The 115,343-nt window shown below is 42.5% G+C and carries 100 protein-coding genes, 3 tRNA genes and 1 other RNA gene (2 of these 104 cut by a window edge); 46 read left to right on the top strand and 58 right to left on the bottom strand.

Annotation, left to right across the window (positions count from 1 at the left end; all coding sequences use genetic code 11):
* The 6 genes from gcvP to IEY40_RS04525 all read right to left on the bottom strand — a co-directional run.
* Positions 1 to 1,293, bottom strand: the 5' portion of a protein-coding gene (gene gcvP, locus IEY40_RS04550; RefSeq protein WP_188953797.1) for an aminomethyl-transferring glycine dehydrogenase. It extends 1,596 nt beyond the left edge of the window; the window shows 1,293 of its 2,889 coding nt (coding positions 1-1,293); its start codon is at positions 1,291 to 1,293; its stop codon lies beyond the left edge, outside the window.
* A gap of 229 nt (positions 1,294 to 1,522) precedes the next feature.
* The gene (gene gcvH / locus IEY40_RS04545; RefSeq protein WP_188953795.1) at positions 1,523 to 1,912 is read right to left on the bottom strand and encodes a glycine cleavage system protein GcvH; all 390 of its coding nucleotides are present in this window, start codon (positions 1,910 to 1,912) and stop codon (positions 1,523 to 1,525) included.
* A gap of 142 nt (positions 1,913 to 2,054) precedes the next feature.
* Positions 2,055 to 3,149: a glycine cleavage system aminomethyltransferase GcvT gene (gcvT, locus tag IEY40_RS04540; protein ID WP_188953793.1), complete on the bottom strand. Its 1,095-nt coding sequence runs from the start codon at positions 3,147 to 3,149 to the stop codon at positions 2,055 to 2,057.
* Between the two features lie 219 nt (positions 3,150 to 3,368).
* On the bottom strand, positions 3,369 to 4,592 hold the full coding sequence (locus IEY40_RS04535; RefSeq protein WP_188953791.1) for an FAD-dependent oxidoreductase: 1,224 nt from the start codon (positions 4,590 to 4,592) through the stop codon (positions 3,369 to 3,371).
* A 24-nt stretch (positions 4,593 to 4,616) separates the two neighbouring features.
* A complete protein-coding gene (gene ubiH / locus IEY40_RS04530; RefSeq protein ID WP_188953788.1) occupies positions 4,617 to 5,924 on the bottom strand; it encodes a 2-octaprenyl-6-methoxyphenyl hydroxylase in 1,308 nt (435 codons plus the stop codon).
* A gap of 30 nt (positions 5,925 to 5,954) precedes the next feature.
* Positions 5,955 to 6,530: a UPF0149 family protein gene (locus IEY40_RS04525; protein ID WP_188953786.1), complete on the bottom strand. Its 576-nt coding sequence runs from the start codon at positions 6,528 to 6,530 to the stop codon at positions 5,955 to 5,957.
* Between the two features lie 222 nt (positions 6,531 to 6,752).
* On the opposite strand from IEY40_RS04525, the gene IEY40_RS04520 reads away from it, so the two are divergent.
* The 6 genes from IEY40_RS04520 (at position 6,753) to IEY40_RS04495 (ending at position 14,393) form a co-directional block, all read left to right on the top strand.
* Entirely contained in the window at positions 6,753 to 7,061 is a 309-nt protein-coding gene (locus IEY40_RS04520) for a cell division protein ZapA (RefSeq protein WP_188953784.1), read from the top strand.
* A gap of 45 nt (positions 7,062 to 7,106) precedes the next feature.
* Positions 7,107 to 7,288, top strand: a non-coding RNA gene (gene ssrS, locus IEY40_RS04515) — 6S RNA.
* A 295-nt stretch (positions 7,289 to 7,583) separates the two neighbouring features.
* Positions 7,584 to 9,044, top strand: a complete 1,461-nt coding sequence (locus IEY40_RS04510; RefSeq protein WP_188953782.1) for a glycerophosphodiester phosphodiesterase — start codon at positions 7,584 to 7,586, stop codon at positions 9,042 to 9,044.
* A 50-nt stretch (positions 9,045 to 9,094) separates the two neighbouring features.
* On the top strand, positions 9,095 to 11,557 hold the full coding sequence (locus IEY40_RS04505) for a peptidase associated/transthyretin-like domain-containing protein (RefSeq protein WP_188953780.1): 2,463 nt from the start codon (positions 9,095 to 9,097) through the stop codon (positions 11,555 to 11,557).
* A gap of 77 nt (positions 11,558 to 11,634) precedes the next feature.
* Positions 11,635 to 13,527 carry a hypothetical protein gene (locus tag IEY40_RS04500; protein WP_188953778.1) on the top strand — a complete coding sequence of 631 codons (1,893 nt, stop codon included), beginning with the start codon at positions 11,635 to 11,637 and terminating at the stop codon, positions 13,525 to 13,527.
* Positions 13,528 to 13,697: 170 nt separating this feature from the next.
* Positions 13,698 to 14,393, top strand: a complete 696-nt coding sequence (locus tag IEY40_RS04495) for a 5-formyltetrahydrofolate cyclo-ligase (protein ID WP_188953776.1) — start codon at positions 13,698 to 13,700, stop codon at positions 14,391 to 14,393.
* Between the two features lie 87 nt (positions 14,394 to 14,480).
* On the opposite strand, the gene IEY40_RS04490 is transcribed toward IEY40_RS04495, so the two are convergent.
* The 4 genes from IEY40_RS04490 to folX all read right to left on the bottom strand — a co-directional run bounded on the left by IEY40_RS04490 (position 14,481) and on the right by folX (position 17,861).
* Positions 14,481 to 15,773: an O-acetylhomoserine aminocarboxypropyltransferase/cysteine synthase family protein gene (locus IEY40_RS04490; protein ID WP_188954544.1), complete on the bottom strand. Its 1,293-nt coding sequence runs from the start codon at positions 15,771 to 15,773 to the stop codon at positions 14,481 to 14,483.
* A 129-nt stretch (positions 15,774 to 15,902) separates the two neighbouring features.
* A complete protein-coding gene (gene folM, locus IEY40_RS04485) occupies positions 15,903 to 16,631 on the bottom strand; it encodes a dihydromonapterin reductase (protein ID WP_188953774.1) in 729 nt (242 codons plus the stop codon).
* A 177-nt stretch (positions 16,632 to 16,808) separates the two neighbouring features.
* Positions 16,809 to 17,477: a GTP cyclohydrolase I FolE gene (gene folE, locus IEY40_RS04480; protein WP_188953772.1), complete on the bottom strand. Its 669-nt coding sequence runs from the start codon at positions 17,475 to 17,477 to the stop codon at positions 16,809 to 16,811.
* 21 nt (positions 17,478 to 17,498) lie between these two features.
* Positions 17,499 to 17,861 carry a dihydroneopterin triphosphate 2'-epimerase gene (folX, locus tag IEY40_RS04475; protein WP_160052566.1) on the bottom strand — a complete coding sequence of 121 codons (363 nt, stop codon included), beginning with the start codon at positions 17,859 to 17,861 and terminating at the stop codon, positions 17,499 to 17,501.
* A gap of 170 nt (positions 17,862 to 18,031) precedes the next feature.
* Here folX and IEY40_RS04470 point away from each other — a divergent pair, with 170 nt between their 5' ends.
* The 3 genes from IEY40_RS04470 to IEY40_RS04460 all read left to right on the top strand — a co-directional run bounded on the left by IEY40_RS04470 (position 18,032) and on the right by IEY40_RS04460 (position 20,207).
* The gene (locus IEY40_RS04470; RefSeq protein WP_188953770.1) at positions 18,032 to 18,421 is read left to right on the top strand and encodes a thiol-disulfide oxidoreductase DCC family protein; all 390 of its coding nucleotides are present in this window, start codon (positions 18,032 to 18,034) and stop codon (positions 18,419 to 18,421) included.
* Positions 18,422 to 18,436: 15 nt separating this feature from the next.
* Positions 18,437 to 19,279 carry an SDR family NAD(P)-dependent oxidoreductase gene (locus tag IEY40_RS04465; RefSeq protein WP_188953768.1) on the top strand — a complete coding sequence of 281 codons (843 nt, stop codon included), beginning with the start codon at positions 18,437 to 18,439 and terminating at the stop codon, positions 19,277 to 19,279.
* A 127-nt stretch (positions 19,280 to 19,406) separates the two neighbouring features.
* Positions 19,407 to 20,207 (top strand): 3-hydroxybutyrate dehydrogenase, encoded by an 801-nt coding sequence (locus IEY40_RS04460; RefSeq protein WP_188953766.1) that lies wholly within the window; start codon positions 19,407 to 19,409, stop codon positions 20,205 to 20,207.
* 108 nt (positions 20,208 to 20,315) lie between these two features.
* Here the strand turns inward: IEY40_RS04460 and IEY40_RS04455 are convergent, their stop codons facing one another.
* Positions 20,316 to 21,254 carry an alpha/beta hydrolase gene (locus tag IEY40_RS04455; protein ID WP_188953763.1) on the bottom strand — a complete coding sequence of 313 codons (939 nt, stop codon included), beginning with the start codon at positions 21,252 to 21,254 and terminating at the stop codon, positions 20,316 to 20,318.
* Complete coding sequence (locus IEY40_RS04450; protein WP_188953761.1) at positions 21,254 to 22,426, bottom strand: MFS transporter; 1,173 nt, start codon at positions 22,424 to 22,426, stop codon at positions 21,254 to 21,256. Before IEY40_RS04450 ends, IEY40_RS04455 begins: the two co-directional genes overlap by 1 nt.
* Before the next feature lie 168 nt (positions 22,427 to 22,594).
* Here IEY40_RS04450 and IEY40_RS04445 point away from each other — a divergent pair, with 168 nt between their 5' ends.
* Positions 22,595 to 26,062 carry a hybrid sensor histidine kinase/response regulator gene (locus tag IEY40_RS04445; RefSeq protein WP_188953759.1) on the top strand — a complete coding sequence of 1,156 codons (3,468 nt, stop codon included), beginning with the start codon at positions 22,595 to 22,597 and terminating at the stop codon, positions 26,060 to 26,062.
* A gap of 402 nt (positions 26,063 to 26,464) precedes the next feature.
* Here the strand turns inward: IEY40_RS04445 and IEY40_RS04440 are convergent, their stop codons facing one another.
* From IEY40_RS04440 to mdh, 4 genes are all read right to left on the bottom strand, one after another.
* Positions 26,465 to 27,142 carry a response regulator transcription factor gene (locus IEY40_RS04440; RefSeq protein WP_188953757.1) on the bottom strand — a complete coding sequence of 226 codons (678 nt, stop codon included), beginning with the start codon at positions 27,140 to 27,142 and terminating at the stop codon, positions 26,465 to 26,467.
* A gap of 135 nt (positions 27,143 to 27,277) precedes the next feature.
* Positions 27,278 to 29,557, bottom strand: a complete 2,280-nt coding sequence (locus tag IEY40_RS04435) for a TonB-dependent receptor (protein ID WP_188953755.1) — start codon at positions 29,555 to 29,557, stop codon at positions 27,278 to 27,280.
* Between the two features lie 228 nt (positions 29,558 to 29,785).
* On the bottom strand, positions 29,786 to 30,748 hold the full coding sequence (locus tag IEY40_RS04430) for an extracellular catalytic domain type 1 short-chain-length polyhydroxyalkanoate depolymerase (RefSeq protein ID WP_229777004.1): 963 nt from the start codon (positions 30,746 to 30,748) through the stop codon (positions 29,786 to 29,788).
* Between the two features lie 281 nt (positions 30,749 to 31,029).
* Positions 31,030 to 31,965, bottom strand: coding sequence for a malate dehydrogenase (gene mdh / locus IEY40_RS04425; protein ID WP_160052574.1), 936 nt, complete (start codon positions 31,963 to 31,965; stop codon positions 31,030 to 31,032).
* A gap of 485 nt (positions 31,966 to 32,450) precedes the next feature.
* On the opposite strand from mdh, the gene IEY40_RS04420 reads away from it, so the two are divergent.
* The gene (locus tag IEY40_RS04420) at positions 32,451 to 32,900 is read left to right on the top strand and encodes a GNAT family N-acetyltransferase (RefSeq protein ID WP_188953753.1); all 450 of its coding nucleotides are present in this window, start codon (positions 32,451 to 32,453) and stop codon (positions 32,898 to 32,900) included.
* Positions 32,901 to 32,999: 99 nt separating this feature from the next.
* Here the strand turns inward: IEY40_RS04420 and IEY40_RS04415 are convergent, their stop codons facing one another.
* Positions 33,000 to 34,136, bottom strand: a complete 1,137-nt coding sequence (locus IEY40_RS04415; protein ID WP_188953751.1) for an endonuclease/exonuclease/phosphatase family protein — start codon at positions 34,134 to 34,136, stop codon at positions 33,000 to 33,002.
* A gap of 353 nt (positions 34,137 to 34,489) precedes the next feature.
* Between IEY40_RS04415 and IEY40_RS04410 the strand changes: the two genes are divergently transcribed.
* The 3 genes from IEY40_RS04410 to IEY40_RS04400 all read left to right on the top strand — a co-directional run bounded on the left by IEY40_RS04410 (position 34,490) and on the right by IEY40_RS04400 (position 35,996).
* On the top strand, positions 34,490 to 35,083 hold the full coding sequence (locus IEY40_RS04410; protein WP_188953749.1) for a CIA30 family protein: 594 nt from the start codon (positions 34,490 to 34,492) through the stop codon (positions 35,081 to 35,083).
* 63 nt (positions 35,084 to 35,146) lie between these two features.
* Positions 35,147 to 35,734: an HAD family hydrolase gene (locus IEY40_RS04405; RefSeq protein ID WP_188953747.1), complete on the top strand. Its 588-nt coding sequence runs from the start codon at positions 35,147 to 35,149 to the stop codon at positions 35,732 to 35,734.
* Between the two features lie 46 nt (positions 35,735 to 35,780).
* Positions 35,781 to 35,996 (top strand): TIGR02450 family Trp-rich protein, encoded by a 216-nt coding sequence (locus IEY40_RS04400; protein WP_188953745.1) that lies wholly within the window; start codon positions 35,781 to 35,783, stop codon positions 35,994 to 35,996.
* A 56-nt stretch (positions 35,997 to 36,052) separates the two neighbouring features.
* On the opposite strand, the gene IEY40_RS04395 is transcribed toward IEY40_RS04400, so the two are convergent.
* From IEY40_RS04395 to slyA, 4 genes are all read right to left on the bottom strand, one after another.
* Entirely contained in the window at positions 36,053 to 36,934 is an 882-nt protein-coding gene (locus IEY40_RS04395; RefSeq protein WP_188953743.1) for a tetratricopeptide repeat protein, read from the bottom strand.
* Positions 36,935 to 37,105: 171 nt separating this feature from the next.
* Positions 37,106 to 38,134 (bottom strand): DUF2955 domain-containing protein, encoded by a 1,029-nt coding sequence (locus IEY40_RS04390; RefSeq protein WP_188953741.1) that lies wholly within the window; start codon positions 38,132 to 38,134, stop codon positions 37,106 to 37,108.
* Positions 38,135 to 38,249: 115 nt separating this feature from the next.
* On the bottom strand, positions 38,250 to 39,308 hold the full coding sequence (locus tag IEY40_RS04385) for an HlyD family secretion protein (protein WP_188953739.1): 1,059 nt from the start codon (positions 39,306 to 39,308) through the stop codon (positions 38,250 to 38,252).
* Between the two features lie 30 nt (positions 39,309 to 39,338).
* A complete protein-coding gene (gene slyA / locus IEY40_RS04380; protein WP_188953737.1) occupies positions 39,339 to 39,803 on the bottom strand; it encodes a transcriptional regulator SlyA in 465 nt (154 codons plus the stop codon).
* Between the two features lie 292 nt (positions 39,804 to 40,095).
* On the opposite strand from slyA, the gene IEY40_RS04375 reads away from it, so the two are divergent.
* From IEY40_RS04375 to IEY40_RS04365, 3 genes are all read left to right on the top strand, one after another.
* Positions 40,096 to 42,378 carry a nitric-oxide reductase large subunit gene (locus IEY40_RS04375; RefSeq protein ID WP_188953735.1) on the top strand — a complete coding sequence of 761 codons (2,283 nt, stop codon included), beginning with the start codon at positions 40,096 to 40,098 and terminating at the stop codon, positions 42,376 to 42,378.
* 151 nt (positions 42,379 to 42,529) lie between these two features.
* Positions 42,530 to 44,080 carry a nitric oxide reductase transcriptional regulator NorR gene (norR, locus tag IEY40_RS04370; protein ID WP_188953733.1) on the top strand — a complete coding sequence of 517 codons (1,551 nt, stop codon included), beginning with the start codon at positions 42,530 to 42,532 and terminating at the stop codon, positions 44,078 to 44,080.
* A 196-nt stretch (positions 44,081 to 44,276) separates the two neighbouring features.
* Positions 44,277 to 45,194 carry a L,D-transpeptidase family protein gene (locus IEY40_RS04365; protein ID WP_188954541.1) on the top strand — a complete coding sequence of 306 codons (918 nt, stop codon included), beginning with the start codon at positions 44,277 to 44,279 and terminating at the stop codon, positions 45,192 to 45,194.
* A gap of 116 nt (positions 45,195 to 45,310) precedes the next feature.
* Here the strand turns inward: IEY40_RS04365 and IEY40_RS04360 are convergent, their stop codons facing one another.
* Positions 45,311 to 46,078 carry a polymer-forming cytoskeletal protein gene (locus IEY40_RS04360; RefSeq protein ID WP_188953731.1) on the bottom strand — a complete coding sequence of 256 codons (768 nt, stop codon included), beginning with the start codon at positions 46,076 to 46,078 and terminating at the stop codon, positions 45,311 to 45,313.
* A gap of 144 nt (positions 46,079 to 46,222) precedes the next feature.
* On the opposite strand from IEY40_RS04360, the gene zapE reads away from it, so the two are divergent.
* The gene (zapE, locus tag IEY40_RS04355) at positions 46,223 to 47,464 is read left to right on the top strand and encodes a cell division protein ZapE (RefSeq protein WP_188953729.1); all 1,242 of its coding nucleotides are present in this window, start codon (positions 46,223 to 46,225) and stop codon (positions 47,462 to 47,464) included.
* 48 nt (positions 47,465 to 47,512) lie between these two features.
* Here zapE and IEY40_RS04350 read toward each other — a convergent pair whose 3' ends face one another.
* Positions 47,513 to 47,812 carry a DUF3081 domain-containing protein gene (locus IEY40_RS04350; protein ID WP_188953727.1) on the bottom strand — a complete coding sequence of 100 codons (300 nt, stop codon included), beginning with the start codon at positions 47,810 to 47,812 and terminating at the stop codon, positions 47,513 to 47,515.
* A 149-nt stretch (positions 47,813 to 47,961) separates the two neighbouring features.
* On the opposite strand from IEY40_RS04350, the gene IEY40_RS04345 reads away from it, so the two are divergent.
* Complete coding sequence (locus IEY40_RS04345; protein WP_188953725.1) at positions 47,962 to 48,915, top strand: sodium-dependent bicarbonate transport family permease; 954 nt, start codon at positions 47,962 to 47,964, stop codon at positions 48,913 to 48,915.
* 72 nt (positions 48,916 to 48,987) lie between these two features.
* Here IEY40_RS04345 and IEY40_RS04340 read toward each other — a convergent pair whose 3' ends face one another.
* Positions 48,988 to 49,956, bottom strand: a complete 969-nt coding sequence (locus IEY40_RS04340; RefSeq protein ID WP_188953723.1) for a sensor domain-containing diguanylate cyclase — start codon at positions 49,954 to 49,956, stop codon at positions 48,988 to 48,990.
* Between the two features lie 74 nt (positions 49,957 to 50,030).
* On the bottom strand, positions 50,031 to 52,886 hold the full coding sequence (gene glnE, locus IEY40_RS04335; protein WP_188954539.1) for a bifunctional [glutamate--ammonia ligase]-adenylyl-L-tyrosine phosphorylase/[glutamate--ammonia-ligase] adenylyltransferase: 2,856 nt from the start codon (positions 52,884 to 52,886) through the stop codon (positions 50,031 to 50,033).
* A gap of 158 nt (positions 52,887 to 53,044) precedes the next feature.
* On the opposite strand from glnE, the gene IEY40_RS04330 reads away from it, so the two are divergent.
* The 8 genes from IEY40_RS04330 to IEY40_RS04295 all read left to right on the top strand — a co-directional run bounded on the left by IEY40_RS04330 (position 53,045) and on the right by IEY40_RS04295 (position 59,840).
* Positions 53,045 to 54,013: a hypothetical protein gene (locus tag IEY40_RS04330; RefSeq protein ID WP_188953721.1), complete on the top strand. Its 969-nt coding sequence runs from the start codon at positions 53,045 to 53,047 to the stop codon at positions 54,011 to 54,013.
* Positions 54,014 to 54,026: 13 nt separating this feature from the next.
* Positions 54,027 to 54,926, top strand: coding sequence for a DUF350 domain-containing protein (locus IEY40_RS04325; RefSeq protein ID WP_188953719.1), 900 nt, complete (start codon positions 54,027 to 54,029; stop codon positions 54,924 to 54,926).
* A gap of 3 nt (positions 54,927 to 54,929) precedes the next feature.
* On the top strand, positions 54,930 to 56,690 hold the full coding sequence (locus tag IEY40_RS04320; protein WP_229777003.1) for a polyamine aminopropyltransferase: 1,761 nt from the start codon (positions 54,930 to 54,932) through the stop codon (positions 56,688 to 56,690).
* A gap of 79 nt (positions 56,691 to 56,769) precedes the next feature.
* Complete coding sequence (locus IEY40_RS04315) at positions 56,770 to 57,183, top strand: YjfI family protein (protein WP_160052590.1); 414 nt, start codon at positions 56,770 to 56,772, stop codon at positions 57,181 to 57,183.
* 10 nt (positions 57,184 to 57,193) lie between these two features.
* Complete coding sequence (locus IEY40_RS04310; RefSeq protein WP_160052591.1) at positions 57,194 to 57,883, top strand: PspA/IM30 family protein; 690 nt, start codon at positions 57,194 to 57,196, stop codon at positions 57,881 to 57,883.
* A 5-nt stretch (positions 57,884 to 57,888) separates the two neighbouring features.
* Complete coding sequence (locus IEY40_RS04305; protein WP_188953717.1) at positions 57,889 to 58,542, top strand: hypothetical protein; 654 nt, start codon at positions 57,889 to 57,891, stop codon at positions 58,540 to 58,542.
* A gap of 23 nt (positions 58,543 to 58,565) precedes the next feature.
* Positions 58,566 to 58,901, top strand: a complete 336-nt coding sequence (locus tag IEY40_RS04300; protein ID WP_160052593.1) for a hypothetical protein — start codon at positions 58,566 to 58,568, stop codon at positions 58,899 to 58,901.
* Between the two features lie 111 nt (positions 58,902 to 59,012).
* The gene (locus IEY40_RS04295; RefSeq protein ID WP_188953715.1) at positions 59,013 to 59,840 is read left to right on the top strand and encodes a potassium channel family protein; all 828 of its coding nucleotides are present in this window, start codon (positions 59,013 to 59,015) and stop codon (positions 59,838 to 59,840) included.
* A gap of 115 nt (positions 59,841 to 59,955) precedes the next feature.
* Here the strand turns inward: IEY40_RS04295 and mrcB are convergent, their stop codons facing one another.
* The 4 genes from mrcB to pepB form a co-directional block, all read right to left on the bottom strand.
* The gene (gene mrcB, locus IEY40_RS04290; protein ID WP_188953712.1) at positions 59,956 to 62,253 is read right to left on the bottom strand and encodes a penicillin-binding protein 1B; all 2,298 of its coding nucleotides are present in this window, start codon (positions 62,251 to 62,253) and stop codon (positions 59,956 to 59,958) included.
* Positions 62,254 to 62,330: 77 nt separating this feature from the next.
* Positions 62,331 to 64,937, bottom strand: coding sequence for an ATP-dependent helicase HrpB (hrpB, locus tag IEY40_RS04285; RefSeq protein WP_188953710.1), 2,607 nt, complete (start codon positions 64,935 to 64,937; stop codon positions 62,331 to 62,333).
* A gap of 137 nt (positions 64,938 to 65,074) precedes the next feature.
* On the bottom strand, positions 65,075 to 67,384 hold the full coding sequence (locus IEY40_RS04280; RefSeq protein WP_188953708.1) for a putative bifunctional diguanylate cyclase/phosphodiesterase: 2,310 nt from the start codon (positions 67,382 to 67,384) through the stop codon (positions 65,075 to 65,077).
* A gap of 729 nt (positions 67,385 to 68,113) precedes the next feature.
* Positions 68,114 to 69,388, bottom strand: a complete 1,275-nt coding sequence (gene pepB / locus IEY40_RS04275) for an aminopeptidase PepB (protein WP_428848134.1) — start codon at positions 69,386 to 69,388, stop codon at positions 68,114 to 68,116.
* Between the two features lie 145 nt (positions 69,389 to 69,533).
* On the opposite strand from pepB, the gene sfsA reads away from it, so the two are divergent.
* From sfsA to IEY40_RS04235, 8 genes are all read left to right on the top strand, one after another.
* Positions 69,534 to 70,238: a DNA/RNA nuclease SfsA gene (sfsA, locus tag IEY40_RS04270; RefSeq protein ID WP_188953704.1), complete on the top strand. Its 705-nt coding sequence runs from the start codon at positions 69,534 to 69,536 to the stop codon at positions 70,236 to 70,238.
* A gap of 139 nt (positions 70,239 to 70,377) precedes the next feature.
* Positions 70,378 to 70,821 (top strand): RNA polymerase-binding protein DksA, encoded by a 444-nt coding sequence (dksA, locus tag IEY40_RS04265; RefSeq protein ID WP_188737863.1) that lies wholly within the window; start codon positions 70,378 to 70,380, stop codon positions 70,819 to 70,821.
* A gap of 129 nt (positions 70,822 to 70,950) precedes the next feature.
* Positions 70,951 to 71,838 (top strand): tRNA glutamyl-Q(34) synthetase GluQRS, encoded by an 888-nt coding sequence (gene gluQRS / locus IEY40_RS04260; RefSeq protein WP_188953702.1) that lies wholly within the window; start codon positions 70,951 to 70,953, stop codon positions 71,836 to 71,838.
* Between the two features lie 235 nt (positions 71,839 to 72,073).
* Positions 72,074 to 73,381, top strand: a complete 1,308-nt coding sequence (pcnB, locus tag IEY40_RS04255) for a polynucleotide adenylyltransferase PcnB (RefSeq protein WP_229777027.1) — start codon at positions 72,074 to 72,076, stop codon at positions 73,379 to 73,381.
* 6 nt (positions 73,382 to 73,387) lie between these two features.
* Entirely contained in the window at positions 73,388 to 73,873 is a 486-nt protein-coding gene (folK, locus tag IEY40_RS04250) for a 2-amino-4-hydroxy-6-hydroxymethyldihydropteridine diphosphokinase (RefSeq protein ID WP_188953700.1), read from the top strand.
* A 66-nt stretch (positions 73,874 to 73,939) separates the two neighbouring features.
* On the top strand, positions 73,940 to 74,734 hold the full coding sequence (gene panB, locus IEY40_RS04245) for a 3-methyl-2-oxobutanoate hydroxymethyltransferase (RefSeq protein WP_188953698.1): 795 nt from the start codon (positions 73,940 to 73,942) through the stop codon (positions 74,732 to 74,734).
* 76 nt (positions 74,735 to 74,810) lie between these two features.
* Positions 74,811 to 75,665, top strand: a complete 855-nt coding sequence (gene panC / locus IEY40_RS04240; protein ID WP_188953696.1) for a pantoate--beta-alanine ligase — start codon at positions 74,811 to 74,813, stop codon at positions 75,663 to 75,665.
* A 523-nt stretch (positions 75,666 to 76,188) separates the two neighbouring features.
* A complete protein-coding gene (locus tag IEY40_RS04235; RefSeq protein ID WP_188953694.1) occupies positions 76,189 to 76,707 on the top strand; it encodes a DUF4124 domain-containing protein in 519 nt (172 codons plus the stop codon).
* A gap of 27 nt (positions 76,708 to 76,734) precedes the next feature.
* Here the strand turns inward: IEY40_RS04235 and IEY40_RS04230 are convergent, their stop codons facing one another.
* Positions 76,735 to 76,932, bottom strand: a complete 198-nt coding sequence (locus tag IEY40_RS04230) for a YheV family putative zinc ribbon protein (RefSeq protein WP_188920256.1) — start codon at positions 76,930 to 76,932, stop codon at positions 76,735 to 76,737.
* A 146-nt stretch (positions 76,933 to 77,078) separates the two neighbouring features.
* Here IEY40_RS04230 and IEY40_RS04225 point away from each other — a divergent pair, with 146 nt between their 5' ends.
* On the top strand, positions 77,079 to 78,992 hold the full coding sequence (locus IEY40_RS04225; protein ID WP_188953692.1) for an ABC transporter ATP-binding protein: 1,914 nt from the start codon (positions 77,079 to 77,081) through the stop codon (positions 78,990 to 78,992).
* 48 nt (positions 78,993 to 79,040) lie between these two features.
* A complete protein-coding gene (locus IEY40_RS04220) occupies positions 79,041 to 79,505 on the top strand; it encodes a TIGR02444 family protein (protein ID WP_188953690.1) in 465 nt (154 codons plus the stop codon).
* Positions 79,506 to 79,521: 16 nt separating this feature from the next.
* Here IEY40_RS04220 and IEY40_RS04215 read toward each other — a convergent pair whose 3' ends face one another.
* Entirely contained in the window at positions 79,522 to 81,108 is a 1,587-nt protein-coding gene (locus IEY40_RS04215; protein ID WP_188953688.1) for a GMC family oxidoreductase, read from the bottom strand.
* A 27-nt stretch (positions 81,109 to 81,135) separates the two neighbouring features.
* Entirely contained in the window at positions 81,136 to 81,648 is a 513-nt protein-coding gene (locus tag IEY40_RS04210) for a TAT leader-containing periplasmic protein (protein ID WP_188953685.1), read from the bottom strand.
* A 112-nt stretch (positions 81,649 to 81,760) separates the two neighbouring features.
* On the opposite strand from IEY40_RS04210, the gene IEY40_RS04205 reads away from it, so the two are divergent.
* The 3 genes from IEY40_RS04205 to IEY40_RS04195 all read left to right on the top strand — a co-directional run bounded on the left by IEY40_RS04205 (position 81,761) and on the right by IEY40_RS04195 (position 84,060).
* Positions 81,761 to 82,774 (top strand): hydrolase, encoded by a 1,014-nt coding sequence (locus IEY40_RS04205; RefSeq protein ID WP_188953683.1) that lies wholly within the window; start codon positions 81,761 to 81,763, stop codon positions 82,772 to 82,774.
* Positions 82,775 to 82,776: 2 nt separating this feature from the next.
* Positions 82,777 to 83,025: a YheU family protein gene (locus IEY40_RS04200; RefSeq protein WP_188953681.1), complete on the top strand. Its 249-nt coding sequence runs from the start codon at positions 82,777 to 82,779 to the stop codon at positions 83,023 to 83,025.
* A 132-nt stretch (positions 83,026 to 83,157) separates the two neighbouring features.
* The gene (locus IEY40_RS04195) at positions 83,158 to 84,060 is read left to right on the top strand and encodes a phosphoribulokinase (protein ID WP_188953679.1); all 903 of its coding nucleotides are present in this window, start codon (positions 83,158 to 83,160) and stop codon (positions 84,058 to 84,060) included.
* A 441-nt stretch (positions 84,061 to 84,501) separates the two neighbouring features.
* Here IEY40_RS04195 and IEY40_RS04190 read toward each other — a convergent pair whose 3' ends face one another.
* Positions 84,502 to 85,281: a tetratricopeptide repeat protein gene (locus tag IEY40_RS04190; protein WP_229777002.1), complete on the bottom strand. Its 780-nt coding sequence runs from the start codon at positions 85,279 to 85,281 to the stop codon at positions 84,502 to 84,504.
* A 310-nt stretch (positions 85,282 to 85,591) separates the two neighbouring features.
* Here IEY40_RS04190 and crp point away from each other — a divergent pair, with 310 nt between their 5' ends.
* From crp to IEY40_RS04170, 4 genes are all read left to right on the top strand, one after another.
* Positions 85,592 to 86,227: a cAMP-activated global transcriptional regulator CRP gene (gene crp, locus IEY40_RS04185; protein WP_188953675.1), complete on the top strand. Its 636-nt coding sequence runs from the start codon at positions 85,592 to 85,594 to the stop codon at positions 86,225 to 86,227.
* A gap of 114 nt (positions 86,228 to 86,341) precedes the next feature.
* Positions 86,342 to 86,689 (top strand): PepSY domain-containing protein, encoded by a 348-nt coding sequence (locus IEY40_RS04180; RefSeq protein ID WP_188953672.1) that lies wholly within the window; start codon positions 86,342 to 86,344, stop codon positions 86,687 to 86,689.
* Entirely contained in the window at positions 86,670 to 87,344 is a 675-nt protein-coding gene (locus tag IEY40_RS04175) for a response regulator transcription factor (protein ID WP_188953670.1), read from the top strand. The genes IEY40_RS04180 and IEY40_RS04175 overlap by 20 nt, the downstream gene beginning before the upstream one ends.
* Positions 87,341 to 88,675 (top strand): sensor histidine kinase, encoded by a 1,335-nt coding sequence (locus tag IEY40_RS04170; RefSeq protein ID WP_188953668.1) that lies wholly within the window; start codon positions 87,341 to 87,343, stop codon positions 88,673 to 88,675. The genes IEY40_RS04175 and IEY40_RS04170 overlap by 4 nt, the downstream gene beginning before the upstream one ends.
* Before the next feature lie 90 nt (positions 88,676 to 88,765).
* Here IEY40_RS04170 and IEY40_RS04165 read toward each other — a convergent pair whose 3' ends face one another.
* The 25 genes from IEY40_RS04165 to orn all read right to left on the bottom strand — a co-directional run bounded on the left by IEY40_RS04165 (position 88,766) and on the right by orn (position 113,322).
* Positions 88,766 to 89,566, bottom strand: coding sequence for a DUF1338 domain-containing protein (locus IEY40_RS04165; protein ID WP_188953666.1), 801 nt, complete (start codon positions 89,564 to 89,566; stop codon positions 88,766 to 88,768).
* 74 nt (positions 89,567 to 89,640) lie between these two features.
* On the bottom strand, positions 89,641 to 91,101 hold the full coding sequence (gene astD, locus IEY40_RS04160) for a succinylglutamate-semialdehyde dehydrogenase (protein ID WP_188953664.1): 1,461 nt from the start codon (positions 91,099 to 91,101) through the stop codon (positions 89,641 to 89,643).
* Positions 91,102 to 91,110: 9 nt separating this feature from the next.
* The gene (gene astA, locus IEY40_RS04155) at positions 91,111 to 92,130 is read right to left on the bottom strand and encodes an arginine N-succinyltransferase (RefSeq protein ID WP_188953662.1); all 1,020 of its coding nucleotides are present in this window, start codon (positions 92,128 to 92,130) and stop codon (positions 91,111 to 91,113) included.
* Between the two features lie 119 nt (positions 92,131 to 92,249).
* Entirely contained in the window at positions 92,250 to 93,467 is a 1,218-nt protein-coding gene (locus tag IEY40_RS04150) for an aspartate aminotransferase family protein (protein ID WP_188953660.1), read from the bottom strand.
* Positions 93,468 to 93,803: 336 nt separating this feature from the next.
* The gene (locus IEY40_RS04145) at positions 93,804 to 94,946 is read right to left on the bottom strand and encodes an HDOD domain-containing protein (RefSeq protein ID WP_188953658.1); all 1,143 of its coding nucleotides are present in this window, start codon (positions 94,944 to 94,946) and stop codon (positions 93,804 to 93,806) included.
* A gap of 102 nt (positions 94,947 to 95,048) precedes the next feature.
* A complete protein-coding gene (locus IEY40_RS04140; protein ID WP_188953656.1) occupies positions 95,049 to 97,532 on the bottom strand; it encodes a S9 family peptidase in 2,484 nt (827 codons plus the stop codon).
* 143 nt (positions 97,533 to 97,675) lie between these two features.
* Positions 97,676 to 98,245, bottom strand: a complete 570-nt coding sequence (locus IEY40_RS04135; protein WP_188953654.1) for an anthranilate synthase component II — start codon at positions 98,243 to 98,245, stop codon at positions 97,676 to 97,678.
* Between the two features lie 74 nt (positions 98,246 to 98,319).
* Positions 98,320 to 98,790 carry a ClpXP protease specificity-enhancing factor gene (locus tag IEY40_RS04130; RefSeq protein ID WP_188953652.1) on the bottom strand — a complete coding sequence of 157 codons (471 nt, stop codon included), beginning with the start codon at positions 98,788 to 98,790 and terminating at the stop codon, positions 98,320 to 98,322.
* Positions 98,790 to 99,419 (bottom strand): stringent starvation protein SspA, encoded by a 630-nt coding sequence (gene sspA / locus IEY40_RS04125; RefSeq protein WP_160052625.1) that lies wholly within the window; start codon positions 99,417 to 99,419, stop codon positions 98,790 to 98,792. Before sspA ends, IEY40_RS04130 begins: the two co-directional genes overlap by 1 nt.
* A gap of 95 nt (positions 99,420 to 99,514) precedes the next feature.
* The gene (locus IEY40_RS04120) at positions 99,515 to 100,213 is read right to left on the bottom strand and encodes a cytochrome c1 (RefSeq protein WP_188953650.1); all 699 of its coding nucleotides are present in this window, start codon (positions 100,211 to 100,213) and stop codon (positions 99,515 to 99,517) included.
* A complete protein-coding gene (locus IEY40_RS04115) occupies positions 100,213 to 101,427 on the bottom strand; it encodes a cytochrome b (protein WP_188953648.1) in 1,215 nt (404 codons plus the stop codon). The genes IEY40_RS04120 and IEY40_RS04115 overlap by 1 nt, the downstream gene beginning before the upstream one ends.
* Positions 101,427 to 102,017, bottom strand: coding sequence for a ubiquinol-cytochrome c reductase iron-sulfur subunit (gene petA / locus IEY40_RS04110; RefSeq protein ID WP_188953646.1), 591 nt, complete (start codon positions 102,015 to 102,017; stop codon positions 101,427 to 101,429). Before petA ends, IEY40_RS04115 begins: the two co-directional genes overlap by 1 nt.
* A gap of 406 nt (positions 102,018 to 102,423) precedes the next feature.
* The gene (hflC, locus tag IEY40_RS04105; RefSeq protein ID WP_188953644.1) at positions 102,424 to 103,302 is read right to left on the bottom strand and encodes a protease modulator HflC; all 879 of its coding nucleotides are present in this window, start codon (positions 103,300 to 103,302) and stop codon (positions 102,424 to 102,426) included.
* Between the two features lie 2 nt (positions 103,303 to 103,304).
* On the bottom strand, positions 103,305 to 104,465 hold the full coding sequence (gene hflK, locus IEY40_RS04100; protein ID WP_188953641.1) for an FtsH protease activity modulator HflK: 1,161 nt from the start codon (positions 104,463 to 104,465) through the stop codon (positions 103,305 to 103,307).
* Between the two features lie 33 nt (positions 104,466 to 104,498).
* On the bottom strand, positions 104,499 to 105,806 hold the full coding sequence (gene hflX / locus IEY40_RS04095) for a ribosome rescue GTPase HflX (RefSeq protein WP_188953639.1): 1,308 nt from the start codon (positions 105,804 to 105,806) through the stop codon (positions 104,499 to 104,501).
* A gap of 19 nt (positions 105,807 to 105,825) precedes the next feature.
* A complete protein-coding gene (gene hfq, locus IEY40_RS04090) occupies positions 105,826 to 106,083 on the bottom strand; it encodes an RNA chaperone Hfq (RefSeq protein ID WP_188953637.1) in 258 nt (85 codons plus the stop codon).
* A gap of 84 nt (positions 106,084 to 106,167) precedes the next feature.
* Complete coding sequence (gene miaA / locus IEY40_RS04085) at positions 106,168 to 107,094, bottom strand: tRNA (adenosine(37)-N6)-dimethylallyltransferase MiaA (protein WP_188953635.1); 927 nt, start codon at positions 107,092 to 107,094, stop codon at positions 106,168 to 106,170.
* 1 nt (position 107,095) lies between these two features.
* On the bottom strand, positions 107,096 to 108,961 hold the full coding sequence (gene mutL, locus IEY40_RS04080; RefSeq protein ID WP_188953633.1) for a DNA mismatch repair endonuclease MutL: 1,866 nt from the start codon (positions 108,959 to 108,961) through the stop codon (positions 107,096 to 107,098).
* 1 nt (position 108,962) lies between these two features.
* Positions 108,963 to 110,303: an N-acetylmuramoyl-L-alanine amidase gene (locus tag IEY40_RS04075; protein ID WP_188953631.1), complete on the bottom strand. Its 1,341-nt coding sequence runs from the start codon at positions 110,301 to 110,303 to the stop codon at positions 108,963 to 108,965.
* 2 nt (positions 110,304 to 110,305) lie between these two features.
* Positions 110,306 to 110,764: a tRNA (adenosine(37)-N6)-threonylcarbamoyltransferase complex ATPase subunit type 1 TsaE gene (gene tsaE, locus IEY40_RS04070; protein ID WP_188953629.1), complete on the bottom strand. Its 459-nt coding sequence runs from the start codon at positions 110,762 to 110,764 to the stop codon at positions 110,306 to 110,308.
* 173 nt (positions 110,765 to 110,937) lie between these two features.
* Positions 110,938 to 111,393: a hypothetical protein gene (locus IEY40_RS04065; RefSeq protein ID WP_188953627.1), complete on the bottom strand. Its 456-nt coding sequence runs from the start codon at positions 111,391 to 111,393 to the stop codon at positions 110,938 to 110,940.
* Positions 111,394 to 112,080: 687 nt separating this feature from the next.
* Positions 112,081 to 112,156: transfer RNA gene (locus IEY40_RS04060), tRNA-Gly, on the bottom strand.
* Positions 112,157 to 112,259: 103 nt separating this feature from the next.
* A tRNA-Gly gene (locus IEY40_RS04055) sits at positions 112,260 to 112,335 on the bottom strand.
* A 97-nt stretch (positions 112,336 to 112,432) separates the two neighbouring features.
* Positions 112,433 to 112,508, bottom strand: a tRNA-Gly gene (locus IEY40_RS04050).
* Positions 112,509 to 112,776: 268 nt separating this feature from the next.
* Complete coding sequence (orn, locus tag IEY40_RS04045; protein ID WP_188953625.1) at positions 112,777 to 113,322, bottom strand: oligoribonuclease; 546 nt, start codon at positions 113,320 to 113,322, stop codon at positions 112,777 to 112,779.
* A 112-nt stretch (positions 113,323 to 113,434) separates the two neighbouring features.
* Between orn and rsgA the strand changes: the two genes are divergently transcribed.
* Both rsgA and asd read left to right on the top strand, forming a co-directional pair.
* The gene (gene rsgA / locus IEY40_RS04040; protein ID WP_188953623.1) at positions 113,435 to 114,493 is read left to right on the top strand and encodes a small ribosomal subunit biogenesis GTPase RsgA; all 1,059 of its coding nucleotides are present in this window, start codon (positions 113,435 to 113,437) and stop codon (positions 114,491 to 114,493) included.
* A 55-nt stretch (positions 114,494 to 114,548) separates the two neighbouring features.
* Positions 114,549 to 115,343, top strand: partial view of an archaetidylserine decarboxylase gene (gene asd / locus IEY40_RS04035; RefSeq protein ID WP_188953621.1) — the 5' portion only. It continues 87 nt past the right edge of the window; the window shows 795 of its 882 coding nt (coding positions 1-795); its start codon is at positions 114,549 to 114,551; its stop codon lies beyond the right edge, outside the window.

Raw genomic sequence — 115,343 nt, 5'->3', positions numbered from 1 at the left:
TTTACGCAGAGTGGTTTCATCTAGGCTGATACCGAGTATGCCGTCGGCGTCGATACGCAAGTTAACTTTTGCAGCAATAGCGCGAGCGTTAATGGCGGCTACATCGGCGTCTTTTACACTGATGGTGTCAAACCAGGTGTTGTTGACTAACGTTTGGCCTTTAGCCTGTAAACCTGCCGCTAAAATATCAGCTAAACGGTTAATGCGTGATGCTATGGTTTTTAAGCCTTGTGGACCATGGAATACCGCATAAAACGACGCCATGTTGGCTAATAGAATTTGCGCGGTACAAATGTTTGAGTTGGCTTTTTCGCGGCGAATATGTTGCTCGCGCGTTTGCATGGCCATACGTAATGCGCTGTTGCCGCGGGTGTCTTTTGACACTCCAATAATACGGCCAGGCATTGAACGTTTGTGCTCGTCACGGGCAACGAAGAATGCCGCGTGTGGTCCGCCGTATCCCATTGGTACGCCAAAACGTTGCGCGCTACCAAATACCACGTCTGCGCCCATTGCGCCGGGTGATTTAAGCAACATTAACGACATGATGTCGGCGGCAACGGTTACAATCACTTTGTTGTCACGCAGTGTGGCAAACAACTCGGTGTAATCGGTAATTTGACCGTAACGGTTGGTGTATTGAAATAGGGCACCAAATAATTCGTAGTTTACGGCTTCATTGGCTGGGCCAACGACAACATCAAACCCAAAGCATTCTGCACGGGTTTTCACTACGTCTAGCGTTTGTGGGAATACATCGTCAGCCACAAAGAAGGTGTTGGCTTTTTTAGCTTTAGACACACGCTTAGCAAGTGCCATAGCTTCTGCAGCTGCGGTGGCTTCGTCTAGTAATGATGCTGAAGCAAGGTCAAGACCGGTTAGGTCCATCGACACTTGTTGGAAGTTTAAAATCGCTTCGAGGCGGCCTTGAGCGATCTCAGGCTGGTATGGTGTGTACGCAGTGTACCAACCTGGGTTTTCAAATACGTTACGCAAAATGACATTTGGCACTTGTACGCCGTAGTAACCCATACCGATATAGCTTTTAAAGACTTTATTTTTGTCTGCTATGTCGCGGATATAAGCGATACCTTCGGCTTCGCCACATGAATCACCAATAGTGAGATCTTGTGGAAGGCGAATTTTACCCGGAACCGTTTGTGCGGTTAAATCGTCTAATGATTCTGCGCCAATGAAGTTCAACATTTCTTGTTGTTGTTCTGCATTTGGGCCGATATGACGAGTGAGGAAAAGTTCGTGCTGTTCTAGTTGTGTCAGGGTTTGCTTGGTCATGATAAACCTTGTTCCAAATCGACCAGTTAAGGCGGTAGGGCACAGAACTGGAAAAGGGTGAAAACGTGTAATACGTGACTAACCCGTTAAGGGTTTAAATGTTGCGCCCTCGCCCTTGGCTTATCGCTGCCATAGGTTCGAGCATAGCGCTTCATTTGGCGATGTATTTAGCGCAATGCTAAAGCTACATAGCAAAGAAGCTCCCTAGGGAGCTTCCTGTGGTTGGCGATTATTCTTCGTCAATCACTTCTTGATAACCGTCTGCATCTAGTAATGAATCAATTTCTGACTCATCAGATGGCATAACACGGAAGAACCAACCGTCGCCAAATGCGTCGCTGTTCACTAACTCTGGCGAGTCTTCTAACGCTTCGTTTACGGCAATGACTTCGCCAGAAAGAGGTGCGTAAATGTCTGACGCGGCTTTAACTGACTCAGCTACTGCACAGTCTTCACCAGCAGTAACGGTGTCGCCTACTTCTGGTAATTCTACGAATACCATGTCGCCTAGAAGCTCTTGAGCATGCTCTGTGATACCTACTGTGTAGCTACCGTCTGCTTCTTGACGGATCCATTCGTGTGAAGATGCATATTTCAAGTCTGCTGGGATAGTGCTCATTGTTGTTGTTCCTTTGTCTAATGTTCTAGTGCTTAATCAATAAATTTTTTGGGTAAACCACAACTCGATTTGAGTGAATGCTGTGCTGTTGATGATGCCCAATACACCCTAACATCCTAGCGCAGCTGTAGTTTACTTACACTTAAAAGGCTTGTTTACCGTTGCGCACAAAGCTTGGTGCAATCACGTTTACTGTGACGCGCTTTTTACGCATTTCAACTTCGGCAGTAGCGCCAATACCGTTGGGTACACGGGCCATTGCGATAGAATAACCTAACGTTGGCGAAAACGAACCGCTGGTGATCACACCTTGGTGCTCTACACCGTCTGCGTCGGTAAAGAACACAGCCATATCATGGCGTAAAACGCCCTTTTCTTCCATGACTAAACCGACTAATTTTTCGGTGCCAGCAGCTTTAATGGCAGTTAGTGCATCGCGGCCAATAAAGTCACGATCGCTTGGCTCCCACGCTACAGTCCAGCCCATGTTAGCGGCTAGTGGATTGATTGACTCGTCCATGTCTTGGCCGTATAAGTTCATGCCAGCTTCTAGACGTAGAGTATCGCGTGCGCCTAGGCCACATGGCTTAACGCCTGTGTCTAATAATGCTTGCCATAAGGCTTCTGCTTCGGCTTCTGGAACAATGATTTCGTAGCCCGCTTCGCCGGTGTAACCCGTTGTGGCAATAAATAAGCTGCCAGACTGCACGCCAAAAAATGGCTTCATGCCGTCTACGGCTGCGTTTTGATCGGCGCTGAATACTTGAGCGGCTTTAGCTTTAGCATTAGGGCCCTGTACGGCGATCATGGCCAGTTCTGGACGCTCGGTAACCACAACATCAAATGCGGCGGCTTGCTTGTTGATCCAGGCTAAGTCTTTGTCGCGTGTGGCTGAGTTAACCACGACACGGTAATGAGTATCGGTGAGATAATAGGTAATGAGGTCGTCGATGATGCCAGCGCTTTCGTCTAGCATACCGCCGTAAAGGGCTTTGCCAGCTACGGTAAGTTTAGCAACATCGTTAGCAAGTAACTTACGTAAAAAGGCACAAGCTTCGCTGCCGGTTACGTCAACCACTGTCATGTGCGATACGTCGAACATGCCTGCATCTTGACGCACTGCATGGTGTTCTTCGATTTGAGAGCCGTAGTTAATCGGCATTTCCCAACCATGAAAATCAACCATTTTGGCTTTCGATTCTAAATGCTTGTTAAAAAGTACAGTTTTGCTAGCCATTATTATCCCTTTTTTTGAGGCCTTTCTTATGTAGGTCTTTGATAAAATGCGGTCAAAATTATACTCCGCAGACCTGTTTTGTATACAAAAAAATTTTCTAATCCGAGGTTTATCGCATTAGTTTAACTAATCCATTACTGTAATTTTTTTACATAACTTTTTACAATAAAATGACTGGTTTGGCTGTATTGCCTGATATTAAACAACTTTCTACATTAGCTAAGATGAAATTGACTCGCGGCAAAGTTTAGGTAATGTCATTTTGTTGCCCATAGCCTGTTTGATGAACACTGTTTTCAGCCCAGCGACATTATCGACTAGAGTTAAACCGATATCACGAATGGCTTTTTTAACTGGATTGCTACCGGCAAACAGTCTTTTGAAGCCTTCCATGGTAGCAATCATCTCCATCGCATCGGCTTTTCGCCAGCGTTCTAGAGCGCGTAAGTGGCTATACTCGCCTAAATCTTTACCTTGCTGGTGTAGTTCGGTAAAGGTGTCGATGATACTGGCTGCGTCTAAAAAGCCTAGGTTAACCCCTTGGCCAGCTAACGGATGAATAGTATGAGCGGCGTCGCCTGCTAGCACCAAACGGTGGCGGGCAAAATGACGCGCATAACGCATACGCAGCGGGAAAGATTGACGTTCGCTCTCAACCTTACACACTCCTAATCTACCGTCTAAAGCTGCAGTTAAGGCTTTGCCAAATTCAACATCATCTAAAGCTTGTAGGTGTTCGGCTTGCTCAGGCGACACCGACCATACGATGGAACATAAGTTATCTTCGTATAGTGGCAACATGGCTAATGGGCCGCCGGGCAAAAAGGCTTGTCTTGCAGTGGCATCGTGAGCTAACTCAGTGCGCACTGTGGCAACAATGGCATGGTGGCCGTAATCCCAGAATGTTAACGGGATACTGCACTGCTGACGCACCCATGAGTTGGCACCGTCGGCGGCAACGACAACCGCGGCACTGACATTGTCGCCATTGGCTAGAGTGAGCCAGGCTTCACGCTCACCAAAGGCCACACGTTCGAGGCGCTGGCCTTCGAGATGAGTTAGGTTAGCCATTTCACTGGCGCGTTTGGTCAGTGCGAAACTGATGGCGTCATTTTCGATAATCGAACCTAAATAGGTTTCGCTAATGCTGTGGGCATCAAATTCAATTTTGCCTAGGCCATCTTTGTCCCACACTGACATTTTTTGATAAGGGCTAATGCGGCTGTCGTCGAGATATTGCCATGCGCCGAGGTTTTCCAGCAGTTGTTGGCTGGCTTTATTAATGGCGCTAACACGTAATTTAGGTTCTCCACTGACGGCTTGGGTTGTGCCTGCGTCTATCACCACCACATTAAGGTCGGCATTGGCTAATCCAATGGCGGTTGCGAGCCCGACCATACCACCGCCGACGATGGCTACATCATATGTTTTGGTTGAAAACATGGTCAATCCTTACCTTAAAATGAGTTAACGCCAGCCCATAGCGGTTTGTGCGACAGGGCGCTTTAACGGCGGCAGCCAAGAGAGTAAGCGCAGGCCTATATTACGCCCTGCAACTAATGGCCAATGTTGATTAGAAAAGCCGCGGACTAAAAATTCGATATTACGCAAGGTGTTGTCGCGATCGCTTTGGCGTGCGGCCAAATATTGATGCACGATGTCGCTATCACCGAGATCGACTTCGCCATTGGCTTGAATAAGGGCATGCTCTATCACATCTAGCAAGCCAACCACATCACGCAGACCTAGGTTAAACCCTTGTCCAGCAATAGGATGTAGAGTTTGCGCAGCATTACCGACAAACACACAGCGGTGATATATCGGCCTTGGCATATACGACAGCGTCAGCGGATAACTGACTCGTTGACCGACATCAACAAACTGGCCGACTCGGTGACCAAAGGCGTGCTGTAATGCGGCTAAAAACTCGGTTTTATCAGCATTTTTCAATTCATCTGCTTGCGCTGGCGGCAATGCCCATACTAATGAAAAACGCGCATGCCCTTTAGCCGACGTTTTTAATTGCGCTGATGCCTCTTTGATTTGCACCGATGATTCTTGAGATTGCGCTGGCAATGCTGTCATGTTTAGCATAGGCAGCAAGGCTAATGGACCGGTTTGGGTAAAACGCTCGTAAGCCCAATGTTGATGTGGTTGATTGGTGGTGACATTGGCAACGATGGCCGTTTGCTGAAAATCAATTTGCTCAGTCGTTTGCCCTAGATGTTGGCGCACCACTGAATGCGCGCCGTCTGCGGCCACCAGTAATTGGCAATGCAATTGACTCCCGTCGTCTAACGACAGCAGATGACCATCTTGCTGGGGCTGTAAATCAGTGACTTTAGCCGGGCAATATACCTGTACCGACGATTTAGCCAGTTCATCAAACAATATGCTACCCACTTTAGCCAGCTCAACCACCTGCCCTAGCGCATCTAAGCCTAGCGGTTTGGCGTTTAGCTCAGTCATGCCAAAATGGCCACGATCTGACACATGGATGTTTTCAATCGGCGTGCCTAAATGCTTGAGCATTGGCCAGATGCCTAAACGAGTCAGTTCGAAAATAGAACCATGCGCAATAGCAATTGAGCGAGCATCGAAACCAGGGTGGGTATTGGTGGCAACGTGGGCTTCAATTAAGGCAATACGCAGCGGGCGAGCGAGTGTTGCAGATAACTTAGCAAGCCCAAGGGCTAATGTCGCCCCTGCCATCGCGCCACCTACAATGGCAATGTCGACAGCTTGAGGTGAAGTTGAATGATGTGCTGTGGTCATACGCTGCGCCGCTGCTTATAAAAACTGAAATTAATGAATAGTTGATGACTTGTCTGTGTCATTTAATGGCATGTCTAAGCCAAACTCTGAGTAACATAAAATAGCTGACATTCTCACAAATTCTTGTAATTCAATGTAAGCAGTTTCTGATTCATCATCATCACCGACATCAAATTCAACCTGGGCGATTTCTGCTAAGTCTTTAATGACTTCACGCACGTCGGGTGACGATTTTGCCAGTTCTGGCTGAATTATCGCAATGCCAGTTAAAAAGCTTTGAGTCCACAGGGCTAGCGCCTCAACACGGTGGCTAAGTGAGACTTCTTCTTCTGGCAGTAATAAAGTAAATCCAAATTCAAAATCTGCTAGGCGAGCAACAGTATCTTGATAAAGCTCGGCAATTAATTGTTGTAGGTTAGACTCTAGCGGTTGGCCGTCATTCATTAAGTCGGTCAGTGGTTTTAACCACGCATAATTGTCTTGCTTTACACCACCACAAATTAGCCCAACAAGTGCACCGTGCACTTCTACTGGGTGCTGACCAATTTCGGCCGCATCTAGGGCTTTTTTTAGATTTTCGATACATAACGAAGGTGGGGTTGCCATGGTTTTTTCCTAATAGCGCGATATCAGTCTCAATGCTAGCAGAGTTACTATGATGCTCCAAATACTAGCGTGACTTGTGATCAAATTTGTGAATAGTAATACAATGATTGCAGGCGATTTGTTCACTCAAACAACAAATAGTTAAAAAGGACCGATGTTGCCTTGCGCTTTTAAATTCAGCCCTATATAGTTCGCGAACTGACTAAGGATTGGGGCGACATTATGAGTAACAGTGCTGTTGATATAACCCTTTTAGGGCGCACCTACTCTATTGGCTGTCCAAAAGGACGCGAAGATGCTTTACGCACCGTTGCCAGAGAAGTTGAAAACCAACTGACAACCTTAAAGTCGCGTACTAATAATTTAAGCCGTGAAGAATTAGCCATTATGGCCGCGCTGAACATTGGCAATGAATTGTTTGAAGAAAAGCAAAAAAATAAGCAATATATGGCGCAAATGGATGAGCGTATTTCTTTGTTACAATCAACATTAGAAACATCGTTGGTTGAACGAAGCCGCAAGGATGACTAAACTAAGAATTCAGAATTAAGTGTAACACTTGGTTCTACCCTGTTTTGCTCCCTGGGATATGCGCGAACTGGCTATGTCCCTGTGCCGATACTTACAAACCCAGGGTGAATGCTTTTGTTGACATTGTGCATGCTCGGCTCGTACCGAGAAGCCTTAGGAGATGAACATTTACCCGCCTTGAACCTACGGTTCAAGGGCTACGCCGGCAGCGGTGTTCTGGGGAGCATCCTATCATTTATATTTTCAGTCACGCTTAAATAGCTATTTTATTCTCAAATCTCTGTTTTATCTCAAGCAGCGTTTATGCTGCACCATTTTATTAATTTCAATCTATATGTCACTAATGACCTAAATCAGTGCATCTTATTGCCATAACCGTATATAAAATAACCGTTCGTTTTATAAAACAGCCATCTATTCACATTTTCAACTTTTAAATCTAATAACTTTATCCTCAAGGTTGTGTTATAAAACGCATTAATGTATAAAACCTTATATATTAATAGCTTGTAATTATGGATTATGACAAGTCTTACCTTTGCGCTTAAGTTATGCAACCTCATTATTGTTGTTTTGCTGTTCTCATTAACAGGCTGTAAGTCCCTCCCAGCGCCCTCGCCAGCTAAACCTGTTCATGTTATTCCACTCGAATTGGCTCACTTACCCGCAGATGCAACTACCCAAGGTTTGAATATTATTGATACTCAATTGAGCTTAGGTGACCGTAATTTATACCTAGCCAATAATGGTAATATTAAAATGCTGTCTACTACCGAGTGTCGGTTAGAGATATCTGCCCATAGAGGTGATTTCAGACAACCAGAAAGCAGTGCCAATGCCATAAAGTCGGCTCTACAAGATAATTATAACAGTGTTGAAATTGATGTAATGTTACTCAAAGACGGCACTTGGGTTAACCATCATGATAGCCAAACGGGCCGCGCAACCGTGTATTACACAGGTGAACGCTTCAAGCTAAACCGCATGACTTTTCAAGAGTTTGCTAACCTCAAACTGCGAGACAAACAAAGCAACAATTTACTAGATCAACGCCCCATTGCTGCTGTAGAAGCCTTTAAAACCTTTGCTGCATACCGCAACAACAATCAACAACTCAATGTAGAGATTAAATCAGACACCAACGGCCAAAAATTAGTTGAGCTTGATAATATGCTCCGAAAATACATTGGCTTAGGTGGATTTTATTATTCTGCTGCAGACCAAGAAACACTCTATAAATTGCGGGGCATTAATCCGTCAGTGTATTTAGGGTTTATTCAGGGTGGGCATCCAACAAGCATTGAAAAATTAACTGCGGATTTGCGTAAAGGCGTCAAAAATGATGCCTACTATTTAGATAATCAACATAAGCTTGAACTAGTAGGCAAATACGGCACTAAACGTTATCGCTCACGCTATAAAGATTACACAGCAACATCTTCTCTCTCTACGTTACAAAAAAAACTGGGTAGAAACTCAGGAATCCATTTAGATATACGCAGCTATATGCAACATCCCAGCGTGAAATATCATGCTCATCAACTCGGAATGAAGGTGTACACCTATTCGCTTAATGGTAGCGAGTATCACCAATCACAGCTGATTAAGTTAACCGCAGACCAACTTCCTGATGGTGCCATTGTCGATGCAACACCGTACACCATTTGCCAACGTTTATATCATGCTGCAGCGCCCGCTAAACACTACACGCCAGTGAGCCATCTTGGACGTTATATTATGTCTTTGCCGCAAGACGCTGACTTTGATCGCTTTAACGAAATGCGAGGATATCAGAACGAGGGTTACTACTTGTCGTTAGACTCTGGCCTTGCCGCAATAAACAGTACTCCGATTAAAGTCGTGCCTAATAATATTCCGACGCCATTGTTAGAACATGGTTTTCCAACAATCACAGATGAAAAAATTGATAATGACACAGGCGAGACAATTATTTTAAGGTTACCCCAGCGCCAAGCTAAATAGCAGAAAACAACGACATAAAAATAAAAAGACGATGGTTGATAAAGATTAATATGACTGAAGATAACAAAAGTCCTTTTGCAACAAACCTGCTTAATCGCGCTCCGACACAAAAGAAAATGGAGTCAGCTGCAAAAGAGCTAGAAAAAGTAAAAAAAAATCAGCAATCAATCAATAAAAAAACAGAGAAGCAACAAGCAGTTGAAGCCCAAATAAGTCAAACGGGCAGTCCCTTCTGGTGGATGTTGTTGATGTTTATTTGCTCATTAGTGTATCTGTTCCCTGAGGCAGTATTTAATGCGGCATTAACTGATGTTGCAGGCGGACGAAATTCCAGCATAGAAGATTTACGTAATGTAGAGTTATTTGGTAGAACAATCAGTGGTATTGGCGTTACGTTACTGTTAGCTGATTTATTATTAAAGGGTAAACGAGTTGCTAAAGTCTCAAGCGCTTTAGGTTACTTTGCGCTGATTGCTGTACTTGCGTGGCCCACTGTGTTTTTTGGCCAAAAATGGTTAGTTGATCATTTTATTATTGACGCCTCTACACCCGCAGAACGCCAGCAAGCGTATTTGTCGCAGTTACTTCGAAGTGCATTAATAGAAAACTCAATCAAATTCGAAGGCATTGAGTACGACCCCAACAAAGAACACAATGCTACCGAAAAAACATTTTTGTCGGTATTTGGCGGTTTGGTTTATGCCGACGACAAAATAGTCGATGATTTAAAAAACAAAAAACGTTTAATCATGGAGAAATTTGTTCGCGATAAAGCCATGACTCGATTTGATGAACACTATGGCAACTATGATAATTTCCGCCAAACTCTTCGCAATAAATACACTGAATATGCCTCGGGATCGAATCAATATAATCAAGCCTTGGCCAGCGTACAATCACGGTCAGATTCGTACTGGTTAGAAACCCAAAACCAAGTTAAGCAAGGTTGGGAGCAATACCAAAAAGGCACCAAAGCTTATGAAGCGAGGGTTGAATCACGAGCTCAAAAGATTGCCCCCAAATTATATGACTACTTTGAACGTCGTAATAAATGTGCGGAAAAGAAAAATGGCACGAGTAAAGATCGTTGTTTTGAGCGCTTACAAAAGGGCTATGACAAAGAGATCGCAAAATACAGTATTCCTTATATTCCTCCTAATGATTGGTTGATCCGCGAAGAAATCTCAACTTCAGAAAATGTCGGTAATTCTATTATTTCAGGCATTATGACCTTAGGCTTATTTACGGCGATGCAGGCTGCTGATGCCGTAACAGGCGGCGATGCCGGCTTTAAAGATCATCGCATGGTGTATACCAACGATGTGAATCATTACAAACGCGTGTTGATGGTAAAAATGGCGCCTGATTTTACTAAGGAGTCTGGGGGTTACCCATTAGGGATTAACTCAATCCATGAGTTTAGAGTACATGAGCTGACCAGCATCAAGGTCAACAAGAAGCTAAAGCAAAAAGGCTTAACATTATCCCCTGCGTGGTCAATAACCGACCGTAATAGTTTTGATATTGCCGTTGCTAAAAAAGTACGCCAACAAGCCGACAACGAATGGCGCTCTAAACTAAAAGCTAAAGGCAGCGATATGCCACCGAATTTGAGCTGGCAAGCCTTTCAACAGCAAAGCGATATTCAACAACGCATAAAACGAGAAATGAAAGAGTTATATGTTAATCCTACGCTGGCCGATTGGAATAATCGCGAGTTTAAACAACACATCATTGAACCTAATATTAAACGTAAAACCACAGAGTATCTGAATGTACTCGAGGCACAGCAAGCAGAATTTGCCGATGGAGGCATATTCGAGTCGACGGGTAAATCGGCATTACGTTCAACGATTATTCCGCCAATTTCAATGTCGATTAGCTTAGCCTTAGTGCTACTTACTGTATTAAAGCTACCGATGAAAGCGGTCGAACTAGTACAAGCTAAACGAGCGTCCTCTGCGCCAAGGGTTAAGCCTAATCGCTTGATAAAACCGGTAATATCAACGGTGTTATTAGCGTCAATATTTGTGGTTCCGTTATCGATGGGCGGCAACCAATACACTATGCCAGGCTCATCGCTTCATTACTTTTTTGATCAAATGGAAAAGAACGATTCCGCTACGGTGTCATATACACTTAAATGGTTATTAGTAACCCTGCCCATGGTGCAACCTGTCGGTTCATCTATTGATCAACGCTTGTTTATTACTGAAGGATTTAATGCCATCAGCGACCCGATTAATCGCTTGGATTTAGCGGTGATGCCAACACACGACTCAACGAAAACCGTTACCTCATCACCAAAAAACTCAGCCTTATTGCCACTCACCATTAACAGCAATATCGCCAGAGCCAAGGTTTCAGTGATGAACATAAAACCCAAGTATCAAGCAGGCATGATGTTGCCTGCGGGCAGTTATGACATAAAAGTCTCTGCGCCAGGACAAGAGCCGATCAGAAAGTGGGTTTATTTGAAGGCCGATGAAACGAGTTTTGAAATCAATTTTTAATACGCTGCGGTTAGCTGAATAGCTAAATAACGACAAATAGCAAAAATGTATCACGCATTGTTTATAGGAAGTATTACGTGAGTAAATTAGAACAATTCCAACGATTTATTAGAAGTAATGGTAAAAACCTTACTGGCGTAGATGTCCCCGTAGTATTAAGTAACGAACAAACAAAGCTGCCTCAACTTAAGTTTACTTTTGGCTGGACGATTGAAGTTGGAGTGAGTCAACACGAACATGGTTCATATTGTCCGAATGGTATTAAATCTGGTAGTGCATCGAATGCGCGGGATTACGCCCACGACAAAGCAAAAGAGTATGCTAGCGGACAAAACTCGTTATTTAATGACCGCTTTTTAAATATTCTTGGTCCTGATATTTCTGACAACTTTTTGATACGAAATAGAGACTTACAATCTGCACCTGAAACCTATGTAGGCAGCAAAACGTGTTACAACTGCAGTGGTTCTGGGTCACAAAGCTGTTCTAATTGCCATGGCTCTGGCAAGAACTCTTGTTCGGGTTGTCATGGCAGCGGCCGCGTCAGTGTGTCGCGTTTCGACAGCTATAATAATCGCACAGTTTATACTACAGAATCATGCTCAACTTGCTGGGGAAGTGGTAAAAAAACTTGTTATACCTGTAATGGCTCAGGTTCATTAACTTGCAATACTTGTAATGGTGGTGGTTATCTCTATTACAGCTACACCATTGATGGTGATGCCAAGCGCAGCACTAAATGGGCTTATAACAGTAACGACTATCATGAGTGGACCTCTGAGTTCGTTAAAAATAATGGCTTAGATTTAGTTTATCACTTAATCGAGATAACTGAAGTTGATGTTGAAGGTACTCTTGGTGGTTGTACTTTCATTTATGCTTTTACCGCTAAGCTGCCTACTCTACAATTTACGGCTACAGTAGATAAAGTCGATACCACAATGTGTTTTGCTGGCAAAAAAGACACAACACATAATGCCGGTGGTGTTTACGATCCTGCGGTATGGCTTGTAGCGCAAAAAATGACAGGCAATGATCAAGAAACCGATAAAGAGGTCTTAGCAACACCTGCCATAAAAGACATTGTTGAAGCGCATACCACAAAGACTCAAATTGCCTTATTAACAGAAAATTGGGTATCAAAAGAAATTAGCGATGCTGTTATCTCCAATTATCAACACTTAGTCACTAAGTTAAAAAAGCAGAGTATAAAGGGCATTGCCCCCAACATGTTTTTAAGCTTCATTAAGTACACTTATTTTTTCTTCACGTTAGGGATGTTAATCGCGCTGTTATTTCCTTCATTTGCCGCAGAAACAAGTCATCGCATGAGCGTGACACAAGTGCCTGAATGGATAGTGGCGTTGCTGATGATGAAATTTGGTTTATTTGAGCTCCCGGCTTATGTGAACTATGTGTTTTTCTTTGGGCTCCTATGGTTAAGCTATAAGAGTGTAAAAAAATGGTATTGGAAAAGTATCGGGAAAGCTAAAGTATGGCTTTTGGCTATAAGCATCACACTATTATTGCCACATATCGCCTTTTCATTTTATTACAATACGTTAGAACTACTTAGACACTCACCTGCTATTGCAAATACTTTAGTGAGTGGATCGTTATTAGTCGGTATTTACTTACTTATTTGGGGGATGAAAAAACCTAAAAGATGGTATGGGAAACTGTTTGGTTTATTGGCAGGACTGGGTATTTACTGCGCTATTCAATATGGGCTTTACGCGATAAATCCAACGTATGGTTTTGTGGTAGATCATGCTCATTATGCCCGAGAAGTGACGAAACTATTAACATCGGCCTTGGATTTTATGAAGCACAATATCTTTGAGTGGGGCTTGTTATCGATTAGCTTTACTTATTTTTTAACCCGCAGACGTTTTTGGTTAAAAGCAAAAACAATGGTGGCGGATTACGATAGCCCTGTGCTGCTTAAATCAATGAATATGGACAAATAGTGTTACGTATTTAGGCTCGATATGCTGAGCAGAGGCTAAATTTTGCGACAACATTAGCAGAAGATTAACCTGTGCTTTCATATCGACTCAGAACGCGATAATCTACTTTCATATTGTGCTATTAGCTGTTTTTTTAATTTCATTTGTTAGTGATGGAGTATTCCAAACACATGAGCATCACGCGTTTTATGACAAACTCAAGTAACCGTCCGGTTACGTCTACCTCTTCGGCACGCATTAGCTATTTTGCCACTCCTTCTGAGTTTCAAGAGCCTCTGTTTGATAGCACTGACATGAGCCGCGATAATATTCGCCGCCATGTTAGGCAAGAGCGCAACAGTTTATCCACTGAAGAACAAAGCCAATTATCATTAATCGCTAGTAGACATATGCTGGCTGAAATTCAGACACAATCAGCACAGCATGTGGCAGTGTATTTAACCCATGACGGCGAATTAGCCACGCAAAAATTGATTGATGCTCTGTGGGAATTAAACATCAATGTTTACTTGCCGCTTATCCATCCATTTTGCAAAGGCCATTTGTTGTTTGTGCGCTACGATCGCGACTCAGTAATGGTTAAAAACCAATACGGTATAAGCGAACCTAAACTGAATGTGCAACATGTGATCACCGTTGAGCAGCTCGATATGATCATTACACCAATGGTTGCATTTGATCATCACGGAAACCGTATGGGCATGGGCGGCGGTTACTACGACCGAACTTTAACCCAAGTCGTAAACAACAAACCGTTAGCCGTTGGTTTTGCCCATGACTGCCAAGAAGTCAGCCAGGTGCCTACCGACTTTTGGGATGTGCCATTGCCCGTGATTATTACCCCAACGAGACGATTGGCTATTTAAAATAGCTACCGATTCGTAATAAAAAGCCCCATTAATACACGCTATTGATGGGGCTTTTTAGTTATATTGTTTAGGCCGGAAAAAAGCTTACACAATTGCTTTATCAAGTGCCTGGCTGACATCGGCAATGATGTCGTCTATGTGCTCAATACCTACCGAAATACGCACGAGATCTTCTGATACACCGGCCTTGGCAAGCTCTGCACCACTAAGTTGGCGGTGAGTGGTACTGGCAGGGTGACAAGCTAGCGATTTAGCATCACCGATGTTGACTAAACGCAGCACCATTTGCAGGGCATCAATAAACTTACCGCCGGCAATTTTACCCGCTTCTGCATCAGCAGCTTTAATTCCAAAACTAATAATACCAGAGGCTTTACCGCCAGTGATTTTTTGGCAAGTAGCATGGTGTGGGCTGTCTGGCAGTGCTGCGTAGTTAACCCAACTAATACTTGGGTGTTGCTGTAAAAACTCAGCCAGTGTTAAGGCATTACTGCAATGACGTTCCATACGAAGACTTAGGGTTTCTAAACCTTGCAGCAATAAAAATGCGCTCTGTGGTGACAAGGCTGCGCCGGTATTACGCAGTGGCACTACGCGGCATCGGCCAATGTAAGCGGCTGGACCAAAGGCCTCGGTGTATACCACGCCGTGATAAGATGGATCAGGTTGGTTAAGTATCGCAAAGCGTTCTTTATTGGCAACCCAATCAAATTTACCCGAGTCAATAATCACCCCACCAATAGTGGTACCGTGACCACCAATATATTTAGTGAGTGAATGGATAACAATGTCAGCACCGTGATCAAACGCGCGGCACAATACTGGGGTAGCCACAGTATTATCAACAATCAATGGAACCCCATGTTTATGGGCAATGTCGGCTAAACGCTGTAAGTCAACGATATTACCTGCTGGATTACCAATTGATTCACAAAATAGCGCTTTAGTGTTGTCATCAATTAACGCGTCGAGACCATCAAAGTCATCAAATGCTGCCATACGCACTTCAACGCCCTGGCGTGGCAGCGTATGGGCAAATAAGTTATACGTGCCACCATAAAGTTGGCTAGTACTCACAATGTTGTCGCCCACTTGAGTCAGTGCTTGAATAGCATAAGTGATCGCCGCCATACCAGAGGCGACAGCAAGTGCGCCAATACCACCTTCAATTGCGGCTAAGCGCTGCTCTAATACACTGGTGGTTGGATTCATTATACGGGTATAAATATTACCAGCTACTTTGAGGTCGAATAAGTCTGCACCATGCTGGGTGTCATCAAAAGTATACGAGGTAGTTTGATAAATTGGCACTGCAGCGGCTTTAGTCGTAGCTTCTGACTCGTAGCCATAATGTAATGCCAGTGATTCCAGTTTCATGTTTTCTGCAGACATAGCGACTTCCTTCCGATAATAGCGAGTGTTGATATTGATTAATATCCACACTACCAATTAGCCATCTAGAAGTCTATAGCGCAATCTCTGAATATTAGCTGAACTTGTTATGGTTTATTTTAAATGTCTGCCGCCATCAACGGCGTAACTTCGACCGGTGACATAATGGCTGCTTTGTAGATAATCGATAAGGCTGATAATTTCATTGTTGCCAGCTTCTTTAGGCAAAATCGCTTTCGCTAATGCTTTGACTTTATAGGCATCATCGTCATCTTGGTTAAATAAAATCATCGCGGGGGCAATCGAGTTCACTTTAACGTGTGGCGCAAGTAAGCTGGCAAAAGACAAGGTCATATTATGCAATGCCGCTTTACTGGCCGCATAAGCAATGTGTTTTTTACTGCCCTTTTCTGCAACATAATCTGTCATATGAATAATATTGCTGGCACCTATGCTGTCGTCATTGGTTTTAGCGGCAGCAACCAACAATGGCGCTAAACCCAAGTTTATTTGATACGGTGCAGACACATGAATTTGCATCATTCTCGCCATGGTGTCACTTGGGCTTAAACCATTATTGTCTGGCAACCAGTCTGAGGCATTATGGATAATAGTATCGAGACGTTCATGATGTTGATTGATGTGAGCAACAAGCTTATCAATAGCGTCTGGATCGGTTAAGTCGCATGAATGTAAGCTTGCGCCTAGTTTACCTAACTGTTCAATACTGTCGTAATGAGTTCGATAAGTGCCAATAACATGATGACCTTGTGCCAAATAATATTTAGCCAGTGCATAACCAATGCGTTTACCTACGCCAGTGATCAGTATTGTACGTTCCATAATGCTCTCTTTATATTTGGTTAAAGACTTGTCCTTAACACTTATCATAAGCAAATTAAGTGTTTATGATAAGCATTTATCATAAACGTTAAGGCTTAAATTTTTTGATATAAAAAAATGGCCTCAGCTCGGGGGGGGCTAAAGCCATTAAATCAATTTGAACTAAAGGGGATGATATTAGGCTAAAAATTCAGCTCGACTCGCCGGATTAGCCTTAAAGCAACCGCCCAGCGCCGTGGTTTGGGTGCTCGATGAAGTGTCCATAATGCCACGTGATTTAACACAATAATGGGTAGCATTGATGCTTACAGCAACGTCATCAGTTTCAAGTAAAGTTTGCAACGCCACTAAAATTTGTTGAGTAAGGCGCTCTTGCACCTGCGGACGTTGAGCAAAAAAGCGCACGATACGGTTAATTTTAGACAAACCAATGATGTTGCCTTTGGGGATGTAGGCCACTTTTGCTAAACCATCAATGGTAATAAAATGATGTTCACACGTACTCACCACGCTGATATTGCTAATTTTAACCATCTCTTCGACACCCATTTTATTGTCAATTTGGGTGATTTTAGGGAAGTTAGCATAATCAAGGCCTGAGAAAATCTCGTTGACGTACATTTTAGCAATACGATGTGGGGTTTCAGCTAGGCTGTCGTCGGTTAAATCAAGACCAAGTGTCGACACAACTTCTGTCATTAAGCCTTTAATACGCTGATACTTTTGCTCGCTGGTCATGTCACTTGGAATCAGTGGCGTTTCAAGGCCATGCTCAACTAACGCTTGTTGTACTTTTAATGCTTCGGCAGACAACTCGGCGCGAGTTATGTCATTAATGGTGGTCATAATAACATCCTTAATAATAAGTTAGGCTTGGTACTCTAAAGACAAAGAAACAGAGTCGGCAAAACGTAATGCATGCGGCTTATCAATAGTGACTCGAGCTAAGGTTACGCTTGGGTGTTCCCGACAAATATCGAGTACGTCAGCCACTAATTTTTCGAGTAATAAGAACCGACCTTCTTCTACATGTTGAATCACTTTTTTGGTGATTATCTTGTAGTTTAATGCGTCGGCAACGTCATCGGTTTGGAACGATCTATCCGCTGGGTAATGGATCTCAATGTTGATCACCACATCTTGCTGTTTTTCGCGTTCGTCTTGGTTAAACCCAATAAAGGTGCGTAAACGTAAGTTGGTGACGTTAATAATAGCTTGGCTTAATGGCATTATTTAGCCCTAGTGGATTGTTTTTAATCTATACGCCAGGGTGAAATAAAAAGATCATAAATCTTAAACGATCACGCAGATCGCTAAATGATCCATATTAATCACAGTAAAGGTAAACTAGCTTGGGATCTTCTGCGTATATACATAATATTGGCGACTTGAGGTGAATGATGGAACTGACAATATTTTACGATGGCACTTGCCCATTGTGTCTTAATGAAATGCAGCAATTAAAGCGCTACGACAGCCTAGGTCGTATCGGGCTTGAAGACATTAACGCGGCAGATATTAATCAGCGCTTCCCTGACTTAGATGTCGTTAAAGCCAATACCATATTGCATGGCCTGCAAGCCGATGGCAGTTGGTTATATGGCTTAGACGTTACGGCCAAAGCATGGGGATTAGCAGGTAAACACGGTTGGATAAAACTACTACGCCTGCCAGTCATTAAACCTGTTGCCGACATAGCTTACTTAGCTTTTGCGCGTAATCGCTATCGGGTCTCGTACTTACTCACAGGCAAAAAACGCTGTGATACCGGCAGCTGTAACATTAAATAAGGGCACAGAAAGCGTATGAGCGATTCAACGACGACAGAAACCATTATTGTGATTGGTGCATCATCGCTAATTGCCCAAGCCTTTATCGAGCAAACCTGTAATCAACACGCAAAGCAGCAGCCAAACTTACCTGCCGCAGAGTCGTTACAAATCATCACGATTAGCCGTCAGGCCAGCATTAAATTGCCTGAACTAATGGACTGTGAACTAACAGACAGTATTAACCACCAGCATTTTAATTGTGATTATCAACAAGCTTCAATAGAACAATGTGTTACCGACATAGCGGCCATTGCAGGTAACGTGACACGCATAGTGATGTGTAATGGTATTTTGCACAGTAAAAACCAGCAAATCAGCACAAAAGAGCCTGGCTTAATGCCAGAAAAACGCATTGAAGATATTGATGCACATTCATTAGAGCAGCTGTTTTATGCCAACAGTATTGTGCCGATGTTATGGCTCAGCGCCCTCACCTCATTGTTGTCGCAAGCACGCCACAAAGTCAGCGGTGAGCAAAAATGTGTTATCAGCATATTGAGTGCCAGAGTCGGCAGTATTTCAGATAATCGCCTCGGCGGTTGGTATGGTTATCGCGCCTCAAAAGCAGCATTAAACATGCTCATTAAAACCACGGCAGTGGAATATGCTAGACGCCTTAAACGCGTGAAGCTAATTGCATTTCATCCCGGCACCACCGACACGCCATTATCAAAACCATTTCAAGCCAACGTACCTCCAGGCAAGCTTTTTACCCCAACCTTTGTCGCCAGCCAATTGCACCAGATTATGGATAGCATTGAGCCCGATGGCGAAGCCAGCTACCTCGACTGGCAAGGCGAGCCGATCAACTGGTAACCACTCATTGATAAAATGGCTCAATACATACTCATTGACTGATGTCATATGGTACTAAGGTGCCAATTAAATTGTGCCTAAATTACTTTACCCTGAAAGTACTAAATTGGATTGAGGAACCGATACTATGTCGACGTTAAACACGGGACTAAAAGGGAAAGTAGCACTGATCACCGGCTCAACAAGCGGTATAGGCTTGGCCACTGCACATGTACTGGCTGAACAAGGTTGCCATATCGTATTACATGGTTTGATGACCCAAGATGAAGGAACGGCATTAGCCGCTGAATTTGCGACTAAATACCAAATAAATACCTGTTTTAGCAATGCCGATTTAAGAGACCCTGGCTGTATACATGAATTTATGGATGTGGCTGTGGGCCAATTAGGCACTATTGATATTTTAGTCAATAACGCAGGCATTCAACACACTCAAGATGTGGCCAACTTTCCGATTGAAAAGTGGAACGACATCATCGCAATTAACCTATCTTCTGCATTTCATACCATCCAAAAAGTCGTGCCTGCAATGGCCAATAAACAGTGGGGACGAATTATTAATATTGCCTCTGTACATGGCTTAGTGGGCTCGGCAAATAAAGTGGCATATTGCGCGGCAAAACACGGCATTGTGGGCTTAACCAAAGTGGTGGCCATTGAGTGTGCAGAGCAAGGCATTACGGTTAATGCGATATGCCCAGGCTGGGTTGATACACCGCTTATCGGCAAACAAATTGACGGTATAGCAAGTGATAAAAATCTGAGTTATGACAAGGCTAAATATCAACTGGTTACCGCAAAACAACCCTTACCAGAGATGCTAGCACCAAGACAAATTGGCGAGTTTGTATTATTTCTTTGCAGCGGAGCGGCAAAAGGCATTACCGGTGCAGCATTACCCATGGATGGTGCCTGGACAGCACAATAAGCTTGGGGTTATTGATTTATAGCAGGTAATCTCATATTAAATGTTAGCCCTTATTCATATCGATAAGGGCTTTTTAATGCCTAAACAAATAGACTGTGGGTAATGCGGTTAAACCTTAGCCATAAACTCAGCGATGTGTTGATAGGTTTTCATGCATTCATCTTTAACAATATCGTGCAGTAACATATAAGCGTGGATCATGCCGTCGAACGAATGATGCTCTACCTCAACGCCGGCTGCAGTTAATGCCTTAGCATAAGCTATACCCTCATCCCGAAGTGGATCACAGCCTGCTGTAAAAATCAGCGTTTTAGGTAACTGCGCTGACATGGCACCAAACAAAGGTGAAGCCTGTTTAATGATATCGGCATCAGTCGATTGAAAATACTGATCGAAATACCACTTTATGCGAGTTGTTTCGAGTAAGAACCCTGTGCCATTACTGTCTAATGATGGGCTAGTTAATGTGTAATCTACGCTCGGATAAATGAGAATTTGTTGGTCGATGTTAATCCGTTTATCAGTCAAACTTTTCATGCTTAAACTAGTGCAAATTGCGCCACCAGCACTGTCACCTATGATCGTAATCTCGGGCAAATACTTAACATCATCGAGTAACTCTGCGTAATGAATTAATGCATATTCGCAATCATCGATGCCCGCTGGATAAGGATATTCTGGTGCCAATCTATACTCTACCGATATCACTACGCACTGAGCAATACTGGCAAGATGACGGCAAATAGGGTCATAAAGATCAACACTGCCACACATATGCCCACCACCATGAAAATGCAATAACACGGGCAAAGCGTTATTTGGGGCTGGGCTATAGACTCTAACAGGAATACTTCGGTCGGCTAAGGTAAGGGTTTTATCTGTAATGTAGCTTAGAGCAGGCGCATCACTCATTAGTGCGCCCAGTTTATTTAGATTTTCGCGCAATATTGTTGGAGTAAATTGAATATTATTTTGCTTAGCCAAAGCAATGTTGCTGTTAGCTAAGGCGAGAAAATCAGTGAGTTTAGGGGAAACGGTGCCGCGCATTAGGTTAACTCCTTTGTTTTTCCTGTTTCAGGTAAAAAATAGCTGCCCACAAACACAGTGGCGGTGAGTCCCGTAATCATCAAAAATGAACTGGTGTAACTGCCGTTATTCATATCCACTAACTTGCCAAATATCCACAAAACAATGGTCGACACGAGATAACTAATCGACCAGAACAAACTAAACACCACAGTAATTTTTTGTCCTGTCATCTTTGGTAACTCATGAGGAATAGACACTAATGCAGTTATGGGGAAAAAGATAAAAAAGCCTAAGACTATCGCACACAAAATTTGTAATACCGGATGAGAACTAAAAGATAAACCCAGCACGGTGACAAAAATGATCAGCCCACTTAAGCGAATAATAGGTAGACGTAATGGATGTTTGCGGCTGTATAACATCCCTGCGATGGTGCCTATAATGCCAAAACCAATTACCCACTTACTTTGACTAATACCCGCTTGCGGGTAAAACGTAAATAAACAAATATAAAAAGACAACAAACCAGAATAAGTAAACGCATAGGCCCAATTAAATTTATCTTTTAGTCCATCAATGTAACCATATTCTGTGGGTTCGGCTCCTGGAGCATGGTTAACAGGCTCGGGAGTATCAAACTTTACGAGCATCCACAGGATGGCAAGCACCAAACTGGCAAGCGAAAACAACACTAGGCTACTTTTCCAGCCGCCGGTGATGTCATTAATGTTGGTCATGCCCCACAGCACAATCGCGGTACCAACATTGAAAGCAACCGCATTCAGTCCATTAATGACAGGTCGCTCCGCAGGTGCAAACCATTGCATCACAATAGGATTAAAATAAACAATCATGAAAGCGCCACCTAAGCCCATTAAAAATCGGCTCGCTAACAACAACTCATAATGCGTTGCGTAAGGGGTGACAATGCCAACAACGATTAATAATGAGGCGAATAAAAAAGCATATTTAACCCCCACTTTCACCGCTAAATAAGCTGCACCAAATGTACCAACAATTTTGGCTAACGTTACCGCGCCACTAATAAAACTGGCAGAGGCTAAGCTATCAATGTGCATTGAAGCCATGATGTTGCTCATGCTGGCTGTTCCGCCAACCCATGCCATAGCAAAGAGCACATAACTGGTAAAAACCAAACCTTCAACCAAATATCTATGGGTTATGTTCATAGGCGTAAGATGTACCTTCAATGACAGTATCGTATGCTAATCATGTTATCTGATGGGTATTGATAAATAAGTACTACCTTAGTTCACCGCATTACTAAAAATCTTTATCAAACAGGGCGTCTAGTGTAGTTTCGCAAGGATAAACAATAAAAATAATTGGGGAATAACTTGCAGGCTTGGTTATCTATTGACACATGGTTGATCAGTTCTATTTCGATTGCTTATTTGGCAATGCTGTTTGTGGTTGCCCAATGGGGGCAGAATCAAGCGGTAAAAAAAGTCAGCCAAAAACCGTGGGTCTATAGCTTATCGCTAGGCGTTTGCTGCACCTCTTGGGCGTTTTATGGCACCGTTGGACAAGCGGCGACAACTGGCGCATGGCTTGCCCCCATATACATCGGCTCGATTATTTGCTTAGTATTGGCCTGGCCGATGCTCATGCGCACATTGCACATCATTAAAAGCCAAAATCTCACCTCCATTGCCGACTTTATTGCGTGCCGCTTTGACCGCTCACCTAAACTGGCGGCGAGTATAGCCATAGTGTCATTGCTGGGAACAATCCCATACATTGCCTTGCAATTAAGGGCCATTAGCACCAGTTTCGATTTACTCACTGGTACGTTTCAATCGGGCATTAGTACGGCATTTATCGTCACCATTGTGTTGATTATTTTCAGTGTGTTGTTTGGCGCGCGCCAACTCTCAGCCAGCAAACATAACCATGGTTTAGTGTTAGCGATTGCATTTAGCTCTATCGTTAAATTATTTGCGCTAACGGCGGTGGGTATATTTGCGACGTTTTACCTATTTGATGGCTTTGGCGACCTACTCAACCAAAGCCAAAGCCTTGAAAAAACCACTCATTCAGACTCTATTTATCTTATTGTGTCGCAGGTTATTTTAGGGGCGATAACCATGTACGCCTTGCCACAAGAGTTTCACATGATGATGATAGAAAATAATCATGACAAGGAACTTAAATCGGCTCGTTGGATGGTGCCGTTATACCTAATCCTCATTAATATTTTTGTTCTGCCCATCGCGCTTGCAGGGCAATTGAGTTTCCCCGGCGGCAGTGTAGGTGCAGATACTTATGTATTAACACTACCGCTGTTTTATCAGCAGGCTTGGCTGGGCATATTGGTTTATATTGGCGGGCTCGCGGCAGCCACCGCTATGGTTATTGTAGCGGCAATTGTATTAAGCACTATGATTTCGACCGAAATCCTCACTCCATTATTGTTACGTTTACCCAAGTTAAGCTCGCAACAAACGCCGCAATTAGCAGGCATTTTATTAAATCTACGGCGTATTTCTATCGCGGTGATTTTATTGTCGGCTTTTGCATTTGAGCGATTTATTGATCAGCAAAACCACTTGGCCAGCATCGGCTTACTTTCATTTGTGCTGTTATCTCAATTTGCTCCTGCCGCAATAGGTGCTTTGTATTGGCGAAATGCCACCACTCAAGGGGCTTTTGTGGGCTTAATTATGGGCAGCATTGTTTGGCTGTATACCTTACTGTTACCGGTGACATTTCCAGATGCGCATTGGGTTAAATTTGGCTTATTTGATATTACATGGTTAACCCCAACAGCCTTATTTGGATTAACCAGTCTAGACAGTATCAGCCACGGAGTATTTTACAGTTTAGCGGCAAACATCGGCTGTTTTGTGATGATTTCATTACTAAAAGAGCAAAGTGTTGGCGAAGTATTACAAGCCGATTTATTTGTAAATAGAAAACCTGTGCAGTCAGAAAGGCATTTGTCGGTCGATGATTTAGCCAGTTTATTAAACCGTTTTATTAATAAAGACGAAGCCGATGCATTATTGGCTAAAGCGAAGCAACTGAGTGGAAAGAATCAGCAACAACAATTGGTTGATTATACTCGTTTAAAGTTATCTGGTGTACTTGGTTCAGCATCAACTCGTATGGTAATGAATGCCGCATCTCGCGTTCAACACGTGCCACTCGAAGATGTGGTGAGTATTGTTGACGAAGCTAACCAAATTTTTGAGTTTAACCGTGAACTGCTGCAATCTGGAGTGGAGAACATTGAACAAGGCATCAGTGTTGTCGATGCCGACATGCGTTTAGTTGCCTGGAACCAGCGCTATATTGAACTGCTCGATTACCCGCAAGATTTTGTCAAAGCCGGTTTGCATATTGAACAATTAATTCGCTTCAATATCGATAGAGGGATTATTGTCGGTGACGAAGCTCATCAATTGGTAGAGAAACGCTTAGCGCATATGCGCGGTGGCAGCCCGCATCATTTTCAACGTACCATGCTTAATGGCAAAGTATTAGAGATCCGTGGTCAAGCTATGCCAGGTGGCGGCTTTGTGAGTACATTTGCTGATATTACCGCGCATATTGAAGCCGAAAAAGCATTGCAATTGGCTAATGAAACACTCGAAAAACGGGTAGAAAGCCGCACCCAAGAGCTTGAAAAAGCCAAAGCAGAGGCCGAAGCCGCTAACAGCAGTAAAACCCGCTTTTTAGCCGCCGCCAGCCATGACTTAATGCAGCCATTTAATGCCTTAACGTTATTTACCGATATGCTAAAGCAACGGGTAAAATCAACGGAGTTGCAAGATTTAGCCAGCCACATTGAAGAGTCATTAAACGTTGTTGAAAGCTTGTTATCAGACCTTGTGGAAATATCGCGTTTGGACAGTAAATCGCTCAAAACCGAGCAAAGCAAATTTGCGATAGATGACTTACTGTCAACGTTAGTGAATGAGTTTAACGCCTTGTCTATTCAGCAAGATATTGATTTTAAATATCAAGTGTCGTCGTGTTTTGTCCAAAGCGACCAAAGGTTGTTGAGGCGAATTATTCAGAATTTTTTATCTAATGCTTTTCATTATTCACCTTCGGGGAAGACAAATGAGCAAACAACACCTCAGGGTAAAACAACAGTGTTTATGCCGAAGGTGTTATTAGGCGTGAGACGGCTTGAGCATTCATTACTGATACAAGTTTGGGATAATGGCCCCGGGATCCCGCTTGATAAACAACAAGCCATTTTTACTGAGTTTGAACGCTTAGAATTAACCCGTGAGATCCCTGGACTAGGTCTAGGATTAGCCATTTGCGATCGTATCGCTAAATTGCTCAATGTAAAAATATCACTGCATTCTGAGGTTGGAAAAGGCACCTGTTTTAGTGTCGAAATACCTCGAGTATTGCAACAACGAAAACCACTTAGGGCTCCTGAGATAACATCGGAAGACGAGATTAACAGCGATAGTATCAACGTTACCGTGTTGGTTATCGATAATGACGATCTGATGCTTAAAGCCATCTCATCCTTACTCAGTGGTTGGGGATGCCAAGTGATTACGGCTAAAGATCAATCCAGCGCGATACAACAATTAATAGTACATCCACAACCCAAACTGATCATTGCTGATTATCATTTAGAGGATGATAAAAACGGTGTCGACTTAGTGCAATACTTATTGGCCAATCACCTAAATGTAAACAGCGACCAGCCCACTTGTGTGATTTGCTCTGCCGACCCGTCGGAAATAGTAAGACAACACACTAGCAGTGCCCAATTTAGTTTTGTGCGTAAACCGCTTAAGGCAATAGCGTTAAAACGGATTATAAGGGGCTGTTGATCTTTCAAGGTTATTTTTGCAGCGAATTGTTGGCCATTACTCACATTTACAACTGCGCGGCAGAGACTTTTTGTGTAGCTATTCTACACAAAAAGTCGATAACGCAGTAAAAATGTCCAACAAACGCTGCCCGAGGGTTCGGCTAAAAACGTTTTACTCTTTGTTGAATGATTCTTTGCAAATAAAGAGTTGCTTAGATGACTAGGCATCAATCCATTCGCCTCGATTACAACGTTTTTAACTCGAACAAAATTCAACCAACAAAGATCAACAGCCCCTAAACAATTACCCCCTGAATAATTCATACATCCAATAGATTAATGACCACAAAAAATGCCTCACAGGGAGGCATTTAGGCTTAGCATTGACTCGTACTTAACCGCATTCATTGCGTCTTATCAATTATGCTTGCGCCTCCACCTGCTGGTTTTCAGTTGAAGTAATCATTAATTGCTGGAACACCAGCCCTGCTTGAGTGCGATTATTAATTTCGAGTTTGAGCAAAATCGCAGAGACATGTTTTTTTACTGTAGTTTCTTTAATATTTAAGTCATACGCAATTTGCTTGTTTAACCGACCATTAGCAATGTTAGCCAGCACAGTATATTGCTGTGGTGTCAGTTGGGCTAATTGCTTTGCCAAACGCTGATGCTCAGCGGCAGTGTGTTGGTCGGCGCTAATATTGGTGTGCTCTGGTAGCCAAACATCTCCTTCGAGCACAGTATCTATCGCGGCAGATATTTGGGTTAAGTTGGCCGATTTAGGGATAAATGCACTGGCGCCGAAATTGATTGCTTTACGAATAATTTCTGGCTGATCGTCAGATGACACCATGATAACCACAATGTCTGGGAAGTGATTTTGTAATAACGTGAGCCCAGTAAAACCATCGTTTCCTGGCATGTGTAAATCAATAAAGATAAGTTCAATATCGGGGTGCTGCTCCACTAAGGCAATTAACTCTTGAAAGTTTTCCGCCTCTAGCACGTGTGCATCGTTGACACTTTTTTGCACGGCTTGGGTGAGTGCTGCACGAAATAGTGGATGGTCATCTGCAATAGCAACTTTAATTTGAGACATCATGACTCCCTTACATTCGTTAATATTGTTGTTATTGTTTGGGTATATGAGCGATAAAAAGAATAACCGGTTCTGATGAGACCGGCTATTCTTATCTGACCTGATGTGATGGTCTCCTTAAAGTGACCACAACGATTAGAACGTATAGCCAACCGTTAATGAAATAGTCTCTGGGTCGCCATAGTAACCAATTAAGGTATTATCGCCGCCTAAGCCAGGGGTGAAATCACCATCGCCTGTTGGTGTGACAAAAGCGTAGTTACCGACCAAGTACTCTTCATCTGTGACGTTTTTCCAATGTAATCCAGCATTCCAATGACCATCATTGCTATACCAATTTAGGCCAAAGTTAAGCAAACCATAGCCATCTTGGCTCAGTAGGTTATCCACTACCGCTAAATCGTAATCGCTGCGGTAATAGTAATTACCGTTAAAGATAAAGCTGCCAATATCTGATTCAATATTATAGCTAAAGCCTAGGTTGGCTGTGGTATCTGGGGTATTAGTAATGGTGTAGGTATCGCTAATATCAATTTTAGTTCCGAGTTCATCGTAAGAGATTACTTCGTCAAATGACGCATCAATTAAGCCGATGTTGGCAAACAAATCCAGTGATTCAGTAGCCGCAAATTCAACTTCAAGCTCTAAGCCTGTGGCGGTTGATTTACCTATATTGCCTAAACGTTGATTAAGGTCTGAATTATCATCGCCAGGTAACACTGTCACAAACTGTCTGTCTTTATGATCGAGATAAAATGCGGTGGCATTTACACGAAGATTATCGTTCCACTCACTTTTAAAACCAATTTCGTATGAGTTGACCGTTTCAGGATCAACCGCAGGCTCGGCTCCCGTTGCCCTTGGGTTAAACGTGCCCGATTTAAAGCCTTGTGAGTAGCTGGTAAATACCATCAAGTCATCATTCACTTGATACTCTAGACCCACTCGTGGATTGAATTTAGACCATGTTTCTTCATCGTCGAGCACTTTAGGGATCTGTGATTCAATTAAGGCGTCATCGCGTACAAAACCAGGATACCAGCCGGTTTCAGGATATATGCTATCGAATATCACTCCGTTATATACCGTGGCTTCTTTAGACTCGCGAGTATAGCGACCGCCTAATGTCATCGACAGTTTTTCGGTAAAGCTGTATGACCCTTGCACGTATGCCGCGTAGCTTTCGCTATTATTACAACCGCTAACCTCGCGAGTTAACCCACCAAATGCTTTAAAGGCTTCTTCTAAAATCGCATCAAAAACGCCACAGGAGTCACCATCAAAATAGTAAATGCCAGAGACTAAATTGAGATTGTCACCAACATAGTTAACTTGAAACTCTTGGCTAAATTGCTCATCTTCATAAATAGCCGGCACATCAAAAATACGTAAGCTGGTATTATCAAAGTCGATATTGGTGAGTGACTCGCCTTCACGCTTAGCTGTCACCGATTTAGCGCTCCAATTCTCATTGAAATTATATTCAACCGTCGCACTCCAGCCTTCGGTTTCGACCTTATTCCATGTCGGCATACTGGTGTAAGAGTCGTATTTACTGTCTGGCACAGGGGCATCGGTTAACAAACTAGGAAGCAGTCGATAACCCCCTTTTGAATTAGAATCATCTTGGGTTTTATCATACGTAAAACGCATAAACAGATCGTCGTTAGGTGTGTATTCAACACTTAACCGACCCGCCATAACATCTTTATTATAGTTTTCGGTATCTTGGCCATCTAATGCCGAGGTTTTAAACTCCCCAAAACCGTCACGGTTTAAACTCGCAAAGGCAAAACCGACATAGAGTTTGTCGTCAACAATGGGTAATTGGCCTGCAATTTTGGCATCCTTTTGGCCATAACTGCCAACGGTACCTTTAAGGCTTAACTCACCATCGCCAGACATCTTTTTGGTCACATACTTAACTGCGCCACCAATAGTATTTTTGCCATATAACGTGCCCTGTGGCCCTCGAAGAACCTCAATACGTTGCACATCAAGAATATCTAACACCGCACCTTGCGGACGGGCAATATAGACATCATCAATATAAATGCCGACACCTGGCTCGTATCCCCACAATGGATCTTCTTGGCCAACACCGCGGATAAAGGCTGTTAGTGTAGAGTTAGTGCCTCGGCTTGATTGCAATGTGGTGTTGGGGGAAAACTGCTGAATTTCTGTCATCACGCTGATGCCATTTTCGGCTAACTCTGTGGCACTAACCGATGTCACCGCCACTGGCACATTTTGCAAACTTTCCACGGTTTTACGTGCGGTCACTTCAATGCGTTCTAGTACAGGTTGTTTAGCGCCGCTGTTATTTTCATTTTCTGCGGCTACAGCATGCTGCGCGGTTAACACTGACGAAATGGCTAAGGCAATGCAGCTCATTTTAATCGTATTCTGTTTCATACAGGTCCCCGTTGTAATAGTTATTATTAATGGTTTTACTTATTGCAAATTCTAATTAACAACTCATTTTGCTTATTGGTTTATTGACTATTCTTTGTTCACACATTGACTGTATCGCATTTTCAAGTTTATTGAATCGGTACTATAGTAGTATGCCTTTCGTCCTAAACGGCTTAAGAAACATACGAGTAATTACTAACAAAAACAGCAACATAGATAAAAAGTTAATTATATCCCCCAAAATGTAATCACTTGATTAACACTGCTAATTGGTGCTTTGAGCAAAAAGTCACTTTCTTTTCCGCCGTGTTCTATGTCTGGATTAACGGCAATACCATGACCAAAATCATTGATAGTGACGAGTTCGATAGCAGTATTATTTTGGCCATTTTTCCAGCGTGAAATACTGTAACCAGACTCATGCGACACCACTGGCTGAGCGTTAGATTGAGTTAACACTTGCCACTGAGCGGCAAGCATTTGCGCATTATTAGCGTTGACGACATTGTCACTGTCACCAGTCCAAATCGATAACGACGGCCAAACGGCTTGCTTTGGGTGTATCGACTTAACGTATTGCACAAGTTCGTCGACACTTTGGGCTGGTCCACGCTTCATACAAGAAATCGCTTTAATCAAATTATCGGCACAAGGATATGGCAAACCAGCAATCACGGCTCCTGCTTGGAATAAATCAGGGTAATTAACCAGTGCAGCACTTGCCATGGCACCGCCAGCAGATAGGCCAATAACATAGACTTGCTTGGTCCCGAGCTTATGCTGAGTCGCAGTTATCATGTTTTTAATCGACAACATTTCGCCGCTATCGATTTGAGTGTCTTGGGCTGAAAACCAGTTGAAACATCCTTTCACGTTATTGTCATAATTTTGCTGTGGTACTAATACTGCAAAATGATTCGCTATTGCTAATGACGTTAACCCGCTTTTGTTCGCCAGCTCGACACCGTCTTGAATACAGCCATGCAGTAACACCACCAAAGAGGTCTCCTCTGGATGAGAAACATTTGAGCCATCAGTCGCTGGAAGATAAAAGCCTGTCAGCGCACCGGGATTATCACCAAAATCAGTGAGTGGGGTATAAGGCATGTCAGTTGCTTGAGCCGGTAGAATCAAAAAAATCCAACCGAGTAAAAGCAGCGGCATGGTTAAGCTGTATTTTTTATTTCTCATTTCAGCGGTTTCCAAATTTAACATATTAGTAACTTGCAGAATTTTGCTCGGAACAGCAATGGCACTTTAGATCCACATGAAAAATAATGACGCTATGTCGATGAAAGGTTAAACAATATGCTGTAGCAATGAAGGATTGTGAGGTATAAATATTGTGAAAAATGAAAAATGAAAAATGAAAAATGAAATAAGAATAAATCTAGGTGCTAGGCGCTAGGCATTTTAAATAAAAAAAACGCGAAACCATTAGCTTCGCGTTTTTTAGACCATCGATTTGTTAATTACTTAACAAATTCAACGCCTAATTTGATGTCACCTTTAAGGGTGTCTAACATTGCATCGCGAGCGTTAGCTTCAAATGCGCTGATGTCACCGTAAGGTAATACTTTTTCTACGCCATTTTTGCCAAGTAGGATTGGCTGTGCGAAGAATGTAGCGTGCTCACTGCCGCCGTCAACATAGGCACATTCAACCACGTTGGCTTCGCCTTGTAGACCACGAACCAATGATAAACCAAAGCGACATGCTGCTTGGCCCATTGATAATGTTGCGCTGCCGCCACCGGCTTTAGCTTCAACAACTTCAGTACCTGCGTTTTGAATGCGAGTTGTCATTGCGGCAACTTCTTCATCAGTGAAAGTCACGCCTTCAACTTGAGAAAGTAGTGGAAGAATCGTCACACCGCTGTGGCCGCCGATTACGTTAACTTTAACATCAGCAACGTTTAAGCCTTTAAGCTCAGCGATAAAGGTTTCGCTGCGAATAACGTCAAGTGTTGTGATACCGAATAAACGGTTTTTGTCGTAAACACCGGCATTTTTTAATACTTCTGCAGCAATTGCCACAGTCGTGTTAACTGGGTTAGTAATAATACCCACTAGTGCTTTAGGGCAAGTTACAGCCACTTTTTCCATTAGGTTACGCACGATGCCAGCGTTGATGTTGAATAGATCTGAACGATCCATACCAGGTTTACGCGCTACACCTGCAGACATTAATACGACGTCAGCATCAACTAATGCAGCCGTTGGATCTTCACCAGCAAAACCTTTTACTTCTACGTCTGTTGGGATGTGACTTAAGTCAACCGCAACACCCGGAGTAACAGGAGCGATGTCATATAGAGACAACTTTGAGCCCGCAGGCAGTTGAGTTTTTAACAGTAAAGCTAGAGCCTGGCCGATACCACCAGCAGCACCTAATACAGCAACTTTCATAATTATCTCCATCAATTTATGCAGTTTGTGACATTGATCTAAATTGTCGTGGCGTCACATTACTGCATCGTCACAATAATTTCAATTATACGTTAGTGGACAGTGGTAAATAAGTGAGCACTAATAAGGTTTACGCTAAAGCGTGTGCATGAATAATACTCAAGATTATCCTCACGCCAGAGTGAAATCCCTTATCGACATAACCTCTTTTTATTCGCTACAAACAGTCAGTTTACGTGTATAAATATGCACCAGCTGTTCGATTTAGGCTGTAAACAAAGGCACTGCAAGCCATTGTTGCCTGTTCAATGTTTACTTACTCACGGCATCAACCCCGATAACGCTGATTTTATCCCATGTGTTTGCTCATATGCTCTTACTAAGCGGTGTTATATTGGCGTACACTAAAACTGCCGCAAACGAATAAATAAAAATTCAATAACAACCGCGGCATTCCTCAATATCCAATTATTTGCGAGAGTTTCATGATAATAAGAGCTGGCCAACATGCCGATTTACACGCGTTAGTTAATTTTAACCAAGCCATGGCAATGGAAACCGAAAACCTCACCCTAGATGCAGACAAGCTCACTCAAGGCGTTGAAGGTTTACTAACTCATCCTGAACGGGGCGTTTATTTAGTCGCTGAAGTGAATGACGAAATTGTAGGTTCGCTGATGGTTACTTATGAGTGGAGTGACTGGCGCGCCAGTAATTATTACTGGATTCAAAGTGTGTATGTTCGCCCGCAAAATCGTCGCCAGGGTATTTATGGCAAGCTTTACCAGGCAGTAAAAGACTTTGCCGCGGCCAATGGTGGTACAGCAAGCTTTAGATTATATGTTGAACATGACAACGCCGTTGCTCAAAAAACCTATGAGTCTCTTGGCATGCAGCAAAGTCATTATTTGATGTACGAAGAAAACATCAAATAGGCGTGATTAAGCCAAGAACCCACAATATCGCACCTGCAAAAATAGCATCAGTAAAGCCAATGCTTTGCTGATGTTTATTAAGGCTAAAATTATCTAGACTTAGGTTCTGACGCTAAAGCGCATCATCACTGGTGCGTGGTCAGTACTGTCACTGTCGCGTTCATAATCGGGTCGAACAAGGTGCCTGTCGAAGGTTTGATAATCAATAACATGCGCCAAGTTTTGCTGCTGAGTGGGATTAAACTCACTCGACACTAAAATATAATCAAGCACAGATCCTGTGTTGCCATAATAGTGTGTAGCTTGTCGTGCAGCATGTGGTTCGTCATCAAGTAACGATGCTGATTCAAACTCATCTTGCGCCAATGTCGCGTTGCACTTAGTGGCGGCGATAAATAGCTCATAACTGTCGTACAAACTGCTTTGATGCAATTCTGCCATTAAAGAGGTTTCGCCGAGCTTGGCCAATTGCGGGTCTTCAATATCACTGCGAAACACCCGCAGTTGATTATTAAAGGCCGCTAGCAACTCGCTGCCTAAAGTGTCATTAAAGTCGCCCATGAGCATAAACGGTTGCTGGCTTTGTTGGCGGCGCATTAACATTTGATGGCACAGCAATGCAGATTCACTGCCGCGTTGTAAACTCGATGCCCAACGTCCAAGTACCTGCCGTGCCACAAAATCTGGCCCGCCTTGCAAACCACTTTCGCTAATATCTTCACGGCTTACGCCGCTGCGTTTTGATTTAAGATGAATAACATAACAATCGCATGGACCAAATACCGGTAATTGAATCGTGGCCCGTAAAGGTTTACGGCTAAAGGCAAAGGAGTCAGCTAAGCCTAATTGAGCAATCCATTGCGGATCGGGGCTGACATTAACTGATTCCACAATCGGATATTTTGATGCAATAGCCACCACAGGGCTGCGGTATACGTAATCGCTCACCACTTCAGGCTCATCTAAGGCAATGAAATAGTCATACCCCAATGATTGGGTCAATTTAGCTAAGGCATCTGGGCTAAACACTTCTTGAAAACCGATAATATCTGGCTGACTTTGATTAATAAAATCACTTAACCAGGCACACTTTTTTTGCCATTGTTTGTCGCTGTAAATGTTTTCAAAATCATAAAACGCATAAGGCGGTTCAATAAAGTTAAATAAGTTAATGCTCACCACATTAAAGCTAAGTTCTTGGGCTGCAGGTGATGATCCATCGTTTACGTTTAACATATGTTAATCCTAATAAAACCTCATACTAGGATACTGATTTGTGTGATAGAACGCCATGAATAACAAGACTCAGTTTTAGCTCATTAAGCGCTTATATTGAGGTCTGTTGAGTAAATCAAAAATAAATTGAACCGAATCCCAATGACTCACGTAAAACTTACCAATGAATGAATTAAGCGTTATTGATTAGCCACTAGGACATTCATTGCCATTAAATCAGACCCGATTTAACCCTATGTATGAAAGTGTAACCAACCTCCGTAAGACCCTTTGGCTTATCTCTCACCCTGATAAGCCATTTTTTTACGGCGAAATTTACCGAACCAAAACGAAACGATACTGATAGGGGATCAATGATGTTAGCCTTTAACACTGATAAACTGATTAAAAACACCTTGACCAATAGCGCTGTTGTCGCGGTATTGTTAATCAATCCGGCTTACGCAGCGAGTGAGGATAATATGTTATTTCGTTTTGCAGATGAGGATCATTTTGAACGCTGGCAGATCAATAATGACACCGTGATGGGCGGCGTATCACAAAGCCAAATAAAGCAGAATCAACAGCAAGGCCTGTTGTTTACCGGCAATGTATCGTTAGACAATAACGGTGGATTTGCATCTACAGAGTCTCGATTTACGCATCAAATATCGACCGCATCAACACTCACCATTGCTGTTAAAGGTGACGGTAAGGTTTATCAACTGCGTTTAAAAACACCCCAATTATCTTATGGTGAAGCCTACGTTGCTAACTTTACAACCCAAGCGGATACACTGACAGAACACACTTTTACCGCAACAAATTTTACTGTCAGTTTTAGAGGGCGAGTGATAAACAATGCGCCGACATTAAATCTGCTGGAAATTGAGCGTATTGGTTTTCTTGTTGCACAAAAACAGCAAGGGCCGTTTGCAATTGAGTTAACATCTATTGCGTTTGAGTAATAACTACACATAGTCATTTATCAAATAAAAATGATCAAAATAAATCAACCTTAAGGCTAAACATTGAAATTACCTGTGCAAATTAAAGGCATTATTTTCGACTTAGACGGCACTCTTGTTGAGTCGAGTTTAGACTTTGAGTTAATTCGCCAACAAATCGGCTGCCCAGAAGGTATCGACCTGCTCAAATATGTCGATGAATTAGGCTGTCAATCTAGCCAGGCTCGCGCCAATAACATTATTATTGAACATGAATACCAAGACGCGATAACAGCCAAACCCATCAAAGGCATGGCCGAATTAATTAGCGCCATTGAAGCAGCAAAACTACCTACAGCCATTGTTACCCGTAACAGTCTTGCGGCCAGCACAATGAAAGTAAAACAAAATGCTATCGCCATTGACCACGTTTTAACCCGTGAAGACTATCCGGCCAAACCAGCTCCAGATGCACTATTAGCAATTGCAAACCAATGGCAAATTGAGCCTGCGCATATTATGTATGTTGGTGATTATTTATATGACATTCAAGCAGCCAACAATGCCGGAATGATAGCCTGTTTAATTACTCATGGTGTTGAAAGCCGCTATCAAGATCTTGCCGACATTGTGATTGAAGAGCTCAATCAACTACTGCCTTTCATCCAGTAATCTGGTGCTATTATCCTAGTCTGTTACATTTGAATGTGAGAATCCCATGAATCAAATTCACCCTAAAAAGTTACTCCACAGCAAATGGACCAAAGTTGAGGTGGTTAATAAGCTTAAGCACTTTAGCGTAATAAAAGTGGAATATGACGAGCAACAGAATGTGATTGAATGCATTATTCGCGCAGAAATGAACGCCGCAGAATTTGCTATCGAATGGCGCGATTTGAAAGATCCGCTGCAGTGGAAAATAGGCTGGCAATAAAAAAGTGACTCGCCATGAGTCACTTTTTATTGAGTAAAGACTCGTTTATTGACTATTTATCTAATTATAAATATCGATTCTGTTCTAAAGGAAATAGTCTCTAAGCCCCAATCAGCTAGCATTGCATCGCCAATACGTAAGCTATCGCCTTCACTGCTACACCCCCACATTTTAGCGCATGTTTGCCCAGGAATATTTGAGCCTGTGCCTTTTGATGTATCGGGGATCATGTGATTTAACTGGGCAATATGATCGCCAAACATACCCTCAAAGGTATCCATTTTGACATCAAGGGTTTCCATTTCGCCTTCTGGGAAAACAACCGCCGCAGTTTGCTCTACAGAAGTGTTTTGCTCTTGTTTTAAAGTCACAACATCTTGCGCAATCGAGCCATATAATGCCGTTAGTGGTAAATCTTTAGTGGTCTCGTGCAAATAGAGTGTCTGACCATAATTCTTTGCTGCATAGTTATTTTCTTCATAGGCACGAGTCAGGTACTTGTCAGCTTTAACCATATCTTCATCAACCATACCGCCACCTAAATACATCTTGCCAAGTAGATACGATGATTGAGAATGGCCCATTTTTGAGGCGTACTCTAAATATTCAATGCCTTCTTCAACATCTTTTAAATGCGTATCTTGCAAATACAATACGCCAGCTTTGTATTTAGCATCTAATACGTATTTGCCTGCGCGTCGATACCACTTTAACGCCATATCTAAGTTTTTATCCGTGCCATAACCGGCATAATAAAACTCACCTAACATTGCCATTGCAGATGAGTGACCTCGTTTAGTTAAAATACGATAAGCCTTAAAGTATTCAACACATTCTGATGTTTGACACTCTGGTAATTGACTTGCTTCACTTTTGGTTGGGGCAAAAATCAGAAAGCTAGCCAAGAGGCTAAAAATAATTGTTTTATGTTGCATCATGCTAATTCCATTTAATGAATGTTTTTATACTATTAGCGCTAAAGCTAAACTTGTCTATAGTATGAATGGATTAAAAAATAAACAGAACAAACGACCGTTTAACAAATATTCAACATAACGTGAGTGTTACTGGGGGCTGTAGATAAATAAGCGGTATTCATTATATTTCAATCACACGCCAAATCGTGTTGCTGCAAATTGATTTAATAATCGATGTACCAGATAACACAGTAATAATGTGGCGACGATGGCAACTAAAATACTGCTTATACGGTATAACGCACTAAAAACGAGATCATTATTTGGCGTAAGGTACTGGCCAAATAATATACCTAAGGTTGTCATAGCGCCAAAACCGACCCCTGAGCCGCTGGCCTCTTTAACGTGCACCTGGCTAAATAACATTAAACCTATCCACAAAAGTGGTATCACGAACAAAAGCATGCCAGACCAATCATAAAGTAATGCCTGCCCGACTAAGCCAAAAATTACGCCAAATAAGGTCCCTATAGCACGCTTTCTGGCATAGCCCAGTGCGCCATTCCAATGCATGGGAAATAACAATAATAAGGTTGTGGCTTGGGCAGACATTGAATCTTGTAAATTAAACATCTGAAACACAATAAACGACGCGGTAGCGATAGAGGCACCCAATAATGCTTCGTGGCGCATACGATTAGGCGCTTTTGCAATACTGGCCATTGGTGGCCTTGGTTCAACGTCTGGCCATAATGCTGTCATCGCATAGGCGATAATCACCGAGGCGATTGTCGCCCAAAAGTTACTGAAAATAAGGTTATTAATGTCCATGCCCGGATAACTGGCAAAGTGCAGCATAATGCTTAAGCTGATCACACCATTAGCACCGAACAAAAATAAACTGCCACGAGACATGGCGGCAAACCGATATAAAAACAGTAAGAAAACGATGGGTAGCATAACCCCTGGATGACCGCCAAATAAGCCGCCAAGAATGCCAACCTCAAGCCCAGCAATTACCGACGAAGCCAACAATTGCCGCATGGCGTGAGCGTTCATCACCGGAACTAATCCAAGTAATAACATCGGCGTGACGGTAAAAAACACCCCATAATTTAGGTCGAATAATTTGCAAATCGCAAAGCCCAGTGTGGCACCTGTGGCAATGCGCAAACATTGGCGTAAATCATTGGTAGTTAACGGACTATGACGTAATAACATCGGCATACCTTCAAGATACGTCACGACAAACAATAGGCTTGCCGCGACTTTAGTGGCGCAATAAGGCGAGTAACAACATCTAGATTTTGATCGGGATTAAAAAATTAGATCGAAATTAATAGATATAGTGCAGTACGCTAATGAGCTTAATCTGTACTTTGGCTAAAAAACCTAGCGCCACATTATTAGGCACTAATTGCACAGTGGCGCGCGCACCGGCTGGTAAGGTATTAACCACTTGATGATCTAAGGCTAAATGCAAACGTAAACGCTGAGCATCACGCACCCATCGCGCCGACGCTTCTGGCGTGGCTAAACGTCCATTAGCATCAAACTGCCCTGCACTGACTCCAGCATCGACATTACTGACTTTAGCTTGATATAAACGTCCTGGTTGACCGTCAAAAGTAATATAAGCGGTAGATTGGGACTCTATTCCTCTTAAGCTTTTTTCTCTAAAGTCGGCAATGATATCGACCTTTTCAGATACCACTGCGAGCAATGGCTGACCAACCGTGGCAAAACTACCAACTTCGAGTTGGAGATTAGTTACCACCCCATTTTGATCTGCGCGCACTTGGGTGTATGACAGATTTAACTCCGCCTGAGCTAGACGATTTTGAGCTTGGCGCATTTTTAGATTATCTGCACCATCATGCCCGCGACTGACCACTAACTGACTTAAACGCGCATTGGCTGCCATTAAATTGGCTTCTGCTGTTGAGGCATCACTTTGTGCTTGATCAGCTAATTGCTGCGACACGCCTCGACTCGCGTAAAGTGCATCAAGCCGTTTTGCCTCACTGCGTTTTTGCCGTGCACTACTTTGCTTAGCGTTAACGTCGGCTTGAGCGGCTAATATCTCAGCATCAAGCTCAGCATTATCTTGTTTGGCTTGTTCTAAGGTTAAATTGGCTTGTTCAAAAGCAAGTTCATATGGCGCGGAATCGATACTAAATAACACATCACCTTTAGCGACCACTTGGTTGTTTGCTACAGCTATCGAGGCAATTTTACCGCTCACTTGTGGTGTCACTTTAGTCACCATACGTGTTGCCATTGCCTGTGGGGTCATTGGCATCATGGCGTCGGCAAACATAAAGTAGCCAAACACTGATACAAACAGGAATATGGACACTTTAACGAGTCGTGCAAATTGTTGATCTGGGGTCATATACTTTCTCATTACTCATTTTTCATGTTATTACGCAGAGTTTTTATCCAATGTAGCCAGTGCGTTTTCACTGATTTGACTGATAATATTTTCAAACTCATTGAGTTGTTGCTGGCTAATGCCGGCTAATAAATTACGTCGCACTAGCATGATTTTACTTTCCATCTGCTTAAGCATCTCGATCCCATCAGGGGTTAAGCTGACAATGCGTGCCCGTTTATCTTTTTCGCAGCAACGGCGCTGCACATAGCCCTGCTCTTCTAATTGATTAAGGGTGCGCATTAATGATGGCAATTCAATTTCTAACGCATCTGCAAGCACCTTTTGACTGACGTTGTCTCCTAAGCGCAATAGCTTCCACAATGCTGTCCAGCGAGGATGAGTAAGACCTAGCGGGATTAATTCTGCATCGGCAGCCGTTCGCCATAAGCGGTGCAATCGACCTAAATTTTCAGCTAGAGATAGTTCTTTCAATCTTTCTAATTCTTGGGACATGATTAACACTCACTTAGTTAGCGTGCTAAGCATTATAACTAGTTAGCATGCTAAGTAAATATCTTTATCGAATAAGGTAAACCACGATGAAATAACAGAGTAAATATAATACCGCTGTCATTTCGACATCAAACAGTCTTATTGACACATATACTGTGTGTCAATAAGACATTTAAAATAAACAACTAAAACCACTAAAAACTTATTAATCAATAGCTTGTTTGAAAAATAAAAGTTGGCACGTCTTGTGTAATGTCATCGGTATCAAAATGACTTTGCGCTAAGAGGACTTATGAGCAAAAACAAACTCACCGGCATTGCACTATTAATCGTGCTTGTGGCTTCCTTCACTGTATTACTTAGTTTAGGCAGCGGTATATACCGAGAAAAGCCGCCTATTCCAACGGCGTTTACTGACACCAGTGGCCATCCCATATTTACCGAAAACGATATTGAGCAAGGTCAACTTGTTTGGCGATCAATGGGTGGACATCAGTTAGGATCAATTTGGGGTCATGGCTCTTATGTGGCACCAGACTGGACTGCTGATTGGTTACACCGCGAAGCACAAGCTTGGTTGTCTATTACGGCTAAAGCACGTTTCAATCGTGATTTCGCAGAACTCGATTCTGAACAGCAAGCAGGGTTAGAAAAAGCCCTCAGAAATGATATGCGCCATAATACGGTTGTCGAAAGTGCAGAGGATAAAACCTATGTTACGCTTTCAAACACCAGAGTTGCGGCGATAAATGAAGTGACTCAACACTATTTATCACTTTTTGGTGACGATCCTGCACTGTCATCACTGCGCGAACAATATGCCATGAAAGAAGGCACTATCACCGATGCCAGCCATCGTGAATTGCTAAATGCTTTCTTGTTTTGGGGCTCATGGGCCGCGGTAACCGAGCGTCCTGGTTACGATTATACTTACACCAATAACTGGCCGTATGATCCTCAAATCGGCAACTTACCGACGTCAGACAATATCGTGTGGTCAATATTAAGTGTCATCACATTGATCTTAGGCATTGCGATGTTAATTTGGCATCATGCCTGCTGCAAAGAAGAGTCATTACCAGAACCCGCTAAGGAGGACCCGCTTTTTTACACTAAGCCAACCGCATCGCAAAAAGCGGTAGGCAAATACTTTGTAACCGCTATTGGTTTATTTTTACTACAAATATTAGTGGGTGGCATCACCGCGCATTACGCAGTAGAAGGCCAAGAGTTTTATGGCATAGCCATCTCTGAAATCTTACCTTATTCGGTGACGCGTACCTGGCACACTCAACTCGCCGTATTTTGGATTGCTACAGCATGGTTAGGTACTGGATTATATATTGCACCTGCATTATCTGGTTATGAGCCGAAATATCAACGCCTTGGCGTTAATGTATTGTGGGTGGCTTTAGTGGTCGTGGTATTAGGCTCAATGGCGGGTGAATGGTTAGGCGTACAACAATATTTTGATCTCGACATGAACTTCTTATTTGGTCATCAAGGCTATGAATACATTGATTTAGGCCGTGTATGGCAAATCCTATTACTGGGTGGTTTATTGATTTGGTTGGCACTGGTTACGGCATCTATGCGCCCTGCATTAAAAGTGAGTAGCGACATGCAACCGGTTATTTGGGTGCTGTATGCCTCATGTGTTGCCATAGGTTTGTTTTATGGTGCAGGCCTATTTATGGGCAAACACTCAAACCTTGCAATTGCAGAATACTGGCGCTGGTGGGTTGTGCATTTGTGGGTAGAAGGCTTCTTTGAAACCTTTGCCACCTCGGTGATTGCCTTGATGTTAGTTCGCTTAGGCTTGATTCGTGCTCGCAGCGCTAATGGTGCTGTATTGTTCTCTACGGTTATCTTTTTAACGGGTGGCTTAATCGGCACCTTGCACCATCTTTATTTTACTGGCACTCAAACCTCAGTCATTGCATGGGGCGCAATATTCTCAGCACTTGAAGTTGTGCCATTAGCTCTCATAGGCTTTGAAGCAATGGAGACCTATCGATTACGTAAAGCCAGTCCTTGGATGGAGCGTTATCATTGGGCCATTATGTTCTTTGTCGCCACCTCATTTTGGAATTTAGTAGGTGCTGGGGTATTGGGGTTCTTAATCAACCCACCTATTTCGCTGTACTTTATTCAAGGGTTAAACACTACGGCTACCCATGCTCACGCAGCATTTATGGGCGTATACGGCATGTTAGGAATGGGATTAATGCTGTTCTGCTTACGTGGATTAACCGGCAATATGCAATGGAACCATAAATACCTTAAAGGTGCATTTTGGACATTAAACATCGGCTTGGCTGCTATGGTATTTATGTCACTATTACCTGTGGGCATCGTGCAGTTCTTTGCCGCTATCGACCACGGTTACTGGTATGCTCGCTCACCAGCGGTTATTCACAGTGAGTTAGTTGAAAACCTCGTATGGATGAGAATGTTCGGCGACATTATCTTCAGTATTGGCGGATTATTGATGGCAACGTTCCTATTTGACCTGATCAAAAAAGCCATTAGCAGCAAGAGTGCTAAAGCGAAACAAACCGTCGCATTGGCATAACACTAGCTCCGAGTAATAAGATAACTCAACTCACAAAAGGGCCCTTTTATGAACATAGCGGCCCTTTTGTGATCGACATAACCTATTGGCACTTGTTGTTATATTTACATTTGTCATAATGACAATCACTTAGTTTCTATTGGAGTTGGTCATGGCGTTAAGTCAAACAGATCTCACTCGTATCGCTCTTGATATCACAGCAAATTTATCTAATCGCGATCGTTTTTCACGCTTATTGACCACGCTTAGAGAGACCCTTGATTGTGATGCCGCTGCATTATTGTCGTTTCAAGGTCATCAATTCACTCCGTTAGCTATAGATGGCCTCAGTGCCGATGTACTAGGCCGGCGGTTTATTGTTAATGAACATCCAAGGCTTGAGGCCATAGCTAGAGCTGGCGATATAGTTCGTTTTCCTGCCGACAGTATATTGCCTGACCCCTATGATGGTCTAATTCCTAATGTAGACGGTGATTTAAAAGTGCATGCCTGCATCGGCTTGCCGTTATTTGCAAACGAGCAGCTGATAGGGGCATTAACAATCGACGCACTCGATCCGAATAAATTTGATCAGTTCAGCAATAATGAATTACGCAGTATTAGCGCCATTACCGCAGCTTCACTTAATAATGCGTTATTAATTGATAAACTCGAAAAACAAGCTAATAACTTCACCATTACCAGTAGTAAACCTTCAGGCCAGCTCGACACAGCAACAGAGATTATCGGCCAAGATGATGCGTTTTTAGCCTTACTTAATGAGGTGGATGTGGTCGCGGCCACAGAATTAAATGTACTGATTTTAGGCGAAACGGGCACTGGTAAAGAGCTTATTGCAAAAGCCGTACACCAGCATTCGCCCAGAGCTCATAAATCACTGGTGTATTTAAACTGTGCAGCATTGGCTGAGTCAGTTGCAGAAAGTGAGTTATTTGGTCACGTAAAAGGTGCTTTTACAGGTGCTATCAGCCACCGCAGTGGTAAATTTGAAGTAGCCGATAAAGGCACGTTATTTTTAGATGAAATCGGTGAGCTGCCACTGAACTTACAAGCAAAATTATTACGGGTACTGCAATACGGTGATTTACAAAAAGTAGGTGACGATCGCAGCCTAAAAGTGGATGTAAGAATTATTGCCGCCACTAATAAAGATCTTAAAAGTGAAGTATTAGCAGGACGTTTTAGGGCCGATTTATATCATCGTTTAAGTGTATTTCCTGTTGTTGTCCCACCACTTCGTGAGCGTCCACAGGATATTCATTTATTAGCCGGTTTTTTTGTTGAACGCTATCGTCAACAACTGCAACTCAGTCATTTAGGATTAGACACCGCAGCGCTGTCATTACTTAAGCAATATGACTGGCCAGGTAACATTCGCGAACTTGAACATGCTATTCATCGCGCAGCTGTATTGGCTCGTTCGGCTGGCGTCCACAATGGTATGTGCATGATTCAACCTCAGCACTTTGAGTTTGCTTCACATCACGATGAAAAAGCGCTACCCCATAAAGCTATTGGCATTAAACAATCAGTAACATCTTTACCACAAATGAACTTACGAGATGCAACAGATCAGTTCCAACGTCAATTTATTGAGCAAGTACTGGCCCAAACTGAGAGTAATTGGGCTGCGACAGCACGCAGCCTTCAGCTTGATTCAGGCAACTTACACCGTTTAGCCAAACGCTTGGGATTAAAATGAGTAAAGTGCAAAAAAATCAGTTGAGTTTTTAAGTTTAATAAGTGACGATGCGCGCTATTACACCAATTCGATTAATGATGTGATCATTCTGAGAATAATTGGAATTTGTACGGCACTGTATAAATAGTCAAGCTTGGCAAGATATTGTAACCTGACTAATATAACGTCTATTTTTAGGAATAATGTACCCCTTATGATGATTTCGTTACGCACAGCATTCGTAGCCACGACTGCGATATTATTAAGCTTCTCAAGCACTGCGGTTGAATATCGTTTACCGACTAATGGCAGTAAATTAGTGGGTGAGAACCAGTATTATGTGGTTCCAGAAGAAGGCAAGCTCACACTAGAGCAAATTGCAGCCAAATTTCAATTAGGCTTAACCAATCTTACAGAAGCCAACCCTGGCGTTGATCCATTTTTACCAAAACCAGGTAGTACCTTAATTATTCCTCACCAGTTAATCTTGCCGGACACCAAGCAAGAAGGCATTGTGATTAACTCTGCTGAAATGCGTTTATATTATTATCCTAAGGGTAAAAATGTCGTTGAAGTGTTGCCTATCGGTATTGGTCAAATAGGCCGTGATACCCCTGAAAATTGGGTGACGACGGTACAACGTAAACGCGCTAACCCAACGTGGACGCCAACGGCAAATACTCGTCGTATTTATGCATCTAACGGCATTACCTTACCAGCGGTGTGGCCAGCGGGCCCAGACAATCCTATGGGGTTATATGCGCTGTATGTCGGTAACCTATTTGCGGTACACGGCACTAATGCCACATTTGGTATTGGTTTGCGTGTGAGTTCTGGCTGTATCCGTTTACGCGACGAAGACATTAAGCACTTATTTGAAACGGTCCCTGTTGGCACTCGTGTTGAATTTTTAAATAAACCTATCAAAGCGACTGCGGAGCCAGATGGTAGTCGTTATCTTGAAGTGCATGAGCCACTGTCTAAAACTCAGGCTGAGTTTGATTCAAAAGAGCCTGTGTCATTGACGTTAGACAAGAACATGACGCGTTTTCTGGCTCATCCAGAAACAGACTCAACAACGTTAAAGCGTGTATTAGAAAAACGTACTGGTATGCCAACACGCATTAACCCATAATTGCTCTTGGCCTTAATAGGCCTAGCACATTAACAAAAATGGCTTGATTACTTCGTGTTAGCGGATGTTAATCAAGCCATTTTTTCATTTTTTGACGTTTTAATCTCTTGCTTCAATCAAGGCCTTAATTCAATATCTTGCTCATTGGTTTCATCGGTATTGAGCGTGTCACCCAGCGTCTGATTGATTTGCTCCAATGCATGTAAGTCTTCCATTGCTGTATTAATATCGGTTTGTCCTGCGCCAATAAGCTCTTCATGCTGTTCAACAAATGCACTTTGTTGTTCAACATCTTGCATTAATAATGCAGCATTTTCTGTTATATCACTTGAGGTTTGCCGACTCTGATTGGCTTGGCTTGAAGCCGAATCAGGTGATGTATTTGGCGACGTTATGACTGAATTGATTTGCGGTAAAAATAGAATGCCCGCGACAATAATGACTCCAGCCAAAGCAGCATAAGCCCATTTAGGTGCTGAAGCGGGTTTATTTGAGTCGGTCATAGCTGGCATGTTAACTGTTGTCGAGCCTGCTTCAGGTTCAGGTAATACTGATGGCTCAGGCCCTTTGGTACGCATACCAATAAATTGGCCGCCATCATAAATTTCCATTTGATGACTCGACACTTCGCCGTCAACTACGCCAGAACTGACAATCACTAGCTTATTACAGTGTAATTTCCCTTTGAACACGCCAGAGACACGTATTTCCTGGCAAAACACTTCACCTTCAACCTCACCGCCAACAGCAATCTGAATCTGATGACTTGAACTAATTTTACCTTTAGTTTTGCCTGCAATCATTGCAGGACCACGAAGACTCATATCACCCGCTAATGACATGTCGGCACCTATATAGGTTATCCCCTTATTCTTATTATTCACTTAGCATCCTTTTCGGGTTTAGGGTTAATAAATTGTTACAGGTAACCATAAAGCTTAAAGTAAATGTGCTGCATAATAAAGCCTATGATTTATGCTATATTACCTAGATCAACAATTTGCCTTTAGTGTTACGTTTATATCCTTATGCCGACATCCGCTAACAATAAATCGAGACCTCCTTCGCTAACAGCACTCACAAATGCCATTGTCTCTGAGGTCATAACGGATTCGCCATTACAGGCATACCAAAAAGCGTTAAATAAAAACCTACAGCAAGACCCCGCACAACAACAAGCGTTGTTGGCATTAGAGATGCTTTATCAGCAACATATAACCACTACATCCCCAGTTGAAGGGTTGTACATGTGGGGAGATGTTGGCCGGGGGAAAACATTTTTGATGGACTTGTTTTATCAATGCATAAATCAATATCATTGTAATAACAAAGCGCCGATACTGCGTCTGCATTTTCATCGGTTTATGGCCATGATCCACCAGCAACTTAATCAAACATCTGGGATCCGCGATCCCCTCTCCCATATTGCCAAACAAATAGCCTCGCAATATCAAATCATTTGTTTTGATGAGTTTTTTGTGTCCGACATTGGTGATGCTATTTTACTGGCTAGGCTGTTTGATACTTTGTTCCAGTCGGGTGTAACTTTAGTGGCTACATCTAACATCCCAATTGTCGACTTATACAAAAATGGTTTACAGCGCGATCGTTTTTTACCCACAATAGATTTACTGCATCGTTTTACCCAAGAGATCCACCTTGATGGTGATAAAGATCATCGCATGACTCAACCAGATCCACAGCAGCAAAATCAAATACCGTTAGCCTGGCTATCGCTACCATCAGTTCAAAATGCTGAAGATATTTTTACTCAAATGAGCCAATTATTTATTCATACAAGTGTGATAAAAGCAGCTAAACAGACATTGCATATCTGCCAGCGCGACATAGCCATCGAAGCTCTGCATGACCGACTCGGCTGGTTTGAATTTTCAGCATTATGCGAAGGCCCAAGATCGGCATTAGATTACATAGAAATTGCTAGTCAATTTAGTTATGTGCTACTAAGTGGCGTGCCGCAGTTAGGGGGTAAAGTACGCAGCTGGATTAGGGCAAGAGGTACTGAAGATGGCTCACAAGCCACCACAACTGGCGAGCGCCAATTGGCATATGCTAGCGAGGATGATCCCGCTCGACGTTTTATTAGCTTGGTAGATGAACTGTATGATCAAAAAGTCATTTTGATCATACACAGCCAATGGTCGCTAGATGAGTTGTATCTCGATGGGGCGCTGTCATTTGAATTTAGGCGCACTTATAGCCGCCTAACTGAAATGAAGCAATGGATTATTTGTGCTGCGACTGAATAACAGCCTACTTAACGGATCTATTTTCACCTAGCAACATATTGTGCGGTTCTATGCCGCTTGATAATTTTCTACGTCATTAAAACGCCTTAAAAAGTTATCAAGTGCATCGTTAGACGGGTATTCAAACTGGTATTTATTGTGAAAAAACACCGTTAAGCTTACCTGTGCATCCGACAATACAATGGTGTAACCGTCATGGTCGGTTTGCGCGCTAATGCCACATAAGTAATAGTCGTTACCGAAAACATTTTTTTTAGTCTTATCGTCTTCAGCCATGCGTTTTTCACCGTATTGAGTGACTTTATTAAACACTTTTAAAGCACGGTGAATATCAATTTCATTTTTCATAATATACGTCCTGTGAATTACACATATTCTACAATACGCTCACAATAACAATGCTGTCCAATAGTCATAAAAAAATTCTTAAAACAGTTCCATTTAGCCATACAACAAGGCAGAATCGCCGTACTTCATAACAGACAGAACCCAATACTATGCCTGATATTGTGATAGCTTTTTTTGCCCTCGGTTTGATCGCGGGGTTAATCAAGTCAGATTTAAAAGTCCCCAAAGCCACCTACGAAACCTTATCTATTTTACTGATGTTAACCCTCGGCCTTAAAGGCGGCATGGCGTTACATGGCGAAACAGCTAACTTAGTGATATCTGAGTTAATCGCGGTTATCGCATTGGGATTTATTATTCCACTGAGTTTGTACCCTTTACTGCGAAAATTAATCCAACTTCCACAAAAAGAAGCCATTAGTATTGCGGCCCACTATGGCTCGGTGAGTGCGGGTACCTTTGCGGTAGTCATGGCAATGGTCGATAAATCACAATGGCCATTACGACCAGAAACCACTCTGTATCTAGTATTACTCGAATTACCTGCCATTATCATAATGCTGTGGCTGCACCGTTATCTGCAGGCTAAAACCGCTGGTAATGAAGTGCACTCATCTGCTGGCAGTATTTTGCATGAGGCATTAACCAGTCGCGGGGTTGTATTGTTATGTGGTGGCGTTGTTATTGGCTGGCTATATGGCACCACTGGCATGGCTCCTTTAACACCGATGTTGTTAGCTGGATTTAAAACCTTGTTAGCATTGTTTTTACTCGAAATGGGGATCAGCACGGCTAAAGTGTGTTTTCCTATTCCTTATAAACAATGGCGTTTATTGGCTTTTGCTGCGGTGGCACCGTTTGTGTTGGCCTGGGTAGGTATCGGATTAGGCTTTGCACTAGAGTTGCCATCGGGCAGTATTTTAGTACTTGCCGGATTAAGTGCCAGTGCCTCTTATATCGCCGCTCCTGCGGCAATTAAAGCCGCGATTCCTGATGCCAATATTGGTTTGGCAATGCTGGCGTCTTTAGGGATAACGTTCCCCATAAACGTATTAATTGGCTTACCTATGTATCAAATGTGGATTGAGCAGATTTTGCTGTAGTTTGGCCATATTGAGAATAAAAATAACAAGCCAACGGTTTAAAGCCGTTGGCTTGTTATTATATTGCGTGAATTAAACGCTTTTATGATGCTTAGCTTTTTCTCTAAACATGGCTTGGTCAGCAAGTGCGAGATATTCACATAAATCCAAATCTTGTTTCGCTTGCCGGCTAGCCACACCCAAGCTATATGCTAAACCATAGGATTTACCGTTTTGTTGGTTGTGCTGCTTCACTAAATCAGCAAAGCGCTGTAACAATGAGTCAAGAGACATTTGATCTCTTTGACTAAGTAAAACAACAAATTCATCTCCAGCAAAACGAGCTATAACATCAGACTCTCTAAAGCAGTTAATCAACAAGTTAGCAAAGCTCTTAAGCGCTATATCACCTTCTTCATGGCCGAATTCATCGTTAATTTCTTTAAAATAATCAAGGTCAAAAAATATTAGACTTGTGTTTAAGCCGAGTCTGTCAGTATTGGCGAGAGTTTTCTCTGCTAATAATTCAAAACCACGACGATTAGAAATAGCAGTGAGTGCATCTAATATATTTTGCTGAATCGATAATAATTCACCTTCAACTAATCGGCCTAAATCCTCTAAAGCTTGCTCATCTTGTTTGCTAAACTCTTTAGGCTGATCGTCAATAATACACAATGTGCCCACGCGCATGCCATTGGGCATAGTTAAGGGGAAACCGGCATAAAAACGAATATTAGGCGAGGCAAGAACCAGTGGGTTGTCGGCAAAACGGGGATCATTTAAGGCATCTGGTACAATCATGACTTCAGGTTGATTAATAGCATGGCCACAAAATGAAATATCTCGACTAGTTTCGCATACATCTATGCCTTGAACCGATTTAAACCATTGCCGATCGCTGTCTACCAAATTAACTAAACTTATCGATACCGAAAAGAGTCGTCGCGCTAGGCGAGTAATGCGATCAAAGCGTTCCTCTGCAATGGTATCAAGCACATTTAAACCTCGAAGAGTTTCGAGGCGCGCATGCTCATTTTCAGGTATTGGCGCTAACTGCATTAATAAGGCCTTTCTATAAATCAGTGTGTTCTAATAAAAGCAGTAAAGTAATTAAAATACAAATTTAAGTCTATTTAGACAGATAATATTTCATTGTAAATTTCAATCACGGCGTCTGTTTTTTGTTCCACTACATCATGAGGTAACTTACCAGGTAATTGCTGTAACGTCAGTTCATGGTTTTCATCACGAAGCCAGCAATAAGTTTGCGTTAGGTGCTGCGCGTGCATTACAGGGATTAACTCTAAGTCAGCTAACACCTCAAAAATCCGCACATTGTCAGACCAAATGGTCAAGTCTTGATGTTGATGTGCGTAAGCAAGAACCAAGTATTGAGCAATAAACTCAATATCGGCAATGCCACCCGCGCTTTGTTTAAGATCAAACAGCCCTGGTTCAGGGTGTAATAAATGATCGCGCATTTTAGTGCGCATTTCACGTACCGCCTTTGCAAGCTCTGTTTGATCTCGTTCAAGTTGTAATATTTGTCCACGAACTTCACTAAATCGCGCCGCTAATGCATTATCACCAAAAACAAAACGTGCTCTGACTAATGCTTGATGTTCCCATGTCCAAGCTTCAGTTAATTGATATTGACCGAACTGTTCTATTTCGCTCACCAACAGTCCAGATGCACCTGACGGGCGTAAGCGCATGTCGACCTCGTATAACTCACCAGAGGTTGTGCGAGTGGCAAACAAATGCACAATGCGCTGAGCCAGTTTTAAATAAAAATGACTGTTATCGATTGGACGCTCACCATTAGTGCTACCCGCGCCACTATGACCATGTAAAAACACCAAATCTAAATCGGATCCATAGCCCAGTTCAATGCCGCCTAACTTGCCGTAACCTATTACCGCAAAGCCCATATTACTTGGAGTAGTACCTTCAGGAACACCATGTCGAGCCGCAACTTGGTGCCATGCTTGTAGCACGACCTGTTCAATAATTGCTTCAGCTAAAAAGGTTAAATGATCGCTCACTTGCATCACTGGCAATACACCAGTGACATCAGCTGCGGCAATTTTTAATTGCTGCGACAACTTAAACTGTCGCAGTGCTTCCATTTGCTGCTCCATGTCATCTTCTGGCACACGCAATAAATATTGACGTAACTCACTTGGGTAATCATCAATGGAGGTAATGTCATATAACTGCGATGGATCAATTAACTCATCAAGCAGCATTGGGAAATTAGCTAGCTCACGTGCAATCCACGGACTGGCACAACATAAGCTCACTAATTGTTGTCTTGCTCCAGGGTTTTCACATAACAACTCAAGGTAGGTGGTACGAGTTAAAATTTTATCCAGTACATTAGACACCGGCTTAAATGCCAAGCTGGGGGTAGATTGATTAAATAACTCTTCAAGTAGTTTTGGCATGAGTTTGTCTAAGGTTTCACGGCCACGAGGGCCAATTGAGCGTTTAGACACGGTTTGACGCCAGTCACTTAACATTGGCCATAGCGCTTCATCTTCGATTTGCTGCTCTTGCAGTAACGTTGCTGCATCATCGTCTTGTTGAATATTCCAAAACAAAGATGACCAGTGATCATTGTAATCTTGATTATCATTGCCACCGACAGTGGCATTAAAGTGACCGTGGATAGTAGACATCGCCGCTGCAATTTGTTGGCGCAGTTGTGCTTCATCGGCAAGATCAAGCGGCACACACAATCGTTGCCAATCAAGATCATTATTGGGTAAAGTTTGCGTTTGCTTGTCGTCAATGGCTTGTAATAAGTTTTCCACTCGACGCAGTAAAATATAGCTGTGTTTTAACTCATCGACCGCGAGATACTCTAATTGGCCAAGGCTGTATAAAGTGTCAATGGCACCAAATAAACTTTGTTGGCGAAGAGCGGGTTCGCGGCCACCACGTATTAACTGAAAGCTTTGTACCACGAATTCGACTTCGCGGATACCGCCTGCGCCCAATTTAATGTTGTCAGTTAATTGTCTACGTCTGACTTCTTGGGCAATCAGTTGCTTCATTTTACGTAATGATTCAATGGCTGAGAAATCGATATAACGTCGATAAACAAACGGGCGTAACAAGTCGTGTAACTCGTCGCAATACCCACTCCACGGCCCGAGTACACGAGCTTTAACCATGGCGTAGCGTTCCCAATCTCGCCCTTGCTCTTGATAATAATCTTCTAAACCACTAAAACTGACCACTAACGGCCCGCTTTCACCATAAGGACGAAGGCGCATGTCTACACGAAACACAAAACCATCGACGGTGACTTGGTCAAGTATATTGACGAGTCGCTGCCCCATTTTGATAAAAAACTGTTGATTAGCTTGAGTACGACGTCCGCCGACCGTTTCACCATGTTCAGGAAAAGTAAATATTAAATCGATGTCTGATGAGAAATTAAGTTCGCGGCCGCCCAGCTTGCCCATACCCAAAATCAATAACGGTTGCGGCTTACCTTCAGCGCTTGAAGGAGTGCCAAATTGTTTGCACATGTCTTGATAAACCCAATCGCGGCCAGCAATTACAAGGGCTTCTGCTAAAGACGACAAATCAAGTAACGATGCTTCGACCGCAGCGTAATTTAAAAAGTCGCGCCACGCTAACCGCACCATTTGCAGATTACGATAACGACGTAACACAGACTTTGCTTGCTCTTCTTGGGTAATGTCTTCTAAAAGATCATGTAATTCGATATCAAACTGGCTGCGCGCAACTTCTGCTAAGAGACCATTAAATAGTTGCGGGATCCACTCAGGATGACGACATAATTGCTCAGCAATAAAATCACTTAAGCCAAACACTAACTTTAACTCTTGTTGTTGCTCGGCAGTCAATGCTGTTTTAGCTTCAGGCCAAACTTCGCAGAGTCTTAACCAGTAACGATCTGCTGTTTCGACTAGCGCTGCAGATAACACCTTGTTACTTTGGTTTTGCATGGCAATAAATATCCCTAAAGAAAATGAATGTTGGACATATTATGTCGTGAATGCTATATCTAATGATCAGTCTATTGATGCAGATTAATATCATTGACATCAAGATTACTATAACCTGTGTCATATTGAATTAGCACATGAAAAATCTACATTTTGGAGAAAACATGGTAGGTCACCTCCCCCGTGTACTCACATTGATAACCGTAATGATTGTTGCATTGGCCCTAAGTGCCTGTGGTGACGACAGACCGGAGCAAATTGCTAAGTACCAGCAGTTAACGCAGCAGCGTCTTGAATTACTTGCAACATCACTTAAAGACGATCAATTACGCAATGCCAATCTATTGAAGCAATACACCAGTATTTTAGCCAAGCGTCAGCCTGATCTTACTCCATTACTGGATGAGCTCGCCAAAGATGCCGGCACAGATGGGCCGATGTTTCAGTCACTATCTCGTCGTTATAAAGACCTTGATAACAGTGCAAACTTTATCGACTTAGACCAGCAATTGGCAGAGGCACAAAATATTTACCAAGCCGCTGACACTAGCTTATATAACGACATGCTATCTGATCCTGTTAACGTGGTTGCCGATATGTCTAAAGGGCAATTAGCGCGAGTTAATGCCATTAGCCGCGAAGCTGAAGCGTTAGCCAATGGAACTGACGGCACAGAACCGGGTAGCCAACTTGTCGGCAACCCGGCTTATGGTAGTTGGCAAAACAACTCCAGTGGTATGTCTATCTGGGCTTGGTATGGCATGTATGCGATGTTCTCAAACTTTTCGCGCCCAATTGGTTATGACAACTGGTCAAGCCGCCGTGGGTACAGCTACTACAACGATGTTGGTCGCTATCGCTATACATCGCCAAAGCAAGCCACTTCACAAGCTAAAACGTTTGAGCAAACTAAGAAGCGTTTTGAAAGCCAAGGTAAGCGCTTTGATAGCCCTTATGCTAAAACTCGCACAGGCTCAACAACCTTGTCGCGTCAGAGCACTAGCGCACCAAAACCCAGTAGCACGACTCGCACGGCAAGCTCTAGCAGCAAGTTTCGTTCGAATTACTCTAAAGACAGCAGTTTCCGCAACTCAAGCAGCCGCACTAGTCGCGGTGTTAGCCGTGGTAAATAGGTAAGGACTCCCCATGACATTTTTTCAAGAATATGGCTTAACGCAACCACTGGCGATCATCTTAGCAATCGATTTAAGTATCGCCATTGTGTTGTTGGCATTGATGCGTTATCTGCAAGGCTGGAGCATCAAAGTTAACAGCAGCGCCGAACTGGCTGAACGTGACAATTTTGCTTTTGGTATTAGTACTGCAGGTGCAGTTGCTGCCTTAGGCATTGTACTGACTGGTGCGATTACCGGCGAAGCGGCACCATCATATCTAACTGAAGCCATTGGCATGTCGGCTTATGGTTTATTTGGTTTAGTGCTCATTAAGTTCGGCCGTTTTTTACACGACAAAATTGCTTTAAACGAATTTGCAAAAAATGCTGAGATTTTAAAAGGTAACGTATCTGTTGCCGTGGTAGATGCCTCTGCAGCTATTGCTACCGCAATTATTATTAGAGCCGTGTTGATGTGGGCAGAAGACATTACCATAAATACTTTTATTGCTATTTTTAGCGCGTTTTTAATTTCGCAATTGATGTTGGTATTGTTAACCCGTTTACGTGAGCGTCGCTATGCAAAACGCAACCAAAATGCATCGATGCAACAAGCATTAGTGCAAGGGCAAACAGCCTTAGCACTGCGTCACAGCGGTTATATGATTGCCATGGCATTAAGCTTTAATGCCGCCAGTCACTTTATTATTTATCAGCCAACGGCTTACGTAACCAATATTATTGGTTGGTTTGTATTCTCGTTAATTATGCTTGTCGCACTGTCATTACTGATTGCCTTAGTGAAAAAGCTTGTTTTAGCGGGCATTAACTTGGCAGAAGAAGTTGAAAAGCAACACAACATTGGTATTGCCGCGGTTGAGATGGCAATCAGTATTGCTGTCGCTCTTATTTTAACGGCATTAATGGCGTAATTTATGACAACCCCTTTGCTTGACCCAAGCCCCCACTCGTCTACTCACGGGGGCGCAGAGCAAAGCGTCCCATTATCTCGCAATGTGTCGTGGTTTGATGATGCTCTATTACTGGGCATTATGGCCGCGCTTGCGGGATGCGGTCTTATTTACGAATACCTATTGTCACACTATGCAGGGCGTATTTTAGGAGCGCTAGAAGCAGCGATTTACACCATGATTGGGTTAATGATTGTATCGATGGGTGTTGGCGCTTTTGCTGCTCGTAAAATCAAATGTGCTTTTACTGGTTTTGCCATCCTCGAGCTCACTGTCGCCTTGTGTGGGTCATTTGCCATTATCATTACCGCCGCAGTTATTGGTTTTGGCCAGCAACTGCCACTCACTATTGCCAATACTCTTGGCTTACCACCAGATCATTTACCTAATGGTGGCTTTATTGCCAGCTTGCAAACATTAAGCGAATACTTGCCTTACGTTTGGGGCGTGTTACTAGGGTTAATGATTGGTATGGAAATCCCATTGATTGCGCGAGTTCGGCAATCGTTATCTGACGCCCATTTACTGCATAATGCCGGCACCATTTATGGTGCCGATTACATTGGCGCGGGTGTAGGAGCTGCAATTTGGGTCGGTTTTATGCTGGCGATTGATATTCAATTGGCCGCTGCATTAACAGCAAGTGTTAATCTGTTAGCAGGCTTAGCCTTTATTTGGCGTTTTTGGTCGCAAATTCGTCATGCAAAATGGTTGCTCATTGGTCATATTATTGCCAGCGTTGTGATTGGTTTACTGGCAGTTAAAGGCCCAAGTTGGGAGCAGCACTTTAATAATCTGTTGTATAAAGACAAAGTGGTCTATGCCAAAGCCACTCGCTTTCAACAACTCACCTTTACCGAGCGCCTTCGTGGAGGTGGACTCTCGCCAGTATACAACTTGTACATAAATGGTCGTTTACAGTTTTCTAGCAGTGATGAACACATCTACCATAGCTTTTTAGTCCACCCTACCCTGGCAGCCAGTGCGCGCCATGACAATGTATTAATTATTGGCGGTGGTGATGGTCTTGGGCTTAAACAAGTGCTTAAATGGCAACCAAAGGCAGTCACCTTAATGGATTTAGACCAAGATTTGTTAGCGCTATTTACAAATCCGCCTGCCGACATGCCAACCGATCTCAGTAATGCATTATTAGCACTTAATGGCGATGCGTTAAATGATCCCCGTTTAACCTTAATGGTCGACGACGCCTTTAACGGCGTGGATAAGTTATTGAGTAACGGCCAAATGTTTGATGCGATTATTGTGGATTTACCCGACCCAAGCCATCCTGATTTAAACAAACTGTACTCTGACTTATTTTACAGAAAGCTCAATGAATTACTCAGTGCAGACGGTATCATTACAGTGCAATCAACATCCCCTTATCATGCACCTAACGCCTTTATTTCTGTAGGTAAAACCCTAAGTGCTGCAGGCTTTAACGTAAAACAGTATCATCATAATGTACCAAGTTTTGGTGAGTGGGGTTGGAGTATCGGCAGTAAAATGGGCAAAAACCCACAACAGCGATTAGCGACCATCAATGAAATCCCGGTGCCAGAAGATTGGTTAACGCCAGGGCTTATTCATGCATCATTTGAATTTCCGAAACATTTTTACGACGATATCGACAAGATCAAGGTAAACGATATAGGTTCATTGCAGCTGTATTATTACCATTTAGCGGCTTGGTCAGAAAACGAAGTAATTAATCTTTTTTAATTGGACCAGATAGCACTTGACATATTATGTCTGGATGCTATCTTTACTCACAGACATAATATGTCAATTAAGGACGAATATGAACATCCATACTATTGCGAGTCACCTAAACGGGCTATGCGACCAAAGCCAAACCGGCTTTCAGTTTGACTGCTATCCGATTGATGGTGATGTTGAAGTGTTACAAGTAAATGTTGTTGGCCGTGAAGAAATTCCGGTGTTTGTATCAGTAACTGACAACCAGATATTGTGTATCAGTTATTTATGGGGCGAGAACGAAGTAAACCAGGCTCGCCGCGCTGAAATGTTTGAGACCATGTTAGAGCTCAACATTCCAATGCCATTATCTTCATTTGCAAAAATTGATGATAAGTACGTGGTTTACGGTGCATTATCAGTGCAATCGAGCATGATTGAAATTGAACAAGAATTAGCAGTACTGTCAGACAACTGTCTGGAAGTCATCGACGAACTCGTCGAATTTTTAAACTAAGGAGCCAACTATGGGCATTCTAAACAAGATTCTTACAGCGTTTCGTGGTGGTGCAACTGAAGTTGGCCAGAGTATCGTAGACGCTAACTCAACACGTATTTTTGAACAAGAAATTCGTGATGCAGAAAAGCATTTAACGAAAGCCAAGCGTGAGTTAACTGACGTAATGGCCAAAGAAATGCAAGCTAGCCGTGAAATTGATCGTCTAAAACGCAGTGTTGCAGAGCATGAAGGTTATGTGACTCAAGCGCTAGACAAAGGCAATGAAGCTTTAGCAATCGAAATTGCTGAAAAAATTGCTCAGCTAGACGAAGAATTGTCTGAACAGCAAACTGCTAACGACAGCTTTAGTTCACACGCTGTGCGCCTTAAAGATTTAGTGAAAAAGACCGAACGTCAATTGTCTGATTATCAGCGTCAATTAACCATGGTTAAAACCACTGAAAGCGTACAAAAAGCCACTGCGACTATTACCGACTCATTTGCGTCTAGTAACTCAAAACTGCTTAACGCTAAAGACTCTTTAGAGCGTATCAAAGCTCGTCAGCAACAATTTGATGACCGCTTAAAAGCGTCTGAAACCCTAGCTGAAGAAAATAGCGATAAGTCACTACATAAGAAACTAGCAGAAGCGGGTATCGGCGAGCAGAAATCAAATGCTAACGCAGTGTTAGACCGCATTAAAGCGCGTAAAGGTTAATTGGTATGGGATTTCTTAGCGGCCTTTTTGGCAAAAAAGAAGCCCCGAAGCGCCAGCTTGACCACCCAAACAAACTGCTCAAGGGTGATATGATCACCCTTGATGACAGTTTTGCTTTGCCGGCGCAACTACGCGGGCAACAGCTAAAGGTTGAAGCTATTCATACTTATGAATATCAACGCTCGCAGCTTTGTGAATTCTTATTGCGTGGCCATAGTGGCACTGCAATCTTTTTGTCTTATATTCAAGAAGACGAGTCTTACCTTAGTATTTCAATCAAAATCAATCGTGCCGATGTTGAACAAATGTTTGATCTTGATGCTTTTGCTGAAATATTTGAAGAACCTGGTAAAGCGCTCCTCACAACCCAAACACTGTCTGCAGAACTTGAAACCGAGTTTGGCCAATGGTTGAGTGAAGAGTATCATCAAGTTGAATTTGCTGGATTTGGTTATTTTCATCGTCAGGATTATCGTGGTTTAACACCACCTCAAGATGAAAATGGGGCAAAAGGCGAAGGCTTTGAAAGCTACAGCTTAGTGAACAACCAAGACTCTCATGCCGTTGATATTGAAGTGTATGAAGGTGGCGACACTGAAGTGATGTTGACCTTATATCGCCCTTTATCTGATATTAGAGAATACTGGCCGGCAAGCTGACACAAGTAGGAGATGACGTTCTTATGAGCTCAGGTAAACCGTTACCCGATAAATGGCTTAAAAACCAACAAGCAGCAAAGGCCACTCAAGTGGCTTTTGATCTGGATGAAAAGTTTCAATACTCCATCCGTAAAGCCGCTTTAGATAAAGGCGTAAGCCCGTCTGATCAAATACGTACTATCCTCGGATTATCGGTCTCTAAGCGTCCAAAACGTCCACGTTTAACAGTATCATTGAGCGGTGAAGACTACGTGTTATTAGCGCAAAAGTACGGTTTAGACAGCGACTCTCAATTAGAGATAAAAAAGCGTGTACTCGATGATTTAGTGCATTTTGTCGATAAAAAATCATCAACCTAATACCCTTTATGGTTTATGTCGCTTAAAAACAACGCACTAGGCTCACGTCTTGTGCGTTTTTTGTTATGATAACGTTTATAAGTTAATAACAATGAATCAAAGCAGGCATTCATGTTTGAATCTAAACGTTGGGCACTGAAAAACGTCGATGGTCCCAGTCCATTTGAGCTAGCCATGATGGTGTTGTCATTGGTGTCTGTGGTCATTGTGTTGACCATTACCTTTGGCCGTTTAGATTCTGAAACCAATAAAGTGCTCCTGTATATCGACAGTAGCATTTGTATGATTTTCTTGAGTAAGTTTTTTCATGGCTTATACAAGGCACGCAATAAAACCTATTACATACGCCACCACTGGATTGATTTTGTCGCCAGCATTCCGGCCATTGAAGCGCTACGTTTTGCGCGGATATTTCAAATACTTCGAGTCATCCGCTTAATCCGCATGAGCCGATCGTTATTGATCCCACTGCTTCGTCAACGCAAACAGGCGACATTAGCCAGCTTACTTGTGGCAATGGTATTAATTCTAGCGACGGCTTCTGTATTAATATTGTTAGTAGAAAGCGCCGAGCCTAATGCCAATATCCAAACAGCTGAACAAGCCATTTGGTGGGCTTTAGTAACCATCTCCACCGTGGGTTATGGCGATTTTTATCCGGTGAGTACCATAGGCCATGTTATTGGTGGATTAGTGATTGTCAGCGGAGTTAGCTTTTTCGGGGTGATTTCAGGTTATATGGCATCGGTGTTTGTCGCACCTGATGAAAATGAACGCCAAGAAGAGCAAGAAGCAAAAGATGCGCATAAAGAACAAATCAACAATAAACTCGAAGCCGCATTAGAACAGATGCAACAAAATCAATTGCAGATGGAACAAAATCAACAACAAATGCTCGAAGAAATAACCAAGCTAAGACAGCAGCTCGATAAGCATTAACCGTCGTGCTGTAGCATCGCATTATTTTATCAATACAATAAGCAGCCTGATATATAAAAAGCCCAAGTTCATATGAACTTGGGCTTTTTATTATGTTCGACTAATGATACGTAAATTAACCACCCACCAGCTTTTGCCACCAAGATAATGGCTCACCGCAATTTTCAGCGGGTCGATAACTGGCCTCTAATGCAGGTAGTCCAATAATATTGTCACAGTTACCTTGCTTCGCTATCCCCGTTGTACGATCAAAGTAGCCATTAATCACCCCATTGACTGGGATCATTCGTAAACTCAACGGCGGACGTTGTTGTAAAAACGCCTGATACACCGCCATTGCTCCGCTACTGCCATATAAGCCTGTTTTGCTGTTGTCATCCTGACCAACCCAAATGGCCGCTACGTTACGCTCGTCAAAGCCAGCAAACCAAGAATCGCGACTATCATTACTGGTACCCGTTTTACCGGCTAATCGCACACCAGGGAACGCGGCGCCTAAACGTTTAGCCGTTCCAGAACGAACTACGTGATTCATTGCATACTGCACTAAATAGTCGGTGGCTGGCGCAATCGCTTGCGAACTGGGTGCACGGCTGACATCTAAAGCTTGGTTGTTGCTGTCTAACACTGCGGTAATCGACGTCAACTTACGATAGCGCCCTTCGTCTGCCAAGGTTTGATAAACCTGTGCCACCATCAATGGAGAGCCATTCACAGCACCTAATAGCACTGACGGATATGGCGACACAGACTCTTCCCATCCCGACTTTTGCAAAGTAGACACCACATTATCAACCCCCACGGCTAAACCGACATTGACTGTGGGTACGTTCATTGAGTCTTTAATCGCCGTGAGTAATGGCACTTGACCGCTAAACTTTTTATCAAAGTTTTTAGGTGACCAGGTTTTACCTTGTTCATTTTTCAAAGTAATGGGTTTATCGTCAATAGGCGTAGCCAACGAAAACTTATCACTTTGATTTAATGCACTAGCATATACAAAAGGTTTAATTAACGAACCAATAGGACGACGAATTTCAACTGCGCGGTTAAAGCCTTCATAACCCGGGACTTTGTCGCCGACCATTGCCGCTATACCACCAGTGTATTTATCGGTAACAACCATACCTACTTGAATATTTTTAGCGCGCTTATCTAACGATGCCATAGTGGATGACACCGCCTTTTCGGCAGCCTCTTGCGCCATAGGATCAAGCGTGGTGTAAACTTTAACCCCTGACTGTTGCAACAGAGAATCACCGTAACGCTGGCGTAGCTCTTGTTTTACCACAGCAAAGAATGCCGGTAGCTTTTGATGCACTGACTTCTGTGAACTACGTAAACCCAGTGGTGACTCTGCTGCGGCTTTATATTGAGCGACGGTAAGTTTGTCATTTTCCATCAACAAGCGGAGCACTAAATCACGACGCTCTTGAGCACGCTCAGGGTAACGCCAAGGGTTGTAATAAGACGGCCCTTTAATCACTGCTACCAAAAACGCTTGCTGCGACACGGTCAATTCACCTACTGGGCGACCAAAATAAAACTGCGAAGCGAGTCCCATTCCGTGCACACCGCGTGCTTTATCTTGGCCCATATAGACTTCATTAAGGTACGCTTCTAAAATCTCATCTTTGCTGTATCTAAAATCAATAATTAGCGCCATAAGAGCTTCACGTACTTTACGGACAATAGAGCGCTCACTGCTTAAAAAGAAGTTTTTGGCTAACTGTTGCGTTAGGGTAGAACCGCCTTGAACCGTGCGCCCTGCACTAATATTGACTAACGCCGCGCGCGCAATCGCAAACGGATTAACCCCGTAATGATCATAAAAACTACGGTCTTCAACTAAAATTAATGCATCAACAATACTCGCAGGCATTTCTGGCGTACGAACAAATAATCGATCTTCTCCGTCACCCGCAATAATACGGTCTAATAATACAGGTTCTAGATGAAACACAGCTAATTCACGTTTATCAGACATGCGCTTCACTGAACTTACGCCGTTTGAATCGAAACTTATCATCACTCGCTGTTCGACTTGGTTGCCTTCAGGGTGTAAAAATGGACGACGCCATAACTCAATACGTGTACTGGAAGCAGAGAACTCACCGACTTGACGCGGATCTGAAACTTTGCGGTATCCCAATAGTTTCAATTCGGCCATCAATTGTGGGTGGTTTACCGCTGCTCCGGGGTACAACGCCATTGAGCGACTGAACATTTGCGCAGGTAGATGCCACTTTTGTCCCTCAAACTTCTGCGCAATAATTTGATCTAAATAGATCGCATAAAATGTCACTACTGCTAAACCGACAATCGACAGTTTCCAAATTAATGACCATAGTGAACGCCACAATGATGTCGTCGATTTTTTAGCGTTCGTTTTCTTAGTCGTTTTTTTTGTCATAAATCAATCATTCATCTAATTTTGCACGGTAACCGATGCGTCTTATTTTATAAGCGATGGGTTTACAAGCTACTGGCTTATAAACCTGGCGTTTTCTTTTTAGTAAATTTGGTGGCGACGGTGTTCACAGGATCGTCTGGCCACAAATGTCGAGGATAGCGACCACGCATTTCTTTTTTCACGTCAACATAAGGACCTTGCCAAAAACTGGCTAAGTCTGCAGTCACGGCTAATGGACGCTGTGCTGGAGACAATAACTCCATAGTCACGGTCATTTTGCCGTGCAATATACTCGGACTTTGTGCCAACCCCAGTGCTTCTTGTAAACGCACACTTAATAAAGCTCGGCCTTGCTGCTCTTCATTATGATAAAAATACCCTTCAGCATCGAGTGGCATTTGATATCTTATTGGTGCACGCGTTCCTGTCGCCATTGGCCAGTGTGTGGGCACTAACTGATCGAGTAGGGTTTGCTGCTGCCAACTTAAGCGGTTTTTCACTAAGCCAAAGGCATCAATTTTAGCCAACGCTGCAAGCGAATTAACCTGTTCAATGTATGGCCCTAGCCAATCAGACAAGGTAGCAAGTAAATGCGCGTCGGTTAAGCAAGGCCAGTCATGTTGTGGGGCATAATATCGAGCTAATTCGACTCGGTATTGTAACTGGATTAACGCCTCTTCACGATTAAGGATTGTTAACCCTTTTACATGGACTTGCTCCAACAATGCCGCGGTAATTTGAGCCCGTTCTGGCGCAATACCCGTTTCTGTTTTAATAATAATCTGGCCGACTTTAGTGTGTTTTTCGGCAAAAAATCGCCCTTTAGCTTCATCCCAACCGCCCTGTACTTGCCGAGAGATTAAATTGCTGAGTTCATCATCAAATAAACGCTCATCAAACCGGGCTGCTAAATATACCTGGCCGGCATTGCGGCCTTGATTTTCTTGAAAGTCAGCAACCACTAACCAAGGTTCATGTGCCAGGCTGTCGTCAGCGGCAATGACCACGCCTGTTCCGTTACTCAATAAAAAACCATCATGACCACGTGCTTTAGCAATACGGTCGGGGTAAGCAAGCGCTAACAAATAACTGATGTCTCGAGTTGAAGCCTGGCTTATGGTATCTTGTACTTGGCCAGAAATCCCTAAGGATTGTTGCCATTGGCGCACTTGTTGTTTTATTTGTCCATGTTGGGCTTCACCAAGGTAATGGTGAATGTCTGCGCCTTTTTTTGGTAAACCGCGCGCTTCAATAATACCTGCAAGCACACAGGCCAATACACACAACTGCGGCTGAGATTGTTCACTGGCAATGTGCTTAGCTTTCAATAACATGTGAGCTAAACGTGGATGGCAGCCTAACGCATAGGCTTCATGACCCAGTGGAGTTAATTTTCGTTGGGTATCAGTTAATGCTAATTGCTGTAATAGCTGCCATGCCACTTGTTCATGTATAGCTGGCGGCGCTGTCAGTAATGATAATTCGCTGAGCGCCTTAGCTCCCCAACTAGCACAATCTAATACCATTGAGGTGAGTTCGCTTAGGCTAATTTCTGGCTCATCCACTTTACGTAAGCGCCCATGTTCTTCTTGGCTCCATAAACGCACACAATATCCTGGCGCTAAACGCCCTGCACGGCCACTTCGCTGTAAAGCCGATGCTTGGCTGATACGCTTAAGTCCTAAACGCGTCACGCCGGTTTTAGGGTTAAAACTGGCTTCGCGGCGATAACCGCTGTCGATAACAATAGTGATGCCTTCAATCGTTAAACTCGACTCCGCTACGTTTGTCGCAAGTACGATTTTGCGTTTACCCGGTTCGGTCAAAACAATCGCGCGATCTTGCTCTGTTGGCGTTAAGTCACCATACAAAGGGCAAATAAGCCATGTTGGATCTAAGCGTTCACTAAGTAAGCGAGCCAGTTTATTGATTTCACCTTTTCCAGGTAAAAATGCTAACACACTGCCAAGTTGATATTCAGCTAAGCTGGCATCGTTTACGGTGTCGTTAATCACTTTAACCATATGCATTAACCATGGCTGTTGTGCTGGACAAGGTTGATAGTGATGTTGAACCTCAAAGCTACGCCCTTGACTGCTAATTTGCTGTGCTGTGGGCATTAACTCAGCCAAAGGTAAACCAGACAAGGTTGCAGACATGGCTATAATCGTTAAGTCATCTCGCAAGGATTGTTGCACTTCAAGCGCAAGAGCAAGGCCAAGATCTGTGGGCAAATGACGCTCATGGATTTCATCAAAAATAATTACAGCTACCCCAGTAAGTTCTGGGTCCTGTTGTATCATGCGGGTTAAAATACCCTCGGTGACAATTTCGAGTCGGGTATTTTTGCTCACTTTCGTGTCGCCACGAACCCGATACCCCACATCCTGCCCAACCGGTTGCCTCAATTGCTTAGCAATAAATTGCGCCACGTTACGCGCTGCAACTCGCCTTGGCTCAAGCATGATTATTTTGCCACTGATTTCGGGCCACGCTAACATGGCTAATGGCAATGCAGTTGATTTACCCGCCCCTGTAGGTGCTTCTAGAATAAGTTGTGAATGATTATTTAGCGCGCTGCGTATGTCATTTAGTACAGCATGAATAGGCAATATTGCAGAACCTGCCAGCTGGGTGGGCGATAATGAGTCAGGCTTGGCGGTGTCAGATATAGTCAACGGCATTTACTATGGCTGTGATTTTACGCGGTATTTTATACTATTAGCGAGTATATACCCAATCCGGCTGAAGATACTCAATTTCAGCACGAATTTACAGGTGTTTTGGCAAGGCCATTGATTAGGTAAATAACTATCGAGCACTAGATCTCTAATGCCTTTCTCTCTTCTTCAGTGATAATGCTAATAGCATCCGTGAGCCAAGGGGTACGAAGACCACTGTGGAGTTCGGCAAGCCGAGTCGGTTTATTTATGGCGTAACCTTGGGCGTAATCGACACCGATATTCCTGAGGTACTCACCGATGTCAGTATTTTCAACAAACTCGGCGATCACTTCAAAATTCATGTCTTTACCTAATTGGCAAATCGCTGACACAATAGCTTTGTCGCTGCGATTACTGCATAAATTCACCACAAACTGGCCATCGATTTTTACGTAATCAACATCAAGACATTTTAAATAGGCAAAGCTAGAAAAACCAGAACCAAAATCGTCCAAGGCCAACTTACAGCCAAATGGTTTCAGTAAATCGATTAATCCTGTGGCTTGTTCTAATTGGCTAACGGCAGCGGTTTCTGTAATTTCAAAACACAATTTATCAACCAACTCAGGCTCAACCATTAGGCGCATTTCCAGCCAACTCATAAATTTTTGGTCTGCTAATGACATGGCCGATAAATTAACCGAGACCATCGACAGTTGCTTCCAAATATTGAGATTTTCACCCCCCCATTTTAGCAGGTTATCTATTACCCAGCGGTCAACTCGCGGCGCCAAATTATAACGCTCTGCAGCAGGTAAAAAGACACCTGGTGACACATAAGTCCCATCACTTTGTACCATGCGCAGCAAGATTTCCATGTGTATGCCGCTTTCTTGCTTATCAAGGGGTTCGATTAACTGGTAAAACAATTCGAATTGATTAAGCGCCAATGCACCAGCGATGTCGACAGACGCTAACATTTGGTTATACATAATATGCATTTGCGGATCGTCTGGATTATAAAAATGCCATCGATTACGACCATCTTCTTTTGCCAATTGGCAAGCGGCATCAGCTTTACTCATTACGCCATAAATGTCGTTGTCAGCATAGTCAACTTGAGCAATACCAATACTGGCGCTGATATTATGTTTAATGCCTTTCCACACAAATTCATGGTCAAACAACTGCTGGCAAATTCGTTTGGCAACCTGCTGAGCCGAAGACTTATCTGAATAATGCATTAACAAACCAAACTCATCGCCGCCTAAACGTGCAACTACATCGCCTTTACGTAGTAATTGCTTTAAGCGCACCGCGACTTGTTGCAGTAATTGATCGCCCGCCTGATGGCCGCTGAGATCGTTAACCACTTGAAATTGATCGAGATCGAGAAATGCAATACATGATGGAATATGGTCTTCATCTTTTAGCAGTTCTTCGAGCATATTTTCAAACTGCACTCGATTAGGTAAGCCAGTCAGTACGTCATAATTTGAATGAAATGAAAGCTCATCGGCCAAACGATAACGTTCGGTCACGTCTTCAACCATCAGTAATAATTGTTGCTGACGATTTAAGGCATGGCAAAAACTAAATTTATACCAGTGACTTTTGATCCCGTTACGTAAAGGGATTTCGCACCAGGCCTGACGTAAAATGCCTTCGCGAACTATGTGTAATGTATCGTTAAGAAGTGGATGGTCTTCATCACGCAATATATTGAATAAATTATCGCCCAGTCTAATGGGCAAAATACTTTGCCAAATATCATTTTGAAGCACAACATTATTGTGTAAGTCAATCAAGGCGCAGGCCATTGGCAATAATTGAAACAACTCTTGATATTGTTTATCTTTATTATCGAGCACCACAGCTAAACGGCGTAACTCTAATGCTGACGCCAATTGATAGGCGGTATCATCAAGTAATTTAATCACAAACGCGCAAGGATCAGGTTGATCGTCGGCTACCGGTTTAGGTTCTGAGACACACAAAGCGCCTAAAATCACTTTAACATTTCCCACCCGCAGTACAGGGCTCAGAGCAAAATGCTTACAGTCGATATTTAGCGATGTAAAGGTGTGTAGTAACGAAGACAGGAATGGCTTATCTTGGAGAAGAGTCTGATTGTCTTGCGATGCGTTATAGATGATAGATTGGGCATTTTCCAATAAGGAATCACACAAGACTTGATTGCTATTAATATATTGATTAAATAATACTTGTGCGTCGAGTGAAGCAGTAAAATGGCTGACACATTGTTGTTCTGTGGTATCGATAATGTCACTGTCGGGAGCAAACACATTATCATATTGGCTAGTCAGTATGAACGCAGCACTGGAATCGAGTCTATTACAGACGAGTTGAAGCGCCCGATTGAGCAGATCTAATACCGAAGTATTATTCCCTTCAATAGGTCCATTTGTGAACACACTTTTCAATAGTTGTTGGGTGCTATCTGCCATTCATCAACTCAATCAAGGTTTGCAATTCAATTTGCTTAGGGATAATAACATGCGTTCTTTATCGTTATGTTAGCCATTAGTACAAATCTAAGTGTAGTTTAGTCACTCACATTTAACGATATTTGTTTATATCATGTTGTATTAATAATCTATTAGGGTTAGGGATTCAACTCATTACTAATTAAGGGCTCGCGAATGCACACTCGCAATTCACAGCGATTATTTCTTAGGTTTGCCTTAGGTTATCCACAAACAAAACGTGCATCTGCGCTACCGCACGGGCTTGAGCCATTTTAAACCGCCAAAGTTATCAGAATCTTAACCCTAAATATAAACATGACTCTTTACTTTTAGAGTCAGTAGATCGGACCAGTTACCCTAGCCTCTTACAACAAATAAACTCAATGCCAAAATTGCATTTCAACAATCGCTACACTCATTAGCAATATGGCAAACTCTTTAAGCATCAAAAGTTAAACGTGACCACTCATACATTAGCGAACATCAATATACGCCATATGGTAGCTTTTTTTGCATGTTAACATGCAAAACTTACCTGTATTGCGATGCACACCAAAATTACGACTTGAACCAACGTATCTGCATGTATACGAGACGATTAATATCCAACGCCTCAATCCTTGAGTCTTGGCTATAGCACTAATAAAAAACCGCAGATAATGAATGTCATTATCTGCGGCAGTCTTTGAGTTTGTTGTAGCTTACAGGCTAGTCTTTTAGGAGCTCTGCGATTGTGAGTACACCATGAGTCGTTGCACCTGCAGCCCATAGTGCTGATGCAGAAGACTCAAATGCGCCAGCTAAGTCAACGTGTAACCAATTAGCCTGTGGTGATACAAAGCGCCATAAGAAACCTGCAGCATTAGATGCGCCACCAGCGCCGCCACCTTTAACAGGACGACTGTTTGCCGTATCAGCATAAGCCGATGGGCACATATCTTTGTGCCAAGGATCCAATGGAAGTGGCCAAACATTTTCAGACACTGCTGCTGCACGCTTTTGAGCCAGTTGCAGCGTGGCAGTTTGTGGCGAGAAAATCGCATTGTAATTTGAACCGACAGCCATGACTGCTGCACCAGTTAAGGTTGCAGCGTCAATAATTAATGGCGCGCCGGTGTCAGACGCCGCTTGTAAGCCATCAGCTAACACTAAACGGCCTTCAGCATCAGTATTAACGATTTCAACTGTGGTGCCATTCTTATAAGTTAAAATATCACCTAACTTAAATGCACGCCCACTAACCAGGTTTTCTGCACAACATAAAAACAATTTTACACGTTTATTTAAGCCCGCTTTCATCGCTAAACCTAATGCCGCGGTAACGGTTGCTGCGCCGCCCATGTCGCATTTCATTGCCAGCATGCCTTCTGATGACTTAAGGCTATAGCCGCCTGAGTCAAAAGTAATCCCTTTACCCACTAATGCAACCGATACTGGAGCATCTGCGGCAAGTGGATTGAAATCAAGTTCAAGCAATGCAGGAGGACGTTCACTGCCGCGACCGACTGCATGGATACCAACCCATTTCTTTTCTAATAACTCTTGGCCTTCAACAATCGTGAAGCTAATCTTGTCGCCGCCAATGTTTTTTAACCAGGCTGCAGCTTGTGTTGCTAATCCCACTGGAGATAAATCCTCTGGGGTGTCATTAATTAACTTACGTGCAAATTGAGCCGCTTCAGCGCGCTGAGTCAAGGTCGCTTGATCTGCATCACTGCCACACCAAAGCACTTGGTAACCTGCTTTAGCAGTTGCAAAGCCTTGTGCAAAAGCCCACTGAGAATGCAGGTTCCATAAATCACCAATGAGCTGTACAGAGTTAACACCTTGATTGCGTATTTTTCTCGCAGCCATTTGCACCTGACGTAGCTCATCGCTACCAGATAAGTGGATCAGTGTTTGCGTACCTTGATAAGTCACATCTGCTTTACCCCAATGCGCTGCTGGTGCGTCAGTAGTAAGCGTTACCGTCATAATATCCATAGTCATTCCTTGTTGTGCGCCAGGCGGCGCAAATACCCTAGCCTAAACACGAGCTAATGGCAGTAGTGTAGACAAAACACAATCGATAAACCAAGCTAAAATTTGTTAACATTGTTGTAAATCAAACCATGACATATTTATACACATGCTATTTGAACCAAAATTAGAAACAGGTGTACTGTTAAAACGCTACAAACGCTTTTTGGCAGACGTAGCCCTACCTGATGGACAAGTCATCACCATTCACTGCCCTAACACTGGCTCAATGAAAAATTGCTTGTTTCCAGGGGAGCTTGTTTGGTTTTCTACCTCAGATAACCCTAAGCGAAAATATCCCCATACTTGGGAGATAATGCAAACAGATCAACAGCATTTAATTGGCATTAATACTGGCCGAGCCAATGCATTGGCCGAAGAAGCGATTAACCAACAGATTATTACTGAGTTGCAAGGATATGACAGCCTAAAACGCGAAGTAAAATATGGTCATGAAAATAGTAGAATCGATATCTTACTCACTAGCCAAAACCGTCCAGAGTGTTATATTGAAGTGAAAAGTTGTACCTTGCTAGAAGACCAAGTGGGTTACTTTCCTGATGCCGTCACAACGCGGGGACAAAAGCATCTACGTGAACTTATCCAGATGGTCAAAATGGGCCACCGAGCAGTATTATTGTTTGTGGTACAGCACAGTGGCATATCGACCGTAAAACCCGCGCGACATATTGACCCACAATACGCAGACTTACTTGAACAAGCCGTTTCTAAGGGTGTTGAAGTGTTAGCCTATAAAACAGTACTTACACCACAGGGAAGCCAAATAGTCGAGCCCTGTAAAGTAATGCTGTAGATAAAAAAACACTGAAATACTATGTAAAAAATTTGCCTAGCTATAGAGTTTCTGGTATAGATAGCGGCCGTAAAAATAAGACACAGCGGCCGTAAATTTAAGACGCCCTTAAAACGCAAGAGATTACAGGAGATGCGTTATGCCTGAAGGCACTAAAAAACTTGGCGTACTCGCTATTGCTGGTGTAGATCCTTACCAGGAGTCAGCTGGTGAAGAGTATATGAATAGCAAGCAACGAGGTCACTTTAAACGGATCCTCGAAGCATGGCGTAACCAATTGCGTGAAGAAGTCGACCGTACGTTAACTCACATGCAAGATGAAGCTGCTAATTTTCCTGATCCTGTAGACCGTGCAGCCCAAGAAGAAGAATTCAGCTTAGAATTACGTGCTCGTGATAGAGAACGTAAACTGATCAAGAAGATTGAAAAGACATTACAGAAAATTGAAGAAGATGATTTCGGTTTCTGTGATTCTTGTGGTGTTGAAATCGGCATCCGTCGTCTTGAAGCTCGTCCAACAGCCGATCAATGTATCGACTGTAAGACGCTAGCAGAGATTAAAGAAAAACAGATGGCGGGTTAACCCGTTATTCATAAGGGCGAGATTATCTCGCCTTTTTGTTTTCTAAAATCTAAAAATAAATAACATAGTCACGTGCCATTACAAGTTGGTGTCGTCTATGTAAACTTAGCGACTAAAAAATTCACCGCTATGAGCACTATTCAATATATTGGCCGTTTTGCGCCATCCCCTTCAGGACCTTTACACTTTGGTTCGCTTATTGCTGCCCTAGGCAGTTACCTTCGCGCTCATAGCCAACAAGGCCAATGGCTCGTTCGCATTGAAGATATTGACCCCCCACGTGAAGTTGCCGGTGCCAGCGATGACATACTGCGCACACTTGATGCCTATGGCTTACATTGGCATGGCACAGCATTATATCAACATCAACGTTATGACGCCTATCAGCACCAAATTGAACAATTAATTAGCCATGACCAAGCCTATTTTTGCCAATGTACTCGCAAAATCATTCAAGCTAGTGGTGGTTTGTACGACGGCCGATGCGGCCAATGTCAACCAAGGTTATCTCAGGGTGCTATTCGTATTCGCAATCAAGCGAGAGTCGATATCTTTACTGACTTAGTTCAAGGTGAAATCGTGGTAGATAGCCACTTTGCTGCTGAAGACTTTATCATTAAACGCAGTGACGGTTTGTACGCCTATCAACTTGCAGTAGTGTTAGATGACGCTTATCAAGGTATTACAGAGGTTGTTCGAGGCTGTGATTTACTTGAAGCTAGCTGCCGACAAATCAGTTTATTCTTGCAGCTAGGCCTAAACACGCCTAACTGGTTGCATTTGCCATTAGCGTGTGCAGAAAAAGGCTTTAAGTTATCAAAGCAAAATCATGCCCCCGCAATTGACACTCAACATCCTCAAGCCAGCATTAATGCTGCATTAGCATTCTTAGGTCAACCGAGTGTCGATATTGATTCGGTAGATGTCATGCTGCAACAGGCTGTGGCACAATTTTGCTTAGATCGGATCCCAAAACACAAAGAAATCGTATTAGCAGCAACAAACCGGGCAACATAGTTAATAAATGCAGTCGTGGTTGTGCATTAACGGCTTTTAGCCGCTTAGCACATATACTCATTTATCAACATTTAATGTATTATACCCGCCAGATTTTTAATCAATTTATTCAAGTATTACGAGGTGTATTATTTTTCGCCGTATTAGCCAATTCTGTAAACAGCTATTTGAAGACAACAAAATAGCTCCAGTCCTTGAAGAGCCCATTCAAGAAGATGGCTTACGTCTGGATATCATCTCCAGAGATGGTCATTCAATCTCACGTCGCCAAATTAGTGAAAACGCACTAAAAGTGCTGTATCGTCTCAACAAGTCTGGCTACAAAGCCTATTTAGTTGGCGGTGGCGTACGCGACATTTTACTTGGTTTACAACCCAAAGATTTTGACGTTGTCACCAATGCAACTCCAGAAGATATTAAAAAGCTGTTCCGCAATTGCCGTTTAGTTGGCCGTCGTTTTAGACTGGCGCATATTGTGTTTGGTCGTGATGTCATTGAAGTGGCAACATTTCGCGGTCACCATGGTGAGACCGACGATAAAATATCAAAATCAAATGCTGAAGGCCGTCTATTACGTGACAACGTATATGGCGAAATTGACGAAGACGCCGAGCGCCGCGATTTCACCATAAATGCGCTTTATTATGATATCAGTGACTACTCTATTCGTAGTTATGGCGGCGGGATTAACGATCTTAATAACCGTACAATTAAGTTAATTGGCGATCCAGACACCCGTTACCGTGAAGATCCTGTACGTATGCTGCGTGCCGTTCGCTTTGCAACTAAGTTAGACATGCAAATAGAAGCGACTACAGCCGATCCGATAAAAGCCTTAGCACCATTGTTAAGCGATATTCCAGCAGCCCGTATGTATGAAGAAGTGTTAAAACTGTTCTTTGCAGGCAAAGCTGAAGCTAATTACCACATGATGCAAAGTTTTGGCTTATTTGCGCCATTATTTCCGCAAATTAGCGCATTAATAAGCGAATCACCAAAAGGCCATGCGGCTAAAATGTTGCAAGCCGTGATGAACAGCACTGACTTACGCGTTAGCCAAGACAAACCTGTTACTCCGGCATTTTTCTATGCAGCAATATTATGGTATCCACTCAAACAGCGTGCCGACGATATCGCTATCGAAAGCGGTTTAACTCATTACGACGCTCACGTTGCCGCGATGGGCGATGTGATGGAACAACAATGTCGTACCATCAGTATTCCACGTCGATTTAGCACGCCAGCAAAAGATATTTGGCAACTGCAGCTTCGTTTAGAGCGCAGCCAAGGGACTCGAGCATTTAAAATGTTAGAGAGCCCTAAGTTTAGAGCCGGTTACGATTTATTATTGCTTCGTGGTGAAGTTGAATCAGGTAATATTGCGAAAATTGCTGATTGGTGGAAAAGCTTTGTTGAAGCAGATGAAACTGAACGCGGCGAAATAGCCAAAAGTAGCAGTAAAGGCGGTAGCAGTCGTAACCGAAATGCACCACAGCGTAAGCGTCGCCGTAAACCTGCTGCTAAAACGCCCACTGCAGAGTAAACAGAAGTGGCGATTCAAGCGTATGTCGCTCTTGGGGCGAATTTAGCTAATCCAACACAGCAACTCGACGCGGCTGTTGATGCATTAAGTGCATTAGCTGTTGGTGATTCGTTGCGTGTTTCAAGTTATTACGCCTCTAAACCAATGGGTGAAGTGATTCAGCCTGACTACGTTAATGCTGTCGCTGGATTTATAACAACATTAGAACCCATTGAATTACTTGATGCCTTGCAATTTATCGAACAACAGCAAGGCCGAGTAAGACTGCAACATTGGGGGCCTCGTACCCTCGATTTAGACTTACTCCTCTATGGGCAACAGCAAATATCATTACCAAGACTCACAGTGCCCCATTACGGCATGAAACAACGCAGCTTTGTATTAATACCCTTAGCAGACATTGCACCTACCCTCACACTGCCCTGTAATACCAGCCTTGAAAGCCTGATTAGTGTGACAATGCGCGATGAATTGCAAAAGCTTATCGAGTAAAGTTGATCTTAACCAGCAGCACATTAAGCTCAACTTTTTAGTATTTCAATTTTTTAAGAGTCTACTATGTCAAAAGTCACCAGTTCGACCCTAATCAAGTTCAAAAAAGAAGGCAAAAAATTCACAGCTCTAACAGCCTATGATGCCAGTTTTGCTGGTGCATTTGACAGCGAAGGTGTTGATGTATTGCTTGTTGGCGACTCACTAGGAATGGTATTACAAGGGCATGATGACACTTTACCTGTCACGATTGCAGATATTGCGTATCACACAGCTTGTGTTAAACGTGGTATTTCACGCGCGTTACTCATCGCCGATATGCCATTTATGAGTTATAGCACCCCACAACAGACCATGGAAAATGCCGCATTGCTGATGCAAGCGGGTGCCAGCATGGTTAAAGTTGAAGGCGGACATTGGTTACTTGAAAGCGTAAAAATGCTAACAGAACGTGGTATTCCAGTTTGCGCTCACTTAGGCTTAACGCCTCAGTCTGTGAATGTATTTGGTGGTTTTAAAGTGCAAGGTCGCGATGCTGAAAATGCCCAGCGTATTCTTGACGAAGCCAAAGCGCTGCAAGCCGCAGGTGCGCAATTACTCGTGGTTGAATGCATTCCGCCACAATTGGCTAAAACCATTACTGAAGCACTCACCATCCCTGTTATTGGCATTGGAGCAGGTGCTGACACTGACGGTCAAATTTTAGTTATGCATGATGTATTAGGCATTTCGAGCGGCTATATCCCACGATTTTCTAAAAACTACCTCAAGCAAACTGGCGAAATCCGCTCAGCAATCAGAGCCTATATTGACGAAGTAGCTGATGGTACCTTCCCGGCAGAAGAGCACACATTTAACTAACTTTTAGTGCTGCCACATTATTTTTACAGTGCAGCACTCATAAACTATTTATTTTTGAGTAAGGTTCGACAATAACATGATAACCACCGCTGTCATTTCAACGATCCGCGAACAGGTAAACACTTGGCGCGCAAAAGGCGAAACCATTGCTTTTGTACCAACAATGGGCAACTTACACCAAGGCCATATCACCTTAGTGAATGAAGCGAAAAAGCGTGCTGATCATGTGGTTGTGTCTATTTTTGTGAACCCAATGCAATTTGGTCCTAAAGAAGATCTAGATGGTTATCCACGTACATTAGCTCAAGACAGCGAGAAGCTGGCAAACGCCGGCACAGAGCTGCTATTTACTCCGACACCAGAGATTATTTACCCTAAAGGCTTGGCACAGCAAACCTTTATAGAAGTCCCTGATATTGGTGATGAGCTATGCGGCAAAAGTCGCCCAGGACATTTTCGTGGCGTGGCCACTATTGTCGCTAAACTGTTTAATATTGTTCAGCCGGACATGGCATTATTTGGCCGTAAAGACTTTCAACAATTAATGATTATTAAAACCATGGTTGAAGATTTATCAATGCCTATCGAGGTAATTGGTATAGAGACTATTCGTGAAGCGTCAGGCTTGGCAATGAGTTCACGTAATGGCTATTTAACCGCAGATGAGAAACACAATGCTGCGGCATTAAAACGCGCAATAGACAGTGTTATTAGTGCCGTTCAGCACAAAAAATCCCCGCAACACGCTATAGAATTGGCAGTACAACAATTAAAAGCTGCCGGCTTTACTCCTGATTACTTTGAACTGAGAAATGCCGATACGCTACGTCAAGCAACTGCTGAAGATAACCAGCTTGTTGTCATTGCCGCAGCTTACCTAGGTAAAGCACGTTTGATTGATAACGTGTCATTTTACCGTCACGCTCAATAACAATCATATGAATAATCATTTAAAAATTTGCTAAGTTAATAAAATAAAAAACAAAGATTGTTCTTTTTAGTAAAATTTGATTGTCAAAAAACTGGTTTTATCGATAAACTTGACCCATATTTAATCAATGTTGCGCCCCCATAAAAGGGCACTCCTTGTACAATTGAACAGATATGGTGCAAATGTAGTTAATATCCGGTAGCGAGAATGGCGAATGTCTTACTTGAGTACGGTAAAACTATGATAATCTGCTCAATCAAATATATTGTTATCACAACCTTAACAATAGGTTGTTAACGTGTTGCTAAACGAGCAATTAATACCACTCCAAATGACGACAAGGGACTCTGAGGTCAGTGGCGTTAATTCAGTGGTATTAAATTAATTAAATTAGTTACTTAAATTATTTTATTAAAATTTAAGCGACTCAAATGCAATTACTAAAATCGTGCAATAGTGAGAACTTTACAATATTAGACTAGTAGTTAAATCAAAATAGTATAGCAAAAGGACGTGTGGCCAGATGGCAAAAAGACTGTTATTCATGTTATTTGCATTGAGCGCTTTTGGGGCTCAGGCTAATACTATTTATAAATGCATGAAAGACGAAAAAGTCGTGTTCAGTCAAACCGTTTGCCCACAAGAATTTCGCCAACACAAAATTGAATATCAACTTGGTATTACCACTGAAGTCGACTCAGACAAGCGTGAGTTAAAAGAAGATCCGCTAAAAGCGCTACTTAACAAACAGACCATCTCAAAAGAAAAGCTATTGCAGTTGTTAGACGGTGAAATTTATCGTCTCAAACAAGAAAACAGCTATTTTGAGATCCTTCGTGCCAGCGAAATTCAAAAGCTAGACCGTAAACGTTATTGGCAAACCAAGCCAAAAGACGACCCAAGTTACGGCTTAGAACTACAAGAGATTACCGAGCGCTTTAATGAATTAACCAAAAACAACATTAATGTCATCAGGGTGTTGAATCAGCATAAAATGAAAATTTCAGCTGAAACGCCCCCCGATGAATACATGAGCAATTAGCAATATTACCGCTCGCAAAGCTAAGTTCTAATCAGGTTTAAACACGCCTATCATACTGCCGCTGGCTTTTTTAGGCACTTCGATATCCGTTTGTAATGCACGATAATCACAATCTGTACATTCAACGGTTTCAATGCCATTTTCTTTGAATAACAAAATGCTGTCTTGCGCACCACATTTAGGGCATTTAGCGCCAGCAACAAAACGTTTTTTAATCTTAGTCATGATTTTCTCTTAATGAATACCTTAATCAATGTATACGGCTATTTTGCCTTATTCACCCACATGAGTCCCGTGATTGTGGGAAATAAATTGCAGATGCGATATCATCTACGCCATTATCCTATTGTTAAGCAATCAAGTTGTAATTAATGATCAACATTAGCCAAGCTCAATTAGTTCGCGGCAGCAAAACCCTCCTCGATGAAACCTCACTGACTATCTACCCTGGCCATAAAGTCGGACTCGTAGGTGCCAACGGTACCGGTAAATCATCATTGCTTGCACTAATATTGGGCCATTTACACCTTGATAAAGGAGACTTTAGCTTGCCTGCGGGTTGGCAAATTGCCACCGTAGCCCAGGAAACCCCAGCACTTGACGTATCAGCTCTTGAATACGTGCTTGATGGCGATGTTGAATATCGTCAACTCGAAGCTCAACTCAACCAAGCTCAGCATGACAACGACGGAAACGCCATAGCCCTTATTCACGGTAAAATTGATGCCATTGGTGGTTACGCAATTCGCGCACGTGCTGGAGCATTGCTTGCAGGTTTAGGCTTTGGCGAAGCAGAGCAAAGTAACCCAGTGAAAAGCTTCTCTGGTGGCTGGCGTATGCGCCTTAACTTAGCCCAAGCACTGTTGTGTCGTTCTGATTTATTACTGCTAGATGAGCCTACCAACCACTTAGACTTAGACACCATGTATTGGTTAGAAGGTTGGATTAAATCGTATCAGGGCACGTTAATTCTTATCAGCCACGACCGTGACTTTATTGATGGTATTGTCGATGAGATTGTTCACGTCGAGAATCATAAATTAAATTTCTATAAAGGTAATTACAGCGCTTTTGAACGCGTGCGTGCAGAACGTATGGCGCAACAGCAAGTTGCGTTTGAACGTCAACAAAAAGAGCGATCGCACATGCAGTCGTTTGTTGACCGTTTCCGTTACAAAGCCAGCAAAGCTAAACAGGCACAAAGCCGCTTAAAAGCACTTGAGCGTATGGCTGAGCTATTACCATCACAAGTTGATAACCCATTCCAAATGGCTTTTAGGGAACCAGAAGCGCTACCTAATCCACTAGTGGCGATGGAAAATGTTTCTATTGGTTACGATGACAAAACTATTTTAAAGCAAGTGCAACTCAATCTAGTGCCTGGGGCACGCATAGGTTTATTAGGACGAAATGGCGCGGGTAAATCGACCTTAATTAAGCTGTTATCGGGGCAACTGCAAGCTAAAACAGGTAAGTACGAGCCAAATCCGGGGCTCAATATCGGTTACTTTGCTCAGCACCAAATCGAGTTTTTAAGTTTAGACGACTCACCACTACAACACTTGGTACGCTTAGCGCCTGCCAGTATGCGAGAGCAAGAACTGCGCAACTTTTTAGGGGGTTTTGGCTTTAATGGCGACATGGCATTAGCCCCAGTGAGACCATTTTCCGGTGGTGAGAAAGCGCGTTTAGTTCTGGCATTATTGGTATGGCAACGCCCTAACCTGCTGTTACTCGATGAACCGACCAACCACTTAGACTTAGAAATGCGTCATGCGTTAACCATGGCATTACAAAGTTTTGAAGGCGCAATGGTTATTGTATCGCATGACCGTCATTTATTACGATTAAGCTGCAGCGACTACTACTTAGTTGATCAAGGCGTAGTGAAATCTTTTGAAGGCGATTTAGACGATTATCATCAATGGTTGCTCGACGCAGCTAAAGCGGCTCAAGCCAGCAATAAAAGTGAGACTCAAACAGCCAACAGCGATCAAATCGATAAAAAGCAACAAAAAAGAATTGAAGCAGAACTGAGACAAAAAACCTCTCCGCTTAAAAAGCAGCAAGCCAAACTGGAAACTCAACAGCAAAAGATATCGCAACGATTAACAGAGTTAGAAACCGAACTTGCAGATGGCAGCCTATACGAAGCAGAAAATAAAGCCAAAATGACTCAAGTGCTTAACGAGCGTACCAGCCTGACACAGGAAATGGACGAAAGTGAAATGAACTGGCTAGAACTACAAGAACAAATTGAAGAAATTGAACAAGCGGTTCAATAATAACCTTTTATACAGTGGCGTTTACCCGTAAACGCCCTAGGACATTCCATGCCTGCAACATTCAAGCGCCCTGCATTCTCTCACTCACTGTGGCATCAATGCGAACAGGTTTACACCAAAAACCCTAACGCCTATCTCCAACTGCAAGATAACTACCAAGTTAATGTTAACCTATTACTTTTAGCACAATATCTTGATCAGCAGGCCTTTTTGTTGTCTGCTGAACAATGGCAAATGATGCTTGATGTCATCGAAAAATGGGAAGATTCGGTATTAGTTCCTTACCGTAAATTACGCCGTATAGCCAAAAGACATTTGGCAGAAGATGAGTATCAAAAAATGCTTGAAGTTGAATTGATTATGGAGCGTAAGTCACAACAGTTTTTATTGCAAAAATTGCACTTATTAGATGGGAAAACGACATCGAATGGCACTGACACTAACGGTCTAAGAGTGAACAGTAATGTGAATGCGTACTTAGGCATTTATGGATTAGATGGCAGCGCCATCTAATCCATCAACCATGTACTTATTTCGCGGTGAGCTTTTGCGCTAATGCAGTCGCATTACGTGCAACAATGCCATAAATAGACAATTGTGGGTTAGCCCCTAGGCTGGTTGGAAACACAGAACCATCCATCACAGATAAATTTTCTAAGTAATGCGAATTACCATAACCATCGACCATCGCTTGAGTTTTATCTTCACCCATGGCACAACCGCCCATCACGTGTGCTGAGGCTACTATCGTCTTAATTAAACCTAGATCTAATTGATTAATACTTTGTTTGGCATCATTCCAAGACTCAAAAAAGGTTAGACCATCATGCATTGGCAATACCTTTTTAGCACCTGCCGCAAACTGCAATTCAGCCATCGATAAAAATGCACGACGTGCGGCATTCCAAAAGCCATCAGTTAATGGGTAATCAAGGACAAAACTGTCATCCGTTAATCGTACTTGTCCACCCGGACTTTGCTCATTAAAACCATCGCGAATTAACGCTATGGTGACCTGCATTTGATTGAAATTAGCCATTAACTGCGCATGACTAACACCATACCCTATGGTTTTAGACGCTATAAGCACCGGATGCACTGGTGCGACTTCAAGCTTATATCCTAACTCGCCTGCGGCTCCATCGCGCCAGACAAACTCATCTGAATAAATTGATTGCGGTGCACCACTGTGGCCATTAATTTGCTCGGCAAACATACCGCCTGATAATAACGACGGATGTAAAAAGGTTTTACCAAGTTGCTTGTGCGGATCGGGCGTATTTGAACGCATTAAAAGAGTTGGCGTATGAATCGCACCAGCACTTAAAATATAATGTTTGGCACTAAATGTAATTTTCAATGCTGTGGGTTTAAGCCCTTCTGTCATAGCTTGAGCTGTAAGGCCAACAACCTTGTCGCCTCTATGTTCAAGTTTTACGACTTTTGCGCGTGAGATTAATGTCGCACCATGTTCAAGCGCACTGGGTATAGTAGTCACCAGCATTGATTGCTTGGCATTCACTGGACAACCCATTCCGCAATAACCTGTATTCCAACACCCTTTAACATTGCGTTTTATGACAGTGTATTCCCAGCCTAGTTTTTCACAGCCATCACGTAATGCGCCGTTGTTACGGTTTGCGTCGTATTGCCATTGCTCAATATTGAGCCGCTGCTCCATTTTTTCAAACCAGGGCTGTAACTCACTCGCCGACAACCCTTTAACCGATTTAGCTTGCTGCCAAAAATCCAATGTAGGCTCAGGCGTGCGAATTGAAGTGGTCCAGTTAACTGTTGTCGAGCCGCCAACCGTGCGGCCTTGAAAAATACCGATGCCTTTATCTGCGGTTTTTAATGCCGCGGCTTGTTGGTATAAATTAGGGTAAGCATGGCGCTCTTCCATATCAAAGTGGGTTGACGACTTTAACGCGCCGCCTTCAATCATGATGACTTTAAGGCCTGCTTGAGACAATATTTCTGCCGCAGTTCCACCACCAGCACCTGTGCCGACAATAACCACATCGGCCTCAAAATGACGGTCTTTCTCTAATGTGCTGGCATCAATATGGTGCCAGCCGGCATTCAGTCCTGTGATAATAGGATCAATAATAGCCACGAGAATACTCCTTTATACACAGGATGATTAGTTTGAGTTACTAACCAAGAAAGTTGGCTTGGCATAACGCAAGTTACCCCAATGTTCGGGGCAAGAATAATAACTGGCCATAATAAGCTCACGCAGCCCTGAATAGGCCATTTTTAGCATATCGAGAAAGTTGTAACGCCAAAACTCTAGCATATCGATCAATTGCTGCGGTTCACGCCCCAATAACGGTGTCATACTGCCACTGAGTAATAACAATCCAAAACGGCCTTCAAGTAAGTCTAATAGTTCCATCAACTCATCTTGTTGCGCTTGAGGTAAATGAGTGATCGATTGCGAAATAGCTTCTAAGGTTCGATTGATGGCCATCTCCCTATGATTAGCCACTTCAGGCAAGCTACCGTCGAGGAAAATAGGAATAAAGACACTAAACAATACTCGATGATGAATATCATCAGTTGCTATAGAAGATGTTGGCACATACAGATTAACACCAAATGCCAGTGCAGCCGTTCCTGCAAAAGCGCCTGTGAGAAAGGTACGTCGCTTCATTTTCTTCCCCTTTGAGTTATTGTTGTCGGTAATTTTTATATGCTAAAGTGGCATGAGTAACATTTAAACACACGTTTAAATATTCACAAACAATTGCAGAACGATTCCTTTTATGAAAAAGATGTATTCTCCTCCTTGGTGGGCTGTAAGTCCGCATGTACAAACGATTCTACCGTTTATTTTCAAAGTGGCCAAACCAGCTACGTTTAGGCAAAGACAAGAGCTGCCTGACGGTGATTTCATTGATTTAGATTGGTTAGGCCAAGCTCAAAATGGTGAGCCCATTTTAGTGATTATTCACGGGCTCGAAGGGAATACTGAATCACATTACGCACGCAGAATGTTGCTGGAGGCTAAAAAGGCTAAAATCGCAGCGGTAGTGCATCATCACAGAGGTTGCTCAGGCGAACCTAATCGTTTAGCACGCAGTTATCATAGCGGTGATGTCAATGACTTAATGTATACGTTGTCGCAGCTAAAACACTACTACCCTGACTCACCGCTCTATGCCGTCGGCTACAGTTTGGGTGGAAATGTGTTAGCAAAATACCAAGGGAGTGAACAGCAAGATAGCTTATTAGAACGAGCTGTCGTGGTGTCGGCGCCTTTAACATTAGCGGCTTGTGCTAAACGTTTAGAAGGTGGTTTTTCTACTGTATACCAGCGCTTCTTAATTAAACGTTTGCAGCGTAAAATGCTTGAAAAAATCAATACTGCTGATCTCACTGCACAAATGCCAATCAATAAAAAACAACTTAAAATGCTCAACACATTTTACTTATTTGATGACAAAGTTACGGCGCCTTTGCATGGTTTCACCGGAGTGAACGATTACTATCAAAAATCGAGTGGGATGAATTATTTACAACACATTACTAAGCCGACGTTAGTGATCCACGCCCAAGACGACCCTTTTATGACTGACGATGTGATCCCAAGCAAAGATCAGTTATCGCCAATGGTAGAATATGAGCTACATCAATTTGGTGGCCATGTTGGTTTTATTGATGGCGGATGGCCGTGGAAACCAAAATTCTATTTAGAAGATCGGATCATCAACTTTTTACTCGCTGACGATAATAAAAAATTAGCACAATATACTGTCGCCGCGACAGAAAAGGAATAATCATGCTTGTCCCGTATGAGGCATTACTGTCATTACCCCAAGAAACACTTCAAGCAATGATTAAAGAGTATTTATTATCGCAACTTGAAGATGGCAGCTTTAGTGATGTTGACGAGCAACAAATGGCTTATGCAACAGAGCGCTGCAAACACGCACTTAAAAAAGGCGAACTGGTGGTTGAGTACAGTGAAGATGATGAATCTATTGCGATCCGTCAGCGCGAACATATTTCAGCAAGAGTTAATGATTAACCTGCATGCTTAAGCAATAATGCTATATAAATATTAACGTTATCATCTGTGATTAATTGACCCATAGGTGATGATTACCGTATAACTAGTGATTCGATTTTCTTTGGTGAGTCACAAACGTAGGCAAATAACATGTCAGCAAAACACCCTATTATTGCTGTAACCGGTTCATCTGGTGCTGGCACAACGACCACGACGACGGCCTTTACGCATATATTCAGGCAGCTTGGTATTAATGCAGCATTTGTAGAAGGCGACAGCTTTCATCATTTCACTCGCGCAGAAATGGAAGTATTAATCCGTAAGTCGCAAGCTGAAAATCGTAACATTAGCTATTTTGGCCCTGAAGCGAATAACTTTAAAAAACTAGAAGAATGCTTCATTAGCTATGGCAATACCGGTAACGGCCAAACTCGCAGCTATTTGCATACATTTGATGAAGCAGTCCCTTTTAACCAAATGCCTGGTACTTTTACGCAGTGGCGTGATTTACCAGAAAACACCGATATGCTTTATTATGAAGGCTTACATGGTGGGGTTGTAACAGATGATGCTGACGTTGCAAAGCATGTTGACCTTCTGATTGGCATGGTGCCCATAGTCAACTTAGAGTGGATTCAAAAAATCATTCGAGACACCACAGAGCGTGGTCACAGCCGTGAAAAAGTCATGGGCTCTATTGTGCGTAGTATGGACGATTATATTAATCACATGACGCCGCAGTTTTCTCGCACCCATATAAACTTTCAGCGCGTACCGACCGTTGATACCTCAAACCCATTTAGTGCTAAAGACATCCCAAGTCTTGACGAAAGTTTTGTGGTGATCCGATTTCGCGGTATTAATAACGTCGACTTCCCTTATTACTTGAACATGATCCAAGGATCGTTTATGTCGCGGGTTAATACCTTGGTGGTACCGGGCGGTAAAATGTCCTTAGCGATGGAACTTATTTTAACGCCGTTGATTAAAGACTTAATCGATAAACGAATAGAGTTGCAAAACATTAATGATATCAAGCCTGGGGACAGTTGATCTTTCAAGGTTGTTTTGGCAGCGAATTGTTGGCCAGAAGGGTTCGGCTAAAAACGTTTTATTCGTTGTTGAATGACTCTTTGCAAATAAAGAGTTGCTTAGATGACTAGGCATCAATCCAATCGCCTTAATTAAAACGTTTTTAACTCGAACAACATTCAACCAGCAAAGTTCAACAGCCCCCTAATTAAGCTTGATTTAAGTCAGTAGTACTAAAATTGTCTTATCGTGATTTCAAGCGAAATAACGGCAGTTGATGTGCTTGGGGCGCTAATTCCCCCTTTTTTCTGTTAGCGTATTGAGCACATCAACGATCACCTACCAATATCTATCCATCATTCACAATGGTCTTCATTTATTCATCGGCAGACATTTTGCTAACACAATGAGTAATAAAGCTGACCCAGGCAACACAATCAACGCCCACGATTTGCCTGGTAATTACATTAACGGAATAATTTCACGGTATGCTTGGTTATTCTGATATTGCTTTAAGCGCAACATAAATTCATCACTGTGAGCAAGTTCTGGGTTTTGTTTTAAAGCCTCTATGGCTTTCTTTTGTGCATCGATTGCAGAGGTAAAATCACCCACCTCAGCATAACCGGCGGCTAAATTGTCTAGCACTGTTGGGTCGTTTTGATTCTGCTCTAGCAGTTTAAGTGACATCGATACTGCACGCGAACCATCACGATACTCTGCTTCTGGGCAGGTTGCTAAAATCCACGCCACATTCCCCAGAGAAACGGGATCACCTGCTATGTTAAACTGCCCCATGGCCTTGCCACAGTTACGTACCACACCATCGCCACCAGCAGAATAGATAAAGCCTAAACGAAAATTGGCCCACTTATCGCCTTGTTTTGCCATCACTAGATACCATTTTTCGGCTAACGTTAAATCACGCGGAAATAATTTACCTTCAAAAGCTAAATCAGCTACGGTTTGCTGTGCTTTAACATGATTTTGCGCCGCAGCTTGAGTGACCCAATCTAATCCATATTGGGTGTTTTGACTGACAAACCGACCAGATAAATACATTAATCCTAACAAGAATTGCGCGTCGGCATCGCCTTGTTTGGCCTTTATTTGTATATGCACAAGTTTACTGCCAGCCTGAGATTCTGCAGTTGGCGGAATATAAAATGCTTGAGGGGAAAAACTTATTACACTAAACGCCAGTAGACATGCTGCCGTTCCAATTTGACTCAGTTTTTTCACGCACACCTCTACAACCATTTGTGATGTTAATAACAGTAACTAACTCGCCTACCCAATTCAATAGACAACCTATAAAGCGAATAATTCAATAGACTTAATGGTTAAGAGAAACACAATAAGGTAAGGTATCTTAAATAAAAAACTGACCTTGATCACAAACAAAATAAATTTAATCTAAAATTTAACAAGTTAATATACACTACTGACACTTCTAAATACGATCTCTATCAAAGTTTTTACGATTGCAATAGCGTAGAATACTTAATTAGACATTACTTACTTTCATTTTTAATCAATCGAGGAATATCGTATGGCTCTGATTGGTAAGCCAAAACCTGACCCAACATTAGAATGGTTTCTTTCACATTGTCACATTCACAAGTACCCAGCAAAGAGCACATTGATCCATGCTGGAGAAGATTCTGACACCTTATATTACATCGTAAAAGGTTCTGTTGCTGTATTGATCAAAGATGAAGAAGGTAAAGAAATGATCCTTTCTTATCTTAATCAAGGCGACTTCATAGGTGAGCTCGGTTTATTTGAAGATCAAGCAGAACGTACTGCTTGGGTTCGCGCTAAACAAGCGTGTGAAATTGCTGAAATTTCGTATAAGAAATTTAAGCAATTGATTCAAGTTAACCCAGAAATCTTAATGAAGCTTTCTGCACAAATGGCCTATCGCTTACAAAGCACAAGCCAAAAAGTGGGCGACCTAGCCTTCTTAGACGTTGCAGGTCGCATTGCACAAACATTATTGCACCTAGCAAAACAACCCGATGCTATGACACATCCTGACGGAATGCAGATTAAAATTACTCGTCAAGAAATTGGTCAAATTGTAGGTTGTTCACGTGAAACTGTTGGCCGTATTTTGAAGATGCTTGAAGAGCAAAACTTAATCCAAGCACACGGTAAAACAATAGTGGTTTACGGTACACGCTAATACTATAGGCGCGATTTAAGCGCCAATCAGGCTCTACTTCAGCTTGATTTAAGCCAAGATTATTAAAGTGGTGTTCATACTATGAACGCCACTTTTTTTATTTTGGGAGCGAACATGAATAGCTTGTTCATCGCCACAGTCAGCTTAATGGCCCTATCCATTAATCAGCAAGATATTCCTGTTACTGAATTCCCGCTTGATCATGATAAAGTCCAAAAACTAGTGACTTCTGGTAATATACGTCCATTAGATGATTATTTAACTTGGGTGTCACAGTATTGTGATGGTCAATTAGTCGATGCTCAGCTTTACCAATATCAAGATAAGTGGCGTTATGACTTACAGTTCAAACTCGCCCAAGGACATGTTATTAATCTGCAGTTAGATGCAGTCAATGGCATGCAAAACCCATTGCCACAATTACCGAGCGAATGCACTAAACATGAAACTGTTACTCGTTGAAGATAATCCATTACTTGTCGCTGAGCTTGAAAAACAACTTAAGCAGGCTGGGTATATTACTGACGTTACCGATAAAGCGGTCGAAGCCGATTATCTAATGAAAGAAACTGAATACGATTGCGTTATTCTCGATATTGGCTTACCCGATGGTAATGGCTTATCGCTGGTAACACAGTGGCGAGAACGTGGCGTAAGCACGCCTGTTATCATGCTCACAGCCCGTAGCCAGTGGCATGAAAAAGTAGAAGGGTTTAACGCTGGTGCAGATGACTACTTAGGCAAGCCGTTTCACGCACAAGAATTACTAGCCCGTATACAGGCATTAATCCATCGAGCCCATGGGCGAGCAAACTCAGCGTCTAAACTACTGTGCTATGGCGGTGTTAATTTAGATGAAAACGAACAAAAGGTCACAGTTGGTGAGCAAGAATATGAGCTAACATCGATGGAGTTTAGGCTATTAAAGATTTTTTTAATGTCGCCTAAAAAACTACTGTCAAAATCTCAACTTACCGATAAGCTATACCAATTTGATGATGAAAAAGAAAGCAATGTGGTCGAAGTCTATGTCACCCATTTACGTAAGAAACTGGGTAAGACCACGATTGAAACCCGTCGCGGACAAGGTTATATCTTTCACGGTTTAGTGGAATGATGTCAATTCGCTTTAAACTTAGCCTATGGTTGAGTGGCCTTATTATCATCGCAACGTTGATCGGTTTATTTCTTTTTGAATCAATGTTGCGTGATGCATTTCATGATTCAATAATTAATCGGTTAGAAGAAGATTTAGAGCACATCATTATCGCTACACGCCTTCAAGAGGGCGAACTGGTTATCGACCAAAATCAATTATCCAGTTTTTATCGGCCAGCATACTCAGGTCGTTACTTCCAATTAAACTTACCAGATCACACTATTCGTTCACGCTCCTTGTGGGATGCTGAGTTACATATTGTTAATTTAGAGACTCAACAAAAGCGTGTTTGGCAAGCAAAAGGTCCTAAAAACAATGATATGCAATTATTATCCATTGGTATTGGTGCGCCGAATAGTAAAAACACTGCAACCTTAACCGTAGCGCAAGATCTCAGTATTGGCCGCAGAGTATTTAGCGAGATATTTGGCACCAAACTTGCGATTAATATAGGCATGTTATTGGCTATGATTGCAGGTATTTTCATTATCTTGCGTCAATCGTTTAAACCGGTAAATCAAATCCAAGGAGCACTCGCTAAACTTCGTGAAGGCGATATTGCCTCCCTTGAAATAGCTCAAATTCCAGCAGAAATCCGTCCGTTAGCTGAAACCTACAACCAATTATTAGATTACACAGCAAAACAAATAGAGCGCAGCCGTAACAACTTAGGCAATTTAAGCCATGGCTTAAAAACACCTTTCGCGGTTATGCAGCAACAAGTTGAAGCCTTAGGCTTATCTCACCCAGAGGCAGCCATGGCTATGCAGCAACAATTAGATCTAGTGCATAAAATGATTGAACGTAAGCTGGCTGCGGCGCGAATTACTGGCGATATGTTGCCTGCCGCGCAATTAGCCGTGCCTAAAGACTTCGACAGTTTAATTAATACCCTGCATAAAGTGCATCGCCAACGAGATATTAACTGTGTGTTAATTAATCCAGATAACATTAGTAGGATCCCCATTCACCGTGAAGATGGTATGGAGTTGTTTGGAAACTTGCTAGACAACGCCTTTAAATGGACTAATACGCAAGTGAATGTGCGCATCAATCAAATACAAAATGGCGGTATATCTCTACAAATTGAAGATGACGGCAGTGGCGTAAAACAAGATAAAATAGCATCATTAACCGCACGAGGCACTCGCCTAGATGAAGCGACCATGGGGCACGGGTTAGGATTATCTATTGTTAAAGAGATTTGCGAACAATATGGTTTTAGCTTGACGTTTAATCGAAGTGAGACTTTAAACGGACTGAGTGTCAATATAGTGATGAGCCAGTAGTCCTGAACAACTAGCCAAAAACTAATCATCATAAGCCAATAAAAAAGACCTGCTTAATTGCTCAAGCAGGTCTTTTTTGCGCAACTTACACTACATCATTGCATTGGTACTTTCAAAAATTTTATCGGCTGATGCCGCAACAAAGCCAGTATACAGTTTGCCGTTGTCCATTGGATAACGACGAGCAAACTCGTAGAAACAACTAGGAATTTCAGCATCACCATCGGTAAAGTTAACCACCACTTTATCGGCCATGGTAGATGACTGCTCTAACAATACTTCTGGTGTACCTTTAATTTCACCACCTGAGGCATTAAGTACAAAACCTGCATCTTTCAATGCTTGGTTTACATCTTCAATACGCTCAAACTGCGGTAAATCGTTAATCGATACAGTAAAGTGGTTCGCACGATAACCTAAAGCAGCAACCCAAGCGGCATATTCACTCTCCGCCAACAACGCCTTGTAGGTCGCTTTATCTAAGTTCCAGTGACGACCAGAATAAATAAAGTTATCTGCGGTTGTAGCCGCAACATCAACTTGCTCAATTAAACCATGAATGGTTTTTTGCAGTTCAGGGCTAAACTCTTCAACCAACAATTCCGATATAAATACCTTAGGTTGAGTTGGGTCTGGATGCTCGAAATGTTTAGCGACTAGCTTTTTCTGCTCAAACTTGTAATCGCCGCTATCAATATAACCAATTGAAGTAAAATGCTCAGCTAACACGCTGAGATTAACCTTGGCGATATTAAACGTACGCAGGGCAATATGGTCATTAATGATCGCTGCGCCATGGCCTAGCAGTTGATGAATTTTAGCCGCTGAAGGCGTCATCTTAATATAGTCTTGCCATAACTCGGCAAACAAAACATTAACGTCAGTATGCATGGTTAAATCCTTATAATAAGGCTGGTGATATCATAAACATCACCAGCACCGAATCATGCGATGGACTTATCAATTTAAATTGATAAGCCAGGGCTTAAAGTGGCAGGTAGACTTACAGAGTCAGCTTCCATTGAAGCAACAGGGTAAGCACAATAGTCTGCGGCATAAAATGCACTAGCACGATGATTACCCGATGCCCCAACACCACCAAATGGTGCAGAACCTGAAGCGCCAGTGATTTGCTTATTCCAGTTAACAATACCAGCACGAATACGTGCTAAGAAATAATCGTAATCTTCACGGCTATCCGCTAATAAACCAGCAGATAGACCATAACGCGTGGCATTCGCTAAGTGGATAGCTTGGTCAAAGTCGCGATAACGGACAAGTTGCAATAACGGACCAAAGTATTCTTCATCTGGTAAGTCGGCAATTGAAGTCACGTCAATTAAACCTGGGGTCACAATCCCTTTACCGGCTTCAACTTGTATCAATTCAATTAACGATACACCGCCAAGAGATTGCAGTGTTGCTTGCGCGGCCACCATGCCTCTAGCGGCCGTTTCAGAGATCATTGAGCCCATAAATGGCTGCGGCTGTGCATTCCAAGGGCCAACCTTGATTTGTTTAATCGCGGTAACAAGCTCAGCAATTAACGCATCCCCCTGCGCTCCTTCTTCTATGTACAGACGACGGGCACAAGTACAACGCTGTCCTGATGAAATATAAGCAGATTGAATAATGTCATGTACTGCAGCCTTGGTATCGGTAACACCTTTAACGATTAGCGGGTTATTACCACCCATTTCTAAGGCTAAAATCTTACCTGGATGACCGGCATATTGCTGATGTAAAATGTGTCCAGTGCGCGAACTACCGGTAAAGAATAAACCATCAATTTGCGGGTGCGAAGCCAGTGCTTTACCGGTTTCAACTTCACCTTGGACAAGATTAACTACACCTTGAGGCAAGCCTGCTTTATCCCAACATTTCAGCATTAACTCTGCCACTTTAGGTGTGAGCTCTGACGGCTTAAATACTACAGTATTACCCGCTAGCAATGCCGGTACAATGTGACCATTAGGTAAATGCCCTGGGAAGTTATAAGGTCCAAATACCGCCACAACACCATGTGGTTTATGACGTAATACTGCACGCCCAGCGGGTAAGTCGTTAGTTTCGGTTCCTGTACGTTTGTCGTGAGCTTTAGCAGACAAAGCAATTTTACCAATCATCGCGCCCACTTCTGTGGCCGTTTCCCATTGTGGCTTACCGGTTTCCTGGGCAATTGTTTCGGCGATTTCGTCTTTATTTGCTTCTAGTTGTGCACGATACGCTTCTACAACGGCCAAACGAGCTTCATAGCCCAACATAAACCAATCAAACTGGGCTGCACGAGCAGCATCAACAGCAGCATTCACTTGGTTTGGTGTAGCCGTTTTACCTTGCCAAATCACTTCACCGTTTGCTGGGTTGCTTGAGTTAACATCATGACCTTCGCCAGCTAACCACTGACCTTGAATATATTGTGTCATTTCTTACTCCTACATTGCTAAAACACGAATTTGCTCGCCATCGCTAACCAGTAAACCGGCTGCTATTTCAGGGCTAAGAACAACATCGTCGTGTTCATCAGAGACCAACAGTTTGGCAGCTGATGCACGATAATCAGCCAGCGACGTGTTGGAAATAATAAAATGATGATCTGCGTGAGGCATTTTGCCAATCGATACCGTGAGTAAGCGGCTTTTTTTAACCGAACGGATTTCGCTCAGAGCACACTCTACGGTTGGACCACCATCAAAAATATCGACGTAATTACGGAATTTAAAGCCTTCGGCTTGTAATAAACGCAGGGCTGGCTTGGTATTTTTATGAACCTCACCAATCACTTTTTGCGCCTTTTTAGGCAGCATGCAAACATATACAGGGTTGCGGGGCATCATTTCAGCCATAAACGCTTTTTTGCCTAAACCAGACAAATAGTCTGCTTCAACAAAATCGATGCCTAGAAAATGATGTTGTAGCCATTCATAAAACGGCGAATCACCATGGTCATCACTCACGCCGCGCATTTCAGCAATGACAGTTTCGCCAAAGCGCTGTGGATGCTGAGCCAATAATAGAAAACGCGAACGTGACAACATGCGACCATTATTGCCTTTACGGTATGCGTCTTTTAAAAACAGAGTGCAGACTTCTGCAGCACCAGTATAGTCATGACATAAAGTGAGGGTTTCAACTTCATTACGCACAGAAATCTGCTGAGAATGGTAAACCTCAGTGCCTAAGCGATAATGATAAAAAGCATCTTGCATGCCGACGGCAGCTTCAACACCACAAGTACCAACAACTTCATTGGTTTTGGTGTCTTCAAGCACCATTAAGTAGCCTTCATCAAAAGGCTTATCAATTTGCTTAGTAAAAGATGCTTCTGCCCTAGCGATCTTTGAACGCAGTAACTCTTCGTTTACTGGTAAAGATGTGAAACCGTGGCCTGACTCAACTGCGATACTATAAAGTGCATCGTAATCACTAGCACGGATAGGACGTATGATTAACATCTTAATCTCCTCATTGCGCCACTAGCTTGCTGCGCTGATAGTGTACCCACCAACGCAGCAAACCCTTATGGCGAACCCAAACAACCAGAGTGCAAGCCAGCCTCACACTCAGTTGTTCATTAACCTGCTACTACTTTTGCCACTGCACGCTCAAAACGCGCTAAGCCTTCAGCAATATCAGCTTCTGGGATCACCAATGATGGAGCAAAACGCACCACATTTGCACCAGCAATTAAGTTCATTAACCCTTCGGCAACTGATGCAACTAAAAATTCGCGGCTTCGGCCTTCGTATTTTTCGTTTAATACCGCGCCAAGCAATAAACCTTTACCACGAACTTCACTAAATACGTTGTACTTAGCATTAATTGCCGCTAAACCATCACGGAATAATTGCTCACGATGTTTAACACCATCAAGCACTTCTTTGGTGTTCACTACGTTCATTACCGCGTTACCTACAGCACACGCTAATGGATTACCACCGTAAGTAGAACCGTGTGTACCCACCTTTAAGTGAGCGGCAATTTTAGCCGTTGTTAACATTGCCGCGATTGGGAAACCGCCGCCTAATGCTTTAGCACTGGTTAAAATATCAGGCACGATGTCGGTACCCATGTAAGCAAATAACTCACCAGTACGACCCACGCCAGTTTGTACTTCATCAAAAATAACCAAAGCATCATGCTTGTCTGCTAAACGACGCACAGCTTTTAAGAACTCTGGGTCACCATTAATAATGCCGCCTTCACCTTGAAGTGGCTCTAGCATAATGGCGCAAGTTTTATCTGAAATAACAGCTTCTAAAGCAGCAATATCATTAAATGGTACGTGGGTAATACTTTGCGGCTTAGGGCCGAAACCGTCTGAATAAGCGGCTTGTCCGCCTACGGTTACAGTAAAGAATGTCCGGCCGTGGAATGCTTTGTCAAAAGCGATAATTTGGTCTTTATCAGCCCCATGGTTATCTAATGCATAACGACGAGCTAATTTAAGTGCTGCTTCGTTTGCTTCTGCGCCAGAGTTGGCAAAATAAACACGTTCCGCAAATGTAGAGTTAACTAATTTAGTGGCTAATTCTAACGCCGGCTCGTTGGTCATTACATTCGATAAGTGCCAAAGCTTTTCGCCCTGTTCTTTTAATGCTGACACTAAAGCTGGGTGACAATGACCTAAACAATTAACTGCAATACCACCAGCGAAATCGATGAATTCATTGCCTTCTTGATCCCATACACGGCTACCTTCACCACGGACAGGAATAACGGCAGCAGGCGCATAATTAGGCACCATGACTTCATCGAATTGGGCACGTGTTAGATTCATTTCTAGACTCATTGCATTTCATCCTTCAGGTTGTAAGCAGCTTGAAAGCCGCTGTTTCCGCTGTTTGCTTTATATTCTGTAAGTGCATTGGCGGAAGCTTGTGTTATTTATGGGACATTATTAGCGAAAATGTGATCAAAATACCAGTTCTGTACAATTAACTTCAGCAGGAGGGAAGTCTATTCTGCATAAAGATTGAAAAATATGACTAAATAAAGCGTTTATCGGGGGGCTAGCGAGCATAAATAGTCATAAAAAAAGTTATTTCACTGCATTTTGTGTAGCTATTCACCGAAAGTGAATAACTACACAAATTTAACATTTCGTAATAATGAGCTTTTACCACGCTTAAAGTAAATCAAGCTTACGAAAATTTTGCGCTTTGAGACGTAATAATTCTTGAGCCGAAAACTCGTAATAATCAAACATGATTCGTTTTTCTTGCGGGTCAATTAGCTGTTGCTCTTCTAATAATAGCACTTTGGCATAACAACTTGCTTTGGCGACGATTGCCGCGTCAGCAGATAACTCAGAAAAATGATAATCATGGTCAAGCTCTTTCAATATTCGAGTCATTGCTGAATCTTCAAATTTCAGTAAATTAAGCAACTGCCAATTCAACTTATGCCCATGCAACATCACCTGTTCAAATATAGATTCAGCCGGAAAGTCGGTTGCCATAATCGCATCATAGACTTGCTTATCTCGACTTTGACTTGCCTCTCGTAGCCAAGTTCCCCACGTTTTATCGAAAATCTGGCCACTTTGGTTCAAAATAATTGAGGTCGCAAATTGATACATTAGCGCACAAGTATAAGTCAGGCTCGGCTCTTTATTATGTAACTCAGCTAAGGCTTGCGCAGCTATTGCGCTCATGATGCTATAACGCCATAACTTACGAGTTATCCACAATAAATTAGCATTACCTGCCGGTAACCAGTTACGTAAACAAAAATATGGGATCAATAACCGAAGGTTTTCTAAGCCAATATAATTTAACACCAATTTGATATCTGTCACTTGTACATCTGAATTTTTTGGACGTCGGTGACGCGAGGCCGGACTGTTGATCAAATTGATTAAATCGCGGCATAGCCAGCTATTGTCTTCAATAATTGGTCGCAGACGATTTAAATTCAGATCAGGGCTTAACAGTAAATCTAATAACAAAATTTGACTTTCGGTAATCCCTGCTGACTCAATAATAGACAGGGGGTTGAGCATTTGATGTTCAACAGCATTATTGACCGTATGGGTTAAGTGACTTGAAACTTCGAGGTATATATGACGCTCTTGCACTTGTTTTTCTATACGCAGTTTTAACGCTTTGCGTTCTATATCAAGTTTATTGGCGCTTTCTTCTATTTCGCTATTAAGTTCATCTAGCATTGAACCAACAGGTTGTTTACCCACAATAAGCTGATTGTAGAGTCGACGTTCTATTTCAATGACTTTTCCGGGTCTTACACCACCCGCGACTGATATTGCCACTCAACACTGCCCTTAATTATGATGTTAGGAGTAATCATAAAAATTAAGGCTCTCCAAAGAAAGCCTTCATACGATTTTATTTATTAATTTGGAACTCAGTAGCTATTTTAGCTCTTGCTCAAATAATTTATAAATACGACGGTATTCATCTAACCAGCTTGATGGTTGCACAAAACCGTGCGGCTCAACGGGATAAATAGCGGTTTCAAACATCGGTTTTTCTAATTCAATTAAGCGCTGAACCATTCTAACGCTGTCTTGGAAAAATACATTGTCATCTAATACGCCACTCATAATCAGCAATGGTTTTTGTAACCCATGAGCATGTTCTATTGGAGAGCTACGCTCATAAGCAATAGGATCGATGTCAGGCGTATTTAAAATATTAGCCGTATATGGTGCATTATAATGAGCCCAATCGCTTACAGGGCGTAATGCAGCGCCTGCTTGGAATAACTCGGGTTCATTAAATAAGGCCATAAAGGTTAAGAAACCACCGTAAGACCCACCGTAAGTGCCTACGCGTTTTGCATCTACATTAGCGTTACTCGCTAGCCAAGCAACACCATCTTTTAAATCTTCAACTTCTGGATGGCCCATATTGCGATATACCGCAGTACGCCAATCACGACCATAGCCTTTTGAACCTCGATAATCCATATCCATCACTACATAACCTTGCTGAGTTAATAAGTTATGGAACATAAACTCACGAAAGTAGCCAGAAAATCCATAATGCGCATTTTGTAAATAACCTGCTCCATGGTTAAACACGACTGCGGGATATTTATCAGCTTGCTTAACATCATAACCTTGTGGCAAATACACTCGAGCGTAAACTTGGCCTGCACCATGGCTTGATGGTACTGCAACAACCTGTGGCATTTGCCAAGGATATTCTTTAAAAGTGTCGCTGGTATAGTGAGTCAACGGTTTAAGTTCACCGCCAATAGGTTGAATAAATAGCTCATCTGGGCTGGTTGCCGCTGATGCTGTTAATAATAATGTGTTACCGTCTGGGCTTAAGCTGTAATCTAAAGTGCCAAACCATTGGGTTAGTTGCTCATTTTTACCTGTAGCAACCTCTACTCGATAAACATTGTAGCTCCCAGGATGATCTTTGTTAGCACGATAATAAATGTGCTTACCATCTGGAGATAAGGTCACATTATCAACCACATATTTACCGCTTGTTAATGCAGTAACATTACCTGCTGGTGACTTGGTATATAAATGAGAAAAACCTGACTCCTCAGACAAATAGTAAATAGTGTCAGTCCCGGTTATCCAACCAAATTGATTATAGTTATAATTAACCCACGCATCGTCGTGTAAACGATGTTCAGTAACGAACTTTCCCTTTTGCAGGTCTACACGCGCTATCCAGCGATCTTTGTTATCAACAGCTTCAACCATCACTATCAACTGGTTGTCAATTTCACGCCACTGCATCGCGCTTTGGCTCCACTCCCAGTCTTGCATCAACTGGATTAAGCGTGGGGCTTTGACACTTTTATAACTCTTGCCTTGGGCTTTAGCGTTTTCGGCTTTAACACTGGCTAATACGTCTTCATCAAACCCAGTTAACCCTTCAATAGTAATATCTTTTTTAGTGCGTTCAACAAGATCAAGTAACACTAGACGTTGGCCAGGAAAAGCATCTTCAGCAACACGGGCTCGCGCAGGAACTGCATCAACATAACCGTCTTTACCTAAATAATTAGGCATAATGTCGTGTTCTGCTCGCCAAGTATAATTTTTGTCCGTTAGTGCCAGTATCACATAACGGCCGTCAGGCGATAAGCTCATTTCTGAGACAGTTTCTGAGTCACCTAAATACCATGGTTGGGCTGAAAATGTTGGATCAGCTTTAGCTAGTGACTCACGATAATCTTCACGAGCTTTGTCATTGTTATGTTGCAGTGCCACATAACCCATTAAACGATGTTGTTGCTTGGCAATATAACTACTTGGCTCTGGCGTACTTGTTGGCTCATTAGCCATTTGAATCGCCGCAATTTGCTCAACCATACCAGTGGCTTGATGCAGGCGAAAAATATTGTTGCCTTGCCAGTATGCAAGATCGCCATTATTTAAAAAGCGCACGCCATTTATCGCATCATTTTGACGAGTAATTTGACTAATATTGCCATTTTGAAGGTTTTTGACAAAAACATTCCCTTGGTAAATATACGCCTTTTGAGATTGAGCTAAATTCATAACGCCATTACGCTGATCAGCTAAATGCAACTGAGAAAGCTCAAGCTGATTAGCAGTTGTTGCTGTAATACTTTGTTGATAATAATCACGAACAGGCGACTGGTGAGCTTGACGACTAAAATACACTGACTGACTGTCGTCACTCCAATATGCACCCTGAGCCAAAATCCCCATCCAATCTGGATTAGCCATGATTTGCTTGAGTGTTAGAGCTTGTTCCGCTTTAGGAGGTGTCGCTAACGCAACGGTAATTTGTTCAGGTATCGCAGTTGTTGTCACTGATGTTGAGTCGACAGTGGCTGCACAGCCGCCCATCATGGCTAATGAAACGGCACTAATGGCAAAATGTCGCAGAAAGCTGTTCATGTTCATCCCTTTTATTATTTTTAAGCGCTATTTATAGCATATTATACGTAAGATTAACCGAGGGTGAATAACTGAAGTTGTAACATAAAATACGCATAATATATCAATGACTTAATATATATATTAATCAGTATAACTATAGATTATACACGTAAAAAATTAGCCAGTAACTCGTGCCCTTGCTGGGTTAAAATCGATTCAGGATGAAACTGTACGCTGTATATCCCTAGCGCCTGATTACTCATGGCCATAATTTCACGCCCGTGGATCGGATCATCGTACCAAGCATCAAGTTCGAAATCCTTGGGAATGCTGTCAATGAGCAGTGAGTGGTAACGCGTAACTTGAAGAGGCAGTGCAAGCTCGGAAAATAAGCCTTGTTGATTGTGCTGTATTAAACTGGTTTTACCATGCATAACACGCTTAGCCCTTATCACATTAGCACCAAAGACTTGTGCAATAGCTTGATGGCCTAAGCACACACCTAGAATGGGTATTTTTCCAGCAAAATGGGCAATTGCAGCAAGTGATATCCCTGCTTCGTTTGGGGTGCAAGGGCCAGGTGAAATAACTAAATGGCTAGGCGCTAATGTTTCAATTTGTTCAAGAGTAATTTCATCATTGCGTTTAACAATAATCGCTTGTTCAAGTGTTTGAAAATACTGAACAAGGTTAAACGTAAATGAATCATAATTATCAATCATCAATAACATTATTGATTCTCGTCACTTTTTTTAGTTTAAAAAAAACCAGTCTTGCGACTGGTTTTATGTCCTAACATGGTCAATTACTTAACCACGGTTAGGTGACTTCTGCGTTTCGCTTTATCGTCTGAACTGCTCGACTTAGTCGTTTTAGGCGTGGTTGTTGGCTCTTCAGCTGACTTAACAGATGATGGTACTGATGAAAGTTCATCATGTTCATCTTCAATCATGTAAGCATCTTCCATATCAAACACCGTACCAGCACCGTTTTCACGGGCATAAATGGCTACGATAGAGGCCATAGGTAAAAACACATTTTGTGGAACACCACCAAAACGAGCATTAAACTCTACTGCATCATTAGTCATATGAAGATTAGCCACAGCTCCAGTTGCAATGTTTAACACGATTTGACCGTCTTTAACAAATTGCTGCGGAACTTGAGTACCTTTAACAAAAGCGTCCACGACTACATGCGGCGTTAAATGGTTATCCATCAACCATTCATAATAAGCTCGCAATAAATACGGACGATTAGGTGTTATTGGTTTCATTACATGCCCATGCGCATTTCGCGCTCAGCCTCAGTTAACGAAGCTTTAAATGATTCGCGTTCAAAAATACGAGTCATATAAGCATTGATCTCTTTTGCTGTACGAGGGTCTAGGTTAATCCCTAATACTGGTAAGCGCCATAATAATGGGCCTAAGTAGCAATCAGATAAACCAAACTCTTCGCTCATGAAATATGGCATTTCAGCAAATACAGGTGCTAAAGCAACTAAGCTTTCGGTTAATTCTTTGCGTGCTGCATCAGCCTTTTCACCTTTACGGATACGCTCAACAAGCGCATACCAGTCAGTGTCGATTCTGTGCATCATCAAACGGCTTTGACCGCGAGAAACAGGATAAACAGGCATCAATGGAGGATGCGGGAAACGCTCATCCAAATATTCCATAATAATACGAGATTCATACAATACTAATTCGCGATCAACTAAGGTCGGTACTGAATTGTATGGATTGACTTCAAGTAAATCTTCAGGCATTTCACTTGGGTCTACCTGCAAAACATCAACGGTAACCCCTTTTTCAGCCAATACGATACGTACTTGGTGACTATATAAATCATCGGCACCAGAAAAAAGTGTCATGATAGAGCGCTTGTTGGCAGCAACAGCCATTGATACCCTCCAGAATCTAAAAAAAACAAAACAAACGAGGGGCTAAGCCCCCCGTTTACAATATGCGGATTATGTATAATAACCGTTATTGCTAGCTAGTGTACATCTTTCCAGTACTCTTTCTTCAACAAATACGCAATGATGAAGAAAATAAACAAGAATCCAAGCACCCACATACCTAAAGCTTTACGCTCTAACTGTACAGGTTCAGCTGAGTAAACTAAGAAACCCGTAATATCACGGACCGCTTGGTCATACTCTTCCGCTGTCATTTTGCCACCTGTGGTAACAAATGTGCCATCTTCTTGTTTTACTGCAAGACCTTGTAAGTCTTGTAATACATGAGGCATACCCACTAATGGGAAAACTGTGTTGTTTACACCAAATGGACGAGTCTCATCAGCATAAAAACCTTTAAGGTAAGAATATACCCAATCTTCACCACGCACACGAGCAACCAATGTTAAATCTGGAGGCGCAGCGCCAAACCATTTAGCAGCATCGGCAGTAGGAATTGAATTTTCCATTAAATCGCCAATTTTTGCATCATTAAGAATGTACTTGCTACGCATATCATCGGTAGAAATACCTAAATCCGTAGCAACACGCTCGTAACGTTGGTATTGAGTGCTATGACAACCTGAACAATATTGTTGGAATAAACCCAAACCACGTTCTAATGACTCTTTGTCATGTAAGTCAACGTTAGCGCTTTCTAAGTGAACATTATGCCCACTTGCTGCCATCGCCAAAGATGGCAACAAAGTAACTAATGCAATTAATAACTTTTTCATTAGTGTGTCACCCTCGTTGGTACTTCTTTTGTTTTCTCATTCTTACTGTAAACCCATAGGGCTACGAAGAAACCAAAGTAAGTGAAAGTGAAAATACGTGCCGCAATAGTTAGCTCAGGAGTAGCAGGAACAACACCTAAATAACCAAGAATAATGAACGACACAGTAAATTGTGCAATGTTGATCTTATGGATCATGCTGCGATAGCGAACAGACTTCACTTTACAACGGTCAAGCCATGGCAGAATAAATAACACTGCAATAGACAGACCCATACCAATTACACCCAATAATTTATCAGGAATAGCACGTAAAATGGCATAGAAAGGTGTGAAGTACCAAACTGGCGCGATATGTTCTGGTGTCTTCATTGGGTTAGCCGCTTCAAAGTTTGGCTTTTCAAGGAAGTATCCACCGCCTTCTGGCATGAAGAACAACACATAACAGAACACAATTAAGAAGCCCGCTACACCCATAATATCTTTTACGGTGTAATAAGGGTGGAATGGAATTGCATCAACAGGCCATCCGTTCTCATCTTTGTTCTTTTTAATTTCAACACCATCAGGGTTATTTGAACCCACTTCATGTAGTGCAATTAAGTGTAAGAACACTAATACAACTAACACAAGAGGTAGCGCAATAACGTGTAATGCGAAGAAACGGTTTAAGGTTGCACCTGAAATAACGTAGTCACCACGGATCCACAATGTTAGGTCATCACCAATAATAGGGATAGCACCAAACAAAGAAATAATCACCTGTGCGCCCCAGTAAGACATCTGTCCCCAAGGTAACAAGTAACCCATGAATGCTTCGGCCATTAGCACAAGGAAAATCAACATACCAAATAGCCATAACAGCTCTCTTGGTTTTTGATATGAACCGTAGATTAATCCACGGAACATGTGCATATAGATAACAAAGAAAAACGCTGAGGCACCCGTTGAGTGCATATAACGTAATAACCAACCATACTCAACATCACGCATGATGTATTCAACAGAAGCAAAGGCACCTTCTGCTGTTGGTACGTAATTCATGGTTAACCAAATACCTGTAAGTAACTGGTTAACTAAAACTAATAGCGCTAATGAACCAAAGAAATACCAAAAGTTGAAATTCTTTGGTGTCGCATATTGGCCCACGTGACGGTTATAAGTTGCCGTCATTGGGATGCGCGCATCAATCCAATCAATAATATTCTTAACCATTACGCCGCTCCTGTATCTTCACCGATAATCACGGTAGCGTCATCGACATATTTGTGTGGCGGGATAACGAGGTTCAATGGTGCTGGAACACCCTGAAACACACGACCGGCCATGTCGAATTTAGAACCGTGACAAGGACAGAAGAAACCAGATGTTACACCTTCAACCTGCTCACCGAATGAATCAGGCAAATAAGTTGGTGAACAACCTAAGTGAGTACAGATACCGACTGCAATGAAGAACTCAGGCTTAATAGAACGTGCAGGGTTAGCCGCATATTCTGGTTGCTGCATTTCTTCTGAAGCAGGATCACGTAATTGACCGTCTAAAGATTTAAGATTCTCTAATACAGCTTCTGTACGACGAACGACCCAAACCGGTTTTCCGCGCCATTCGACACGAATTAACTGACCTGGTTCTACTTTACTAATATTTACTTCGACCGGCGCACCTGCAGCTTTCGCCTTGGCGCTCGGATTCCATGACTTGATGAAAGGAACCGCTACAGCGACGGCACCAGCACCACCTACTACGGCGGTTGCGGCTGTCAGGAATCTGCGACGTCCGGTATCGACTGGCGCATTGCTCATCCACTTATCTCCCAGAGGGTGTTGGAATTTTTATATTTCAATACTTTAGCGACCATAATGGTAAAACGCTAAAATCATAGTTTGAGGCGGTGCTCATTATAGCGAAAAATTAGAACCAGATCATAGTGAAAACACTCATCTATGTTGAGGATATTAACATTTTTTTCAAAATAGCATATAAATCAGCGGCTTTTTAACAATTTTATCGAGATGAACTTATAAAAAGAATGATTTATTCCTATATCTAATCAAGTGTTTATATAGGTTTTAGTCTAAAAATAGAGAAAAGTAGACATCTAATACTAAAGAAAGAGATTTTTAGAAAAACTGAATTTGAATTGTAGATACAAAAAAGCTCAGTATTAACTGAGCTTTTTATCGTTTCTGTACTAAAGCTAACTAGTAACTATTTACCGCTAGAAGATTTCATATACTTAAAGAAATCACCTTCAGGTTCTAATACCATTACGTCGTTTTTACCTGCAAAACTTTCTTTATAGGCTTCTAAACTACGTAAAAAGTTATAAAACTCAGCATCTTTACTGTAAGTATCAGCGTAAATCTTGGCAGCAAGTGCATCACCTTCACCACGAACGGTAAGGGCTTTACGTTCAGCTTCAGCAATCTTCACAGTAACGTTAGCATCAATCGTCGCACGAATAATTTCAGCTTGCTCTTTACCCTGTGCTCGATGCTCTTTGGCCACAGCTTGACGTTCAGCACGCATACGTTGGTAAATACTGTTACTCACGTTAGCAGGTAAGTTAATTTGCTTAACTCGAACATCAACGACTTCAATACCTAAGTTTTCAGCGCTTTCAGATGCATTTTGTAATGCATCTGTTTGTAACTCATCACGCTTACCCGATACGATTTCTTTAATCGTACGGCGACCAAACTCTGTACGTAAATCGTTGTTGATTTTAGCTTGTAATAAGCTTTCAGCATTGGCTTTGATGCCACCATTAGTAGAAAGATAATACTTTTCAAAATCACGAATACGCCACTTAACGTACGAATCAACCATTAAGTCTTTCTTCTCAGAAGTAACAAAACGATCGGCTGCGCCGTCTAAAGTTTGAATACGCGCATCTAGGTATCTCACTTTATCAACAACTGGTAACTTAAAGTGTAAACCTGGTGCAAACACTTTAGTCACGTCATCGTCTTTAAGGACTTTGCCAAAGCGAGCGACAATTGCACGCTCGCCTTCGTTAACCACCATTAAAGATGAAAAACCAATGCCTAAGATGACAATCAAAATGATCAGAGCAAATCTACCCATGATTAGTTCCTCCCTTGGCGAAGACGATCTTCGCGGCTGAGACGTCCATCAGACGACATGCTAGTGATCGGTGTGTTTACGCCGGTGTTTGATACTGAGTTAACATGACGTTCAGCTTCTGGCTCAGCTACTTGGCGCGAACTTTTAGACGCATCCATTAACTTATCCAAAGGTAAGTACATCAAGTTACCATTATTTTTAGCATCAATTAACACTTTATTCGTGTCAGACATGACCGCTTGCATCGCATCTAAATATAAACGATTACGTGTCACTGCTGGCGCAGCTTTATACTCTGGTAATAGCTTTTCAAAACGAGCAACTTTACCTTGAGCCTCTAACACTTCACGTTCTTTGTATGCATTAGCTTGTTGTGCCATACGTTCAACTTGACCACGAGCTTTTGGTTCAATTTCACGAGCATAAGCTTCAGCTTCACGGATAAAGCGTTGTTCATCTTCCTGGGCAGAAATTGCATCATCAAATGCATCTTTCACTTCTTCAGGCGGACGGGCTGGTAAAAAGTTTACGTCACGGATCTGCAAACCTAATTTATAAGGCTCGATGATACGCTCTAACTCTTTCCATGTGTCACGACGAATCGCATCACGGCCAGTCGTTAGAATGTCATCCATGCGATTGTGACCAATCACGTAGCGTAATGCACTGTCTGTAGCTTCGCGTAAACTTTCGTTAGCTTCAACTGCACTGAATAAGTAGGAATACGCATCTGACACACTGTATTGCACCACTAATTCTACTTTTACTACGTTTTCATCCGACGTCAACATACTGCCAGAAGCAGGAATTGAACGAAACGTTTCTACGTCTACGGTATACACTTCATCGATAAAAGTGGCTTTCCAGTGTAAACCTGAGCTCACCTCACCAATGTGTTGACCAAAACGAAGTAAAACGCCTCGCTCAGCTTCTTTGACTGTATATAACCCTGATAAGCCCCAAATAATTAAGGCAATAACAGCGAATACAATCAATATCGATGAGTTGAATGGCTGGCCAGATGCGGAATTACCGCCTTTGCCACCAAAACGTTTTGATAAGTTACGAAAAACTTCGTCGAGATCCGGTGGCCCTTTATCGTTACCACCTTTATTTCCCCAAGGGTCTTTATTACCCTTGTTACCGGGCTCATTCCAAGCCATTTAGCACTCCATAATTGGATGAAATAAATGAGATTAACAAGTGACGTCTATTTCTGAAGGTTCAAAAATAAATGCCTCTAATTCCCCCTGACTCTGTTTAGCTAATCGGCGCCAATCGGCATCCGATAAACGAACAGATAAAATACAGTTCCCCAGATCGTCATAGTCTTTCTGCTGTATTGCATCCAGTCGATAAAACTGGCCAAGATAATGTCCTGCTGATGCAGGTATTTTCAATGTAAGCTCGCGGATAACCTCACCGATTAACTCGGTAATGGCTTTCAACAGCAAATCAAATCCAATCCGTTTTTGCGCAGAAACCCATACACGCTCAGGTTTTCCGTCTTCATCGTAATCAATACGAGGTGCAAAATCTTCAAGTAGATCAATCTTATTACATACCACTAATTGGGTGATTTCATCAGCATCAATTTCTTCCAATACCCGTTGTACTTGGTCAAAATTTTCTGTCATATTTTCATCAGCACAATCAACAACATGCAGCAAAATTTCTGCTTGACGAGTTTCTTGCAATGTGGCCTTAAACGCTGCCACTAAGTCATGCGGTAGATGACGAATAAAACCAACGGTATCTGCTAAAATTACAGCTCCGTCAGGTAGCGCTAACTTGCGCAATGTCGGATCTAATGTGGCAAATAACTGATCTGCTGCATACACATCCGAAGACGTCAGCGAATTAAACAACGTTGATTTACCAGCGTTGGTATAACCCACCAATGATACTGTTGCTAAGTCACTTCGCTTACGCGCACGACGGCTTTGCTCACGTTGTTTGTCTACTTTATCGAGGCGACGATTAATGTTTTTAATTCGCCCACGCAGTAAACGACGGTCTGTTTCAAGCTGGGTTTCACCCGGCCCTCGCATCCCAATACCACCTTTTTGTCTTTCTAAATGAGTCCAACCACGAATTAAGCGCGTTGACATGTGGCGCAATTGCGCTAGCTCCACCTGTAACTTACCTTCATGAGTTCTTGCTCTTTGAGCAAAAATATCAAGAATTAACGTAGTCCGATCTAATACTCGACACTGACAAATCATTTCAAGATTACGTTCTTGAGCTGGGCTCAAAGCGTGATTAAAAATCACTACATTGGCTTCAGTGGCTGCAACCATCGCAGCGAGTTCTTCAGCCTTACCTGTACCGACAAAAAACTTACGGTCAGGTGAGCGTCGACTGCCAGTAATCACTCCTACTGAGCGAGCACCAGCAGACTCAACTAATAACTGCAACTCAAGTAAATCTTCTCGACGTTCTTCGTCAGAAAAGTCGATATGAACCAGTACTGCTGTTTCACCAGCTTCATAACGATCAAACAAAAAGTATATTCCTTTTCAATTATTCAGCAGCGCTGTCTTCACCATGGGCAGTGCCCTGGTGGCTAGTGACATTAAATGGGCGCGCTGGTACTACTGTAGAAATAGCGTGTTTGTAAACCATTTGGCTCACTGTATTTTTAAGTAAGATCACAAATTGATCGAATGACTCAACTTGGCCTTGTAACTTAATACCATTCACTAAATAGATAGAGACTGGTACACGCTCTCGACGCAATGCGTTCAAAAATGGGTCTTGTAAAGATTGCCCCTTAGCCATTTTCAATTTCCTTTTTTATTTTATAAATATGTTGAATTAAGTTTTATTGTTTAGTTTTAGTATTATACAGCAACGGCTAATAAGCTAGCGGCTTTGTCGCATAAGCGTAACTAAATTCCCTTCTACACCACTTTCGAGCCACTGTAAATCAGGCCAACTCCTCAACCATGTTAATTGACGTTTGGCCAATTGCCTAGTGGCTGCGGTAGCTTTTTCGACCATAGTCGCATGATCAAATTCATTATCAAGATATTGCCAACACTGCCTGTAACCTACACATCGCATTGAAGGCATCTCTAAATGTAAATCTCCACGCGCTTTTAAACGCGTGACTTCATCGATAAAACCTTGCTCAAGCATGATATTAAAACGCTTAGCGATTAAGTCATGTAATACTTTTCTGTCATTCGGTGCAATAGCAAATTGCACGACATCATATGGCAAAGCATCAGACTTAGTCTGTGTTAACTCTGTCATTGTTTTACCGCTTATACGGTAAACTTCCAATGCACGCGACAAACGTTGCGGATCATTTGGATGAATGCGCTCCCCAGCTACAGGGTCAATGCTGCGCAACTCTTTGTGCAATGACTCCCAACCTTGGGCCTCTGCCTGCAACAAAATCTGTTGTCTTACGACCTCATCAGCACTGGGTAAAGGCGATAATCCCTCTAACAATGCCTTAAAATACATCATGGTGCCACCTACAAGTAGCGGTGTTTTACCACGAGCAATAATATCTTCTATGGCCACAAGTGCATCGCGGCGAAAATCTGCAGCGGAATAGCTTTCACTCGGATCAAGTATATCAATCAATCTGTGTGGCGCTAAGGCTAACTCTTTTGCCGAGGGCTTAGCAGAACCAACATCCATACCACGATAAATTAACGCTGAATCAACTGAAATAATTTCACAATCGTGCTGTGTTGCCATGTCGATAGCTAATGCCGTTTTGCCTGAAGCTGTTGGCCCCATCAAAAATATCACTTTCGGCCGCTTGATACTGTTCACGTTAATTATCTTTCATCCAAGTTTGCCAAGGTAAATCAGTAGCCTGAGCATAAACTGTTTGTTTTATTGTATCGTCTAATAAACAAAACTGCTGCCATACACTTTGCGCAGACTCAAATTGCACTAGGCTTTGTTTAGCTAACCAGTCCGCTATTGCGCTGTCGTTTGGTTGCTCTAGTGCTATCCATTGTAAAAATTCAGGGATAACAATTGCTAATTGGCTCTCCCTCAAATATGGGGGCACTTTTTTAATTATCAACTGCTGATAGCGAATACTTAAGTCAATACCCATTTGACGCAGTAATTGATCACGTGCAGGTAATGTTTCGATCCAATCAGAGTCAACGGCTATGGCAACAGGCATCAGTAATGGTTGTGATACTAAACCATTAGTTAATTTTATTAAGATTTCAGCTTTTCTTACCGCTAACAATACATCTTTAAATGGTAGTAATGACAAGGTATCGTCTTGGCAAATGACCCAATGAGCACCAGAAAGCAAAGGCGGCATACTCGATTGTAAACTGACTTCATTTACGTGTTTATCATCTCTGCTAACAGAGGTTTGCAATAATTGCCCGTAATTGGCAATCGCGGTTTTGCTCACTCCTGTTGAGGCGCTAGTTACAGGCTTTTTACCATAACTAGGCTTAACTGCAGCTGAAGATCCACCAAAAGACGCACTGTTCTTACCTGGAACATGCATTGTACCAAATGGACTGGCACTATTTATCGCCCTTTCAGCTGTGGCTGGAGTAAATAAATCCGCCTTGGTTTCTGTAAAAATATCATCAGTTGTCGATGAAGTTTGCGATTCAAACATTACGGCATTATCTGCAGCGTCATGTATTGCTGGCTCTGATAACGCCAATGTCGGCATTTGTAACAACGCCGATTGAATCGCTTGTAAAATAAAGTCATGTACATAGCGAGACTGATGGAACCGCACTTCATGTTTAGCAGGGTGTACATTAACATCCACTTGATGTGGGTCAAGCGCTAACATGAGCACATAGCCAGGCTGATGCTCAATACCGTGTTCTGCAAATGCTTGTTTTACAGCATGATTAACCAAGCGATCTCTGACTAATCTACCATTTACGTAGAAAAAGCTGGTGTCGGTTATCACACGATCATGAGGTGATTGTAAATAACCACTTAGCGATAACCCATCGTGCTCACATGCAATATTTAAGGCTTGATCGGCGAATGCACGTCCGCAAATTTGGGCTAGACGTTGTTGACTCTGGATCTCTGTGTTTGCCGGGCGATACTGCCGCACCAATTTACCATTGTGCGTAAGTGCAAAATGTATATCACTGCGAGCGATTGCTATCCGCTTTAACCATTCATCAATATGAGTAAATTCGGTTTTATCACTTTTTAGAAATCGACGCCGAGCGGGTGTATTAAAAAATAAATCGACAACTTCGATAGTAGAACCTTGTGGATGGGCAGCCGGAGTTACTTTGACATCCATTTGCGACCCTTCTGCATAAGCTTGCCAAGCTTCAGTTTGTTCAGCCGTTTTTGACGTCAATGTTAATCGAGAAACGGAACTAATACTGGCTAACGCTTCACCACGAAAACCAAAACTAAGAATAGCTTCTAAGTCGTCCAGAGTGTGCACTTTAGAGGTAGCATGCCGCGACAACGCTAAGGCCAATTCGTCTTTAGCAATACCAGCACCATTGTCACGAATACGGATGAGCTTACTGCCACCTTTATCAATGTCAATATCAACACGGGTAGCTCCAGCATCTAAGCTATTTTCTACCAGCTCTTTAACCACAGACGCAGGACGTTCAACTACTTCGCCAGCAGCTATTTGGTTAGCTAATTGTGGAGGGAGTAGTTGAATTGCCATATTAAGCCCTAGGAATTACAAGAGTTTGGCCAATACGCACCACATCAGATTTTAAATTATTGGCTCGTTTAAGGCTGCTCACAGACACACTATATCGCTGAGCAATAATCGATAATGACTCACCACGCTTTACACTGTGTTTGGTATTAGACGAGCTAGTCGTTTTAGCCATTAAGGTGTCTGCAGGAGGATTATTCTCAAAGTAGCGCAACACGCCTTTATAAATGGCATTGGCGAGTTTTTCTTGATGATTACCATTAGACAATAAGCGTTCTTCACCTGGGTTAGAAATAAAACCGGTCTCAACTAAAATTGACGGAATGTCTGGTGACTTAAGTACAGCGAAACTGGCTGACTCAGGCTTTCTCTTATGCAAATGCGTAATTGAATCTAAATCGCGAAGAATATCGCCGGCGACAGAATGACTAATTGCCATTGAGCTGTTCATCGACATATCCAGTAACGTCATCGCAAGATACTGCTCGCTGTCAGAGTTTTGAATAATTTCACCCGCACCGCCCAATAACTCAGAGTGTTTTTCTTTTTGCTCTAACCAGCGACCGATTTCGCTGTTTGCACGGCGCATAGATAACACCCACACCGACGCGCCGCGAGGTTGCGGGGAGGTAAAGGCATCTGCATGAATTGAAATTAATAGGTCAGCTTTACTGTTGCGAGCAAGCTCAGAACGCTTGTTTAAATTGACAAAATAATCACCGCTTCGCGTCATGACAGCACGCATTCCTGGTGTAGAGTCAACTTTACGAGCCAAGCGTTTAGCGATTTCAAGTACAACACGTTTTTCGTGCATACCAGAAGGACCTATAGACCCAGGGTCTTCACCGCCATGGCCGGCGTCAATAGCAACAATAATATTTCGAGAAGATGGATTTGCAGAACGACTCACTGACGGTTGCGTATTAGATGAACCACCTGCAGCATCTTCTAAATCGACCACTAACCGATTGCCATAAGGTGCTGTAGGAGGGAGAGTAAATAAGCTGGATTTAACAGGTTTGGTTAAATCCATCACTAAACGCAGCATGCCTTTTTTAGGTGGAGTGCTAAAACGTATCTTTTTGATAATAGTGCTGTTATTAGCAATTTTGTCTAAATTAATTTTAGAGCCAGCATCTTGGATATCAACCACTAAGCGATGAGGGCCAGTTAAACTAAAACTGTCATATTTTGGTGCTTGGGTTAAATCAAACACCACTCGAGTAGATTCAGGCGCAGCCCAAATACGCACGCTATCAAGTTGATTTGCTGCCCAACTAGTATTAGGCAACAAAATCACTAGCATGGTTACAACACAGGTAAAAAAAGTATGTTTTAAATTCATTATTATTTTATTTTATTTAAAATGGCCTGCCCTGCAGGGGATAAGGCTTGTAATTCAATTTCTCTTTGAGATTCTTTATAACGCAAATGCAAATGGATGTCAGCCTTAGGTAATAAGCCGTGACCATTATCGGGCCACTCCACTAAGCATACACTTCTGTCAGTAAAGTAATCACGAATGCCCATAAACTCTAACTCTTCAGGATCGCTCAAGCGATACAAGTCGAAATGGAATACATCCATATTTGCAAACTCATAAGGCTCGACCAAGGTGTAGGTTGGGCTTTTTACAGCACCTTGATGACCTAAACTTTGAATAATCCCTCGACTGAACGTAGTTTTACCTGCCCCTAAATCACCCGTGAGGTAAAGGGTTAATGGAGGCACAATCCACTGGGCAATTTTTTGGCCAAGCGCAACAGTAGCTTGTTCATTTTCAAGGATTTTAAACAGCGATGTCATGTGTAAAGTCAGCTTCCGTAAAAAAGAGTCACAAGAATGCTAAATATACCAGAAGTTATGCGTTAACTCCCACTGTTATGGCGGTTATTTTTTGTTAATAAAAAAAACCAGCTACTGGGGATAGCTGGCGAATTCACACTTCAGGAAGTAATTTCAAATTATCAATGCGTCGATTAAATGTCATCCATACGAATTGTGCTATGAACAAGACGTTTTTGCTGCGTTTGCGCCACACGGACTAAATCCATTAATGCGCTCTTAATTTCTTCGGTTGGGCTACTCATCGCCGTTTTCTCAAGTAATGCTATCAAACGATTTTCTAAATCCAGATGTAACTCAAGCACTTGGTCTTCATGCATATTGGCTGGTAGAGACGCTTCTGCACAGCGTTTACTAAAGTCTTCAAAAGTAATGTCTTTGTACCAAGTATTTAAAATTCTTGATGGCGCATCTTCGATATAACTCTCTAGCGTTTCGTATATATGTCTCTGATGTTGCTGAAAATAAGTCAACATCATTTTAACGCGAGATGAGTCAGCATTACGATCTAAGCGCTTATATAATTTCTCCATATCGAGATGACATTTGGCAACATAATCAAGTAATTCGCTCAGTTGTTGAATACGCATAGCACTTACCTCGTTTAAAGCTCTAACAGCTTAAAAAATTATCTTGGACTGATTATCAAAGATTTCGAGCGCAAATTACTTGAGCAATGTCATGTTTTTCATTCTCCAAAAGCTTCTAATTTAGAGATTCATGAAGAAGTGAGTGATAGATCACGCGATTTGTTGATTGCAAAACGATTTGCTCAAAAACAAATGGTGCAAATTTATTAAAATAATAAGGTTCTGGCTGAATTGGGCTCGGATTGATGACCATTACAAAATGTAGATCGCGCTATATCTTCTCTGTAATGATTCGAGCCGATGATCGCATCCGACGTCTAGATCGCAAAAGATAAGTATCGCATTTTCTAAGAGCGTAGCTGAGCTTAGTGACACAAAGGTAATTAATGGGGGATTTAACAAGAGGAAATGATTTGGAGCGACCTTGCTTTTAGCAAAGAGAGGTTCGAACTGATGACCGCTTTATAACGTCTAGCTTGGCAAAAAAAGGTATCGCATTTTCTCAAAGCGCAACTGAGCTAATGTTGCATTTCAAATTAGGGAAGTGATTTGGAGCGACCTTGCTTTTAACAGAGAGAGGTTCGAACTGATGACCGCTTTATAACGTCTAGCTTGGCAAAAAAAAGGTGTCGTATTTTCTACGGACGCAACTGAGTTAGCGTCTCATTTCAAATTAGGGAAGTGATTTGGAGCGACATATCAGGTTCGAACTGATGACCTATACCTTGGCAAGGTATCGCTCTACCAACTGAGCTAATGTCGCGTACTGGTTGCTTCATTATAACAATCAACAAGGTATCCTCTTTCCACCTGTGCCAACTGAGCTAATGTCGCATTTCAAATCATATAAGAAACGTGCAAAAATTTGGAGCGACATATCAGGTTCGAACTGATGACCTATACCTTGGCAAGGTATCGCTCTACCAACTGAGCTAATGTCGCGTACTGTTTGCTTCATTTTAACAATCAACAAGGTATCGTCTTTCAACCTGTGCCAACTGAGATAATGTCCCATACTGTAAAAATTCATGCTGAAATTTGGAGCGACATATCGGGTTCGAACCGATGACCTATACCTTGGCAAGGTATCGCTCTACCAACTGAGCTAATGTCGCGTACTGTTTGCTTCATTTGTAACAATCAACAAGGTATCGTCTTTCCACCTGTGCCAACTGAGCTAATGTCGCGTAATGTTTGCTTCATTTGTAACAATCAACAAGGTATCGTCTTTCCACCTGTGCCGACTGAGCTAATGTCGCATTTCAAATTTCATTTCAACTTTACTATGTTTCAGAGTTTGGCGCTCTGTAGAAAGTTGAGGCCGCATTATAGGTAAATTTTACTATGCTGCAACCCCCTTTTAAAAAAAATTTGTTCGATTGGTTAAATTTTAAATACTTCTTTACGATAAAACTGTAATTCTGCGATCGACTCTTTGATATCTTCGAGCGCTTGGTGGGTATTTTTCTTGCTAAAGCCATTCATAGTTTCAGGCTTCCAACGGCGCACTAGTTCTTTAATTGTGCTCACATCGATGTTGCGATAATGGAAATACTCTTCTAGTTCCAACATGTATTTATTTAAAAAACGGCGATCTTGGCCAATGCTGTTACCACACATAGGCGATGCCCCTTTAGGTACATATTGGGCTAAAAACTCAATTGTTTGTTCAATCGCATCCTGTTCTGAACATTTACTGGCACGAACACGATCAATTAAACCTGACTCACCATGGTGTTTTTGATTCCAATCGTCCATACCGGCTAATACTGCATCAGTTTGATATATTGCTAATACAGGGCCCTGGGCAATAATATTGAGCTCTTGATCTGTCACTAAGGTGGCAATTTCAATGACTCTATCGACATCAGGTTCTAAACCAGTCATTTCTAAATCAACCCAAATAAGGTTATTCGTATCAGCAGCCATTTATGTCGCCTTATGTTATCTATAGCCTAAATTCAGGCTTTTTTATAAAAGAGTGTGTATCATACTGTTTTTTTGAGACACAAAAAAACACCTATTTGATGAAGATAAGCCTGTGAGTAAAAAGAAACCCCTAAGCCAAGGTCAATTGCGCCGTATGCGTGCAAATCAGACTAAGCGACTAAAACGAAGCGATGATAATAACGTGCCTGAATTACAGGACAATTTATTAGGCCCAGAACAATCAGGCGTAGTAATTTCGCGTTTTGGCCAACACGCCGATATTGAAACAAGTGACGGCACGGTCTCTCGCTGTAACATTCGCAGAGCTGTAACCAGTTTAGTTACGGGTGATAATGTTATTGTCAGGCTAGCCACCGATGTGCAAGCTAGTGCCAGTATCGGCGGTATTGTTGAAGCGGTCCACCCGAGAAAATCATCACTGACTCGACCAGACTTGTATGATGGCGTTAAAATTATTGCCGCCAATATCGACCAAATTTTGATCGTATCATCAGTATTGCCTAGCTTTACCACACAAATTATCGATCGTTACCTTGTTGCCAGTGAAGATACCGACATTCCACCTATCATTATTTTAAATAAAATTGATTTATTAAATGACGATAACCGCGACGAAATAGAGCAAGCACTAGCCCGTTATCAGGCCATTGGCTACCCCGTTTATCGTGTTAGTAGCCATACTGGTGAAGGCGTAGAAGACATAAAAGCCCTGCTTAATGAAAAAGTCAGTGTATTTGCAGGTCAATCAGGCGTTGGTAAATCATCCTTGATTAATGCGTTAATGCCTGAGGCTGAATTGTTAATCGGCGATGTATCTGATAACTCAGGTTTAGGTCAACACACCACTACCACTGCCAAGTTATTGCACTTTAAAAGTGGCGGCGACTTAATTGACTCTCCAGGTGTGCGTGAGTTTGCATTGTGGCATTTAGACGCTACACGAGTGGGTTGGTGCTTTATCGAATTTAGAAACTTTTTAGGTACGTGTAAATTTCGTGACTGTAAACACGGTGACGATCCTGGTTGTGCACTGCGTGATGCACTAGAAGCTGGGCACATTACCCAAGATAGGTTTAACAACTATCATCGTATTATTTCTAGTTTAGATGAACAACGTCATGCGCGACATTTTCGTGCTATTGATGAATAATATATAATCGAAGATGATGAATATGACTCAACAAGAAAATAAAAAGGGAAACACATTGGACTCATTTAAAATTGCTTTGCAATACATGCTGCCAAAACATTTTCTGTCGCGTTTAGTTGGCAAGTTTGCTGCTGCACAAGCAGGGGCTATCACTACAGCTGGTATTAAATGGTTTATCAAACAATATAAAATTGATATGTCAGAAGCTAAGCAACCCGAGCCCGAAGCTTACAAAACGTTTAATGACTTTTTTACCCGCGCATTAAAACCAGAATTACGCCCAATTAATCAAGATGAGCATATTATGGCTCATCCAGTTGACGGTGCGGTAAGCCAATGTGGTCCAATTGAAGCGGGCAATATTTTCCAGGCTAAAGGCCACAGCTATACATCTGAAGCACTGCTAGGCGGCATTAAGGCCGATGCAGCTCGTTTTGATGGCGGCGATTTTGCTACGATTTATTTAGCACCAAAGGACTACCATCGTATTCATATGCCAATCACTGGTACTTTGTCTAAAATGACCTATGTACCAGGAGATCTGTTTTCGGTTAACCCATTAACGGCTCAGAATGTGCCGGGATTATTTGCACGTAACGAACGTGTAGTTGCTATTTTTGAGACCAAATCTGGCCCATTGGCGATGGTACTTGTTGGCGCAACCATTGTTGCCAGCATAGAAACCATTTGGGCAGGCACTGTTACTCCACCTGGTGGCAAGCAGGTTTTCAGTTGGGATTATCCAACCACTGGCCCTGAGGCATTAACCTTAGAAAAAGGCGCTGAAATGGGTCGTTTTAAACTTGGCAGTACTGTGGTGATGCTATTTGCACAAGATGCAATTGAAACG

The sequence above is a fragment of the Shewanella ulleungensis genome (assembly GCF_014648315.1).
Lineage (GTDB): Bacteria > Pseudomonadota > Gammaproteobacteria > Enterobacterales > Shewanellaceae > Shewanella > Shewanella ulleungensis.
The sequence above is the reverse complement of the archived record's forward strand: the minus strand, read 5'-3'. Positions and strand labels throughout refer to the sequence as shown.

Coding starts and splice junctions, on each gene's coding strand:
- gcvH (WP_188953795.1), bottom strand. CDS start 1,912: ATGAGCACTATCCCAGCAGACTTGAAATATGCATCTTCACACGAATGG.
- gcvT (WP_188953793.1), bottom strand. CDS start 3,149: ATGGCTAGCAAAACTGTACTTTTTAACAAGCATTTAGAATCGAAAGCC.
- IEY40_RS04535 (WP_188953791.1), bottom strand. CDS start 4,592: ATGTTTTCAACCAAAACATATGATGTAGCCATCGTCGGCGGTGGTATG.
- ubiH (WP_188953788.1), bottom strand. CDS start 5,924: ATGACCACAGCACATCATTCAACTTCACCTCAAGCTGTCGACATTGCC.
- IEY40_RS04525 (WP_188953786.1), bottom strand. CDS start 6,530: ATGGCAACCCCACCTTCGTTATGTATCGAAAATCTAAAAAAAGCCCTA.
- IEY40_RS04520 (WP_188953784.1), top strand. CDS start 6,753: ATGAGTAACAGTGCTGTTGATATAACCCTTTTAGGGCGCACCTACTCT.
- IEY40_RS04510 (WP_188953782.1), top strand. CDS start 7,584: ATGACAAGTCTTACCTTTGCGCTTAAGTTATGCAACCTCATTATTGTT.
- IEY40_RS04505 (WP_188953780.1), top strand. CDS start 9,095: ATGACTGAAGATAACAAAAGTCCTTTTGCAACAAACCTGCTTAATCGC.
- IEY40_RS04495 (WP_188953776.1), top strand. CDS start 13,698: ATGAGCATCACGCGTTTTATGACAAACTCAAGTAACCGTCCGGTTACG.
- IEY40_RS04490 (WP_188954544.1), bottom strand. CDS start 15,773: ATGAAACTGGAATCACTGGCATTACATTATGGCTACGAGTCAGAAGCT.
- folM (WP_188953774.1), bottom strand. CDS start 16,631: ATGGAACGTACAATACTGATCACTGGCGTAGGTAAACGCATTGGTTAT.
- folE (WP_188953772.1), bottom strand. CDS start 17,477: ATGACCACCATTAATGACATAACTCGCGCCGAGTTGTCTGCCGAAGCA.
- folX (WP_160052566.1), bottom strand. CDS start 17,861: ATGCCATTAAGCCAAGCTATTATTAACGTCACCAACTTACGTTTACGC.
- IEY40_RS04470 (WP_188953770.1), top strand. CDS start 18,032: ATGGAACTGACAATATTTTACGATGGCACTTGCCCATTGTGTCTTAAT.
- IEY40_RS04465 (WP_188953768.1), top strand. CDS start 18,437: ATGAGCGATTCAACGACGACAGAAACCATTATTGTGATTGGTGCATCA.
- IEY40_RS04460 (WP_188953766.1), top strand. CDS start 19,407: ATGTCGACGTTAAACACGGGACTAAAAGGGAAAGTAGCACTGATCACC.
- IEY40_RS04455 (WP_188953763.1), bottom strand. CDS start 21,254: ATGCGCGGCACCGTTTCCCCTAAACTCACTGATTTTCTCGCCTTAGCT.
- IEY40_RS04450 (WP_188953761.1), bottom strand. CDS start 22,426: ATGAACATAACCCATAGATATTTGGTTGAAGGTTTGGTTTTTACCAGT.
- IEY40_RS04440 (WP_188953757.1), bottom strand. CDS start 27,142: ATGTCTCAAATTAAAGTTGCTATTGCAGATGACCATCCACTATTTCGT.
- IEY40_RS04435 (WP_188953755.1), bottom strand. CDS start 29,557: ATGAAACAGAATACGATTAAAATGAGCTGCATTGCCTTAGCCATTTCG.
- IEY40_RS04430 (WP_229777004.1), bottom strand. CDS start 30,748: ATGAGAAATAAAAAATACAGCTTAACCATGCCGCTGCTTTTACTCGGT.
- mdh (WP_160052574.1), bottom strand. CDS start 31,965: ATGAAAGTTGCTGTATTAGGTGCTGCTGGTGGTATCGGCCAGGCTCTA.
- IEY40_RS04420 (WP_188953753.1), top strand. CDS start 32,451: ATGATAATAAGAGCTGGCCAACATGCCGATTTACACGCGTTAGTTAAT.
- IEY40_RS04415 (WP_188953751.1), bottom strand. CDS start 34,136: ATGTTAAACGTAAACGATGGATCATCACCTGCAGCCCAAGAACTTAGC.
- IEY40_RS04410 (WP_188953749.1), top strand. CDS start 34,490: ATGATGTTAGCCTTTAACACTGATAAACTGATTAAAAACACCTTGACC.
- IEY40_RS04400 (WP_188953745.1), top strand. CDS start 35,781: ATGAATCAAATTCACCCTAAAAAGTTACTCCACAGCAAATGGACCAAA.
- IEY40_RS04395 (WP_188953743.1), bottom strand. CDS start 36,934: ATGATGCAACATAAAACAATTATTTTTAGCCTCTTGGCTAGCTTTCTG.
- IEY40_RS04390 (WP_188953741.1), bottom strand. CDS start 38,134: ATGTTATTACGTCATAGTCCGTTAACTACCAATGATTTACGCCAATGT.
- IEY40_RS04385 (WP_188953739.1), bottom strand. CDS start 39,308: ATGACCCCAGATCAACAATTTGCACGACTCGTTAAAGTGTCCATATTC.
- slyA (WP_188953737.1), bottom strand. CDS start 39,803: ATGTCCCAAGAATTAGAAAGATTGAAAGAACTATCTCTAGCTGAAAAT.
- IEY40_RS04375 (WP_188953735.1), top strand. CDS start 40,096: ATGAGCAAAAACAAACTCACCGGCATTGCACTATTAATCGTGCTTGTG.
- norR (WP_188953733.1), top strand. CDS start 42,530: ATGGCGTTAAGTCAAACAGATCTCACTCGTATCGCTCTTGATATCACA.
- IEY40_RS04365 (WP_188954541.1), top strand. CDS start 44,277: ATGATTTCGTTACGCACAGCATTCGTAGCCACGACTGCGATATTATTA.
- zapE (WP_188953729.1), top strand. CDS start 46,223: ATGCCGACATCCGCTAACAATAAATCGAGACCTCCTTCGCTAACAGCA.
- IEY40_RS04350 (WP_188953727.1), bottom strand. CDS start 47,812: ATGAAAAATGAAATTGATATTCACCGTGCTTTAAAAGTGTTTAATAAA.
- IEY40_RS04345 (WP_188953725.1), top strand. CDS start 47,962: ATGCCTGATATTGTGATAGCTTTTTTTGCCCTCGGTTTGATCGCGGGG.
- IEY40_RS04340 (WP_188953723.1), bottom strand. CDS start 49,956: ATGCAGTTAGCGCCAATACCTGAAAATGAGCATGCGCGCCTCGAAACT.
- IEY40_RS04330 (WP_188953721.1), top strand. CDS start 53,045: ATGGTAGGTCACCTCCCCCGTGTACTCACATTGATAACCGTAATGATT.
- IEY40_RS04325 (WP_188953719.1), top strand. CDS start 54,027: ATGACATTTTTTCAAGAATATGGCTTAACGCAACCACTGGCGATCATC.
- IEY40_RS04320 (WP_229777003.1), top strand. CDS start 54,930: ATGACAACCCCTTTGCTTGACCCAAGCCCCCACTCGTCTACTCACGGG.
- IEY40_RS04315 (WP_160052590.1), top strand. CDS start 56,770: ATGAACATCCATACTATTGCGAGTCACCTAAACGGGCTATGCGACCAA.
- IEY40_RS04310 (WP_160052591.1), top strand. CDS start 57,194: ATGGGCATTCTAAACAAGATTCTTACAGCGTTTCGTGGTGGTGCAACT.
- IEY40_RS04305 (WP_188953717.1), top strand. CDS start 57,889: ATGGGATTTCTTAGCGGCCTTTTTGGCAAAAAAGAAGCCCCGAAGCGC.
- IEY40_RS04300 (WP_160052593.1), top strand. CDS start 58,566: ATGAGCTCAGGTAAACCGTTACCCGATAAATGGCTTAAAAACCAACAA.
- IEY40_RS04295 (WP_188953715.1), top strand. CDS start 59,013: ATGTTTGAATCTAAACGTTGGGCACTGAAAAACGTCGATGGTCCCAGT.
- mrcB (WP_188953712.1), bottom strand. CDS start 62,253: ATGACAAAAAAAACGACTAAGAAAACGAACGCTAAAAAATCGACGACA.
- hrpB (WP_188953710.1), bottom strand. CDS start 64,937: ATGCCGTTGACTATATCTGACACCGCCAAGCCTGACTCATTATCGCCC.
- IEY40_RS04280 (WP_188953708.1), bottom strand. CDS start 67,384: ATGGCAGATAGCACCCAACAACTATTGAAAAGTGTGTTCACAAATGGA.
- pepB (WP_428848134.1), bottom strand. CDS start 69,388: ATGGATATTATGACGGTAACGCTTACTACTGACGCACCAGCAGCGCAT.
- sfsA (WP_188953704.1), top strand. CDS start 69,534: ATGCTATTTGAACCAAAATTAGAAACAGGTGTACTGTTAAAACGCTAC.
- dksA (WP_188737863.1), top strand. CDS start 70,378: ATGCCTGAAGGCACTAAAAAACTTGGCGTACTCGCTATTGCTGGTGTA.
- gluQRS (WP_188953702.1), top strand. CDS start 70,951: ATGAGCACTATTCAATATATTGGCCGTTTTGCGCCATCCCCTTCAGGA.
- panB (WP_188953698.1), top strand. CDS start 73,940: ATGTCAAAAGTCACCAGTTCGACCCTAATCAAGTTCAAAAAAGAAGGC.
- panC (WP_188953696.1), top strand. CDS start 74,811: ATGATAACCACCGCTGTCATTTCAACGATCCGCGAACAGGTAAACACT.
- IEY40_RS04235 (WP_188953694.1), top strand. CDS start 76,189: ATGGCAAAAAGACTGTTATTCATGTTATTTGCATTGAGCGCTTTTGGG.
- IEY40_RS04230 (WP_188920256.1), bottom strand. CDS start 76,932: ATGACTAAGATTAAAAAACGTTTTGTTGCTGGCGCTAAATGCCCTAAA.
- IEY40_RS04225 (WP_188953692.1), top strand. CDS start 77,079: ATGATCAACATTAGCCAAGCTCAATTAGTTCGCGGCAGCAAAACCCTC.
- IEY40_RS04220 (WP_188953690.1), top strand. CDS start 79,041: ATGCCTGCAACATTCAAGCGCCCTGCATTCTCTCACTCACTGTGGCAT.
- IEY40_RS04210 (WP_188953685.1), bottom strand. CDS start 81,648: ATGAAGCGACGTACCTTTCTCACAGGCGCTTTTGCAGGAACGGCTGCA.
- IEY40_RS04205 (WP_188953683.1), top strand. CDS start 81,761: ATGAAAAAGATGTATTCTCCTCCTTGGTGGGCTGTAAGTCCGCATGTA.
- IEY40_RS04200 (WP_188953681.1), top strand. CDS start 82,777: ATGCTTGTCCCGTATGAGGCATTACTGTCATTACCCCAAGAAACACTT.
- IEY40_RS04195 (WP_188953679.1), top strand. CDS start 83,158: ATGTCAGCAAAACACCCTATTATTGCTGTAACCGGTTCATCTGGTGCT.
- crp (WP_188953675.1), top strand. CDS start 85,592: ATGGCTCTGATTGGTAAGCCAAAACCTGACCCAACATTAGAATGGTTT.
- IEY40_RS04180 (WP_188953672.1), top strand. CDS start 86,342: ATGAATAGCTTGTTCATCGCCACAGTCAGCTTAATGGCCCTATCCATT.
- IEY40_RS04175 (WP_188953670.1), top strand. CDS start 86,670: ATGAAACTGTTACTCGTTGAAGATAATCCATTACTTGTCGCTGAGCTT.
- IEY40_RS04170 (WP_188953668.1), top strand. CDS start 87,341: ATGATGTCAATTCGCTTTAAACTTAGCCTATGGTTGAGTGGCCTTATT.
- IEY40_RS04165 (WP_188953666.1), bottom strand. CDS start 89,566: ATGCATACTGACGTTAATGTTTTGTTTGCCGAGTTATGGCAAGACTAT.
- astD (WP_188953664.1), bottom strand. CDS start 91,101: ATGACACAATATATTCAAGGTCAGTGGTTAGCTGGCGAAGGTCATGAT.
- astA (WP_188953662.1), bottom strand. CDS start 92,130: ATGTTAATCATACGTCCTATCCGTGCTAGTGATTACGATGCACTTTAT.
- IEY40_RS04150 (WP_188953660.1), bottom strand. CDS start 93,467: ATGAGTCTAGAAATGAATCTAACACGTGCCCAATTCGATGAAGTCATG.
- IEY40_RS04140 (WP_188953656.1), bottom strand. CDS start 97,532: ATGAACAGCTTTCTGCGACATTTTGCCATTAGTGCCGTTTCATTAGCC.
- IEY40_RS04135 (WP_188953654.1), bottom strand. CDS start 98,245: ATGTTATTGATGATTGATAATTATGATTCATTTACGTTTAACCTTGTT.
- IEY40_RS04130 (WP_188953652.1), bottom strand. CDS start 98,790: ATGAAACCAATAACACCTAATCGTCCGTATTTATTGCGAGCTTATTAT.
- sspA (WP_160052625.1), bottom strand. CDS start 99,419: ATGGCTGTTGCTGCCAACAAGCGCTCTATCATGACACTTTTTTCTGGT.
- IEY40_RS04120 (WP_188953650.1), bottom strand. CDS start 100,213: ATGAAAAAGTTATTAATTGCATTAGTTACTTTGTTGCCATCTTTGGCG.
- IEY40_RS04115 (WP_188953648.1), bottom strand. CDS start 101,427: ATGGTTAAGAATATTATTGATTGGATTGATGCGCGCATCCCAATGACG.
- petA (WP_188953646.1), bottom strand. CDS start 102,017: ATGAGCAATGCGCCAGTCGATACCGGACGTCGCAGATTCCTGACAGCC.
- hflC (WP_188953644.1), bottom strand. CDS start 103,302: ATGGGTAGATTTGCTCTGATCATTTTGATTGTCATCTTAGGCATTGGT.
- hflK (WP_188953641.1), bottom strand. CDS start 104,465: ATGGCTTGGAATGAGCCCGGTAACAAGGGTAATAAAGACCCTTGGGGA.
- hfq (WP_188953637.1), bottom strand. CDS start 106,083: ATGGCTAAGGGGCAATCTTTACAAGACCCATTTTTGAACGCATTGCGT.
- mutL (WP_188953633.1), bottom strand. CDS start 108,961: ATGGCAATTCAACTACTCCCTCCACAATTAGCTAACCAAATAGCTGCT.
- IEY40_RS04075 (WP_188953631.1), bottom strand. CDS start 110,303: ATGAATTTAAAACATACTTTTTTTACCTGTGTTGTAACCATGCTAGTG.
- tsaE (WP_188953629.1), bottom strand. CDS start 110,764: ATGACATCGCTGTTTAAAATCCTTGAAAATGAACAAGCTACTGTTGCG.
- IEY40_RS04065 (WP_188953627.1), bottom strand. CDS start 111,393: ATGCGTATTCAACAACTGAGCGAATTACTTGATTATGTTGCCAAATGT.
- orn (WP_188953625.1), bottom strand. CDS start 113,322: ATGGCTGCTGATACGAATAACCTTATTTGGGTTGATTTAGAAATGACT.